The sequence below is a fragment of the Microbacterium paraoxydans genome, from assembly GCF_018224615.1.
Classification (GTDB): domain Bacteria; phylum Actinomycetota; class Actinomycetes; order Actinomycetales; family Microbacteriaceae; genus Microbacterium; species Microbacterium paraoxydans_B.
Window position 1 is genome coordinate 903,826 of record NZ_JAGTUK010000001.1, and the last position, 114,571, is coordinate 1,018,396.

Genomic DNA, 114,571 nt, shown 5'->3' on the forward strand with positions numbered 1-114,571 from the left:
GTGCTGCTCGGCGTCTTCGTGCTCAAGGAGCGCATCCGACGCTTGCAGTGGGCGGCCGTGGGGATCGCGGCGGTCGCGGTCGCGGTGATCATCGTGGCCTACGGTTCGTTCCCGTGGATCGCGCTGTCGCTGACGGCGTCGTTCGGTGTGTACGGGCTCATCAAGAAGAAGATCGGCCCCGCGGTGGACGCCGTGAGCGGGCTCACGCTGGAGTCGTTCTGGCTCCTGCCGATCGCGGTGGTGCAGCTCGTGGTGGTGGCGCAGACCACGGGTCTCACGATGGGTGCCAACGGAGTGGTGCACGCACTGCTGCTCGGGTTCGCCGGCGTGGCCACGGCGGTCCCGCTGCTGCTGTTCGCGGCGGGCACGCGCCGGGTGGACCTCACGGTGATCGGCATGATCCAGTTCCTCACCCCGATCATGCAGTTCCTGATCGGGGTCGTGGTGCTGCACGAGCCGATGCCGCCCGAGCGGTGGGTCGGCTTCGTGCTGGTGTGGATCGCGATCGCGGTGTTCCTCGTCGACCTGGTGCTGGCCGCGCGACGCGGACGCCGGATCGCGCGCGCCGAACTGCTCTGATCCCCGGGCTCGCCGCCCGCGGAACCGGGTGCCGGATCGTTAACGCACCGAGATACTTGCGCCCCCTGCGCGCTGACCTCACGCCCTAGTGTTAGAGCACCCGCCTGTGGTCACAATCCACGTTCAGTCACGCAAGGGAGCATCCATGAACGCACTGAAGGGCTCGCGCACCGCGAAGGTCTTCGCCGGGATCGCGCTGGTCAGCGCATCCGCCATCGTCATCGCCGGCTGCAGCAGCACGCCGAACGCCGAGCCGTCGGAGGGCGGCGGCGACAAGCCGGCCGCCGACCTGACGCTCAAGCTCGGTTCGCTGCTGCCCGCCACCGGATCGCTCGCGTTCCTCGGCGCTCCCATGGAGGCCGGCGTGCAGCTCGCCGTGCAGCAGATCAACGAGGCCGACGCCGGTGTCACGATCGACCTGACCACGGCCGACGAGGGTGACCTCGACAACAAGGCCTACGAGACGTCGATCACCAACCTGCAGAACGCGGGCATCACCGCGATGGTCGGTGCCGCGTCGTCGAGCGTCACCAAGCTGATCCTCGACAGCAACGCCGGTGCGGGCATCCTCACCGTCTCGCCGTCGAACACGTCGCCGGACTTCACGGGCATCAACCCGCTGTACTTCCGCACGGCGCCGAGCGACAACCTGCAGGGCGAGGTGCTCGGCAACCAGATCGCCGAGGACGGTCACAAGACGCTCGGCATCATCTACCAGAACGACCCCTACGGCACGGGCCTGTTCGAGGCCATCAAGGCGACGTTCGAGGGCACCGGCGGCGAGGTCGTCGCCGACGCGTCCTATAACCAGGGCGATGGCCAGTTCAACGCGCAGGTCTCGGAGATCGCCGCGGCCAAGCCGGACGCCGTCGCGGTCGTCTCGTACGACCAGTTCGCGACCATCGCGCCGCTGCTGGCCAACGCGGGCATCGACACCGGTTCGCTGTACCTGGTCGACGGAAACCTGAAGGACTGGGGCACGGACATCCCGGTGAGCCTCGAGGGCTCGAAGGGCACGCGCGCCGGAGCCGAGCTGCCGCAGGACTTCCTCGACCAGCTCAACGAGGTCTGGACCGCCGAGGGCAACGACCCGATCGACGCCGTGACCTACTCGGCTGAGGCCTACGACGCCGTCATCCTGATCGCCCTGTCGGCCCTGAAGGCCGGCTCGGTCGAGGGTGCCGACATCGCCGAGCAGATGATCGCCGTCTCCGGTGGCGAGGGCGACGGTGAGAAGTGCAAGGACTTCGCCGAGTGCGCCGCGATCATCAACGACGGAGGCACGCCGGACTACGACGGCCTCTCCGGTGAGATCACGTTCGACGAGAACAACGACCCGAAGGGCGCCGCGATCGGCGTCTACGAGTTCGGCGCGGACAACACCACCACGCGGATCAAGTAATCCCGCCAAACGAAGGCCCCGGGCTCCGGCTCGGGGCCTTCGTCGTGCCCGGACGGAGGCGCCTCCCGCGCACGCGGAAGGGCCCGGCACCACGGCTGCCGGGCCCTTCTCGGTGCGTGGCTCAGGCGGCGTCGGTGCCGAGCGTGCCCAGGTACAGGCCGATGACCTTCGGGTCGTTCAGCAGCTCGCGCCCGGTGCCCTCGTAGGCGTCGCGGCCCTGATCGAGCACGTAGCCGCGGTCGCAGATCTGCAGGCACCGGCGGGCGTTCTGCTCGACCATGATCGTGGTCACCCCCGCCTTGTTGATGTCGGAGACGCGGATGAACGCGTCGTCCTGGCGCACGGGGGAGAGGCCGGCCGACGGCTCGTCGAGCAGCAGCACGGACGGGTCCATCATGAGCGCCCGTGACATCGCGACCATCTGCCGCTCACCGCCCGACAGGGAGCCGGCGCGCTGCTTGAGGCGCTTGCCGAGTTCACCGAAGATGCTGCTGACGAACTCCAGCCGCTCCGCGAAGATCTTCGGGTTCTGGTAGAGCCCCATCTCGAGGTTCTCTTGGATCGTGAGCGACGGGAACACGTTGTTCGTCTGGGGGACGAACGCGACGCCGCGCGCCACGAGCTTGTCCGCCTTGAGGCCGACGATGCTCTCGCCCTTGACCGTGATGTCGCCGTCGCGCACGTTCACCATGCCGAAGATCGCCTTCAGCAGCGTGGACTTGCCGGCGCCATTGGGGCCGATGATGCCGATCAGCTCCCCCTTATGCGCCACGAGGTTCGCGCCGTTGAGGATGTTCACCCCGGGGAGGTAGCCGGCGTGCACGTTCGTGAGCTCGACGACCACGTCGTCGTTCTTGATCTCGTTCCGCTCGACGGGTGCGTCGGTCATGGCTTCTCCTCCTCGGCGTCCTCGGCCTCGACCTCGGCTTCGACCTCGGTCTCGATCTGTTCCCTGATGCGCTCGGCGTCGGCCTCGGAGATCACGGGCAGTCGCCCGGTCACGGCGCCGAGGTCCACGTCCTGGTGCGCACCCAGGTACGCGTCCACGACCGCGGGATCCTCCATCACGGTGTCCGGCGGGCCCTCCGCCACCACCCGGCCTTCGGCCATCACGACCACCCAGTCGGCGATGTGACGCACCATGTGCATGTCGTGCTCCACGAACAGCACCGTCATCCCCAGGTCCTTCAGATCGAGGATGTGGTCGAGCAGCGACTGCGTGAGCGCCGGGTTCACTCCGGCCATCGGCTCGTCGAGCATCACCAGGGTCGGGTTGCTCATGAGCGCCCGCGCCATCTCCAGGAGCTTGCGCTGACCGCCCGAGAGCGATGCTGCGAAGTCCTGCTCCTTGGCGTCGAGCTTGAACCGCACCAGCAGCTCGTGCGCGCGCTGCTCGATCTCCTGGTCCTGCTTGCGCCACAGGAACGGGAACAGGCCGGCCCAGAAGCCCTCACCGCGCTGGTCCTTCGCGCCGAGCTTCATGTTCTCCAGCACGGTCAGCAGCGACAGCGACTTGGTGAGCTGGAACGTGCGCACCTGTCCCATGCGGGCGACCTTGAAGGAGGGGATGCCGGACAGGTTGGTGCCGTCGAACGACCAGGTGCCGCTGTTGGGCTTGTCGAAGCCGCACAGCAGGTTGAACAGCGTGGTCTTGCCCGCGCCGTTGGGGCCGATCAGCGCCGTGATGGCGCCGCGCGGGATCTCCAGGTGGTCGACGTCGACGGCCGTGAGACCGCCGAAGCGGCGCTCGACGGCATCCACGACCAGGATCGGGTCGACCTTCTTGACCCCGGGCGCCGCCGGGCCGGCGGCGAGGCCGGTGGTCTTGGCGCGCGGGGCGTTCTTCGCGGGCGTGACGGCCGCGTCGTTCTCACTTGACAAAGGTCATCTCCCTCTTGTTTCCGAGGATGCCCTGCGGGCGGAAGATCACGATCAGCATCAGCACGATGCCGATCAGGATGTAGCGCACGACGTCGGCCTGTGCGCCCGACATCGGCAGGTACCCGGCGTTCGCCAGGGCGGGGAGGAGCGCGCCGAGGAACGCGAATACGATCCAGAACAGCACGGCGCCGAGCGTGGGGCCGAGCACCGTCGCGGCACCGCCGAGCAGCAGGATCGTCCACAGGAAGAACGTCAGCGACGTGGAGTAGCTGCCGGGGATCACGGCCGACGGCAGGATGAACACGATGCCGCCGAGCGCGCCGATGATGCCACCGACCACGAGCGCCTGCATCTTGTACGCGAAGACGTTCTTGCCGAGCGAGCGCACCGCGTCCTCGTCCTCACGGATGCCCTTCAGGACACGGCCCCAGGGGCTGCGCATGAGGGCCCACACCACGAGCACCGCGAGGGCCAGCGTGATCAGGCCGACCACGCGCACCCACAGGTCGGTCGCGTTGTACGTCCACGGGCCGAAGCCGTAGGTGCCGGTGGGGAAGGGGTTCGCGTCGCGGAAGCTCTGGTGGTAGCCGGAGAGTCCGCCCGCGGAGTTCGTCCAGTCCTTGAACAGTTCCGTCACGAACATCAGGCGCACCACCTCGGCGGCCGCGATGGTCGCGATGGCGAGGTAGTCGGCGCGCAGCCGCAGCGTCGGGATGCCGAGCAGCAGGGCGAACAGGGCCCCGCCGAGGACGCCCACCAGGACGCCCGCCCACCACGGGAACCCGAACGTGAGGATCGAGATGGCGTAGCCGTAGCCGCCGATCGCCATGAACGCGGCCATGCCGAAGTTGAGCAGCCCGGTGTAGCCGAAGTGCACGGCGAGGCCGGTGGCGGCGAGCGCGTAGGCGATCGTCGTCGGGCTGAACAGATAGGAGGCGGTGTTGCCGAAGATGCTTCCGAAGTCCATGTGTCAGCCCAACCTTTCCTTGCGTCCGAGGATCCCCTGCGGTCGAACGAGCAGGATGATGATCAGCGCGACCAGGGCGCTGGCGTACTTGAGGTCGGACGGCACTCCCAGCAGCGTTGAGACCTCGACCGCGAGCCCGACGATGATCGAGCCGATCAGGGCGCCGATCGCGGAGCCCAGGCCGCCGAGGGTGATGGCGCAGAACATCAGCAGCAGCATCTGCATGCCCATGTCCCACTTCACGCCCGGGCGGAAGTACGCCCACAGGATGCCGGAGATCGCCGCCAGCGTTCCGGCGAGGATCCACACGATGCGGATCACCTTGTCGACATCGATGCCGGAGGCCGCCGCGAGCTGCGGGTTGTCCGAGATGGCCCTGGTGGCCTTGCCCGTGCGGGTGCGGGTGAGGAAGAACGCGACGCCGAGGATCACGATGATGCTCGTGGCCATGCCGATCATGTCGATGTACGACAGCGAGATGGGGCCGAGCCGGATGGGCTCGGGGCTCGCGCCGGGCAGCTGGTAGGTGTTGCCGCCGATGATGTACTGCAGCGTGTAGCGCAGCGCGAGCGAGAGGCCGATGCTCACGATCATGAGCTGCACGACGCCGAGGCCCTTGCGCCGCAGCGGCTTCCAGATGCCGGCGTCGAGCGCCCAGCCGAGTGCCGCACCGCCGATCACCGCGGCGATGATGCCCGCCCACAGCGGCAGCTGCCAGAACGTGGTGAACACCAGGGTGATCACGGCGCCCCAGGTGACCATCTCACCGTGCGCGAAGTTCGACAGCCGCGTGGTGCCGTAGATGAGCGCGGCGCCCATCGACGCGAGCCCGAGCAGCAGTCCGAAGTTGAGGCCGCCCACGACGCGCGACAGCAGCTGGTCGAGGAACGACACCGTGACCCGCTCGCCCGCCCCGAGGAAGAGGTTGACGATCTTGGTGCCGGTGAGCCCGAACTCGAGCTCGAACGAGGCGGTCGTTCCCGACACCGGCTGGATGCCCTCCGGCAGCTGGGTCGCGTCGACGATCACGCCGTCGGGGAGCGTGGACTCGTCCACCGTCAGGGTGTACGTCTCCTTCTCCGGCACGTACAGGCGCCACTTGCCCTCGGCGTCGGTCTCGGTCTCGGCCTCGAAGCCGTTGCCCTCGATGGTCATCACGACGCCCTCGACGGGCTCGTCGGCGTTGGTCACCACGCCGGCGAAGTAGAAGTCGGTGACCTCCTGGCCGTCGTCGGTGGTGTCGGCGGAGGCCGCTGAGGGAGGGAGCAGCAGTGAGGCCGCGAGCGCCATGAGGATTCCCAAGAAGACGAAAGCCCAGGGGCGCTTTCGCGGTCCGGCGAGTGCTGTGGGTCCCACGCAACCTCCACTGTGAGTGCTGTCTCCGCGGACTCGGGTTGAACCGCGGGGATGGACGACGCACTTGAGCGTAATGGGCGATCCGCGATTCACCTACCTCCCGGGCCAACGGTCCGGTAACGACGAGGCGCTGGGAATGTTCTCGGGCGTGTCTCGCTTAGAATCTGCATACGGGCACAGCCCCGCCCCGGCCGATGTCGACCACCCACTCGCACCCGGACCCGCGCCACGCGCGCAGGAGGAGATTCCATGGACCAGCACGATCCCTTCGGCTTCGTCGGACTGACCTACGATGACGTTCTGCTCCTGCCGGGGCATACCGACGTGATCCCCAGTGAAGCCGACACGTCGTCGCGGATCACGCGTCGCATCTCCGTCGCGACGCCCCTGCTGTCCAGCGCCATGGACACCGTGACCGAGTCGCGGATGGCGATCGCGATGGCGCGCGAGGGCGGCATCGGCATCCTGCACCGCAACCTCTCGATCGCGGACCAGGCGGCGCACGTCGACCGCGTCAAGCGCAGCGAGTCCGGCATGATCACCGACCCGATCACCACGACCGCCGACGCGACGGTCGAGGAGGTCGACGCGCTGTGCGCCAAGTACCGCATCTCCGGTCTGCCCGTGGTCGACGCGGACGGGCGCCTGGTGGGCATCATCACCAACCGCGACATGCGGTTCGTCTCCGGCTTCGAGCGTCAGACCACGTTCGTGAAGGACGTTATGACGAGCGAGAATCTCGTCACCGCCCCGGTGGGGGTCGCGGCGGGCGAGGTCATCGCCCTGTTCGCGAAGCACCGCGTCGAGAAGCTGCCGCTGATCGACGAGGACGGCAAGCTCGCCGGTCTCATCACCATCAAGGACTTCGACAAGAGCGAGAAGTACCCGCTGGCCACCAAGGACGACCAGGGCCGACTGCGCGTGGGTGCGGCGATCGGCTTCTTCGGCGACGCGTGGGAGCGGGCCGAGGCGCTGCGCGACGCCGGGGTGGACGTGCTCGTGGTCGACACCGCCAACGGGCAGTCGCAGGGCGTGATCGACCTGGTCAAGCGCCTCAAGGCCGACGAGTCGTTCGCCCACATCGACGTGATCGGCGGCAACGTCGCCACGCGCGAGGGCGCACAGGCCCTGGTCGACGCGGGCGTCGACGCGGTCAAGGTCGGGGTCGGTCCCGGCTCGATCTGCACCACGCGCGTGGTCGCGGGTGTGGGCGTGCCGCAGGTGACCGCGGTGTACGAGGCCTCGCTCGCCGCCCGTCCGGCGGGCATCCCCGTGATCGCCGACGGCGGCCTGCAGTACTCGGGCGACATCGCGAAGGCCCTCGTCGCGGGTGCCGACGCGGTCATGCTCGGCTCGCTGCTCGCCGGCACCGACGAGTCGCCGGGCGAGATCGTGTTCCAGTCGGGCAAGCAGTTCAAGCAGTACCGCGGCATGGGCTCGCTCGGCGCGATGCAGACCCGCGGCAAGCAGACCTCCTACTCCAAGGACCGCTACTTCCAGGCCGACGTGCCCAGCGACGACAAGCTCATCCCGGAGGGCATCGAGGGACAGGTGCCGTACCGCGGCCCGCTCTCCGCCGTGGCGTATCAGCTGGTCGGCGGTCTGCGGCAGTCCATGTTCTACGTCGGTGCTCGCACGATCGAGGAGCTCAAGCAGCGCGGCAAGTTCGTGCGCATCACCTCGGCCGGGCTCAAGGAGTCGCACCCGCACGACGTGCAGATCGTGGTCGAGGCGCCCAACTACAAGAAGTGAGTCCCGCCCGTCGAGGGTGAGACGACGAGGGGCCGGATGCGTGCAGCATCCGGCCCCTCCTGCGTGTGATGCGGGATCAGCCGCAGCGGTAGGTGACGCCGCCGACCTCCCACACGCCGGGTCCGAGCTCGGCGCACATCCCGAAGATGCCCGCGAACACCGTCACCAGCAGGATGATGCCGATGATCTCGAGGATGGTCAGCACGGCGCCGACGATGATGCCGGCGATCGCGAGCCCCTTCGGCGCACGGGCCTTGCCGAGCTGCACCGCGGCGATGATGCTGAGGATCAGGCCGATCGGGGGCAGCAGGAACGCCAGCACCAGGCCGACGATCGACAGTACCCGTCCGGGCGGGGAGGTCTGCGGCGCGGGTGCGCCGTAGGCGCCGGGGGCCGCGGGACCGGGCGGCGGCGGGTACGCGGCGGCGGGATCGTTGGCGGGGGTGCCGTTCCAGGCGGGGGGAGGGGTGCCGGGCTGCGACGGCTCGGGGGGCGGGGGGTTCGTCATCATTCCTCCTGGGTCGTGGGGGCGAACGGCTCTCCGTTCCGCGGCCGCTCCGGTCACCAGAGCGTAGCGACGCCCCCGTTCCCGCACCACCCCGATCCGCGGCCTTTCCTCCGTCGGACGGGCGGCGTACCGTGCGGGTATGTGCCGGAACATCGTGCCCCTGAACAACCTCGAACCCGCGGCCACCGATGAGGAGTGCCACGACGCGGCGCTCCAGTTCGTCCGCAAGATCTCCGGCGCGACGGCTCCCTCCCGCGCCAACCGCGACGTGTTCGATCGCGCGGTCGAGGAGATCGCGGCGGCCACGCGGCGGCTGCTGGACGAGCTCGTGACGACCGCACCGCCCAAGAACAGGGAGGCCGAAGCCGCGAAACGGCAGGCGAGGTCGGCCGAGCGCTATGAGGCGATCCGGGTGTATCAGCAGGAGAAGCGGGCGGCGCGCGCCGCCTCCTGACGTCGGCGCGCCGGCGTGATCCACGCCTGTGCCAGAATCGACGTACCCCGCTCGACTTTCCCCGCGGATCCGGTGATGAAGGCACCGGAATCGCAGCGTCGGTCCCCACCGACAGGGAAGCTCCCCAAGGAGAGCCGTACATGTCTGAGGACGCCCCCCGCATTCTCGTCGTCGACGACGACCACGATGTCGCCCTGCTGGTCAAGACCGTGCTGGAGCGACGTGCCGGGTGCATCGTCGACCTCGCGGAAGACGGGCGCTCCGCGCTGGAGCGCATCGCGGACGCCCGGCCGGACGTCGTGGTCACCGACATCGAGATGCCCGGGCTCAGCGGACTCGAACTGCTCGCCGAGCTGCGGCGCACGATCCCCGCCGTGCCGGTGATCGTGATGACCGCGCACGTCTCGGTCGAATACGCCGTGTCGGCCCTGCGCGCGCAGGCGGACGAGTTCCTCACCAAGCCGCTCGACAACGCCCGGCTCGTCGAAGCCGTCACGCGCCTGGTGGAGGAGGGGCGTCGGCGGCGCGAGGAGGCCAGGACGACCGAGGTGGTGCTGGCGATCGGCGCGCACCCCGACGACGTGGAGATCGGTGTCGGCGGGATCCTCGCGGCCCACGCCGCCGCGGGCGACGCGGTCACGATCCTCACGCTCTCTCGCGGCGCCAGGGGCGGCGACGCCGACAGCCGCCAGAACGAATCGCTCGCCGCGGCGGAACGGCTCGGAGCCCGCCTGTTCCTGAAGGACCTCGTCGACACGGAGATCTCGGGCGGCGGCTCCACCGTGCGTCTGATCGAGGAGGTCGTGCGGGAGATCCAGCCGACCATCGTCTATACGCACTCGCCGCACGACCGGCACCAGGACCACCGCGCCGTGAGCGAGGCCACGATCGTCGCCACCCGCCGGGTCGGCACGGTCGCCTGCTACCAGAGCCCCTCCGCGACGATCGACTACCGGCCGACCCGCTTCGTGCGCATCGACCGCTTCCTCGACGCCAAGCTGCGCCTGCTGGAGTGCTTCCAGTCGCAGACCGCGGCCGAGCGCGACTACCTCGCTCCCGAGTTCGTCACCGCGACCGCGCGGTACTGGTCGCGCTTCGGCGGGGGAGAAGCGGTCGAGCCGCTGGAAGTGGTGCGGGAGACGGCGGAGTTCGTCGGCGCACATGAACTCACACGACGGGAGAGCTGAATGACGCAGCGCGTGCTGGTGACCGGGGCGGGCGGCCCCGCCGGTGTGGCGGTGATCCGCTCCCTGCTCCGCCGCTCCGACCTCACGGTGTTCGCCGCCGACATGGACGGCTGGGCGAGCGGCATCTACCTGGTGCCTCCGGCGCAGCGACGCCTCGTGCCCCCGGGCCGCGACGCGGACTTCGTGCCGGCGATCGCCCGGCTCGTGGCCGAGGACGAGCTGGACCTCGTGATCTCCACCGTCGACGTGGAGCTGATCGCGCTCGCCGACCGCCGCGACGAGCTCGCCCCCGCGGTGCTGGCCGCGCCCTCGTCGGACACGCTGCACACCGCCCTCGACAAGCTCGCTCTCGCGGAGCGCTGCGCCCCCACCGGACGCACCCCGCGCACCGTGCTCGCCGGGCCAGACGCGGCCGCGGTCGACTGGGAGTTCCCGGTGTTCGCCAAGCCGCGTCAGGGCGCGGGCAGCCGGGGCATCCGTCTGGTGCCCGACCGCGCGGCGCTCGACGCCCTGCCCACCGACGAGGGCCTCATCGTGCAGGACTTCCTCCCCGGCGAGGAGTACTCGGTCGACGTGATCTCCGACGCGTCGGGTGCGGTCGTGGCCGCGGTGCCGCGCACCAGGGCCAGGGTCGACTCGGGCGTCGCGATCGCGGGCCGCACGCTGCGCGACCCGGAGCTGGAGGAGACCGCGGCCGCCATCGCCCGCGCGATCGGGCTGGTGGGCGTCGCGAACGTGCAGCTGCGCCGCGACCGTGCGGGCCGTGCCGTGCTGCTTGAGGTGAACCCGCGGTTCCCCGGCGCGCTGCCGCTGACGATCGCCGCGGGCGTGGACATCCCGTCCCTGGTAGCGGATCTGTTCCTCGGCCGCGAGCTGCCCGTGCAGGTGCCGTTCCGGGAGGTCGCGTCGGTGCGGTTCCTGGAAGACGTCATCGTCGAGGTCGACGACGTGCTCGTCTCGGAGCACGCCGGCCACCAGGAGGAGCTGTGACGCACGCCGTGCTGCGCGGGGACCACCACGTGCACTCGACCTTCTCCGACGACGCCGTCTCCACCCTGGCGGAGAACGTGGCCGCCGCGGTCGCCGCGGGACTGGACACCGTGCGCCTCGTTGACCACGTGCGCCAGGACACCCCGTGGGTGCCGGAGTACCTGGCCGCCGTGCGCGCCCTCCGGGTGCCGGAGGGCCTCACGGTGCTGACCGGCGTGGAGGCGAAGATCCTCGACGCGTCCGGGACGCTCGACATCCCCGTGCTGCCGGACGGCATCGACCGGATCCTGATCGCCGACCACCAGTTCCCCGGCGAGGACGGGCCGCTCGGCCCCACTGCCGTCCGCGAGCGCATCGCCGCGGGCTGGGCGGCCGACGCCGTGCTCGACCAGCTCGTCGAGGCGCTCATGGCCACGATGCGCCGCTACCCGGGCAACCAGCTCGCGCACTGCTTCTCGATCCTGCCCAAGATCGGGCTGTCGGAGGAGCAGCTGGGCGCCGAGCGGCTGGGCGCCTGGGCGCAGACCGCCGCCGCCACCGGGACCCTCGTCGAGGTGAACGAGAAGTGGAGCTGTCCAGGGCCCGCGGCCCTGACCGCTCTCCGCGATGCGGGCGCCGAGATCGTCGCGTCGACCGACAGCCACGTGGCCACCGACGTCGGCCGGTACGCGCGCATCCTGCCGCTGCTCGACGCCGCGGGGGTGACCGACTGATGCCGGAGCTCACCTGGTGGGAGACCGTCGTCGTGGTCGTGCTGCTGCTGTGCGTGCTGGTCGGCACGCTGCCCGTCGTCAACACGGGCCTGCAGTTCCTGGCACTGCCGCTGCACGCGTTCCGCAACCACTACGGCAAGGCCGCCCCGTACCACCCGAACGTCGCGGTCGTGATCCCGGCGTGGAACGAGGGGATGGTGATCGGGCCCGCGATCGAGCGGCTGTTGCAGCTGGAGTACCCCGCGGAGCGGCTGCGCGTGTTCGTGGTCGACGACGCCTCCACCGATGACACCCCGCAGATCGTGGCCGACAAGGCCGCGGTATACCCCGGCCGCGTGGTGCATCTGCGCCGCGAGCAGGGCGGGCAGGGCAAGGCCCACACGCTCAACCACGGCCTCGACGTGGTGCTCGCGGACGACTGGACCGAGGCCGTGCTCATCATGGACGCCGACGTGATCTTCGCGCGCGACTCGCTGCGCAAGCTCACCCGCCACCTCGCCGACGAGAAGGTCGGCGCGGTCACGGCCTACATCGCGGAGGGCAGCCGCGACCGCAACTACCTCACGCGCTTCATCGCGATCGAGTACGTGATCGGACAGCTGTCGGCGCGCCGGGTGCAGAACGTCGGCGGCGCGATCGCGTGCCTCGCCGGCGGAGCGCAGCTGCACTCGCGCGCGAACCTGGAGGCCATCGGCGGACGCATCCCCACGGGCACGCTCGCGGAAGACACCATGACCACGTTCGAGAGCCAGCTGCACGGGCGGCGCATGGTGTTCGAGCCGCACGCGGTGGTGCTCGCGGAGGAGCCGCGCACGATCGACAGCCTGTGGAACCAGCGCCTGCGGTGGGCCCGCGGCAACGTGCAGCTCACGTCGATCTACAAGAAGCTGTGGTTCCGGCCGAGCCGCGACCACAACCTGGGCAGCTTCGGCTTCGGCCTGGCGTGGTTCACGATCCTGCTGCTGCCGGCGTTCATGCTCCTCGCGGCGGCGGGCATGATCGCGCTCCTGCTGCTGCACAGCGACATCGCCGAGTTCGTGTTCCGGTTCATGTGGATCGCCGCCGCGTGCATCTACATCTTCTCGATCCTCTACTCGGTGCAGCTCGACCCGCGCATCGGCCGGCAGTCGTGGCGCGAGGCGATCATGTTCCCCGGGTTGGGTGCGCTGCTGCTGATGTTCGTCGCGCTGTTCCCGTGGACGCTCGATGCGCTGCTGAACGCGTTCGGCCAGGAGGCGACCGACCAGGCGCGGTTCGGGTGGCTGCTGTTCTTCTACCTGTGGGGGCCCGTGTCGATGTTCGGCATCTGGCTGGCCAGGGCGGTCGAGCCGCTCCCGGCCGGCCGCTTCTTCGCGGGGCTGCTGCTGTACGTATGCGGCTACGGCTCGCTGCTGTGCGCGATCACCGCCGACTCGTACCTCAAGGAGTGGCGTCGCGCCGACGCGTCGTGGATCAAGACCGAGAAGGTCGGACGGGTGGACTCATGACCGACACGCCATCGCACGAGGCCGAACGGGAGGAGATCGCCGAGGACGCCCGCCGCGAGAAGCGGCTGGTCCCGCAGGCGCTGATCTCCCTCGGGATCGTGGTCGTGATCGTCATCGTGCGAGAGCTGCTTCTTCGATGACCGGGAGGCCTCTGGCGCTCGTGGTGGAGGATGCGGCGGATCAGGCGACGCTCCTGGGTCGCTACCTCGACCGGGAGGGCTTCGACGTCTTCGTCGCCCCGGATGCGGAGTCCGCGATCGCGGCGTTCCCCGACATCGATCCGGTGCTCGCCGTGCTGGATCTGATGCTGCCCGGCATCTCCGGGTCCACCTGCTGCCGCCTCGTGCACGAGCGCTATCCGAAGTGCTTCCTCGTGGTGAGCTCGGTGCTCGACGTCGCCGACTACCCGGCGGCGGATGCCGTGCTGCCGAAACCCGTGACCAGCGCCGACCTGCACCGCGTCGTCGAGCGGGTGCCGCGATGAGGGCCACGCCACTGGAGCGCGCGGAGAGCCGCTGGTACCGGGTCTTCGACAACCCGAGCCCGATCGTGAAGCAGGCACCCACCGTGGTGGCCGCGGCGATCGCGGGCATCATGACCTGGGCGATCCCCGGACTGCCGTTCACGCACCTGGGTGCGGCCCTGGCCGGCCTCGGGGTCGTGCTGCTGGCGACCATCCAGGCGGGCGTGCTCAGCGCCCTGCACGTGCGCGAGGGCTGGATCGTCCTGGCCGTCCCGATGATCGACATCGTGGGTCTCGGCCTGTTCCGCGCCGGCACGGGCGGCGCCGCGTCGCTGTTCAGCTCCCTCGTGCTGCTGCCGATCATCTGGATCGCGGCGGCTCCGGGCATCCGCTGGGTCTTCGTGGTCGGGGCGCTGTCGTCGCTCGCGCTGCTCATGCCGTACATCACGGATCCACCGTCGAACGCGGTGTCGTGGCTGCGCGGCGTCGTCGGGCCGCTCGTGTTCGCGGCGGTCGCCGCGGTCGTGAACGAGCTGTCGCGGCAGCAGCGGGTGCGCGCGGAGCAGGCGGAGGAGCTGGTGACCGAGCGCACCAGGGCGCTGTCGGAGAACGTGGCGATGATCGTGCAGCTGCGGCAGAAGGAGCACGAGTACCGCGTGCTACTCGACTCGTTCGAGAGCCTGTGGACGTCGATCACTGCGCAGGCCGTGATCGCGACCGACCGCTCGGGACGGATCACGGCGTGGAACCCCGGTGCCGTTCGTCTGCTGGGCCTGACGGTGGACGAGGCGCTGGACGACGTGCGCGTCGACCGGTTCTTCTCCCGCGCGGTGCTGTCGATGCTCGCCGAGGACACGGCCGCCCGGCAGGAGGCGTCGGGGGAGCCGCGTCCGGGGGCGCCCGCGGCGTCCGGGGCACCGGCGCCGGAGGGCATCAGGGCGCTGTTCGCCCAGGCCGACGAGGGACTCACGGTCGACGGCGACGTGGAGGTGACCACGGCGGGGGGTACCACGGTGCCCGCGCGCGTGACGGTCAGCCCGCACAAGGACGGCTCCGGGGCGCAGCAGGGCTACCTGTTCGTGCTGACCGACGAGACCAGGGCGGTCGAGGTCGCCCGCATGAAGGACGAGTTCGTCGGGATGATCTCGCACGAGCTGCGCACGCCGCTGAGTGCGATCATCGGCTTCCTCGATCTGCTGCAGAACGATCCGGGGCAGCCGCTGACGGAGGATCAGCAGGAGTTCGTCGGCATCATCGAGCGCAACGCGAAGCGCCTCCTCAACCTGGTGGGCGACCTGCTGTTCACCGCGCAGGTGGAGTCGGGCCGCTTCCCGCTGGAGCGCGTGGAGGCGGACGTGGCGGAGCTGGTGCGGTCGGCCGTGGCTTCCGCGGGCCCGCACGCGCAGCGCGAGGGGATCGAGCTCGTGGCGGACGTGGGCGAGGAGCCGATCCGGCTCCTGGTCGACCCGGGGCGGATCGGTCAGGCGGTGGACAACCTGCTGTCGAACGCGATCAAGTTCACACCCCGCGACGGGCGTGTCACGGCGGCCGTGCACCGCGTGGACGGCGCGGTGCGGATCTCGGTGGCCGACACGGGGGTCGGCATCCCGGAGGACGAGCAGGGCATGCTGTTCACGCGGTTCTTCCGGGCGTCGACGGCCACACGCAACGCGGTGCCCGGCGTGGGGCTCGGCCTGACGATCACGCGGGCGATCGTGCTGGCGCACGGCGGCTCGATGGATGTGACCAGCCAGGAGGGCGTGGGCACGGAGTTCCGCTTCACGCTTCCTGCCGCGCCGAAGACCGAGGTGCTGCAGACGTTGAGCCGCGCGGACTGATCGGCGCGCGTCGGCGCGCGGCATCCTGATAGTCTGGTCGGCTCGCTGTGCGCGGGCGGAAGGACGGCCACGCACTGTGGGGTACATCGACGCATCCGGGATCTCGCTGACGCTCCCCGACGGACGACCATTGCTGGACGAGGTGTCGTTCCGCGTGGGCGCCGGCTCGACGAGCGCGCTCATCGGGCCGAACGGCGCGGGGAAGACGACACTGCTGCGGATCATCCGCGGCGACCAGACCGCCGACGACGGCGTCGTGACCATCGACGGCGGACTCGGCGTGATGGACCAGTTCGTCGGTCATGGCGAGCCGGGGCAGACCGTGCACGAGCTGCTCGTGCGCGTCGCTCCCGCGCGCATCCGCGCGGCCGCCGAGGCGCTCGACGCGGCGGAGAACGCGCTGATCGAGCGCGACGAGCACGACACCCAGATGGCGTACGCCGCGGCCATCGCGGAGTACGCCGACGCCGGCGGCTACGAGCACGAGACGGTGTGGGACCAGTGCACGGTCGCGGCCCTCGGCGTGCCGTTCGAGCGGGCGCGGTACCGCGAGCTGACGTCGCTGTCGGGCGGCGAGCAGAAGCGCCTCGCGCTGGAGGCGCTGCTGCGGGGGCCGGACGCCGTGCTGCTGCTCGACGAACCGGACAACTACCTTGACGTGCCGACGAAGCGCTGGCTGGAGGAGCAGCTGCGGCAGACCGCGAAGACGGTGCTGCTGGTGTCGCACGACCGGGAACTGCTCGCGCGCGCGGCCGACCGGCTGATCACGCTCGAACCCGGCGCGGCGGGCTCGACCGCGTGGGTGCACGGCGGGGGTTTCGCGACCTATTCGCAGGCGCGCATCGACCGCATGGAGCGCCTCGACGAACTGCGGCGGCGGTGGGACGAGCAGCACGAGAAGCTGCGCGTGCTGGTCGCCAACCTCAAGGTGAAGGCCGCCGCCAACGACGGTTTCGCCTCCCGCTACCAGGCGGCGCAGACCCGACTGCGCAAGTTCGAGGAGGCCGGGCCACCCGAGGAGCGCCCGCCCGCGCAGGAGTTCGACATGCGCCTGCGGGGCTCGCGCACGGGCAAGCGCGCGGTGGTGGCCGAGCGGCTCGAGCTCACCGGGCTCATGCGTCCGTTCGATGCGGAGGTGTGGTTCGGCGATCGCGTGGCCGTGCTCGGCTCGAACGGCTCGGGCAAGTCGCACTTCCTGCGGCTGCTCGCGCGCGGCGGCAGCGACCCCGACCCCACGCTCGGCCATGTGTCGTCCGCAGCGGAGGACCTCAGCCCCGTCGCCCACACCGGTCGCGCGGTGCTGGGGGCGCGGGTGGTGCCGGGGCTGTTCGCGCAGACCCACGCGCACCCGGAGTTCGTCGGCCGCACGCTGCTGGAGATCCTGCACCGCGGAGACGACCGTCGGGCGGGCATGCCGCGCGACGCCGCGAGCTCGGCGCTCGACCGCTACGGACTGGTGCGGCAGGCGCAGCAGACGTTCGAGTCGCTGTCCGGCGGGCAGCAGGCGCGGTTCCAGGTGCTGCTGCTGGAACTGTCCGGCGCGACGCTGCTGCTGCTCGACGAGCCGACGGACAACCTCGACCTGGAGTCGGCGGAGGCGCTGGAGGAGGCGCTCGCGCGATTCGAGGGCACGGTGCTCGCGGTGACGCACGACCGCTGGTTCGCCCGGTCGTTCGACCGCTTCCTGGTGTTCGGCTCCGACGGCGAGGTGTACGAGTCGGACGAGCCGGTGTGGGACGAGCGGCGCGTGGCGCGGGCGCGGTGACCGGGCGGACGCGTCGCGCCGGGGTGCCCGGTAGGCTGGACGGGTGACCATGGAGATCGAGCTCGGCCGAGGAAAGCGCGCCCGTCGCGCGTACACGTTCGACGACATCGCGGTGGTGCCCTCGCGGCGCACGCGCAACCCGGAGGACGTGTCGACCGCCTGGACGATCGACGCGTTCGGCTTCGAGATCCCGGTGCTCGGCGCGCCGATGGACTCCGTCGTGAGCCCGCGCACCGCGATCATGCTGGGTCAGCTCGGCGGTCTCGGCGTGCTCGACCTCGAGGGTCTGTGGACGCGCTACGAAGACCCGGAGCCGCTGCTCGCGGAGATCGCCGGCCTCGCCGACGACCGCGCGACCGTGCGCATGCAGGAGCTCTACTCCGAGCCGATCAAACCCGAGCTCATCACCCGCCGCCTGGCGGAGATCCGCGAGGCCGGTGTCACGGTGGCCGGGTCACTCACGCCGCAGCGCACGCAGGAGTTCTACGACACCGTGGCCGCGGCCGGTGTCGACCTGTTCGTGATCCGCGGCACCACGGTCTCCGCGGAGCACGTGTCGAGCGTGGCGGAGCCGCTCAATCTGAAGAAGTTCATCTACGACCTCGACGTTCCCGTGATCGTGGGCGGCGCCGCCACGTACACCGCGGCCTTGCACCTGATGCGCACGGGAGCGGCCGGTGTGCTCGTCGGCTTCGGCGGCGGTGCGGCCTCCACCACGCGCGCCACGCTCGGCATCCACGCGCCCATGGCGACCGCGGTCTCCGACGTGGCCGCGGCGCGCCGGGACTACCTCGACGAGTCGGGCGGGCGCTACGTGCACGTGATCGCCGACGGCGGCGTGGGCACCTCGGGCGACATCGTCAAGGCGCTCGCGATGGGAGCGGACGCGGTCATGCTCGGGGTCGCCCTCGCGCGTGCGACCGATGCTCCCGGCCAGGGCTTCCACTGGGGCCCCGAGGCGCACCACCCCAAGCTCCCACGCGGCCGTCGCGTCGAGGTGGGCGGCATCGGCACCCTGGAGGAGATCCTGTACGGTCCCGCCCCGGTCGCCGACGGCACCGCGAACCTCATCGGCGCGCTGCGCAAGTCGATGGCGACCACCGGGTACTCCGACCTCAAGGAGTTCCAGCGGGTCGAGGTCGTGCTCGCGCCCTACGAGGCCTGAGCCACACCCCGCCTCACCGTGACTGTTCCCGCGCCGTTCCCGCCGACCCTCCGTGAGGTCATGCTGCGCGGACGCTGGATCGGCATGCTGCTGCTGTGCCTCCTGGTCGCCGGGGTGTTCGCGTGGCTCGGCCAGTGGCAGCTGGAGCGGGCGATCGAGACGGATCCGCCGCCGCCCGGGGCGACCGAGCAGGTGCGACCCCTGACCGACGTGGTGCAGCCGGGGCAGTACCTCGCCGAACCGCTCGTGGGGCAGCGCGTGGAGACCAGCGGCACCTGGGTGCCCGACGACTTCCTGGTCGTGTCGAGCCGATTCAACGACGGGGCCGAGGGTTACTGGGTCACCGGTCAGCTGCGGGTGGACGAGCGCGTGTCGATCGCGGTCGCGATCGGCTGGGCGCCGGACAGGGCCGCGGCCGATGCGGCGGTGGAGCGTCTCTCCGCCGAGGCGGACGGCCGGACGGTCGAGGTCGCGGGGCGCATCATCTCCGACGAGGGGCCGTCGGTGCCGCCGCGCAGCGACCCGGAGCGCCTCGATCGCATGTCGCCCGCCGCGCTGCTCAGCCGCTGGCACGACACCGAGCAGTTGGACGTGTACCGCCCGTATCTGGCTTCGACGAGCGCGACGGCGGGCCTGGAGGACATCTCCTCGCCGGCGCCGGACGAGCGGTCGCCGGTGAACTGGCTGAACGTGTTCTACGCCGCGGAGTGGGCCATCTTCGCCGGCTTCGCGTTCTACCTCTGGTACCGGCTGGCGAAGGATGCCTGGGAGCGCGAGGTCGAGGCGTTCGAGGAGGCGGAGGGCGCCGAGCGCGCCTGATGCCGCTGCGCATTCGCGCGCGGGTGCGTGCGCTTCTGCGCGCGAGCGTGGTCGGATGTGAACCTTCGTCAGGGGTCTCCGCGGCCCTTCGGTGAGCACTCGGTGACCATCGTGAAAACTCCGTTGAGGATGTCCGACCCGCTTCGTATGCTCGCTCCATGTGCGCACGCTGGGAGTTCCCGATGCGTGCGGTGACAGCGTCCTGAGCAGGGTCGATACACGATCGAGGAGACAGCACCGATGATGTCCGCTTCAGAGCACGGGGAGCCCATGACCCCCGTCTCGCACCGCAGAACCCGGGGGCGCATCGGCGCTCTCGCCGTGACCTGCGTCGCCACCCTGGGCCTCGGCTCGCTGGTGGCGGCGCCCGCCGTCGCCGATCCCGCGGGGACGGGGGTGGTGATCAACGAGGCGTACCTCTCCGGGGGCAGCGCCGGAGCGGCCTTCGCGAACAAGTTCGTGGAGCTGTACAACCCCACGTCCGAGGCCGTCTCGCTCGACGGCATGTCGCTGCAGTACCGCTCGGCGACCGGCTCGGCGGCGTTCACGGGCGTCGCGCCCCTCAGCGGCAGCATCCCCGCGGGCGGCTACTTCCTGGTGCAGGGCAACAGCAACGGCACCAACGGCGCGGCCCTGCCCACCCCCGACGCGGTCACCGGCCTCACCCCGAGCGGCACGAACGGCACGATCGCGCTGGTCGAGGGCACCGCGGCCATCACGCTGGCCCCGGGCTCTGCGGCCGGCGCGGACGGAGTGGTCGATCTGCTCGGTTACGGCACCTCGAACACGTTCGAGACGAAGGCGGCGACCGCCCCGTCGAGCAACACCGACGTGCGCTCGCTCAACCGCGCGAGCGGCGCGGACACCGACGACAACAGCGCCGACTTCACGCTGTCCGCCACGATCACCCCGCAGAACTCCGGCGGCACCGACCCGGGCACCGACCCGGGCACCGACCCCGGAACGGAGCCGAAGAAGGTCACGATCGCCGAGGTGCAGGGCACGACCGACGTGTCGCCGCTCGCGGGCACGCGCGTGCAGGTGGAGGGCGTCGTCACGGCCGACTACCGCACGGGCGGCTACAAGGGCATCGTGATCCAGACCCAGGGCTCGGGCGGCGCGACCGACGCGACTCCGGGCGCCTCCGACGGCGTGTTCGTGTTCCTCAACGCGCTCGCCCCGCAGCTCGCGATCGGCGACCTCGTCTCGGTCACCGGCACCGTGAGCGAGTACTACGGCCAGACGCAGCTGAACCCGGGCGCCGCGGCGGACGTGACGGTGGTCACGCCGGGCGTCGGCGTGCCCGCGGTCACTCCGCTGCCCGCCGCGGTGCAGGGCGCCGACCGCGAGCAGTACGAGAACATGCTGGTCGCGCCCGAGGGCACCTACCGCCTGGCGTCCAGCCACCAGCTGTACAACTACGGCACGCTGTGGCTGAACGCGGGCGACGCCCTCGCCGTGAAGAGCACGGAGACCACACGTCCCGGTGCCGAGGCCGCCGCGATCGCGGCAGCCAACCGCGCCAACCGCATCCTGCTCGACGACGGCTGGTCGATCCAGGTGACCAACAGCGGTCACCCCGGGCAGCAGCCGTACTTCACGAAGGACGCGGTCGTCCGCAACGGCGACGTCGTCGACTTCAGCGACAACGGCTACGTGCTGCAGTGGGGCTTCGACGACTGGCGGCTGCAGCCGGTCGTGCCGATCGACGACTCCTCACCAGCCGAGCTGAAGGTCGGCTTCGAGGCGACGAACCCGCGCACCGACGCGGCCCCCGAGGTCGGCGGCGACGTGCAGGTGGCGTCGTTCAACGTCTACAACTACTTCACGACGCTGAAGAGCGAGAACTCCAACGCGCGGGGTGCGGCCAACGCCGCGCAGTTCGCGATCCAGAAGTCGAAGATCGTCGCGGCGATCAACGGCCTCGACGCCGAGATCGTCTCGCTGATGGAGATCGAGAACTCGGTCAAGCTCGGCAAGCCGATCGACACCGCGTTGAAAGACCTCGTCGCGGGGCTCAACGCCGACGCGGGCGGCGACGTGTGGGACTACGTGCCCACTCCCGCCGCGCTGAACGACGCGGCCACGACCGACTACATCACCAACGCGATCATCTACAAGAAGGACGATGTGAAGCGCGTGGGCGACAGCCTCACCACGACCGACGAGTCGGTGTGGGGCAACGCCCGCGAGCCGATCGCGCAGGCGTTCGACATCGACGGCCGCGTCGTGACGGTGGTGGCCAACCACCTGAAGTCGAAGTCGCCGCCCGAGGGCGCCGGCGCCGAGCCCGCCGACGGCCAGGGCTTCTTCAACGCCGACCGCGTGGCCCAGGCCAACGCGATCCTCGACTTCACGACCGAGCTGGAGCAGGAGACCGGGAGCGCCGACATGCTCCTGATCGGCGACTTCAACGCGTACGGCAAGGAAGACCCGGTCGACGTCTTCACCTCGCAGGGGTGGAGCGACCTGGTCGCCGACAAGACCGACGGCCAGTACACGTACACGTTCGACGGTGAGCTCGGCTCGCTCGATCACGTGATCGCGTCGCCGTCGCTGGTCTCGTCGATCACGGGTGCGGGCGTGTGGGGCATCAACTCGCCGGAGTGGAGCGACCGCGGCTACGCGTTCGGCGCCACCGAGGAGGGCACGCCCTACCGGTCGAGCGACCACGACCCGATCATCGTCGGCGTCTCCGCGGAGATCCCGCCGGTGAGCATCGACGTGGTGACGGTGAACGACTTCCACGGGCGCATCGAGGCCGACGGTGCCGCTGCCGGTGCCGCGGTGCTGGCGGGAGCCGTGAAGCAGTTCCGTGAGGCGAACCCGAACACGATCTTCGCGGGTGCCGGCGACCTGATCGGCGCGTCGACGTTCACGTCGTTCATCAACGACGACAACCCGACGATCGACGCGCTCAACGCGGCGGGGCTCGACGTGAGCGCCGCGGGCAACCACGAGTTCGACCAGGGCTGGGAGGACCTGCGCGATCGCGTGCAGGACCGCGCGGACTGGGAGTACATCTCGTCGAACGTGTTCGTCACCGAGACGGGTGAGCCCGCGCTGGCCCCCGCCTGGGTGAAGGAGGTCGACGGCGTGCGCGTCGGTTTCGTCGGAGCCGTCACGGAGGACCTCGACTCGCTGGTGTCTCCCGAAGGCATCGCCGAGCTCGAGGTGCGCAGCATCGTCGACTCCGTGAACGCGGTGGCCGACGACCTGCGCGACGGTGACGCGTCCAACGGCGAGGCCGATGTCGTGATCCTGCTCGTGCACGAGGGTGCCGAGAGCACCGCGCTGTCGGCCATCACCGAGGACTCGCCGCTCGGCGAGATCGTCTACGGCGTGGACGACGACGTGGACGCGATCGTGTCGGCGCACACGCACCTCGCCTACAACCACGTGATCGACGGCCGCCCGGTCGTCTCCGCGGGGCAGTACGGCGAGAACCTCGGGCTGATGAACCTGCAGGTCGACCCGACGTCGAAGGAGCTGCTCTCGATCAGCAACGAGATCAAGCCGCTCACGGCTGCGGGCAAGCCGCTCTACCCGGCGGTGCCCGAGGTGCAGGCGATCGTCGACAAGGCCAAGGCCGAGGCCGACGTGCTGGGCGCCGTGAAGGTCGGCGACATCACCGCCGACTTCAACCGGGCGCGGCAGACGAACGGCTCGGAGAACCGCGGCGGCGAGTCCACGATCGGCAACTTCGTGGCCGATGTGCAGCAGTGGTCCACGGGTGCCGACCTGGCGCTGATGAACCCGGGCGGCATCCGCGCCAACCTCACGTACGCCTCGTCGAACGCGAACGATCCGGACGGCAACGTCACGTATCGCGAGGCGGCGACCGTGCAGCCGTTCGCGAACACGCTCGTCACGCTGACCCTCACCGGTGCGCAGCTCAAGGGCGTGCTGGAGGAGCAGTGGCAGCCGGCGGGGTCGGCGCGTCCGTTCCTCAAGCTCGGCGTCTCGAAGGGCCTCGTCTACACGTACGATCCGGCCGCGGCGCAGGGCTCCCGGATCACCTCGATCACGCTCAACGGCACGCCGGTCGACCCCGCGGCGGAGTACACCGTGGCGGCGAACTCGTTCCTCGCGGCGGGCGGCGACAACTTCGCCACCTTCAAGGAGGGCGCGGGCAAGCGCGACACCGGCAAGATCGACCTGCAGTCGATGGTCGACTGGTTCGACGCGAACAAGACCGCCACCCCCGACCTCGCCCAGCGCGCGGTCGGCGTGACGCTCAGCCCGGCCGACGCCGACGGCTACAGCGCCGGCGACCAGGTGACGGTGTCGCTGTCGTCCCTCGCGTTCAGCGCGGGGGAGGCCGCCCCGGGCGAGGTCACGCTGTCGCTCGGTGACACGGTGCTCGCCTCCGGCACGATCGACCCGGCCGTCGTCGACACCACCGACGAGGGCGGCCGCGCGTCGCTTGCGTTCGCGGTGCCGTCGGGGATCTTCGGCGAGCAGGTGCTGACGGTGAACGTCCCCGCGACGGGCACCGCGGTGCAGGTGCCGATCACGATCGCCGGTGAGGAGGAGTTCGCGGGAACGATCGAGCTCGGATCCTCGAAGGTCGCTGCGGGCAAGAAGCTCACGGTCACCGGCGAGGGCTACGTGCCCGGCGAGACCGTGACGATCGCGCTGCAGCCGAAGAAGGGCGCGGCGGTGCAGGTCGGCACGGTGCAGGTGGGCTCCGACGGCTCGTTCCGCACGCAGGTGACCGTGCCGAAGAACGCCCAGCCGGGCAAGTACACCGTCTCGGCCGCGCAGGCCGACGGTGATGCGGCGACCGCGACCGTCACGGTGAACCGCGCAGGCGGCATCGTCGGCGCGATCATCGACTGGCTGTGGGACCTGCTCAGCGGCTGGTTCTGAGCCGGTCGCGGCAGCACGCACACGGAGGCCGTCGGGAGTGATCCCGGCGGCCTCCGTCGTGCCCGTTGTGTGTTCCAGCGCAGGGCGCGAGGTGTGTTTAAACACACAAGAGCGAGTGTTACTTTTAAGACACAGAAGCGGTAGTGTGTTTAAACGCACAACGTGGAGGTGTCATGGAGACTCAGCCATTCCATTCGGCGCGACAGCTCGGCGCCGTCATGAGGGCCGCGCGCCTTCGTCGAGGCTGGAGTCAGACCGAGCTCGCTGAGCGGGCGGCCGTCGACAGGCCCTGGTTGGTGAAGTTGGAGACCGGGCACCTCGACAACCCGACGCTTCGACGCGTGCTGCAGGTCGTCGAGTCTCTCGGACTGCAGTTGAGTGTTCAAGAGCCCGTACGAGGCAACTCTGCGTTCGACTTGAGCACGTTATGGGGCGAGGAGGACGACCAGCGATGAGAGCCGACTCGTCTGCCCAGGCCGAGCTCGTCGCGTTCATCGACGGTCAGCGCACGGGTCTGTTCTCTCAGAACGCGCATGGTGCGATCAGCTTCACATACGACGACGACCTGTCACCTGGGGCGACGCCGCTCTCGATCTCCATGCCCCTCGTGCCCGGTGCCGAGTATGGCAACCGGGTCGCGCGGCCTTTCCTGCAGGGTCTGTTGAGTGACAACCCTGCGACGCTGGAAGCCATCGCTGCTGCGCACCACACGAGTCCCCGGAACCCGATGGCGCTCCTCCGGCATGTCGGACGCGACACGGCCGGTGCGCTCCAGCTGCTGCCTCCGGGCGAGGCGTCCGACGATGCGGAAGCGCGCACGGGCGACGTTCATTTCATCGACGATCTCGGCGAGCTCGTCGCGTCGGTGGTCGATTCTGCGGGGGATTGGTCCGAGAGGTACGACGAGTTCCGGTGGAGCCTCGCCGGTGCCCAGCCCAAACTCGCGCTGTACCGCTCAGGCGACGGCCGGTGGGGCATTCCGCGCGATTCGACCCCGACCACTCACATCCTCAAGCCTGCGGCGCGCGGTGGCCGTCACGATGTCAACGAGTTCCTGACCATGCGGGCCGGGCGTCATCTGGGGCTTCGTGTCGCTGACCACGGGCTCCTGGTCACGGACCGCGGTGACTTCGTCTTCGTGGCAGAGCGCTATGACCGCGTCCGGACCGGTGGCCGACTCCACCGGCTCCATCAGGAGGATTTCGCGCAGGCCCTCAGCGTCGACCCCGCACTCAAGTACCAATCTGACGGCGGCCCCGGGCTGGAGAAGTTCGCTCGCGTGGTGCGAGCGTTCGCGCCGTCCGAGCAGCGCCGCGCGGCGAACGAGCTCTTCGAAGCGCTCGTCTTCACGTGTGCTGCGGCGAACACTGACGCACATGCCAAGAACTACTCGGTCATCCACTCCGGAACGCAGATGCGGTTGGCGCCCCTGTACGACCTCGGAAGCAACGCGCTTTACAGAGGAGATCAACCAATGCCCTCCGCCGTGTCCATCGGTGGCGAGCGCGTGATGGCTCGTATTGGGATGACGCACTGGTTGAAGGCCGCCAGAACACTCGGCGTGGATGCGCAGACGGCACGGGATGCCGTCGAACGTATCCGAGGCGGAGTCACCGAGGCCTTCGTGGCCGCGCGTGCCGATCTGTTGGCGGACGACGACGGCCTGACGTACGCGGATCGACTCGTCGAGGCGGTCGGGGAGCGCGCTCACCATCACGGGTGGTGAACTCGTCCGGTCAGGCGGTGGCCGCCCGTGCTGCGCGGATTCGACACCGGATGGCCGCGGCTAGACTGGGGGCATGCCCGAACCGAAAGTCGCCAGCTTTCCGGCGATCCGCGGTGCGCTGAAGTTCTACCAGATCGCGTCGATCATCACGGGAGTCATGCTGCTCCTGCTGCTCGCCGAGATGGTGCTGAAGTACACGCCGATCCACCTTGAGCTCTTCGCGGGGGGTTCCGGCGGCCCGCTCTGGTTCGCCGGGGTCATCGCGGGACCCGACTGCCAGTGGTGGTCGCTGTTCGCGCCGATGACGAACTCGTGCGAGATGACCTCGCTCGGCGACGGCTTCAACCTGTCGCTGTTCATCCTGGTGGCGCACGGCTGGTTCTACGTCGTGTACCTGTTCGCGTGCTTCCGCATGTGGAGCCTGATGCGCTGGCCGTTCCGCCGGTTCATCCTGCTCGCCCTCGGCGGTGTCGTGCCGCTCCTGTCGTTCTTCATGGAGGCCGTCGTGGCCCGTGAAGTGAAGTCCTACCTCGCCACCCGGGAGGCCGAAGAGGCCTCCGCCCCCGCCCCGGAAGGTGTCCGTTGACCGAACAGTCCGAGACCCAGCAGCGTCCTGCGCTCGTCGTCGACTTCGGCGCGCAGTACGCGCAGCTGATCGCCCGTCGCGTGCGCGAGGCCGGCGTCTACAGCGAGATCGTGCCGCACACCGCCACGGCCGAGGAGATCGCCGCGAAGAACCCGGTCGCGATCATCCTCTCCGGCGGCCCGTCGTCGGTGTACGAGGAGGGCGCGCCGAAGCTCGACCCGTCCGTGTTCGACCTGGGTGTGCCGACCCTGGGCATCTGCTACGGCTTCCAGTACATGGCGCAGACCCTCGGCGGCGAGGTCGCCAACACCGGGCTGCGCGAGTACGGCGCGACCGACGCGGTCATCTCCGGTGACGGCGGCACGCTGCTCGGCGGGCAGCCCGCGGAGCAGAACGTGTGGATGAGCCACGGCGACCAGGTCGCGAAGGCGCCGGAGGGCTTCGAGGTGCTCGCGACGACCGAGGCCACCAAGGTCGCGGCGTTCGCCGACGAGGAGCGCCGCTTCTACGGCGTGCAGTGGCACCCCGAGGTCAAGCACTCCGACCACGGCCAGCGCGTGCTGGAGAACTTCCTCCACAAGGGCGCGGGGCTCGCGTCCGACTGGAACCCCGACAACGTGATCGCCGAGCAGGTCGAGCGCATCCGCGAGCAGGTGGGCGACGCCCGCGTCATCTCGGCGCTGTCGGGCGGCGTGGACTCCGCGGTCTCCACGGCCCTCGTGCACAAGGCCATCGGCGACCAGCTCACGGCGGTGTTCGTCGATCACGGGCTGCTCCGCAAGGGCGAGCGTGAGCAGGTCGAGAAGGACTACGTCGAGTCCACCGGTGTGCGGCTCATCACGGTCGACGCGGCCGAGACGTTCCTCGGTCACCTGAAGGGCGTGACCGACCCGGAGGAGAAGCGCAAGATCATCGGCCGCGAGTTCATCCGCGCGTTCGAGAAAGTGCAGCTCGACCTGGTCGAGGAGGCGAAGGCCGACGGCGGCGCCCCGGTGAAGTTCCTCGTGCAGGGCACGCTGTACCCCGACGTGGTGGAGTCCGGCGGGGGAGCGGGTACCGCGAACATCAAGTCGCACCACAACGTCGGTGGCCTGCCCGAAGACCTCGACTTCGAGCTGATCGAGCCGCTGCGCGCCCTGTTCAAGGACGAGGTGCGCGCGATCGGCCGCGAGCTGGGCATCCCCGAGGCGATCGTGGGACGCCAGCCGTTTCCGGGGCCCGGCCTCGGCATCCGGATCATCGGTGAGGTCACCGCTGACCGTCTCGAGATTCTGCGTGAGGCCGACGCCATCGCCCGCGAGGAGCTGACCAAGGCGGGCCTCGACCAGGAGATCTGGCAGTGCCCCGTGGTGCTGCTGGCCGATGTGCGCTCGGTGGGCGTGCAGGGAGACGGCCGCACGTACGGCCACCCGATCGTCCTGCGTCCGGTGTCGAGCGAAGACGCCATGACGGCGGACTGGACGCGGCTGCCCTACGACGTGCTGTCGAAGATCTCGAACCGCATTACGAACGGCGTGCGCGACGTGAACCGCGTCGTGCTCGACGTCACGTCGAAGCCCCCGGGGACGATCGAGTGGGAGTAGGGGGCGCCGTGCCCCCGCAGTCGGCGCCGGTCCTGCCGGACGCCGACTACTTCGTGCTGTCGAGCCGCTTGATCCCCGGGCTCGACGGCGGGTACACGATCGCGACGCTCGCGCGCGCCCGGCTGCTGGCCTCTGCCGGCGTCGGGGATGGTGCCGGGCCCACGCTGCTGACGTTCGACCCCGGCACGGCGGCCGACCACGCCGAGCATCGACGGGCGTTCGCGGCGCGCGGGGCGCTGTCGTCGCCGGAGCGGATGCGCAACCTGTTCGACGAGGCTGTCGCGCCCGAGGGCGGTGCCGCGGGGTGGCTGCGGGCGGCGGCGGACGGGGCCGTGCTCGCCGACCCCGACGTCGAGTACCGGGTGCTGCGGGATGCGCAGGACCGCCCGTTCCTCGCGCTGCCCGTGATCCCGGGGAACCCGGACTGGCACCTGACGTCGGAGCCCGTGCTGGTGCACGACGCCGCCGGGGCGGTGGTGGGCGCGCTGCACGGCTTCCGCGGGCTGTACCGCGCCTGGCTCGAGCACGTCGTGGCCGCCTCGGGTGACCGGCGCGTCGTGGTGATCTGCGAGTCGCGGCAGCTGGGCGAGCTGATCGCCGACTGGGGCGATCCGCGCGTGCGCCTCGTCCACACGATCCACACCATGCACGTCGAGGCGCCGTACACGCCGGACGCGTCGATGAACGCCCTGTGGACGCGCTGGTTCCGCCTGGCCGACCGCTTCGACGCCGTGGTGTGGCCCACCGTCACGCAGCGCGACGATGTGGTGGCCAGGGTCGACGGGTCCGCGAACCACGTCGTGGTGCCGAACCCCATCGCCCCGGTCGAGCGGCGCGAGGAGTTGCGCGAAGAGGGGCTGGTGGTGGTGCTCGGGCGGCTGGCCGCCGGCAAGCGCATCGACCACGCGATCCGTGCGTTCCTGGCGGCGGACGTGCCGGGGGCGCGACTGGAGATCTGGGGCACGGGTCCCGAGCAGGAACGCCTGGCCGCGCTGATCGCCGAGCTCGGGGCGGGCGACCGGGTGCTGCTCGCCGGGTATGCCGACGACCCGGCGACCGTGCTCGATCGCGCGTCGCTGCTGCTCACGTCGACCGCGTTCGAGGGCCAGCCGCTCGGGGTGGTCGAGGCGCTGCTGCACGGCACTCCCGTGGTGTCGTACGACGTGCGCTACGGCATCCGCGACGTGCTCGGCGCGGGCGGCGGGGTGCTGGTGCCGGGCGGCGACGAGGCCGCGCTGGCCGAGGCCGTGCGCGATCTGCTGACCGATCCGCAGCGCCTGGCCGCGCTCAGCGCCGAGGCCCCGTCCGTCGCGGCGGCGTGGAGCCCGGAGCGCTCTCTCGCCGCGCTGACCGCCGTGATCGAGGACGTCGTGGAGCGCCCGTCGCGGCGGAGCTGAACTTTTTTCTCCGACGATGTCGATCCGGGCCGTTCCCGTTCGACGTCTTCAGTGAGAGGGTCGAGAGACGACCCCTTCGGACAAGGAGAACATCATGAAGTTCATGCTCATCATGCGCGCGACCGACGACGCGGTGGCGGCGTACGAGGAGATGCCGTTCGAGCAGGTCATCGAGGCGATGGGCCGCTACAACGAGTCGATGATGAAGGCCGGGGTGCTGGTCGCCGGTGAGGGCCTGACCGACGCCGCGGAGGGGTTCGTGGTGGACTTCAGCGCGGAGAAGCCGCTCATCACCGACGGCCCCTATGGCGAGACCAAGGAGCTCTTCAACGGCTTCTGGATCCTCGAGGTGTCGTCGCGCGAGGAGGCGGCCGAGTGGGCGAGCCGTGCTCCGCTCGGACCGGGGTCGTTCCTCGAGGTGCGCCGCGTGACCGGTCCGGAGGACTTCCCCGCCGACAACGAGTGGATCGAGAAGGAGGCGGGCTGGCGCGAGGAGCAGGCCCGCCGCGCCGAGCAGCAGTGACGGCCGGCCGATGGACGCGCACGACGTGACGGCACGCTCCGCCCCCGCACCCGGGTCGGCGGAGCGGGCCGTCGCGGCGGTGTGGCGGATCGAGTCCGCACGCATCGTGGGCACGCTGACGCGCCTGGTGGGCGACTTCGGGCTCGCGGAGGATCTGGCGCAGGAGGCCTTGGTCGATGCGCTGCGGCAGTGGCCGGTCGACGGGGTGCCGCGCAACGCGGCCGCGTGGCTGACGGCGGTCGCGAAGCGCAAGGCCGTGGATGCATGGCGGCGCCGCGAACGCCTGGACGAGCGGCTCGCGCTGATCGCGCACGACCTGGAGCGGGAGCAGGCCGAGGCGGCGCAGGACCCGTGGGATCCGGACCGCGTGGACGACGACGTGCTGCGCCTCCTCTTCATCGCGTGTCATCCCGTGCTGTCGCGGGAGGCGCAGGTCGCGCTCACCCTGCGGGTGGTCGGGGGCCTGTCGAGTGAGGAGATCGCCCGGGCCTTCCTGGTGCCGACCGCCACGGTGCAGCAGCGCATCGTGCGGGCGAAGAAGACCCTCGCCGCGGCAGGCGCGCCGTTCGAGGTGCCACCGCGCGAGGAGCATGCGCAGCGCCTCGGGGCCGTGCTCGGCGTGCTGTACCTGGTGTTCAACGAGGCGCACGCGGCGAGCAGCGGCCCGGAGTGGATGCGGCCGGAGCTGAGCGACGAGGCGATCCGGCTCTGCCGTGTGCTGGCGGCGCTGATGCCGCGAGAGCCGGAGGTGCACGGGCTGTTGGCGCTGATGGAGCTCACGGCGGCCCGGTTCCCGGCCCGGGTCGACCGCAACGGCGACCCGGTGCTGCTCGCGGATCAGGATCGCGGCCGCTGGGACCGCAGCCGCATCACCCGGGGCCGCGCGGCTCTCGCGACCGCCGACGCGCTCGGCCGTGGGCGCGGGGTCTACGGGCTTCAGGCGGCGATCGCGGAGTGCCATGCCACGGCGGCCTCGGTGGACGACACCGACTGGGACCGCATCGTGCTGCTGTACGAGGCCCTGGGCCGCCTCGCGCCGTCGCCCGTGGTCGAGCTCAACCGTGCCGCCGCGGTGGCGATGGCGACCGGTCCGGCGTCGGCGCTGCGCATCATCGACGAGCTCGCCGAGGCGGGCGCACTTCGCGGCTACCACCTCCTCCCGGCGACGCGCGGCGAACTGCTGCGCAGGCTCGGCCGCGAGCAGGAGGCCCGCAGCGAGTTCGCGGTGGCCGCCGGTATCGCAGGTAACGACCGGGAGCGCGCGCTGCTGGAGCGCAAGGCGCGAGGCGAGGCCGGCTGAGACCGGGTGCGCAAAAAGACCCGCCCCTCACGGTTGCTCTCGCAGCCGTGAGGGACGGGCGTGGGTGACGCGGGGGCGCGTCGGGTGGGATCCGCGTCAGTCGTTGACCTTCTGGCCGCGACCGACGATGAGGCCGTAGATCAGCAGCACGATGATCGAGCCGCCGATGGCGAGGAGCCAGGTTCCGAGGTCCCAGAACTCCGTGAGAGGACGGTTGAGGATCAGGCTGCCGAGCCATCCTCCGAGCAGGGCGCCGACGACGCCGAGCAGCAGCGTGACGAACCACCCACCACCCTGCTTACCGGGCAGGATCAGTTTGGCGATGGCTCCGGCGATGAGGCCGAGGAGAAGAAAGCCGAGAAAGCTCATGGTCAGCTCCTTGATGTCGGGAGCCCCGGGGTGCCGGGGCTTCGTGATCTCCACACTGCCGAGGTCGCAGGGCGCATGCCAACCCCTTGCGCGGTGGTCCCCGGATGTGGCAAGAGGCCCGCCTCCCCAGGGAGACGGGCCTCTTCGCGACCGGAGATCAGTTGTTGCCGCGAGCGATCGCGATGATGCGCAGGATCTCGACGTAGAGCCAGACGACCGTGACCATGATGCCGAAGGCGCCGAGCCAGCCGTACTGGCGGGGAGCGCCGTTGCGCACACCCTGCTGGATCTGGTCGAAGTCGAGCACCAGCGAGTAGGCGGCCATGATGACCACGAGCACGCCGATGATCAGGCCGAGCGGGATGCCCATGATCTCGGCGCTGAACAGGCCGAAGGCGTTCTGGTTGACACCGGTCCACATCAGCACGAGGTTCAGCAGCGAGAAGACCAGGTAGCCGATCATCGCGATCATGAAGATCTTGGTGGCCTTCTTCGACGCCCGGATCTTGCCGCTCGCGAACAGGGCCAGGGTCACACCGACGACCGAGACGGTCGCGAGCGTGGCCTGGAAGACGATGCCGGGCCAGCGCACCTCGAAGAACGCCGAGATGCCGCCGATGAACAGGCCCTCGAACGCCGCGTAGGCGAAGATCAGCGCGGGGCGGACCTTCTTGCGCGACGTGAAGGTGATGACCATCGCGAGCACGAAGCCGCCGAGCGCGCCGATGATCCAGGGGAGCATGTTGACGGTGTTGCCGCCGTACGGGTCGAAGCGCGGTGCGGAGATGCCGCCGAGGGTCCAGACCCAGCCGACCGCGGCCGTGACGAGGAGGATGGCGAACAGGCCGGCGGTCTTCCACACCGTGTCCTCGACCGACATGCGGTCGGTCTCGATGGCGCCGGCGGGCGGGGCCGCGTACATGCCCTCGAGCTGCGCGTTGGTGGCGGCGTCGACGGAGGCGTGCGTGAACGAGGCGTTCTGCGCACCCTGAGCAGCCTGCGGAGCGCCGGGATACGTCGCGACGTTGCGCGGGTCCTGCTGCTGGAACGCAGGATTGTTGAAAGCGAAGTTGCTCATTGGTGGGCCTCACTCCAAAGGGGGGTAGTAGGTCGCTTTCCTCCACGATACCCGCGCAGCGACACGCGCGGGGTGTTCTACGCTGTGAGCGTGCCCAGGAATACCCCGCTCGTGATCGGGCATCGCGGTGCGCCCGGCTACCGTCCGGAGCACAGCCGCTCCTCGTACGAGCTCGCTCTGGCGATGGGGGTGGACGCGGTCGAGCCCGACGTCGTGGCCACGAAGGACGGCGTGCTGATCGTGCGCCACGAGAACGAGATCTCCGGCACGACCGACGTGGCGGAGCACCCCGAGTTCGCGGACCGCAGGACCACGAAGCGCGTGGACGGCGAGGCGCTCACGGGCTGGTTCACCGAGGACTTCACGTGGGCCGAGCTGGCCACGCTGCGCAGCCGGGAGCGGCTGCCCGAGGTGCGTGCGTCGAGCGCGAGCTTCGACGGGGGTCAGGCGATCCTGCGGCTGCGCGACGTGCTCGATCTCGTGCGTGAGGGGTCGGCGGAGCACGGCAGGGAGATCGGCGTGGTGCTGGAGGTCAAGCACGCCACGTACTTCGCGGGCATCGGTCTCGACCTCGCGCCGCTGATCGCCGCGGAGCTGCGCGCGGCGGGCTGGGCCGATGGCGAGCTGCCGCTCGTGATCGAGAGCTTCGAGTCGACGGTGCTGCGGCAGTTGCGCGCGCTCGGCGTCTCGGCCGCGTTCGTGTACCTGATCGAGGCGAAGGGCCGGCCGTACGACCTGTTCACCGCGCAGGGGAAGCGCGCGCGGACGTATCCCGACACGGTGACGCCCGAGGGGCTGGACGCCCTGGTCGGCGTTGTCGACGGCATCAGCGTCGACAAGAAGATGCTGCTCGCGGAGGGGAACACGATCGTCGCCGACGCGCACGCCCGCGGGCTGTCGGTGTTCACGTGGACGTGCCGCCCGGAGAATGCGTTCCTCGCTCCGCGGTTCCGTGGTGAGGGCGGGCGCGGGGCGTTCGGCGACTACGAGGCCGAGTGGGACGTGATCGCGCGACAGGGCGTGGACGGCGTGTTCGTCGACCATCCCGACCTCGGGGTGGCGTTCTTCCGCGGCTGAGCGCCGGGCGTCAGAGCGTGCGGTCGAACGCGCCCTGGCGCGTCGAGACGATCTCCTTGCCGAGGGGCATGAGCGAGATCGGGACCATCTTGAAGTCGGCGATGCCCATCGGGATGCCGATGATCGTGACACACAGGAGGAGTCCGGAGACGATGTGCCCGATCGCGAGCCACCAGCCCGCGAGGACGACCCACAGCACGTTGCCCAGGAACGAGCCCACCCCCGCAGTTGGTTTGTTCACGACCTCGCGTCCGAACGGCCAGATGGCGTAGCGGGCGATGCGGAACGAGGCGATCGCCCAGGGGATCGTGACGATCGGGATGCACAGCAGCACCCCGGCGAGCAGGTAACCGAGGAACAGGGCCCAGCCGGCGAGGATGACCCAGATGATGTTGAGGACCGTGCGCATCCTGCGATTGTGTCACCCGGCTCGGGCCGCGGCTGGGGATCGCCCCGGAGGTCCCCGGTGGGCCCGCGAACCGATGCCAGACTGACCGCATGACCGGAATATTGGTGCAGGACGTCAGCAGGGCCTTCGGCACGGTGCAGGCCGTACGCTCGGCCACCCTCCGCGCGGAACCCGGGAAGGTGACCGGCCTGGTCGGGCCCAACGGCGCGGGCAAGACCACCCTGCTGCTCATGCTCGCCTCGCTGCTCGCCCCCGACACCGGGACGATCCGCATCGGCGGCGTCGACCCCGCCGAAGACCCCCTCGCGGCCCGGCGACTGCTCGGCTGGATGCCCGACGCCCTCGGCGCCTGGCCCTCGCTCACCGCCCGCGAGACCATCGTCACCACCGCGCGGCTCTACGGCATCCCCGCGGACGACGCGGCCGCCCGCGCACGGCACCTGCTCGCACTGGTCGGCCTGGGGGAACTCGCCGACTCCCCGGCCAAGGTGCTCTCCCGCGGGCAGAAGCAGAAGCTCGGCCTCGCGCGCGCCCTCGTGCACGACCCGCAGGTGCTGCTGCTCGACGAGCCCGCGTCGGGACTCGACCCCGAGGCGCGCGTGCAGCTGCGCGTGCTGCTGCGCCGGTTCGCGGCCGAGGGACGCACGATCCTCATCTCCAGCCACATCCTCTCCGAGCTGGAGGAGGTGGTCGACGACGCCGTGTTCCTCGTCGCCGGTTCCGTGGTCGACGCCGCCCCCGCGCAGAGCAGCGTGCGCGCCTGGCGCATCCGCCTGGCCGGGGGCACTCCGGAGCGGCTGAGCGCCGACACCTGGCAGGTCGCATCGCAGCTCGGCCTCGCGCCCGACTCGCTCGCGGTCGACCGCGGCGCCGTGCTGGTGGGCTTCACCGGCGAGGACGCGGCCGCCCAGTCGCTGCGCCGACTCGTGGAGGCGGGACTGCCCGTCGCGGAGTTCGCTCCGGCGCAGAGCGACCTCGAGCACACGTTCCTGCACCTGCAGCACCCCGCGGCGGCACCGACCCCGCCCCCCGCCCCGCCCGCCCCGCCCGCAGCACCCGAGGGAACGGAGGCCGGCGCATGACTCTCGCGAACATCGGCATCATCGCCCGGCTCGAGCTCACGCAGCGGCTGCGCAGCGTGGGCTGGTACGTGCTGCTCGGCGTCTTCGCGCTCGTGCTGCTCGGCATCACCGCGCTCGCGTTCGCCGTGTACTCCTGGGGCGACGCGGTCGGCGCCGGCGTGTACTCGATCGTCGTCAACATCGTGCTGCTGCTGGTGGTGCTCGTCTCACCGACGCTCAGCGGCAACGCGATCAACGGCGACCGCGACGCCGCGACGCTCGGCGCCATCCAGGTCACCGCGGCGTCCACCGGCGACATCATGCTCGGCAAGCTGCTCGCGGCCATCGCGACCGGCGGGGCGTTCCTGCTGGTCGCCGTGCCGTTCCTGGCGCTGTCGCTGCTGGGCGGAGGAGCCGATCCGCTCGTGCTCCTGGTGTCGCTGCTCGTGCTCGCCGCGGAGATCGTGATCGTCGCCGCGATCGGCGTCGGCCTGAGCGGCCTCATCGCGCGTCCGCTGTTCTCGGTCGCCGCCACGTACCTCGTGGTGTCGGGGCTCGTGATCGGCACCCTCATCGTCTTTGCGCTGGGCGGCATGGCCATCCGCACGGAGGCCACCAGCTACAGCCGCCCGTACGACGCGAACGGCGTGGTCGACTGTGAGCGGTGGGAGGTGACGGGCACCTACGAGGCGCCGCGCTTCGACCTGGTGTGGTGGGCGCTCGCCGCGAACCCGTTCGTGGTGCTCGCCGACGCCACGCCCACCGAGTTCTCGAAGGAGGGCTACCCGGTGGATCTGTTCGGACAGATCAAGTACGGCCTGCGCAGCGCCCAGCAGTCGCCGCTGGAGCAGCGGTGGGACGAGTGCGACACGGACGGCAGCTACCGCACGCCGAAGGAGGTCATCGAGTCGTCGGTGCCCAGCTGGTTCGTGGGGCTGGGCGTGCAGGTCGTGATCGCCGGATCGCTGTTCGCCGGGGCCTGGGCGCGCACGCGCACCCCCGCGCGACGCCTGCCGCCGGGGACGCGCATCGCCTGAGGGACGGGGAGAGCGGGAGGTGCGGAATCAGCCACCCCCCGTTCACCCGCCGTGCACCGTGGAGACGCCCCGCGGTCACGCGGGGTCGATGGTCTGGGCGCGTACCCGTCTGAGCCCGCCCCGGGCGATCCTCCAGGAGACTCCATGCCCCGCCTGCACTCCGCAGCGGCGGTCGCGGCGGTGTGCGCGCTGAGCGCCGCCGCCCTGCTCGCCGTCCCCGCCGCCGCCACCGGCGCCGTGACCGTTCCGCCGGTCGCCGCCCCCGCCGGGTCGATCCTCATCAACGAGGTCGACTCGCAGCCGGCCGACTGGGTCGAGTTCGTCAACCCCGGCACCTCCGCGCTCGACATCTCGGGCTACGAGATCCGCGACAACTCCGACGACCACCGCTGGCGGTTCCTGCCCGGGACGCAGATCGCGGCCGGACAGTTCCTCGTGGTCGAGGAGGGCACGATCGGGCTCGTGGACGGCGTGGAGATGGCCTTCCGCGACCCGATCGGTATCGGCAGCGCCGACCGGATCCGGCTGTTCGACGCTTCGGGAGCGCTGATCGACGACACGCTGCCCTGGCAGGGGCACGCCGCGATCGACGGTGACACCGCGGCGGCGACGCTCGGCCGCTGCCCCGACGGGGTGGGCGCGTTCGCGCTCGCCTACGCCACGCCGGGAGCCGCCAACGCGTGCGTGCGGCCGTCGGTCGCGATCAACGAGATCGAGTCGAACGGCGACGCCACGGACTGGGTCGAGGTCACGAACACCGGGACGGCACCGGTCGACCTGTCCGGATGGACGGTGATCGACAGCGATCCGACGGGTCATGCATCCGAGACCACTCCGCTGCCCTCCGGCACGGTCCTGCAGCCCGGGGGCTACCTCGTGTTCGACCAGCCGGCGAACTTCGTGTTCGGGCTCGGCAACGGCGACACCGTGACCCTCCGCGACGCGAACGGCACCACGGTCGACGAGCACGTGTACACCGCGCACGCGGCGGGCGTCTGGGCACGCTGCGCCGACGGGACCGGTGCGTTCGTCGACGTGTCCGTGTCGACCAAGGGGCAGCGCAACGCGTGCGGCAGCCCGGTGCGGCTCAACGAGGTGGAGTCGGACGGCGGCTCGCCCGACGACTGGATCGAGCTGGTGAACCCGACCACCACCGCGCTCGACGTCTCCGGCATCGTCGTGAAGGACGATGACGATGCGCACGCCTACGCGATCCCCGCCGGCACCACGATCGGCGCCGGGGAGTACCTCGTGATCGACCGCGCGCAGCTCGGCTTCGGGCTCGGCGGCGGCGATGCGGTGCGCCTGTTCGACGGAGACCTGCTGATCGACGAGACCCGCTGGGGTGACGGGCACGCGTCTCCCACCTGGGGTCGCTGCCCCGATGCTACGGGGGCCTTCACCGCGACCGCGCAGGCGACCAAGGGCGCCGCGAACGTGTGCCCCGGCGAGGTGCCGGTGGGCGTGTGGCCGGGGTCGGCCGAGGTGCGCGTCGTCGACGAGGTCCCGACGTTCCTCGAGGACAGCTCGGGCCTCGACGTTCAGGAGACCGCCGACGGCGCGTTCCTGTGGGCGGTCGACAACGGCGAGGGCCGCATCTGGAAGCTCGCGGCGCACGCCGACGGCACGGTCGAGAAGGCCCAGGGCTGGGAGGCGGGCAAGCGCGTCCGCTTCCCGCGCGACGCGCAGGATCCGGGCGCCGCGGGGCCGGACACCGAGGGCATCACGGTGGACGATCGGGGCTTCGTCTACGTCGCCTCCGAGCGCGACAACAGCGCCAAGGGCGTCAACCAGAACGTGGTGCTGAAGGTCGACCCGGAGGCGACCGCGGCAGACCTGGTCGCCCAGCAGGAGTGGGACCTCACGGCGCTGCTCCCGGCGGTCGGCGCCAACTTGGGCATGGAGGCGGTGCAGTGGGTGCCGGACTCCGCTCTCGCCGGGAAGCTCTTCGACGACAACACCGCTACCGCGTACGACCCCGCGGCGTACCCCGGCCACGGGGCAGGCCTCTTCCTCGTCGCGGTCGAGGACAACGGCCACGTGTACGCGTTCGCGCTCGCCGCGGACGGCTCGGCCACGCTCGTGTCGGAGCTCGCCCCCGGTCTCCCCGGCGTCATGGCGCTCGACTGGGACACGGTGCGGAACACGCTGTGGGCGGTGTGCGACGACGGCTGCCAGGGGCGCTCTGCCGAGATCACGCTGAACGGGACGGCGGCACCCGGCATCGCGCACTATGCGCGCCCGGCGGGTATGCCCGACATCAACAACGAGGGCTTCGCGACCGCGCCGGCCTCGCTGTCGGTCGACGGTCAGCGGCCGGTGTGGTGGTTCGCGGACGGCGTCGCGTCCCAGGCGCTGCGGACGGGCACCCTGCCGGGCGGCACGGGCGGGGAGAACCCCGGTGGCGAGAACCCCGGTGGGGAGAATCCCGGCGGGGAGAACCCCGGTGGCGAGAACCCGCCGCTTCCCGGCACGGATCTGGTGGACGGCAACCGCCACGGCGTGACGGTCGACCCTGCCGTGGCGAGTCGCGGACAGCGGGTCACGGTCACGGTCGGAGAGGAGGCCGCGGGGTCGGAGGCGGCGGTCTGGCTGTACTCGACCCCGGTTCGCCTCGCCACCGGCACGCTGTCGACCGCGGGGGCGATCACGGTCACGGTCCCGGCCGATGCGCCGCTCGGTGCGCACCGGATTGCGGTCTTCGCGGCCGACGGCACGCTCCTGGGCTGGGCCGACCTGCGCATCACCGAGGGACCGGGCGGTCTCGCGGCGACGGGGACCGTGCTGCCGGTCGCGGCGATCGCCCTCGCGCTGGTGCTGCTCGCGGCGGGCGGCGCTGCCGTGACGCGCCGCCGACGCGGCGCGTGATGAGAGGGGATGCGCGGGCGAGGCGCGCGCATCCCCCTCGGTTGCCCGGAGGGTGACGGCGACCGCAGTGTCGGTGCCGCCGCCTAGACTCGTAAGGCCATGACCGAAGCCCCTCTCATCGTCCCCGGATCCGTCGGCCCCCAGTCCTCCGGCGCCCCCGCACAGGACGACCTCCTCGCCGGCCTCAACCCCCAGCAGCTCGAGGCCGTCACCTATCGCGGGCCGGCACTGCTCATCGTCGCCGGTGCCGGTTCCGGCAAGACCAGCGTGCTCACCCGGCGCATCGCCTCGCTGCTGCGGAGCCGTGAGGCGTGGCCGAGCCAGATCCTCGCGATCACCTTCACCAACAAGGCCGCGGGGGAGATGCGCGAGCGTGTGGAAGGGCTCATCGGCGACGCCGCGCGGGGCATGTGGATCTCCACGTTCCACTCCGCGTGCGTGCGCATCCTCCGCCGCGAGGCGCAGCAGTTCGGCTTCACCAAGAACTTCACGATCTACGACTCCGGCGACTCGCGCGCCCTCCTCAAGCGTCTGGTCAAGGAGCACGAGGCCGATGCGTACGGCCTCACGCCCGCCGCGGTGCAGGGGCGCATCTCCAAGCTCAAGAACGAGCTGTCCGATGCCGAGTCCTACGCGCGCCAGGCCAACATGACCGACCCCGCCGAGCGCGTGTTCGTCGAGGTCTTCGCCGACTACCAGCGGCAGCTGCAGCGCGCCAACGCGTTCGACTTCGACGACCTGATCGGGCAGACGGTGTACCTGTTCCGCGCGTTCCCGCAGGTCGCCGACACCTATCGCCGCCGCTTCCGGCACATCCTGGTCGACGAGTACCAGGACACGAACCACGCGCAGTACGCGCTCATCCACGAGCTGACGCGTCCCGTGTCCGGCGCGGGCTCGGCGCCCGATCCGTACGCCTCGAACGGCATGATGATCTTCGAGCCCGACCCCGAGCCCGCCGCGGGAGCGGGCGAACCGGGTGCGTCGCTCACCGTGGTCGGCGACTCCGATCAGTCGATCTACGCGTTCCGTGGCGCCGACATCCGCAACATCAGCGAGTTCGAGCGCGACTTCCCCGGCGCGAAGGTCGTGCTGCTCGAGCAGAACTACCGGTCGACGCAGAACATCCTGTCCGCCGCGAACGCCGTGATCGGCAACAACTTCGATCGCAAGGACAAGAAGCTCTGGAGCGATCGAGGCGACGGCGACAAGATCATCGGCTTCACCGGCTACTCGCAGCACGACGAGGCGCAGTTCGTCGCCGATGAGGTCGAGGCGCTGCACCGTGCCGGGATGCCCTACTCGGAGATGGCCGTCTTCTACCGCACGAACTCGCAGTCGCGCGCGCTGGAGGAGATCTTCATCCGCTCGGCGGTGCCGTACAAGATCATGGGCGGCACCAAGTTCTACGAGCGTGCCGAGATCAAGGACGCGTTGGCCTACCTCGTGGCCGTCGCCAACCCGGCCGACGAGATGGCCGTGCGCCGCATCCTCAACAAGCCGCGCCGGGGCATCGGCGATGTCACGGAGACCGCGATCGCGCGCTTCGCCGACGAGCACGGCATCACGTTCCGCGAGGCGCTGTCGATGCCAGGTCAGCTCGGCGTCGGCCCCAAGATCCAGGCCGCGATCACGCAGCTCGATGCCGTGCTCAGCGAGGCCACCGCGATCATGCTGCCGCCCTCCGGCGAGGTGCCGCCGCCCACCTCGGTGGCCGACGGGCTGAGCCTGCTGCTGTCGAAGAGCGGCTACCTCGACGCGCTGCGCGCGAGCCGCGACCCGCAGGACGAGGCCCGCGTGGAGAACCTCGACGAGTTCGTGGCGGTCACGCGCGACTTCGCCCGCAACAACCCCGAGGGCACGCTGACCGACTTCCTCACCGAGGTCGCGCTGGTGTCCGACGCCGACGATCTCGACGACGAGTCGGGTTCGGTGTCGCTCATGACCATGCACACCGCGAAGGGCCTGGAGTACGACGCGGTCTTCGTCACGGGGGTGGAGGAAGACCTCATCCCGCACCGCATCTCGGCGGGAGAGCCCGGGGGACCGCAGGAGGAGCGGCGGCTGTTCTACGTGGGCATCACGCGCGCCCGCAAGCGTCTGCACCTGTCGCTCGCGATGACCAGGGCGCAGTTCGGCGAGGTGTCGGTGGCCATGCCGAGCCGGTTCCTGCAGGAGATCCCCGCGGCGCTGATCGACTGGCGCCAGTCGCCCGGCGACGTGAACTCGCGCGGCGGCATGCAGTCGCGGGCCCTCAATGCGCGGCGCTCCGGCGGCTTCGGCTCGGGCTCGGGCGACCGCTTCGGCGTGAAGCCGCTGCCGCGGGAGTCGCTCAAGCCGCTGTCGACCGCGATGGACAAGATCCCCAATCGCGTGACCGCCAAGATGCGCGACAACGGCGACCTGGAGCTTGCGGCGGGCGACCGTATCCGCCACGACGACTTCGGCGAGGGCCGGGTCGACGCCGTGACGGGCGAGGGCGCCAAGCGCATCGCGCACGTGCGCTTCGACACGGCGGGGCAGAAGAAGCTGCTCATCAAGGTCGCACCGATCGAGAAGCTGTAGCGGGCGCGCGCGGGGCGGAACACGGGGCGGTTAGGCTGGCTCATATGGCCCTCTTCTCCCGCCGCAAGAAGTCCGGCGACGACGCCGTCTCTTCCCCCGCTGCCCCCGCATCCGCGCCCGCCGAGGTCGAGTCCGCTCCGGCCGTGTCGTCCGAGGCAGCGTCCTCAGCAAGCACCGCGCCCGAAGCCACCGCGCCCGAAGCCACCGCGCCCGGGGCCACCGCGCCCGGGGCCACCGCGCCCGGGGTCGAGTCGCCCGAGACCGCGTCCGGCGAGGCCGCACCCGAGGCCACGCCGTCGGTGGGCATCTCCGTCCAGGCGTTCCGCGGCGTCGGCGCCGAGGCGGGCCCCGAGGTCGCGCCTCCGCCCGCCGAGGCCGACCCGACCGCGCCCGCCGCCGGAGCCGCGCCGGCCGCCGACCCTGCCGTCTCCGCCGCCGGCCCTGCAGCCGCGGCCGCGCGCCCCGCCGGGCAGCCCGCGACGCCGGCCGAGCGCACGCTCCCGCTCGCACCCGCGATGCCGCCCGAGCAGACCGAGAGCGTCCCCGGCATGAAGGACAACGTGCTGCTGCGTGAGGCGCTCGCCCAGATCGAGGCCGGGGCGTCGAACGAGCAGCTGCTCGGCGTGCTGCGACAGGCCCTGCAGAGCCACCTGTTCATCCGCGTGAACGGCGACGCCAGGGAGCAGATCAGCGAGGGCAAGCCGCTCGCCGTGGCGGTCGTGCGCGACGGGGAGCGGCAGTTCATGCTCGCGTTCAGCTCGGCGGCCGCCGTGCGCGACTCCGTGCAGCTCGAGGCCGATCCCTCCGCGACGTCGGCGGTCGCGCAGCCGTCCACCGCGGTCATGCAGCACGTGGTCGCGGGGGAGTTCGCCGGACTCATCATCGACAACGCCTCGGCCCCGCACCGCGTGGTGTTCCCGACCGAGCTGCTGGAGAAGACGCTGGAGCAGGCCGATGTCGAGATGACGGTCAAGTCGCTGATCGCGGGGCCGCGTGAGCAGGACACCCCGGCGAAGGTGGGCGAGGCGCTCGCGACCACGCGCATGTGGGTCGCCGTGAACGACGGGTCGGGCACGGGACAGGTCGGCATCGCCGAGGCTCAGACCGCCGACGGCCGCCGCTTCCTGCAGCTGTTCTCGCACCCGCTGGAGGTCATCGCCCTCGGGCGCGGCGACCGTCCGCTGCCGTTCGAGCCGGAGCAGCTGGCGAAGGTGCTGACGAGTCACTCCGAGATGGCGGGCGTGATCGTCGACTCCGCCGGGCCGTCGATCGTGGTGGAGCGGGACGCCCTCGCGCCGGTGCTCGTGCGGGGCGTGCAGCTCGACGACTGAGCGGGCCCGTTCCCGGTCGCCGGGGGTTCCGCGCGTGGGGGCCGCGCCCTAGGGTCGGATCATGGCCTCCGAACGCGTGACCCTGACCGTCTCCGACCCCGACGGGGAGCGCGAGGTCTCGCTCTCCAGCCCCAACCGGGTGGTGTGGCCCGATCTCGGCATCACCAAGGCGGAGCTCGCGGAGTACGTGCAGCGGGTCGCGGTGCCGTTCCTGTCGGCCAACGGTCACCGGCCCGTGTCGCTCGAGCGCTTCCGCGACGGCGTCGGTGCGAGCGGTGAGCCGAGGGCGGAGGGCTTCTTCTCCAAGAACCCGCCCAAGGGAACTCCCGACTTCGTCGAGGCCGTGACCGTCACGTACAACAGCGGCCGCCGGCATCCGCAGATCGTGTTGACCAGGCCCAGCGCGATCGTGTGGGCCGTGCAGATGAACACGATCGTGTTCCACCCGTGGGCGTCGCTCGCAGAGAACTCCGACAACCCGGTGGAGTTGCGCATCGACCTCGACCCGCAGCCGGGCACGGGGTTCGCGGAGGCGGTGCCCGCGGCTCACGCGCTGCGCGAGGTGCTGCGCGAGGCGGGGCTGGAGGCGTTCGCGAAGACCAGCGGCAACCGCGGCCTGCACGTGTTCGCGCCGATCGAGCCGACGCACGAGTTCCTCGACGTGCGACACGCGGTGATCGCAGCGGGCCGCGAGCTCGAACGTCGGATGCCCGACCGGGTGACGACGAACTGGTGGAAGGAGGAGCGCGGCGAGCGTCTGTTCGTGGACTTCAATCAGGCGAACCGCGACCGGACGATGGCCGGCGCCTACAGCCCGCGTGCGCTTCCGGGAGCCACCGTGTCCACGCCGGTGCACTGGGACGAGCTGGATGAGGTCGACCCGCGCGCCTTCACGGTGCGCAGCATCCCGCAGCGGCTCGACGAGATCGGCGACCCGTGGGCGCAGCTGCAGGCGAAACCGGGGCGCATCGACACGCTCCTGGAGTGGTGGGAGCGCGACAGGGCGGCGGGGCTGGGCGAGTTGCCCTTCCCGCCCGAGTTCCCGAAGATGCCAGGGGAGCCGCCGCGCGTGCAGCCGAGCAAGAAGAACGCGGCGAACTGGGACGAGAACGGCAACCCGGTCGACGACTGATGCGGCTCAGCTGAGCACGTCGGCGAGGTCGTAGCCGGCGACCGTGTCGAGCTGGTCGTAGGTGCACGAGCGGGGGTCGCGGTCGGGGCGCCACCGCTCGAACTGCACGGTGTGGCGGAAGCGTGCGCCCTCGAGTTGGTCGTATCGCACCTCCAGCACCCGCTCGGGGCGCAGCCGCACGAACGACACGTCCTTGGCGCCGCTGAACCGCGACCTCTCGCCCTCGCCGGTCACCGCGGCGCCTTGCTCGTCGCGTTCCACCAGCGGCGCGAGCTCCTCCACCAGCTGCCGGCGCCGCGCGTCGCTCCAGGCCGAGACGCCTCCCACCTGCCGCAGCGTGCCGTCGCTGTCGTACAGCCCCACCAGCAGCGACCCCACCCCCGTGCCGGACTTGTGGATGCGGTAGCCCAGCGCCACCACGTCGGCGGTGCGAGCGTGCTTGATCTTGAGCAGCGTGCGCTTGCCCGGCGCGTAGGGCTGGTCGAGCGGCTTGGCCACGACGCCGTCGAGCCCCGCGCCCTCGAACTCCTCGAGCCAGCGCACGGCGGCGTCGCGGTCGCGCGTGGTGCGGGTGAGGTGCAGCGGATGCTCGACCGCGCTCATCAGGGTCTCGAGGCGGTTGCGGCGGGTCTCGAACGACTGGTGCTGCAGGTCGTCCTCCCCGAACGCGAGCAGGTCGAAGGCGATGAACATGGCCGGCGTCTCCGCGGCGAGCTTCGCGACGCGCGACGCGGCAGGGTGGATGCGCTGGCTGAGCGCCTCCCAGTCGAGTCGCTGCGCGCCCTGCGGCCCGGTCGCCACCACGATCTCCCCGTCGAGCAGGCACGGGCCGGGGAGCAGTTCGGGAATCGCGTCGACCAGCTCGGGGAAGTAGCGCGTGAGGGGTTTCGCGCCCCGGGAGCCGATCTCGACCGTCTCGCCGTCCCACGCGATCAGTCCGCGGAAGCCGTCCCACTTGGGCTCGAACAGCAGCCCGCCGGGGTGCTTCGCCGGGTCGGGCACGGTGGCGGTGGCCTTGGCGAGCATGGGGGCCGGGATCTCGTAGCGCATGCCCCCCATCCTGGACCGCGCGCGTCGCGCGGAGGAAGGGGTTGCGGTCAGTCGAACAGGTCGTCGAGCTCGGCGGGCGTGCCCGCGTCGCGCAGCACGGTGTGCGCCGCGTGCCACCCCGCCATGCCGTTGACGGCCGGACCGGGCGGGGTCGAGGCCGAGGCGAGATACACCCCGGGCATCGGCGTGCGCCACGGCGCGGGGGAGAGCACGGGACGCCGCAGTGCCTGGCGCATGTCGAACACGCCGCCGGAGATGTCGCCGCCGACCTCGGTCGGGTTGAGGGCCTCGCGCGAGGAGGCGGGCACGGCGTGGTGGGCGAGGATGCGGTCGCGGAACCCCGGGGCGAAGCGCTCGACCTGCGCCGTGATCAGCTCGGTCGGGTCGAGGTCGGAGCCGCCCGGGACGTGGATGTACGCCCACAGCACGGCCTTGCCGTCCGGCGCCCGCGTGGGGTCGAACACGGAGGGCTGCACTGCGAGCACGTAGGGCCGTTCGCTCACCCGGCCGACGGCGACCGCGTTCTCGCTGTTCCACACCTCGTCCCGGTTCCCGGCCACGTGCACGGTCGGGGCGTTCCGCACGTGCGGGTTCGTCCACGGCACGGGGCCGTCCAGCGCGAAGTCGACCTTGGCGGCCGCTGCGCCGTACCGGTAGGCGCGGACGGCGCGGGCGTAGCGGGCGGGAACGTCGGGGTGCGTGAGCGCGAGCCGCGGGGAGGTGTTGAGCAGCAGCACGTCGCCGCGCGCGGGGTCGCCCCAGTCCAGGGTTGCGAGGTCGTCGACGTGCACGCCCGTCTCGACGGTGCCGCCATGGGCCTCCAGGTCGGCGATCAGGGCATCCGCGATGGTCTGCGAGCCGCCGCGTGGGTAGGGCCAGCCTCCGGCATGGGCGAGCGCGGCGAGCAGCATCCCGGCCGCGGCGCCCGCGAGTGTCGGCTGCGGCGAGTTCGCGTGGGCGACCACTCCCGCCATCAGTGCGGCGGCCTCCTCGGTGCGGAAGGCGACGCGGGCGAGGGACGTGCCCTGGTCCAGCATCCGCACGGCGTAGCGCGCCGCCGTGACCGGGTCGCGCGGGATCCGCAGCAGCTGGTTGCCGGTGAAGTCGGTGACGCCGTCGGCGTGCGTGCTGAGCGGGCGCAGCCGCCGCAGCCAGGCCTCGCGGTCCGGACCGAGCTCGGCGGCCGTGCGCTCGATGTCCCGCCAGGCGATCGCCGCGCGTCCACCGTCGAGCGGGTGGGCGAAGGAGATGTCGGGGCGGATCCACGTGATGCGCTCGCCGAGCCGGAACGCCCGGAAGAACGGGGAGGCGATCGCCGCGGGATGCACGGCGGAGCAGACGTCGTGCACGAACCCGGGGAGCGTGGCCTCCTGTGTGCGCAGGCCGCCTCCGGCGGTGGCGGCGGCTTCGAGCACGCGCACGCGGTAGCCGGCGCGGGCGAGGGCGACGCCCGCCGAGAGGCCGTTCGGTCCGGAGCCGATGATGGTCGCGAGGGGCATGGCGTCAGTCTCGCACGCGGCGGACGGTCGGCCGAGGGGGTTGCGCCGTGCGATCCTGGAAGGGATGAATGAAGTCCAGGGCCCGACTCCCGCCGGCACCTCCCGTCCGTACCGTTCGCTTCCCGAGGCGCTCCGCGCGCACCGCATCGATCCGGTGAACCACGCGTTCATCACCGAGATCGTCGAGTCCGTGGGGGTGACCTCGCTGATCGACCGCGGCCGGTACATCGAGGCGATCCGCCGCGGCGAGGGGGCGGCGCTGCACATCGGCCGCACCTACACGAACGGTTTCACGGAGGACGAGGTGGTCACGGTCGGCTCGACGCGACTGCGACTGCAGCCGAGCGAGGGCCGTGCGCCGTACTTCTACGTCACCCACCCGAGCGAGTTCGCGCCGCCGACGGCCACGCGTGCCAAGCGCTCCGCCGCGCCCCGCACGCCCGCGGCCCCCCGCACGCCCGCTGCGCCCAAGCCGGTCGAGCGCGACTACGGCGTGTGCGACGTGTGCTTCATGGTGAAGACCCCCGCCGGCGGCTGCGGCTGCGACTGAGGTATCCCCGCGGCGCGCGGCCGCATGGGCCGCGGGAGCCGCGCTCAGGCGAACGCGCTCATCCCGGTGATGTCACGGCCGAGCAGCAGTGCCTGCACCGACTCCGTCCCCTCGTAGGTGTGGATGGCCTCGATGTCGGCGAGGTGCTGCATCACGCCGTTCTCCAGCAGGATGCCGTTGCCGCCGAGCAGGTCGCGGGCGGTCGCGGCGATCCGGCGGGCGGCGCGCGTGTTGTGGAACTTCGCCAGCGACGCCTGTGTCGGCCGCAGCTGCCCCGCCTGCTCGAGGTCGGCCATCCGGCGGCAGTAGAGCTGCATGGCGGTGAGGTCTTCCAGCATGTGCGTCAGCCGCTCCTGCACCATCTGGAACTTGGCGAGCGGCTTGCCGAACTGCACGCGCTCCTTCGCATATGCCAGCGCGGCCTCGTAGCAGGCGGTCGCGTGGCCGAGCGCCGACCAGGCGACGCCGGAGCGCGTGGCGTACAGCACGGTCGAGGCGTCCTTGAAGCTCTTCGTCCCCGGCAGCACGGCGTCGAGCGGCACGCGCACGTCGTCGAGCCGGATGTGCGCCTGGTGGATCGCGCGCAGCGAGGCCTTGCCGCGGATCACGGTGCCGGTGTACCCGGGGGTGTCCTGCTCGACGAGGAAGCAGCGCACGGCGCCGTGCTCGGCGGCGGACTCGTCGTCGACGCGCGCCCACACGAACGTGATGCCGCCGGAGGCGCCGTTGCCGATCCACTTCTTGGCGCCGCGCAGCACCCAGGAGTCGCCGTCGCGGCGGGCGGTGGTCTCCAGGGAGACCGAGTCGGAGCCGTGGTCGGGCTCGGTCAGCGCGAACGAGCCGAGCACCGAGCCGTCGGCGAGCGCGGTGAGCCAGCGGTCCTGCTGCGCGGGCGAGCCGAACAGGGCGAGGGTGCGCAGGGCCAGGCCGCCCTGCACCGCGAGGATCGTGCCGAGGGAGCCGTCGCCGCGCGAGATCTCCATGTTCACCAGGCCGGCGGCGAGAGGGGAGAGGCGCGTGAGGGCGGGGTGGTCGACGCCGTCGACCACGAGGTCGAGCTCGCCCATGCGCCGGGCGGCGTCGAGCGGATAATCGGCGCGGTCCCACGCCTCGGCCATCTGCGGGGCGACCTCGTCGACGTAGGCCTTGGCGCGGTCCCACGCCTCGCGGTCGGCCGCGGGGATGTCGGCGAACACGGCGTAGTAGTCGCTGTCCTGCCGGCCGGTGACGTCGTACGACGAGACGCGCTCGCCGGGGAACGGGGAGGCTTCGATGCTCATGAGTGCTCCTTCGTGGACCTCAGTATCGTACTCCTCGATACTGGGTCTCAGGGCACCACGTCTCTCTCGGTCCAGCCGGGAGCGCACTCAATCCAGCCGGGAGCGCAGCCGCCGCGTGACCTCCGCGACCGGCATGGCGCGCGGGAACACCGCCACCACCACGTCGTCCGGGGCGTCGGCGGCCGAGTCGTCGGCCACGCCGTAGCGCCGCCGCACATCCGCCAGGGCCGACTGCAGCGTGGAGACCGGCACCTTCTTGCGGCCGCGCAGCAGCTGCCGGAGCACGTGGTTGTGCACCGCGGTCACGAGTGCCGCGAACCCGACCGCGTCGAGCGGGTCGACGCCGGGGAGGGCGCCGCGCAGGTACTCGTCGAACAGGCGCTCGTAGCGGAACACCGTGATGATCTCGCGCTCGCGCAGCACCGGCACCTGGCGCACGATCTGGTAGCGGCGGCGCGCCATCTCCGGGTCGCTGGAGAAGTGCGCGAACACCGACTCCGACGCGGCGCACACCGCCGCCCACGGGTCTTCGTGGCCCTCGGCGAGGAACTCCCTGAGCTGGTCGAGGAGCACCTCGTGGTCGGCGAACACCACGTCCTCCTTGCCGCCGAACTGCCGGAAGAAGGTCGAACGGGAGACGCCGGCGGCCTTCGCGATCTGCTCGACCGAGGTCTGGTCGAAGCCCTGGGTCTGGAAGAGCTCGAGAGCGGCGGCGACGACGGCGTCGCGCGATTCGGGGAAGTCTCGCATGACGAAATCCTAGGTCCTCGCCGGGCGCGCGCCGCGGCCTTCGTCGCCCGGCCGGCGCTCCGGAGCGGTCAGGCCGAGGTAGTAGGCTGGGGGACTGGTCGATGTCTCGACATCGAGACAATCACCAGACCAGACAGCAGCCCAGTGAAGGAACCACAGTGGATCTGTACGAGTACCAGGCACGAGACGTTTTCGAGAAGTACGGAGTGCCGGTCCTCGCCGGCATCGTCGCCGACACCCCCGAGGAGGTGAAGGCGGCCGCCGAGAAGATCGGCGGTGTGGTGGTCGTCAAGGCCCAGGTCAAGACCGGTGGCCGCGGCAAGGCCGGCGGTGTCAAGGTCGCCAAGACCCCCGACGAGGCGTACGAGGCCGCCAAGGCGATCCTCGGCCTCGACATCAAGGGCCACGTGGTCAAGCGCGTCATGGTCGCCCAGGGCGCCCGCATCGCCGAGGAGTTCTACTTCTCCGTGCTGCTCGACCGCGCCAACCGCTCCTACCTGAGCCTCTGCTCGGTCGAGGGCGGCATGGAGATCGAGCAGCTCGCGGTCGAGAAGCCCGAGGCGCTGGCCCGCGTCGAGGTCAACCCGCTCACGGGCATCGACAAGGAGAAGGCGGTCGAGATCGCCCGCGCCGCGAACTTCCCGGAGGACCTCGTCGAGAAGGTCGCCGACGTGTTCGTGAAGCTCTACGACGTCTACAAGGGCGAGGATGCGACGCTGGTCGAGGTCAACCCGCTCGTGCGCACCGAGGACGGCGACATCATCGCGCTCGACGGCAAGGTCACGCTCGACGACAACGCCTCCGAGATCCGCCACCCCGAGCACGAGGCGCTCGAGGACAAGGAAGCCGCCGACCCGCTCGAGGCCAAGGCCAAGCAGAGCGGCCTCAACTACGTGAAGCTCGACGGCGAGGTCGGCATCATCGGCAACGGCGCGGGTCTGGTCATGTCCACGCTCGACGTCGTCGCCTACGCGGGCGAGAACCACAACGGCGTCAAGCCCGCCAACTTCCTCGACATCGGCGGTGGCGCCTCGGCAGAGGTCATGGCCGCGGGCCTCGACGTGATCCTCGGCGACCCGCAGGTCAAGAGCGTGTTCGTGAACGTGTTCGGCGGCATCACGGCGTGCGACGCCGTCGCCAACGGCATCAAGGGCGCGCTGGAGACGCTCGGCTCGACGGCTTCCAAGCCGCTCGTGGTCCGTCTCGACGGCAACCGCGTCGACGAGGGCCGCGCGATCCTCGCCGAGTACGCCCACCCGCTGGTCACCCTGGCCGCCACGATGGACGAGGGCGCCGACAAGGCCGCCGAGCTCGCCAACGCCTGACCCTTCGTCGGGCTCAGGGACCGGAAAAAAGGATTTAGAGAAATGTCGATCTACCTCAACAAGGACTCCAAGGTCATCGTCCAGGGCATCACCGGCGGCGAGGGCACCAAGCACACCGCGCTCATGCTGAAGGCCGGCACGCAGGTCGTCGGCGGCGTGAACGCCCGCAAGGCCGGCACCACGGTCTCGCACACCGACAAGGACGGCAACGCCGTCGAGCTCCCCGTCTTCGGCTCGGTCGCCGAGGCCATGAAGGAGACCGGCGCCGACGTGTCGATCGCCTTCGTGCCCGGCGCCTTCACGAAGGACGCCATGATCGAGGCCATCGACGCCGAGATCCCGCTCCTCGTCGTCATCACCGAGGGCGTGCCGGTCGGCGACTCGGCCGAGGCCTGGGCCTACGCCCAGAGCAAGGGCAACAAGACCCGCATCATCGGCCCGAACTGCCCCGGCATCATCACCCCCGGTGAGGCGCTCGTCGGCATCACGCCCGCGAACATCACCGGCAAGGGCCCGATCGGCCTCGTGTCGAAGTCGGGCACGCTGACCTACCAGATGATGTTCGAGCTGCGCGATCTGGGCTTCTCGACCGCGATCGGCATCGGCGGCGACCCGGTCATCGGCACGACGCACATCGACGCGCTCGCCGCGTTCGAGGCCGACCCCGAGACCAAGGCCATCGTCATGATCGGTGAGATCGGCGGCGACGCGGAGGAGCGCGCGGCCGAGTACATCAAGGCCAACGTCACCAAGCCGGTCGTCGGCTACGTCGCGGGCTTCACGGCTCCCGAGGGCAAGACCATGGGCCACGCCGGCGCCATCGTCTCGGGCTCGGCGGGCACCGCGCAGGCGAAGAAGGAGGCCCTCGAGGCTGCCGGCGTCAAGGTCGGCAAGACGCCGTCCGAGACTGCCGCCCTGATGCGCGAGATCATCGAGGCGCTGTAAGGCGTAGACTCGTACACGAAGGCCCCGGGCTCCACCCCGGGGCCTTCGTCGTGTCCGGGGCCGTCCGCGCGCGACGCGTGGGGGAGCGGCGTCGTCAGTCCGCCGCGCTGGCGGCGCCCAGCACGCGGTCGAGGGCGCGATGCGCGTGGCGTCGTGCGGCCGTGTCTCCCGGGCGAGCGGCGAGCCAGAGCGCGAGCTCGTTCATCGCGCCGGAGAGCGCGGACGTGAGGGGGTCGAGCAGCGTCGGCGCGACTCCGGCCTCGCGCAGCCCGGTCCGCAGCTCTCGCTCCGGGCCTTCGGTGTCCAGGTGGCGCCACTGCTCCCAGCCCAGCACGGCGGGGCCGTCGAGGAGCAGCACGCGCGCGGCGTCCGCGGTCGTGATGGCGTCGAGGAACGCGTGGCTGCCGTCGCGCAGGGCCGTGGACGGCTCGCTGCCGGCGGTGGCGGCGGCGATGGCCTCGGCGACGCGCTGCTGCTGCGCGGCGGCGACCGCGGCGAACAGCTGCGGCTTGGAGACGTAGTGGTGGTAGACGGCGCCGCGCGTCACTCCGGCGGCGCGGGCGATGTCGTCGACGGAGGCGGCGGCGTAGCCGTGGGCCGCGAAGTGCGCGGTCGCGGTGTCGAGGATGCGGCCGGCGGTGGCGGCGGCGTCGGCGGCGGAGGCGCGAGGCATGGGGTTCCTTTACGTGCGATGTGTATGTATCGTAGCTCGAAAGATACAAACACACTGTATGTAAAGGACGGCATGATGCAGATCACCAGCTTCTACCCGGTGCTCATGGTGGACGACGTGGCCGCCGTGGCGCGGTTCTACCGCGAGGAACTCGGCTTCGCGACCACGTTCGAGGCCGACTGGTACGTGAGTCTCCGCGGTGAGGGCGGAGAGCTCGCGATCCTCGACCGCACGCACGAGACCATCCCTGCCGGCTTCCGCGAACCGGTCCGCGGCCTGCTGCTCAACCTGGAGGTCGACGACGCGCGAGCCGAGCACGCCCGACTGGTGGGGGAGCGCGGCCTGACGGAGCGCCTGCCGCTGCGCGACGAGGCCTTCGGTCAGCGGCACTTCATCGTCGAGGCACCCGGCGGGGTGCTGATCGACGTGATCGAGCCGATCGAGCCGTCCGCCGAGTTCGCGGCGGCCTACGCCTGAGCAACCCGGGAACGACGAAGGGGCGGGCGCCGCAGCACCCGCCCCTCCGTGGTCGATTCCGTCGTCAGATGCCGACGCCGAACAGGGCTTCGATCGGTCCTCTGGCGAAGAAGATCAGGAAGCCGGCGCCGACCACCCACAGCAGCGGGCTGATGGTCTTGGCCCGGCCGGAGAACGCGTGGATCAGCACCCAGCTCACGAAGCCGGCGCCGATGCCGTTCGCGATCGAGTACGTCAGCGGCATGACCGAGACCGTGAGGAACACCGGGAGCAGCACGCGGAAGTCGCCGAAGTCGATGTGACGGATCTGCGCCATCATCATCGCTCCGACGATGATCAGGGCGGCCGCCGCGATCTCGGTGGGAACGATCGAGGTGAGCGGCGTCAGGAACATCGCGATCAGGAACACGACGCCGGTCACGACGTTCGCCAGGCCCGTGCGGGCACCCTCGCCGATGCCGGCGCCGGACTCGATGAACACGGTGCTCGACGACGAGGAGGTCGCGCCACCCGCGATCGCGCCGACCCCCTCGACCACCAGGGCCGACTTGATGCGGGGGAAGTCGCCGTTGTCGTCGGCCAGGTTGGCCTCCTTCGCCAGGCCCGTCATGGTGCCCATGGCGTCGAAGAAGTTCGTGAACAGCAGCGTGAACACGATCATCACGAGCGCCACCAGGCTGACCTTGCCCAGGTCGAACGAGAAGTCGACCGCGCCGATCAGGCTCAGGTCGGGCACGCTCACCGGCGAGCCGTTCAGCGAGGGGACCGTCAGGCCCCAGCCGCCCGGGTTGACCACATTGCCCTCGTCGTCGAACCCGCGCGCACCGATGTGCCAGATGGCCTCCACGATCACGGCGAGCACGGTGCCGCCGATCAGGCCGATCAGCATGCCGCCCTTGATGCGCAGCGCGACGAGGATGCCCGTGAGCAGCAGCGTGATCACGAACAGCAGGCTCGGGACGGTCGCGACCGAGCCGTTGACGCCGAGGCCGACCGGCGGGGACGAGGCGCCCGTGGCGGTCACGAAGCCCGAGTTGACGAAACCGATGAAGGCGATGAACAGGCCGATGCCGACCGTGATCGCGATCTTGAGCTGGAACGGCACCGCGTCGAAGATCGCCTTGCGCAGTCCGGTGGCCGCGAGCAGCACGATCACGACGCCGTTGATCATCACGAGCGCCATGGCCTCGGGCCAGGTCACCTGGCCGACCACGGAGAACGCCACGAAGGCGTTGATGCCGAGCCCGGCCGCGAAGCCGAACGGGAGGCGCGTGACGAGCCCGAACAGGATCGTCATGACACCGGCGGTCAGCGCGGTCGCGGCACCGACCGCGTTGAAGTCGAGCATGTTGCCCGCGACGTCGGGCTTGCCGGACAGGATGATCGGGTTGAGGATCACGATGTAGGCCATCGTGACGAACGTCACCAAGCCCCCTCGGATCTCGGTGCCGATCGTCGATCCGCGCTTGCTGATCTCGAAGAAGCGGTCCAGGGCGCCAGTGGGCTCGGCGGTCGCCGGGGCAGGCGGGGCAGTTGTCATCGGGGGAACCTCCGGAGAAACGCTACCGTGTCGCCCGCCCCGCGCGCGCCCCGAGGGGCCGCACGGCAACTCGTCGTAGTCTCGAATCGCTATGCAACGCCTCCTCGTCGCGCTCCTCGCCGCCTTCGATGCCGCCATCGCGGCCGCGGTGGGGCTGGCCGTGCTGCTGGCGCCGCTCACCCTGCTGTGGACCGTGGCCTTCGGCGTCACCGCCGACTGGGGCGCCCTGTGGCCCCTCACCGGCACGCTGTGGGAGTTCGGCCACGGCGTCCCGCTCGAGGTCACCATCCCCGACGACCTGCTCGTCACGCTGGGCATCCCCGCGCAGGCCGCCTCCTTCGCGGTGTCGATCACGCCCCTGCTGCTGCTGATCTTCACGCTGCTGTTCGCCGCGCGCTCGGGCGCTCGCGCCGCGCATGCGGGAGCGTGGTTGCTGGGCGCGCTGTCCGGCTCCGCCGTGTTCGCCGCGATCTCCACGGTGGTCGCGCTCACGGCACGCCTCGACGCGGTGCGCGCGCCGCTGCCCCTCGCGATCCTGCTGCCCGCCGCCGTGTACCTGGTGGGGGCCGTGTGCGGCGCGGTGCGCGTGGCGTGGGAGGACGGCGACGGCGGGCTGCTTGATCGTCTGCACGACCGTCTCGACGCCCGCGAGGACTGGGCGCCCGTACCCGCGGCGATCGTGCGCGGCGCCGCCTTCACCCTGGTCGGTGTGACCGGTGCGGCCGCGCTCGCGGTGGCCCTGTCGGTGCTCACGCGGGGCGGCGACGTGGTCGCGCTGTTCCAGGGAGCGCGGGTCGACGCGCTCGGGGCGACGGTGCTCACGCTCGCGCAGCTGGCGTATCTGCCCACCCTCATCGTGTGGGCGGCCGCGTGGCTCGCCGGTCCCGGTTTCGCGGTCGGTGCCGGCACCGCGGTGTCGCCCGCCGGCACGCAGCTCGGCGTGGTCCCCGGCATCCCCGTGTTCGGCCTGCTGCCGGAGAACACCTCGATGTGGATGCTGATCGTGGTGCTCGTGCCGGTCGCTGCCGGTGCCTTCGCGGGCTGGGCCGTGCGCTCCCGGCTCGTGTGGGAGGGCACGCCGCTCGGGCTGGTGCAGCGGGCGGTCATCGCGGTCGGCATCGCGGCGGTGTCCGCGGGGGTCGCGGGGCTCGCGGCCGAGCTGGCGAACGGGTCGATGGGTCCGGGGCGTCTGGGGGTCGTCGGTCCCGCCGTGCTGCCCTTCGCGCTCGCGCTCGGCGCCGAGGTGCTGGTGGGGGCTGCGATCCTGCTGCTCTCCCCGCGCAACCGCGAGGAGCTCGCAGAGGAGCGTACCGACCGCTGGCTCGCCGAGATGACCGAGGTGGAGCGCCACCAGCCGGGCCCGCCCGTCGAGGCGACCGCGTGGCCGACGCTCGCCGACGACACCGCCCCGCTCGACGACCTGCGCGTACCACCGTTGCCGAACCGCGACAGAGGCGACCGCCAGGACTGACCGTCGCCGCGCGAGGAGACCGCACGGGGCGGTCTTCGCGCGCCGGTAGACTGGGCGCGTGCTCACGGTCGCCGTTCTCATCTCGGGCGCCGGCTCGAACCTTCGCGCCCTCCTCGAGGCCGCTCGTCACCCCGATTTCCCGGCCAGAGTGGTCGTGGTCGGTGCGGATCGCGAAGCCGAGGGCCTGGCGCACGCCGAGGAGTTCGGCATCCCCAGCTTCACGGTCCCGTGGCATGAGCACGAGAGCCGCGAGGCCTGGGGCGAGGAGCTCGGCAGGCAGCTCGCGGTGTGGAGCCCCGACCTGGTCGTGCTGAGCGGCCTCATGCGTCTGCTGCCGGCGTCGCTCGTCGCCGCCTACGCCCCGCGCATCATCAACACGCACCCCGCGTACCTTCCGGAGTTCCCCGGTGCCCACGGCGTGCGCGATGCGCTCGCGGCGGGTGTGCGCGAGACCGGGGCGAGCGTGATCGTGGTCGACGACGGCGTCGACACGGGCCCGATCCTCGCGCAGGAGCGGGTGCCGATCCGTGCCGACGACACCGAGCATTCCCTGCACGAGCGCATCAAGCCCGTCGAGCGCCGCCTGCTCATCGACGTCGTCCGTCGCATCGCGACCGGCGACCTCGTCCTGACGTCCACTCCCTGAACCCCCGCACGCCCCCGCACGAAGGAGCCCTTCATGGCCGGCCCCCGCCACGACCCCACGCTCTACCGCGACCGCGACACCGTGCCGATCCGGCGCGCTCTCGTCTCGGTGAGCGACAAGACCGATCTGCTCGTGCTCGCCGCGGCACTGGCCGACGCGGGGGTGGAGATCGTGTCGACCGGCTCGACCGCTTCGACCATCCGCGACGCCGGCATCGAGGTCACCGATGTCGCCGCGGTCACGGGCGTCGCCGAGATGCTCGACGGGCGCGTGAAGACGCTGCACCCCAAGGTGCACGGCGGGCTGCTGGCCGACCTGCGCCTGGAGGACCACGAGCGCCAGCTCGCCGACCTCGACATCGCCCCGTTCGAGCTCGTGGTGGTGAACCTCTACCCCTTCGTGGAGACGGTGGCTTCGGGTGCCGTCGGCGACGACGTGGTGGAGCAGATCGACATCGGCGGGCCCGCGATGGTCCGCGCCGCGGCGAAGAACCACGCGAACGTCGCGATCGTCGTGTCGCCCGAGTCGTACCCGGCGATCATCGGGGCCGTCGCTGCCGGCGGCACCACGCTGGGCCAGCGTCGTGAGCTCGCCGCCCGCGCCTTCGCGCACACCGCGGCCTACGACACCGCCGTGGCGCAGTGGTTCGCCGAGGGCACGCTCACCGACCCGGGCGACCTGCCGGCGCACCTGACGATCCAGGCCGAGCGCCTGGCCACCCTCCGCTACGGGGAGAACTCGCACCAGCGCGGCGCCATCTACACCCGCGCCGGCGGCCACGGCATCGCCCAGGCCACGCAGCTGCAGGGCAAGGAGATGTCGTACAACAACTACGTCGACGCGGACGCCGCCCTGCGCGCCGCGTACGACATGATCAAGCCCGCGGTCGCGATCATCAAGCACGCCAACCCGTGCGGCATCGCGACGACCGCGCCCAACGCGCTCGACCCGATCGCGAGCGCCCACCTGCGCGCGCACGAGTGCGACCCGGTGTCGGCGTACGGCGGGGTCATCGCCGCCAACGGCACCGTCACGCTCAAGATGGCCGAGAACCTGAAGGACATCTTCACCGAGGTGATCGTCGCTCCGTCGTTCGAGCCGGCGGCGCTGGAGGTGTTCAAGGCGAAGAAGAACCTGCGCCTGCTGCAGCTGCCCGAGGACTGGCAGCAGGAGCGCATGGATGTGCGCCTGGTGTCGGGTGGCCTGCTGCTGCAGGACGCCGACCGCTTCCCGGACGACATCGTGTCGGTCGCGAAGGACTGGGAGCTGGTGTCGGGCGAGCGTCCGAGCGACGAGGAGATGGAGAACCTCATCTTCGCGTGGAAGGCGTGCCGGGCCGTGAAGTCGAACGCGATCGTGCTGGCGAAGGACAATGCCACGGTCGGCGTGGGCATGGGCCAGGTCAACCGCGTCGACTCGTGCCGCCTCGCGGTCGAGCGGGCGGGTGACAGGGCGGCCGGGTCGGTCGCGGCGTCCGACGCCTTCTTCCCGTTCGCCGACGGCGCGCAGGTGCTCATCGACGCGGGCGTCACGGCGATCGTGCAGCCGGGCGGCTCGGTGCGCGACGAGGAGGTCGTGGATGCGGCCCGCAAGGCCGGCGTCACGATGTTCTTCACGGGGGAGCGCCACTTCTTCCACTGAGCGCGCAGCTCGATGTCTGCGAAGACCCCGGCCGGCAGGCGACTGCGGCCGGGGTCTTCTCCGTCACCGGTGCCGTACTGCCGTGTCCGATTTCCGCCAGCCAGGGTCGGTGGGCGGTGGCAGAGTGGAGGGCATGAGCCTCCCCGTGATCGACTTCGACGAGCGGTACCGCGCCATCAGCGCGCGTGACACCCGCTTCGACGGGCAGTTCGTGACCGCGGTCCGCTCGACCGGGATCTACTGCCGGCCGAGCTGCCCCGCTCGCACCCCGAAACCGCAGAACGTCACGTTCTATCCCACGAGCGCGGCGGCGCACGAGGCGGGCTACCGCGCGTGCAAGCGCTGTCTGCCCGAGGCGGCCCCCGGGTCGCCCGCATGGGACGTGCGCGGCGACACGGCGGCGCGTGCCATGCGGCTGATCGCGACCGGGGTCGTGGAGCGCGAGGGCGTTCCCGGGCTCGCCGCCCGTCTCGGCTACTCCAGCAGGCACCTCACGCGACTGCTGACGAGCGAGCTCGGCGCCGGCCCCCTCGCGCTCGCCAGGGCGCACCGGGCGCACACGGCCCGCATGCTCCTGGTCGGCACCGACCTGCCCGTGTCGGATGTGGCGTTCGCCGCCGGGTTCCAGAGCATCCGCCAGTGCAACGACACGATCCGCGAGGTGTTCGGCCTCACGCCCGGCGAGCTGCGCGCGCGCCGCCGCACCCCGGCGTCGGAGGTGCCGGGGGCGATCGACCTGGCGCTGCCGTACCGCGGTCCGTTCGACGCGGCCGGGGTGTTCGCGTGGATGGCGGCACGGGCGGTCGCGGGGGTCGAGGAGGCGGGTCCCGACGCGTTCTCGCGACACCTGCGCATGCCAGGCGGCCCCGCGTGGTTCGAGGTGCGGCAGGACGGGGAGCGGCTGCGGCTGCGGGCCAGGGTCGCCCGGCTGAGCGACCTCGCGCCGCTGGTGTCGACCGCACGGCGGCTGTTCGATCTCGACGCCGACCCTCTCGCGATCGACGAGGCCCTGGCCGCGCATCCGCCGCTCGCACCTCTCGTCGCGCGAACCCCGGGGATCCGGGTGCCCGGCGCCGCCGACCCGCACGAGATGCTCATCCGCGCGATGATCGGGCAGCAGATCACCGTGGTGGCTGCCCGCACCGCGCTCACCGCGCTCACCGAGGCGCTGGGGGAGCGGACGGCCGACGGCCTGCTGTTCCCCACCATGACCGCGATCGCGGAGCACGGCGCGGAGGTGCTGCGGGGCCCGGCGGCGCGTATCCGTGCGATCACGGGGGCCGCGGCAGCGCTCGCCGACGGCAGCCTCACGCTGACCGTCGGCGATGACGGCGCCCAGCAGCGCGCGGCCCTGCTGGCCATGCCCGGCATCGGCCCGTGGACGGCGGACTACGTGCGGATGCGGGTGCTCGGAGACCCCGACATCCTGCTCCCCGGCGACGTCGCACTGCGGGCGGGCGCGGCGGCGGCGGGGCTCCCGGGCGAACCGAGACCCCTGACGGCCTGGGCCGAGCGCACGGCGCCCTGGCGCAGCTACCTCAGCGCGCACCTGTGGCGCGCGGCACCTCAGCGCCCCGCGGGGCCCCGGTCGCGCGCCGCCCGTGCCTCGACCGACGACATCCACACGAAGGAGACGCCATGACCGCCCTGATCCAGACCATCGACACCCCGGACGGCCCGTTCACGATCCTGGCCGACGAGCAGCAGCGCGTCCTGGCCTCGGGCTGGACCGACGACGTGGAGGCGATCCTGGACCGGCTGTCCGCGGCCGCGCGTCCGGAGGAGCTGCGCGAGGCCGAGACCGACGCGGCGGCTGCGGCCCAGGCGTACTACGCGGGCGACGTCACGGCGATCGACCGCGTGGCCGTGGCTCAGACCGGCACGGCGATGCAGCTCGCCGGCTGGGCGGCGCTGCGGGGGATCGAGCCGGGGGCGCCCCTCACCTACACGGGCTTCGCCGCCCGGCTCGGCAACCCGCAGGCTGTCCGCGCGGCGGCGTCGATCTGCGCGCGCAACGCCCCCGCCCTCTTCGTGCCGTGCCACCGTGTGCTGCGCACGGACGGCTCGCTGGGCGGTTTCGCGTGGGGCCTCGGGGTCAAACAGAGCCTTCTCGCCCGGGAGAGCGTCGCGCGCTGACCCGTCCGCATCCGGCCCCGCCCTGCACACAGGGCGGGGCCGCCGCCGTACCGGGAATTTCTCTTGCGCTCAGCTGGTTCACAGGAATAGGCTGATGGGCTGTCGCGCCAACCGGACGACCTCGCCGAGCCCTTGAGGAGGACACCATGACCACGATCGCCAGCGCGCGGATCGCCACTCTCGGCTCGACCCCGGCGCGCTCGCTCTCCTAGAGCCCCCGCCCCCGTTCTGCACCGGATGCCGGGCGCCTCGCGCTCCGTTCCGCATCCGCTCTTCCTCCTCCTCTTTCGCTTTCGACTCCTCTGAGAGACATGTCTTCCTCGTCTTCCGCGCAGAATCCGTCGTCCACCCTGTCCACCCCCGCCGCGCTGTGGCGGCTCAAGCCCTTCGTGAAGCCCGTCATCTGGCGCCTCGTCGGTGGAGCCGCGAGCGCGCTCGCCGCCGCCCTCATCGCGCTGATGATCCCGATCGTGCTCGAGCAGATCATCGGCGGGCCCGTCCGCTCCGGTCACATCGACGCGATCGTCTGGGGCGCGCTCGCCGTGTTCGCGCTCGCGCTCGGTGAGGCGCTCATGGTGTGGCTGCGCCGCCAGTTCGTGCTCTTCCCGGCCACGCAGGTCGAGTACACGATGCGCACGCAGCTCTACGCGCGACTGCAGACGCTGCCCGTCGCCTTCCACGACCGCTGGCAGTCCGGACAGCTGCTGAGCCGCATGATGCAGGACATCGGCCTCATCCGCCGCTGGCTCGCGTTCGGCCTGGTGCTGCTGGTCGTCAACGTGCTGACGATCATCATCGGATCGGTGCTGCTGTTCCGCTGGCACTGGCTGCTGGGCACGATCTTCCTGGTGACCGCGATCCCGCTGTGGATCCGCGGCTACCTGTTCGAGAAGCGCTACGGCGCCCTCACCCGCCGCAGTCAGGACCAGGCGGGCGATCTCGCCACGAGCGTCGAGGAGAGCGTCCACGGCATCCGCGTGCTGAAGGCCTTCGGCCGCGGAAAGCACGCGCTGCGCCGGTTCAGCCGGCAGGCGGAGACGCTGCGCGAGACCGAGATGAGCAAGGCCGGCGCGATCGCGTCGATCTGGTTCTGGCTCGACCTGATGCCGCAGATCGCGTTCGGCCTGAGCCTGATGTCGGGCATCTGGCTGATCTCGCAGGGGGCGATCAACGAGGCGGAGCTCTTCGCGTTCTTCGCGATGGCGGTGGTGCTGCGCTGGCCCATCGAGTCGATCGGCTTCCTGTTCTCGTTCATGCTCGACGCCCGCACGGCCACCGACCGCGTGTTCGAGATCTTCTCCGAGACCAACACGATCACCGACCCGGAGCACCCGGTGCACATCGACGATCCGCGCGGAGAGCTCGCGTTCGAGAACGCGCACTTCCGCTACCAGGACGCCCCCGCGGGAGAGCGCGACCTGCTCGACGGAATCGACCTCGTGCTGCGCCCCGGCGAGACGATGGCGCTGGTCGGGCTCACCGGCAGCGGCAAGACCACGCTGACCACCCTTCCCACGCGTCTGTACGACGTGACGGGAGGCAGGGTGACGCTCGACGGTGTCGACGTTCGTGACCTTCCGCTCGCCGAGCTGCGCCGGCACATCGCGATGGCGTTCGAGGACGCGACGCTGTTCTCCGCGTCCGTGCGGGAGAACGTCCTCCTCGGCCGGGCCGACCTCGACGTGCACAGCGCCGAGGGGGAGCGGGTCCTGCGTGAGGCCCTCGAGGTCGCGCAGGCGTCGTTCGTCGACACGCTGCCGGAGGGGGTCGAGACCGTGATCGGCGAGGAGGGGCTGAGCCTCTCCGGCGGTCAGCGGCAGCGCCTGGCGCTGGCTCGTGCGGTGGCCGCGAAGCCCAAGGTGCTCGTGCTCGACGACCCGCTGTCGGCGCTCGACGTCGATACCGAGGCGCTGGTCGAGGAAGCGCTGCGGCACGTGCTGGCCGACACCACGGCGCTGATCGTGGCGCACCGTCCGTCCACCGTGGCGCTCGCCGACCGGGTGGCGCTGCTCGAGGCGGGGCGGGTGACCGCGGTCGGCACGCACGCCGAACTGCTGCGCATGAGCCGGCACTACCGTCACGTGATCTCGAGCCTGGAGGCGGAGGAGGCGGCGCGCACCGGCGCCATCCCGATCATCCGCGACACCGAGGACGAGATCCGCGAGAGCGTGCGAGACGGCATCCGGGAGGACGCCGCCACCGACGACGACATCATCACCGAGAAGGAGGTGCAGCGATGAGCTCCGCGCTCACCGGCACGCAGGACGAGGACCGCTCCCGCCTGACCCGCGAGGAGAGCAGGGCGATCCGCAAGCGGTCGCTGCGCCTGCTCGGCTCGCTCGTGCGCCCGCTCAAGCCGCAGATCGTGCTGGCCGCGGTCGTGCTCGTGATCTCCACCGCACTGCAGGTGGCCGGTCCGATCCTGATCAGCATCGGTCTCGACCGGGCGCTGCCCGCCGTGCTGAACGAGGCCGACTGGATGCCGACGTTCATGGTCGGCGGGATCTACCTCCTGGCCGGTGCTCTCGCGGCGGCTCTGATCGCCTGGTACGTGATCATCGCCGCGAAGCTCACTCAGGCGGTGCTGCTCGACCTGCGCAAGCGCATCTTCCTGCACACGCAGCGGCTCAGCCTGGAGTTCCACGAGTCGTACACGTCCGGCCGCATCATCTCGCGTCAGACGAGCGACCTCGACTCGATCAAGGAGCTCCTCGACGGCGGCCTCAACGAGCTGGTGTCCGGCGTGCTGTTCGGTCTGTTCACGTTCATCGCGCTGTGCGTGTGGGACTGGCAGTCCGGCCTCATCCTGGCGCTCGGCGGCGTGCCGCTGTTCTTCCTGATGCGCTGGTTCTACTCGCGCTCGCAGCTCGTGTACCGCGAGTCCCGCGTGATCAGCGCGAAGGTGATCGTGCAGTTCGTGGAGACCATGACGGGTATCCGCGCGGTCAAGGCGTTCCGCAAGGAGCCGCGCAACGACGAGGCGTTCCAGCAGGTCGCCGGCGACTACCGCGACGTGAACCGCCGCTCGATGCTGCTGTTCGGCACGTTCGAGCCGGGGCTCATGGGCGTCGCGGCGCTCGTGCTCGGCATCGTCGTGCTGTGGGGCGGCATCCGCGTCTCGACCGGTGCCCTCACGGTCGGTGTGCTGCTGTCGGCCGTGCTGTACGTGCGCAACTTCTTCGCGCCCATGCAGGAGATCGCGATGTTCCTGAACTCCTACCAGTCCGCGACCGCGGCGCTGGAGAAGGTGTCCGGTGTGCTGGAAGAGGTGCCGACGGTGCCCGACCCCGAGAAGCCGGTCGACCTGTGGGAGTCGCGCGGGCACGTCCAGTTCCACGAGGTGACGTTCGGGTACAACGGCGAGAAGACGATCCTGCCGAACTTCTCGCTCGACATCCCGGCCGGTCAGACGATCGCCCTGGTCGGCACGACCGGTGCGGGCAAGTCGACGTTGGCCAAGCTCATCTCGCGCTTCTACGACCCCTCGGAGGGCCGGGTGACCCTCGACGGTGTCGACCTGCGCTCGCTGCACCCGAAGGATCTCCGTCGCGCGATCGTGATGGTCACCCAGGAGGCGTACCTGTTCAGCGGAACCGTCGCCGACAACATCGCCCTGGGCAAGCCCGATGCCTCGCTCGACGAGATCAAGGCCGCGGCTCGGGCGGTGGGCGCCGACGAGTTCATCTCGGCGCTGCCCGACGGCTACAACACCGATGTGAACAAGCGCGGCGGCCGCGTGTCGGCGGGGCAGCGGCAGCTGATCTCGTTCGCGCGCGCCTTCCTCGCCGACCCCGCGGTGCTCATCCTCGACGAGGCCACGGCGTCGCTCGACATCCCGTCGGAGCGGCTGATCCAGGACGCGTTGCAGACGCTGCTCGCCGACCGGACGGCGATCATCATCGCCCACCGGCTGTCGACGGTCGCGATCGCCGACCGGGTGCTCGTGATGGAGCACGGCCGCATCATCGAGGACGACACCCCGGAGGCGCTGATCGGCGGTTCCGGCAAGTTCGCGCAGCTGCACGCCGCGTGGCAGGAGACGCTCGTCTGACGGCACGCCTGCCCGCCGAGGGCCCGGTCTCCACGCGGAGGCCGGGCCCTCGGCGCTCTGCCGCCGTGCGTGCGGGTCGGTAGCATCGAGGTATGGACCCCGTGCTGCTCCTCGCCGAGTGGTGGTGGATCGCGCCGACCGCCGCCGCCGGTGCGACCGCGGGTGCGATCGGGATGCGGCGCCGCAGCACCCGGAGTGGTCGACGGTTGGAGTACGACGCGGCGCGCCACGATCTGCGGATCGCGCAGCAGACGGCGGTGGCGCGACGGACGACGCTGAAGATCGCCCGCGCCGACCTCGCCAGGGTCACGGCGGAGCGGGCCGCGCAGCGGGCCACGGCCGATCAGGTCGCGGGGGCCCGGCGCATGCTGCGGGAGCGCGAGCGCGATGCTCGCGCGGCCGCTGCGGAGGTCCGTGCCCGCCGCGTGCGGGTGAACGCGGCTCGCGCGGCGATTCCCGCGGGCTCCGCCCCGCGCCCGCTGGAGCGGCTCTACGCCGAGCACGATGCCGTGACGGCGCGGTGGATGCGGTACGAGACCGATCCCGCGCTGCAAATCGCGTATCCGGCGATGACCGACGTCAAGCGACCCGAGACCGCCGCGTACCTGCGCGCGGCCGGCACCGCCGTGGAACTGCGCCGTGGCACGACCGGGCGGATCACCGCGGCGGAGTTCGCGGCGTACCGCGACGCCGTCGCGGAGCTGGAGCGCGCCTTCGAAGCGGCGGAGCACGCGGCCCGGGTGCAGGCCGGGGAGGCACCGCCCACTCCGGCGTGGCAGGACGCGGCGCACGACATGGTCAACCGGTCGGTCGAGGCGATCGACCGCGCCGCGGGAGCCGCCGCCTCCGCCCTGGCGGCGTGGACCAACCGGCGCGGGCGTTCCCGCTCGGGCGACGAGGGCTGATCACGCGGGGCCGTCCGCGCTGTTCCGAGGGCGACGGGGTCTCGATGGGGGAGGGGATTCGAGACCCCGCCGCCGGTCTCAGGGCTCGACGCGGATCTCGGCGATGACCTCGCCGTACGCGGTCTCCCCGACCGGGGTGAATCCGACACGGCGGAAGAAGGCCTCCGGCCCGTCCTCGCCGGCCTCGTAGATGACGTTCACGTGGTCGACGCCGCGACGGCGCGCCTCTTCGACGAGGCTCTCGACCGCGAAGCGCCCGACACCGCGACCCTGGTCGTCGGCGTCGACGTTGATGCGCCACAGCACGGAGCGGAAGTGCTCCTCCGGCGCCTCGTCGTCGAAGTTCGCACTCACGAAGCCGACGACCTCGTTGCGGTCGAGGATGACGCGCTGCCACGAGGTCTGCGGGTTGATGACGGTCGCCGCGATGCCGTAGGACACGGGCGCGAGGAACTGCTCCTGTCCGGGCTTGAGCGACAGGTTGTTCACGGCGACGATCGTCGCAGCGGAGAGTTCGACCATGCGCAGTTCGGACATGACCCCAGGCTAGCCCCTCCCAGCGGAGTCGACACGCCCCGGCGGAACATTTTCACGCCGGGAGGTGCGGGCGGCGACCGGAGCCCGGCCGGAGAGCACCCCGACCGGGCGCCGAGCCCGCTCAGGGTATCTTGGTATCGAGACAAATCGCCCCGTGAACGGAGAACCTCCCGGTGACCGAAGACGCCATCATCTATACGTACACCGACGAGGCACCGGCACTGGCCACCGCCTCGTTCCTGCCCATCATCCAGGCCTACACGGGCCAGGCGGGCATCGAGTTCGAGACGCGGGACATCTCCCTGGCCGGCCGCATCCTCGCCGCGTTCCCGCAGAAGCTCACGCCGGAGCAGCAAGTCGGCGACGCCCTGGCGGAGCTGGGTGGCCTGGCCACTCTGCCCGAGGCCAACATCATCAAGCTGCCGAACATCTCGGCCTCGATCCCGCAGCTCAAGGCAGCGATCGCCGAACTGCAGCAGCAGGGCTACGACATCCCCGACTTCCCCGACGAGCCCGCATCGCTGGAGGAGAAGGACATCCGCGCGCGGTACGACCGCATCAAGGGCTCCGCCGTGAACCCGGTGCTGCGCGAGGGCAACAGCGACCGCCGTGCGCCGCTGGCCGTGAAGAACTACGCCAAGAAGCACCCGCACCGCAACAAGCCGTTCGCCGAGGGATCGAAGACGCGGGTGGCCACCCTCGGCCACGACGACTTCAAGCACAACGAGCGCTCCTGGGTCGCCGCCCACGACGACGTGCTGTCCTTCCGTCACACGGCGAAGGACGGTACCGTCACGGTGCTCAAGGAGGGCCTGAAGGTCCTGCCGCGCGAGATCATCGACGCCACGTTCCTGTCGGCGAAGGAGCTCGACGCCTTCCTCGCCGAGACGCTGCAGGCCGCCAAGTCCGATGACGTGCTCTACTCCGTGCACCTCAAGGCCACGATGATGAAGGTCAGCGACCCGATCATCTTCGGTCACGTCGTGAAGGCGTTCTTCAAGGACGTGTTCGACCAGTACGGCACCCAGCTGGCGGAGGCGGGCCTCAGTGCGAACGACGGTCTCGGCTCGATCCTCGCGGGTCTTGCGAACGTGACGGGGGGCGACGAGATCGCTGCCGCCTTCGACCAGGCGATCGCCGAGGGCCCGCGCCTGTCGTACGTGAACTCCGACAAGGGCATCACGAACCTGCACGTGCCGAGCGATGTGATCGTCGACGCGTCCATGCCGGCGCTCGTCCGCAACGGCGGCAAGCTGTGGGGCAAGGACGGCGAGGAGGCCGACACGCTCGCGGTCATCCCCGACTCGTCCTACGCCAGCGTCTACCAGGCCGTGATCGACGACGTGATCGCGAACGGTCCCCTCGACCCGGCCACGATCGGCACCGTCCCGAACGTCGGTCTCATGGCACAGGCGGCCGAGGAGTACGGCAGCCACGACAAGACCTTCGAGATCGCCGAGGACGGCATCGTCCAGGTGCTCGACAGCGAGGGCACCGTGCTCATCGAGCACGAGGTCGGCAAGGGTGACATCTGGCGCGCGACCCAGACCAAGCACATCCCCGTCATGGACTGGGTGAAGCTCGCGGTCTCCCGTGCCCGTGCCACCGGTGCTCCCGCCGTGTTCTGGCTCGACGCCAACCGGTCGCACGACGCCCAGATCATCGCCAAGGTGCACCAGGGTCTGGCGACCCTCGACACCAAGGGCCTCACGATCACGATCCTCGCGCCGGAAGAGGCCACGCGGTACACGCTCGCCCGCATGCGCCACGGCCTCGACACGATCTCGGTGACGGGCAACGTGCTGCGCGACTACCTCACCGACCTGTTCCCGATCCTCGAGGTGGGCACGAGCGCCAAGATGCTCTCGATCGTTCCGCTGCTCGCGGGTGGCGGACTGTTCGAGACGGGTGCCGGTGGCTCCGCGCCGAAGCACGTGCAGCAGCTGGTGGAGGAGAACTACCTGCGCTGGGACTCGCTCGGTGAGTTCTTCGCCCTCGCCGCCTCGCTCGAGCACTTCGCGGACCGGACGGGCAACGAGAAGGCCCGCGTGCTCGCGGAGACGCTCGACGCCGCCACGGGCACGTTCCTGGAGGAGGACCGCTCGCCGGGCCGCGCGCTGGGCACGATCGACAACCGCGGCAGCCACTTCTACCTCGGCCTGTACTGGGCGCAGGAGTTGGCGAAGCAGACCAAGGACCCGGAGCTCGCGGCGGCCTTCGCGCCGATCGCCGAGAAGCTCACCGCGAACGAGGAGACCATCGTCTCCGAGCTCAACGCGGTGCAGGGCAAGCCGGTCGAGATCGGCGGCTACTACCGTCCGGACGAGAAGCTCGTGGCGGCGGTCATGCGCCCCTCGGCGACGCTCAACGAGATCGTCGACGCGCTGCGCTGAGACACGACGAAGGGGCGGATGCTGCAGCATCCGCCCCTTCTTCGTGCGCCGGACCCGCGGCGGCTGGTGACGAGGTCAGTTGTGGACGGAGACCTCGAGGCCAACGGGAGACCAGTCGTAGACGTACTTGGCGAGGTCGATCGGCAGGTTCACGCAGCCGTGGCTCATGCGGTTGCCGAAGTTGTTGTGCCAGTAGGTGCCGTGGAAGCCGATGTTGGTCGTGAACCACGTGATCCACGGCACGTTCTCGGTGCAGTACGGCGCACCCGGGTAGCAGCCCATGTCCTGCATGCGGGTGTGGGCGAAGACCTTGAAGTTGCCGGTCGGGGTCGGCGTACCGGGAAGCCCGGTCGAGACGGCCCACGACTTCACGACCGCGTTGTTCTCGTACAGGGTCGCGCGCTGCGAGCTCAGGTCGATGTCGATGCGACGGAAGAGGTTGACGGTCTCGAACGGCGTCTCCGTGACGGTCAGCGCGAAGACGCCGTCGCCGGCGGCGAGCTGGGTGGCGAACTGCTCCGCGATCTGCGAGGTGTCGCCCAGGGCGCGTCCGGTGACGCCTTCCTGCTCGGCGCGCAGCACGGTGCCCGCGGAGTCGACGATGTGGGTGGCGTTGACGGGCGCGCGGTCGACCGCGGCGGGCAGTGCGTCCACCGTGGCCTGGATCGCCTGCGGGTCGGCCTCGATGCGCAGCTGGCCGTCGTCGTCGACCACGGTCAGCCAGGAGGCCGCGGTGGCGGGGTCGATCGGGACCGTGCGCTCCTCGCCGACGTAGAAGCCGACCGTGGCGAGCATGGTGTTCAGCTCGGTGGCGGTGGCCGTCGCGTCGGCGTCGCTCACGGCGGGCAGGGCCTCGGCGGGTCCGCCGGGATACTCGAACGACGTGCGACCGTCGCCGACAGCGTCGATGAACGCCGTGCCGAGGTCGCCCAGGTCGATGCCGGTGCCGGCCTCCGACGGGGTGATCACGTACGCCCCGGTCGCGGCGTCGAACACGACGCCCGCGTCCACCGGGTCGACGAAGCTCGCGGGCACGGCGTCGCGCAGGGCGGCCGTGGCCTTCGTGGGGTCGAGCGTGATGTCGGCCGGGACGGGGTCCCCCATCCACGAGCCGAGGTTCCACATGGGGTGGGCGGCGAAGGCGGCGTCGGCCAGGGCGGTGGCGTCGGCGGTGGCACCCAGGTCGGCGCCCGTGAGCACGGTGCCCTCACCCTCACCCGTCAGCGTGACCTCCGTCTGCGCCAGGTGCGTGCTGATCGCGTCGGCTGCGGCTCCCGGCGTCATCCAGCCCACAGGGATTCCGGCGACCGTGGTGCCGGGGGCGATGAGGATCGCGGAGGCAGCGCCGGCCCCGAGCACGACCACTCCGACGCCGAGACCGATCCATAGACCGAGACGGCGCTTCTTGGGGGACGGCTCGATCGGCGCCCAGGCCAAGGGCTGCTCGCCCGTGTGCGGCGGAACCGTCTCGGTCGGAGCCTCGGCCGGAGTGAGCACGCTCGTGGGTGCGCCGTCGTCGGCATGACCCCCCGTTGCAGCGCCCGGTACGGAAATCACATCGGTCACGAACTACACCCCCCGCGGTTCTGACGTGTCCAGTCTCTCAATGGTACGGGATGGCAGGTAACGGGGAGGCAACGGTCTGCTACCCTTCCTCCCCGTCACCCGGACACGTCCGGAGGCGAGATCAGTCGACGACGGCGAGACCGTCGATCTCGACCAGCATCTCCTCGCGGGGCAGGCCGGTGAAGACCGTGGTGCGCGACGGCAGGACGCCGCTGGTGGTGTGGGCTTCCACGAAGGCGCCGTAGGCCTCGTTCATGATCGGGAAGTCCTCGCGCTTGGTGAGGTAGACGCGGAGCATCACGACGTCGTCGAACGTGGCGCCGGAGGCCTCCACGATCGCCTTGACGTTCTCCAGCGTGCGCGTGGTCTGCGCGGCGACGTCGCCGGGGTAGAGGTACTCGTTGGTGGCGGGGTCGACCGGGCCCTGGCCGGAGACCTGCACGATCGGTCCCTTGCGCACACCCTGGGAGAAGGTGTGGGCGGGGGCGGGGGCGGCGTCGGTCGAAACTCGTGTCTTCGCGGTCATGTCGCCAGCCTAGTAGCCTTGTTAGATGCCTCTACAAATTCCGGATCCCGTGCTCGGCGCCTGCGCGAAGGGCTTCCCGGCACGTGTCGCGGGGCTGCGCCTCTCCCAGGTCGAGCAGGCCGGACTGCACCTGTCCGACCTGGTCACCCCGGTCCTCACGGTGCACGCCGACGCCCTGGCGCACAACGAGCAGACGGTGTTCGCGTGGGCGGAGCAGCAGGGCGTGCTGCTGGCCCCGCACGGCAAGACCACCATGGCGCCCGCGCTGTGGCAGCGGCTGCTCGACGCGGGAGCCTGGGGCATCTCCGTCGCGACGCCGTGGCAGGCCGAGGTCGCCGTGGCCGCGGGGGTGCCGACGGTGCTGATCGCCAACGCGGTCACGGATGCCGCAGCCGCCCACCGCCTCGGCGAACTCCTCGCGGCGGATGAAGGCCTGCGCGTGCTGTGCTGGGCGGACTCGGTCGACGGGGTCCGCATCCTCGCCGACGCGCTGGCGGATGCGGCGCGGCCCCTCGACGTGCTCGTCGAACTGGGCGGGGCCCATGGCCGCACGGGGGCGCGCAGCGTGGCGGAAGGGCAGCGCATCGCCGCCGCGATCGCCGAGGCCCCGGGGCTGCGGCTCGCCGGCGTGACCGGGTACGAGGGGCCGTTCGGGCCCGACCGGTCGGCGGCCTCCGTCGCTGCGGTCGACGCCTACCTCGAGACCCTGGTCGAGCTTCATCGTCTGCTCGACTACCCCGAAGGGACGCGACCCGTCGTGAGCGCGGGAGGCAGCTCCTTTCCCGATCGGGCCGCCGCGGTGCTGTCGCCACTCGCCGCAGAGGCCGACGTGGTGCTGCGCTCCGGGGCGTTCCAGATCCACGACGACGGCTTTTACTCGCGCATGTCGCCGTTCGGCGAGCTCACCAGCACCGCGCCCCTGCGGTCGGCCATGCACGCGTGGTCCCGCGTGGTGTCGCAGCCCGAGGACGCCCTGGCGCTGCTCGACGCCGGACGCCGCGACGTGCCCTTCGACCTCGACCTTCCGGTGCCGCAGAGCGTCGAGGGCCAGATCACGGCGCTGAACGACCAGCACGCGTTCCTCCGGCTCGCGGACGGCGCGCAGGTCGCGGTCGGCGAGGTCGTGCGGCTCGGCCTCTCGCACCCCTGCACCGCGTTCGACAAGTGGCGCGTGGTCGCCGTGATCGACGATCCGCACGCGGACGACCCTCGGGTGATCGGAGCGGTGGCGACGTGCTTCTGAGTGCGGAGAAGGCTGCGGCCGGCCTCGTGCGGGTCTACCGCGGGGCCACGGTGGTCGACGGCACGGGCGCGCCGCGGTTCACCGGCGACGTGGCGGTGGAGGGCGCGCGGATCGTCGCGGTCGTGCGCGACGGAGAGGACGCGCACCTCGAGCTGCCGGACGGCACCGTCGAGGTGGCCGCGTCCGGGCTCGTCCTGGCGCCCGGCTTCATCGACATGCACGCTCACAGCGACCTCGCGGTGCTGAGCGGCGCCGCGCACGACGCGAAGATCCGCCAGGGCGTGACCTGCGAGGTGCTCGGGCAGGACGGCCTGGGCTACGCACCGCTCGACGACGCGACGGCCGCGGTGATCCCCGCACAGATCGCGGGGTGGAACGGGCTGCCCACGACGGTGCCGTGGCGATCGATGGGCGACCTGCTGGCCGAGATCGACGCGTCGGCCGTCGCCAACGCCGCGGTGCTCGTGCCGCAGGGCAACCTCCGGATGATGGTGGTCGGGCATGAGAACCGCGCCGCGACCCCGGGGGAGATCGAGGCGATGGCCGGGCTGCTGGGCGACGCGATGGACGCCGGCGCCTTCGGGATGTCGAGCGGCCTGACCTATACGCCGGGCATGTATGCCGACACCGCCGAGCTGGAGGCGCTGTGCCGCGTGGTCGCCGAGCGGGGCGGCTACTGGGCGCCGCACACCCGCAGCTACGGAGCGGCCGCGCTCGACGCGTACCGCGAGGCCGTGGAGATCGGGCGCCGCACCGGCTGCCCCGTGCACCTGACCCACGCGACGATGAACTTCGCCCCCAATCGCGGCCGGGCGGACGAGCTGCTGGCGATCGTCGACGCGGCGATCGCGGACGGCGTCGACGTGACGCTCGACACGTATCCCTATCTTCCGGGCGCGACCACGCTCTCCGCCCTGCTGCCCAGCCGGCTGGCGGCGTCGGGCGATCTGCTCGGAGCCATCGCTGCGCTGGATGCCGACGGCCGTGAGGCTGTGCGCGTCGAGCTGGAGGAGGTCGGCTGCGACGGCTTCCACGGAGAGCGCGCCGACTGGTCGGCGATCCAGATCTCCGGCACCGCGAATCCCGCCCTGGCCGGCCTCGTCGGGCGCACGGTCGCCGAGATCGCGGACGACTCCGGGCGCCGGGCCGTCGACGTGGTGCTCGACACGATCCTGGCTGATGCCGGGGCGACCGGCGTGCTGATGCACATCGGCGACGAGGACAACGTGCGGGCCATCATGCGGCACCCGCGTCACTCCGGCGGCAGCGACGGCATCCTGATCGGGGCCCGTCCGCATCCGCGCGGCCGCGGAACGTTCGCACGCTATCTCGGGCACTACGTGCGTGACTTGGGCGTGCTGACGCTGGAGGAGGCCGTGCGCCATCTCTCGGGCAACCCCGCGGCACGGCTGGGCCTCGACCGCGGTGATGCGCCGCGCGGAGTGATCCGCGCCGGTGCCACGGCCGACCTGGTGCTGTTCGATCCGCTCACGGTGGCCGCCGGTGCCACGTTCGACGAGCCGCACCGGCCGCCGGTCGGCATCCGCGAGGTGCTGGTGTCCGGCGTGCCCGTGGTGAGCGACGGAGACGTGACCGGTGCGGTCGCCGGACGCGCGCTGCGTCTGCCCGCGCCCGCGCACCGCGCGACCGTGCCGCGTGTCGCCGCGCACCTCGACCCCGCCGCAGCGCGGTTCCCGTGGCGCGCCGACACCCCGATCGATGCGGCGCCCGAGCTGTCCGCCGCCGCGGCGTGGCTCGACGGCGGACGCCGGGGTGAGGGGCCGGGGATCCGGCTGCTGGTCGACGAGGCCGTGGGCGCTGCCGCGACGAGCGCCGGGCGCGTGGGGGATGAGGCGTTCCGCGTGACGGTCGCCGCCGACGGGGTCGAGATCCGCGGCGCGAGCCCGCTCGGCGTGTTCCGCGGCGCCACGGTGCTCCGGCAGCTGCGCGACCCCGATGTTCCGCGCGGTGCTGCGGCGCTGCTCCCCGCCGGTGTGTGGGAGGGCGCTCCGGCTTACGGCTGGCGCGGTGTCATGCTCGACGTGGCGCGGCACTTCCGGCCGGTCGAGGAGGTGCGCCGGCTCATCGACCTGCTGGCGCTGCACCACCTGAACATCCTGCACCTGCATCTGACCGACGATCAGGGCTGGCGCTTCGAGGTGCCCGGGTATCCGCGCGTGACCGAGGTCGGTGCGCGGCGCGAGGCCACGCAGCGCGGACACGGGCCCGAGGCGACAGTCGAGCCGGGCGTGCACGAGGGCTTCTACACCGCGTCGGAGCTGAGGGAGCTCGTGCGCTACGCGGCGGACCGCGGCGTGACGGTGGTGCCGGAGGTCGAGCTGCCCGGCCACATCCAGGCCGCTCTGGCCGCCTACCCGGAGCTGGGGAACACCGACGTGGGGGAGCCGGCGACCGGCCCGTGGGAGCGGTTCGGCGTGAACGCGCGCACGCTCGCACCGACCGAGGCCGCCCTGGCCTTCGGGCGCGCGGCGATCGATGCCCTGTGCGACGTCTTCCACTCCGAGTGGATCGGGATCGGCGGCGACGAGGTGCCCGTGACGGAGTGGGCGCAGAGCGAGGCGGCGGCGGAGCGGATGCGCGCGCTGGGCCTGGCCACGCCGCACGACGTGCAGCCCTGGTTCACCGCGCACTTCGTGGAGCACGTGCGCTCGCGAGGACGCACGGCGCTCGCGTGGGACGAGGTGCTGGAGGGAGACGTGCCGCAGGGGGTGCGCATCCTCGCCTGGCGCGGCCCCGTCGCGATGCGGGAGGCGCTGAGCCGCGGGATCCCCGTGGTGGCGTGTCCCGACCTGGAGGTGTACCTCGACTACCCGCAGTCGGAGTCGCCGGAGGAGCCGATCCGGGTGGGGCCGCCGCTGCCGCTCACTCGTGCGTACTCCCTGCGCATCGAGGACGGTGCGGTGGGCGGCCAGGCGAACGTGTGGAGTGAGCACCTGCCCAGCCGGGATCGGGTGGACTTCGCGATGTTCCCTCGCCTCTCCGCGATCGCGGAACGGCTGTGGGAGGGGGGAGATCCGCGGCCGTTCGCGGACTTCGCGCGGCGGCTTCCGACGCACCTGCGTCGCCTGGCGTCGGCGGGGGTGCGGTATCGTCCGCTGGACGGTCCGTCTCCGGAGCAGCGCCGCCCGGGGGTGCCGGGCAAGCCGTTGACGGTGGAGGCGCGCGAGGCCATCGTCGCCGGGCTGGTGGAGCGTCTCGTGGACGGTTCGGCGGCTCGAGCCCGCGAGGCTCGAAAGTAATGTAACGTTTCGGTAACCCTGGCCGCGGCCCCGCGGGCAGAGGTTGCGCAATTTTTGTTCGTAAGGTCTACTAACAAACATGTCCGTTTCGGATGATCAGCGCCCCGCGGCGACGACCGACTTCGTCGCCGCGAACGCGCACGCCTTCGGGCCCGCGCGGCACCTGCGCTCGCGCACCAAGGTGCTGCCGGAGCACGCGCGCGGCCACAACCGCGCCCTCGTGCTGCAGACGCTCTACCACTCGGGCGCCATGAGTCGCGCCGACCTCTCCCGGGAGACCGGGCTGACCCGCGTCACCATCTCCGACCTCGTCGCCGAGTTCATCGCCGACGGCATCGTGATCGAGATGGGCGTGCGCGAGGCTGTCGGCCCGGGGAAGCCCCCCATCCTGATCGACATCGACCGCGCCGGACACCAGATCGTGGGCCTCGACCTGTCCGGCCCCAACGCGTTCGAGGGTGCCGTCCTGAGCCTGGACGGCGACGTGCTCGAGCGGCGCCAGGTGCCCCGGCCCGAGACGCCCGACGGCGACGCCGCCTACGCCGCCCTCCGCCAGCTCGCGCAGAGTCTCGTCGACGCTGCCACCCGACCCGTGCTCGGCGTCGGCATCGGCACCCCGGGTGTCGTGCGCCCGGACGGCGTGGTGCTCAGCTCGCCCAACCTCGGCTGGACCGACTTCCCGCTCGAGGCGAAGCTCGGCGCCGAACTCGACCTGCCGGTGCTCGCGCGCAACGATGCGAACGCCGCTGTCCTCGCCGAGTACACGTTCGGCGACGCGAAGGCCGACTTCATGCTGATCAAGATCGGCCGAGGCGTGGGCGCCGGTCTCATCACCGGCAGTCAGCCGCTGCTGGGCAGTCGCTTCGCCGCGGGCGAGATCGGCCACGTCGTGGTCGGCACCGACGGCGGGCCGCGCTGCGCCTGCGGCAAGATCGGCTGCCTCGAGGCCTGGCTCAGCGTCAGCCGCATGCGCGAGGCGCTCGACGCCGACCCCGCGGCGCGCGAGGAGATCCTGCGCGACTCCGGCACCCGCATGGCGATCGCGATCGCCCCCATCGTCGCCGCCCTCGACCTGTCCGAAGTGGTGCTGTCCGGTCCGGCGGAACTGCTCGACGGCACGCTGATCGACGCTGCCGTGGAGACGCTGCACGCGCGGACCCTGGAGGGCGTGTTCGAAGACGTGATGGTGCGGCTCACGCACCAGGACGACATCGTGCTCCGCGGGGCCGCCGTCATGGTCCTCTCCGGGCAGCTGGGGGTGTCGTGATCTCCGCGACCACGACCGAGACCGGCATCCGATGACCGGAACCGCAGCCGCCGACCTCGACGGTCGGCCGATTCGTGTTGGGCTGGACGTCGGCGGGACCAAGATCGACGCCGTCGCGATCGATCCGGCAGGCGAGATCCTCGGACGCCTGCGACGCGCCACCGGCTGGGGCGAGGAGGCGGTCGTCGACAGCATCGTGTCGACCGTCGCCGCGCTCGCCGACGAGACCGGGGTGCCGCTGTCCGCCGTCGGCTCGGTGGGTGTGGGCATCCCCGGGCTGGTCGATGCGGACGCCGGGCGCGTGGTGCACGCGGTCAACCTCGGCGTCGAGTCGCTCGACCTCGCCGAGCGTGCGGAGCGGTCGCTCGGCGTGCCGTTCCGGGTCGAGAACGACGTCAAGGCCGCCGCGCTCGGAGCCGCCGTGCTCAGCGGAGTGAGCGGCTCGATGGCCTACCTGAACCTCGGCACGGGCGTCGCCGCCGGCATCGTCATCGACGGTCGCATCTGGCGCGGCGCGCGCGGAACCGCGGGCGAGGTCGGCCACATCTCGGTCGATCCGCACGGACGGCTCTGCGGCTGCGGACAGCGCGGCTGCGTCGAGACGTTCTGCGGCGGCGGCGCACTCGCCAAGGCATGGGGCAGGCCGGGCGCCCTGCCGGTCAGGGACATCTTCGACGCGGCCGATGCCGGTGACCCGCTCGGGGTGGCGCTGCGCGACGACCTCTTCTTCGGGGCGGCGGCCGCGGTGCGCGTGCTCGTGCTGTCGGCAGACGTCGAGACCGTGGTGATCGGGGGCGGTCTGACCGCGATGGGGAGCCGTCTCGACGACGGCATCCGAGCGGCTCTGCACGCCGGTGCCGAGGCGTCACCGTTCGCGAGGTCGCTGCGCCTGGATGAGAGAATCGAACTGCTCCCCGCGGGTTCCCCCGCCGCCGCTCTCGGCGCCGCTCTGGTGGGCGCATCCATTTCTGAGAAGGAGATCGTTCCGCATGGCTGAGGTCGTCATCGTCGAGAGTCCCGAGGCCGCCGGCGCGCTGGTCGCCACCGAGATCGTGGAACTGATCGACCGTCGCCCCGACGCCGTGCTCGGCCTCGCCACGGGCTCCACCCCGCTGCCGGTGTACCAGGCCCTGCGCACCCAGCTCGCGGGCCGCGATGTGTCGCAGGTGCGGGGCTTCGCTCTCGACGAGTACGTCGGCATCGACCCCGCCCACCCCGAGAGCTACCGCTCGGTGATCACGCGCGAGGTCGTGGAGCCGCTGGGCCTCGACCCGCAGCGCATCCACGTGCCCAATGGTGCCGAGGCGACCATCCAGCACGCGGGGGAGGACTACGAGGCGGCGATCCAGGCGGCGGGCGGCGTCGACCTGCAGATCCTCGGCATCGGCACCGACGGGCACATCGGGTTCAACGAGCCCGGCTCGTCCTTCGCCTCGCGGACCCGCGTCAAGACGCTCACGGAGCAGACGCGCGAGGACAACGCCCGCTTCTTCGACTCGATCGACGACGTCCCGATGCACTGCATCACGCAGGGCCTCGGCACGATCCTGCAGGCACGGCACCTCGTGCTCCTCGCCTTCGGCGAGGGCAAGGCGGAGGCTGTCGCCGGTGCGGTGGAGGGGCCGCTCACGGCCCTCCTGCCCGGCTCGGCCATCCAGCTGCACCCGCACGCCACGATCGTGGTCGATGAGGCCGCCGCATCCCGGCTGAAGCTCGCGGACTACTACCGCTACACGTTCGCCAACAAGCCGGCCTGGCAGGGCATCTGATCCCGGTTCACCGGGCTCCGGCCGGCCACGCGAGCGGGAGCAGGTGCTCCACGCTCAGCGGTGCGAGCGGCAGCGTCTCCGCCTCGGCCGGGGTGATCCACCGGAGTTCGGCGAGCTCGGCCTGTACCCGGAGCCCGGCCGGATCGATCGAGGCGGCGAACGCGTCCGCGACGACCCGGTGACCGGGTTCGTTCGCCGCGGCGGACACGAACCGGCCCAGCGGCCGGAGCTGGGTCTCGAGAAGTTCCAGGCCGAGCTCTTCCTGGAGCTCGCGGATCAGCGTCTGCGCCGGGGTCTCGCCTGGTTCCGGCTTGCCTCCGGGCTGCATGAACCGGGTGGTGCCGTGCTTGCGCACGACCAGCACGCGGCCCTCGTCGTCGACGATCACGGCCGCGCTCACGTGGATGTCAGGCATCGGGCACGAACACCTTCCCTGGGTTGAGGATCCCGAGGGGATCGAAGACGGCGGCGATGTCGCGCTGCAGCCGCCACTGGTCGTCGCCGAGCTCCTCCGCGAGCCAGCGCCGCTTGAGCACCCCGATGCCGTGCTCGCCCGTGAGCGTGCCACCCAGGCGGATCGCCGCGCGGAACAGCTCGTCGGCGGCGGCCCAGACGTGCGCCGGGGTCTCCGTTCCCTCGAACACGAAGTTCGGGTGCAGGTTCCCATCACCGGCATGTGCGACCGTCGGGATCACCAGCCCGTACTCGCGCTCGATGCGGGCGATCTCGTCGAACATCGCCGGCATGGCGCTGCGCGGCACCGACACGTCTTCGATGAGGGTCGTGCCGAGGGAGGCCATCGCGGCGTGCATGGACCGGCGGATCGCGAGCAGGCGCTCGCCCTCGGCGTGGTCGTGCGACACCTCGGTGACGCCCTGGTTGGCGCGCAGGATGGTGGCGATCGCGTCGGCCTCGACGGCGGCCGCCGGGCCATCGGTCTGGATGGTCAGCTGCGCGGCACCGGGAGTGGGCGCCGGGAGGTCGAGCAGGGCGTGCACGGCCGCGAGGCTCGGGGCGTCCATGAGCTCCATGATCGCGGGTTGCACGCCCGCGGCGGTTACGGCGGCCGAGGCTGCGGCTGCGGCCCGCACCCCGGGGAAGGTCGCCGTGACGGTGCAGGTCTCGCCGGGCACGAGCCGTCGCAGCTTGAGGGTCGCACCGACCACGACCCCCAGGATGCCCTCCGAACCCACCACGAGCGCGGTGAGGTCGAGGCCCGTGACGCCCTTCACGCTGCGGTGGCCCAGGTGCAGGAGCCGCCCGTCGGCGAGCACCAGATCGACGCCCAGCACGGCGTCGCGCACCACCCCGTACTTGGCGCAGAGCAGGCCGCCCGCGCCCGTGGCGATGTTGCCGCCGACGGTCGAGATGTCGCGGCTGGCCGGGTCGGGAGCCCACCACAGGCCGAAGGACGCGAGATGCGCGTTGAGCTCCGCGTTGAGGATCCCGGGCTCCACCACCGCCAGCAGGTCGTCGGGGCGCACCTCGTGGATGGCGGTCATGCGTCGCAGCGACAGGACGATCTCGCCCTCGCCCGCGTTGGCCGCCCCGGCGAGTCCGGTGCCGGCGCCGCGGACGACCACCGGAGTGCGGGTCGCAGTGGCGATGCGCATGGTCTCCTGCACGTGCTCCACGCGCTCGGCGTGTACGACCGCCAGCGGACGACCGGCCGCCGCGTGACCCGAGCGGTCGGAGCGGGCCCGTTCGCGCGCCTCCTCGCTGGTGTCGACGAGCGCGCCGAGCGCGGCCTGCAGCAGCGAGACGACGCTCACGACGCGCTCACGACAGGGCGCGACGCCCGCTGAGGACACCGGCGACCACGGCCACGAGGGCGAACGCGGTGCCGATCAGCGCCTGGCCCATGGACCACCACGCGAGCGTGACGCCGACGTAGATCAGGAGTTCGACGAGCGCGCGAAGGAACGGGTGGACGCGCAGCACGGGGCGGGGCGAGAGGAACAGCGCCCACAGCAGCAGAGCCGTGACCGGGGCGCCGATGCCGATCACGATGTTCCACGGAAGGTCCCAGCTCGCGAAGCCCCAGAGCGCGAGGGACGCGATCGCCGCGATCAGGACGACGACGCGCACGAGGTCGAGCGCGGTGAGCGCCGGACGTTCGACGCCGGGGACGGGGGCGGGATCCGGAGTCATGACTCCAGTCTATTCGGCGATCGTCGCGCCCTCGGCCGCCGCAGCCACGGGCTCCGCGAGCGCGGCCGCCGTCTCGACCGGCGCTGCCGCCGCGGCCGGAGCGGGCTCGACCGGAGCCGGAGCCGGGGCGGGCGCGGGCTCGACCGGAGCAGGAGCCGGGGCGGGCGCGGGCTCGACCGGGGCTGCAGCCGGGGCGGGCGCGGCCTCGACCGGAGCGGGCGCGAGCGCGGCCTCGACCGGCGCGGTGTCCGGAGCGGGAGCGGCGTCGGCCGCGGGCTCGACCGGAGCCACGTCGGCGGGCGAATCGACCGCCAGCGACAGCAGCGTGGTGTCGGTGGCGGGGCCGGGGCCCTCGGCGAACACGTAGCGGAAGGTGACCGTGGTCGTGTCGGCATGCCACAGCTGGCGGGCCGTGGGGCGGAGGTCGATCGTGCCTGCGCCGGCCTCGTCGAGCGTGATGCTGTCGCCGCCACCCGTGGCGCCATCGATCAGTGCTTCGACCTGGAGTCCCGGAGCACCGGAGACGGGCACGCGGTAGTGCAGCTGGATGCCGGTGAAGACGATCGTCGCGGTGCTCCACTGCGGGCCCTCGGTCGGCATCGCCGGCTCGACCGGATCCACCGGGTCGGTGGGGTCGGTCGGGTCGGTCGGGTCCGTGGGGTCGGTCGGGTCCGTGGGGTCGGTCGGGTCCGTCGGGTCGGTCGGGTCCGTCGGGGTGGTCGGATCCGTGGGTCCGGCCTCCTCGGGCGGGGCCACGGGGACGACCGGCACCGACGGCGGAGTGACGACCGTGCCCGACTGCTCGGTCGGCTGCGGTGCGGGCGCTTCTTCCGCCGGGGGAGCGGGCGGCTCCTCGGCCGGCGCCTCGATCACGACCGGCTGATCCAGGCCGAGCGAGGAGTCGGGGGCGATGTCCGTCGTGATGGACGACGGGTCGCTGTCGGCAGCGCTCGGAAGCGACGTGGCAGGGTTGGCGCCCGCGAGCCCGGGAACGATCGCCGCAGCTGTCACCACGCCGGCCACGACCAGCGCCGCCGATCCTGCACCGACCAGGGCGCCCATGCTGGTGAAGGCGCCGCCCGAGCCGGACGCTCCACCGGTTCCGCCGGCCGAGCCCGATCCACCGGAAGCTCCGGAGCCGGACGCGGCGACGCCGGTCGCGGCGTGGCCCGTGCCCCCGTCGCCGATCAGCACGCCGCCGGCGATGCTCGACGGCATGGCCGCCATGGCGACGATCGGGGCTCCGCCGCCCTGAAGGGTGGCGAGGTAGCCGCCGGCGCCGGCGACGCCGAGCACCAGCGGAAGCATGACGAGGGCCAGGCGCTTCGACACGTCCTTGGCTTCGGCCGCGACGATCATGCAGCGCGCGCACTCGTCGAGGTGCAGCTCGAGGCGCTTGTGGTCGCGTGTGCCGAGGTTGCCGCGCGAGTAGGCGCCCAGGTGCTCGATCGTCCACTGGCAGTCCGACCCGGGGGTGGCGCTGCGCAGGTGCGCCTGGATCCACGCTTCGCGCAGACCCTCCCGGGCGCGGAACGCGAGCTGCGAGACGGCGCCCGCCTTCATGCCGAGCAGCGGCGCGACCTCCTGCGGCTTCATCTGCTCGATCTCGGTGTACCAGAGCACCTCCTGCCACCGGGAGGGCAGGCTCCGGAACGCCTGAGCGGTCAGGCTGCGGTCGAGTGCCTCGTTCGACGCGTGTTCCGTGCTGTCGGGGTCGGCGACCGTGTCGAGCTCGTCGATCGCGGTCTCGCGGCGCGAGCGACCCCACGCGGCCGCGGTGTTGCGGATGCTCGTGAACAGATAGGCGCGGAACGATCCGTTGGGTCCGCCGCCCTTGGTGATCGCCTGGTAGATGCGCGTGTACGCCTCCTGCACCAGATCGTCGGGATCGATCGACGAGGTCACGGACCGTGCCACGGCGATGCCGGACGGATAGTGACGCTTCCAGAGTTCCCCGAAGGCCCCCGTGTCGCCGGAGCGGGTGCGGAGGATCAGGTCGGCATCGCCGATGGGCTCGTCTGGTGTGGTGTTCTCTCGGTGCACAATCATCCATTGGTCCCCGGGGCGCGGATCGGCCCTCGGGAGAAGAGACGCGCGAGCGCGCGTCTTATTACGCGGTTAACAGATTCTCCCGCGAAACACGTGATATGGCCACCCCTCGGCCATGACTCGAAGGAGATCCATCGGCTTCTGCCATGCGGCTTTCAGTGGACGGGTGCGCCGCAAAACTTTTTCCAAAGTCGCGTAATGAACCGCGCCCGAGCTCGTCTCATCCCGTAGAGACAGCCACATGAACTCCACCGGGGGGCGGGGTTCAGGCTCTGATGCGGGGGGTTCTGCATCAGGGAACGGGTCGAGGTCCTCGGGGGAGGAGCCCTCGGCCCCGCCCGCTCGACACGGGAGGGAACGGGGCCGCCGATCTGGAAAGACGGCGGCCCTCCACCCCGCTCCATGGGAGAGACGATCGCCGATCTGGGGAGTCCGGCGAGGGTCTCTTCCGCTCTATGGGAGAGACGATCGCCGATCTGGGGAGTTTGGCGAGGGTCTCTTCCGCTCTACGGGAGAGACGATCGCCGATCTGGGGAGTCCGGCGAGGGTCTTTTCCGCTACGGGAGAGGGGCCGCCGATCTGGGGAGAACGGCGGCCCACCACCCCGCTCTTCGGGGGAGACCGTCGCCGATCTGGGGAGTCCGGCGCGCTTCTCCCACCTGTTCGATCGGAGGCCGCAGCGCTGCGCGTCGCGCGGAGTGCTGTCCTTCTAGGCGGACAGCGCCTGGCCCGTCCAGACCCGCGCGACGCGCAGGCTCGCGTCGAGCAGCACGGCGTCGCCGAGCATCCCGCTGCGCAGCGCGCCGAGCTGGGCATCGCGCCCCACCGCCCGTGCCGGCGTCTCGGTGAGCGCGCGCACCGCTTCCGCCAGCGGCACCCCCGCCCGCACGGCGCGCTGCAGCGCCACGTCCTGCGTGAGCGTCGAGCCGGCGATGGAGCCCGTGTCATCCGCGCGCGCCACTCCGTCGAGCACCGTCACGCGGACGGCTCCGAGGTCGTAGTGTCCGTCGGCGCTTCCCGCGGCGGCCATCGCGTCGGTGATCAGCGCGACCCTGGTCGGAGCGGCGTCGAACACGAGCTTCACGACCGTGGGGTCGAGGTGGATGTCGTCCGCGATCGCCTCGAGGATCACCCGGTGGTCCGCGGCCGCGGCGAGCACGGGCCCGGGAGCGCGATGGTGGATACCGGGCATCGCGTTGAACGCATGCGTGAGGATCGACGCGCCGGCCTCGAAGGCAGCGACCGCCATCTCGGCGTCCGCGTCCGTGTGGCCCACCGCGGCTGCGGCTCCCGCCGCGACGATCTGCCGCACGGCGTCGAGGCCGCCCGGCAGCTCCGGCGCGATCGTCACCTGGCGGACGGTGCCTCGGCCGGCGTCGAGCAGCCGCGCCACGTCCCGCTCGGCGGGGTGCCGCAGCAGCGACGGCTCGTGCGCCCCGTGGTGACCGGGGTCGAGGAACGGGCCCTCGAGGTGCGAGCCGAGCACGTCGACGTCGGTCTCGGTGAGGTCGGCGATCGTCGCGACGCTGCGCGCCAGCGCGTCCAGCGTCCCGGTCACGAGCGAGATCACCGCGCGGGTCGTGCCGTGGGCGCGGTGCAGGTCTCGACCGGTGCGGATCGCGTCGATGCCGTCGTCGTAGGCGGCCCCCGCGCCGCCGTGGCCGTGGATGTCGATGAAGCCGGGGGTGAGCAGCGCCCCGGGTCCGGCGACCTCCGCGGCATCGACGACCTCGTCCGCGGGCTCCCAGTCCGAGCCGGTTCCGCGCGAGACGACGACACCGTCCTCGATGCGGACCCAGCCGTCGTCGACGGCCTCACCGCGGTCGACGAGGCGGGCGGAGTGGACGACCAGCGAGCCGGTCGCGGAGGAGTGGGTGGTCAACGTTCGCTCCAGGGAATGTCAGCGGCGGGGTGGAAATCGACCCCCTCAGCCTTCCACAGCGGCGCGAGCCGTCCGACCCGCACGCGGAATGACTCCCAGCTGCGGCCAGCGCCGTCGCGCGGCGACCACGCCACCTCGGCCTGTGCTGCCGCGCGCGGGAACACCAGCTGCTCGACCTGGTCGAGCGTGCGGGTGGTCTCCGACCAGAGCGGAGCCTCGACGCCGAGGATCGCCGACTCGGGCACGTCGAGCACCGCGGTCGGCTCCCATTCGTAGGCGGAGCGCACGTCGATGATCGCGGCCCACGTGAGGCCGAGCGGGAAGTCCTCGGTGTACTTCATGTCGAGATACGTCACGTTCGCGGCCGACATGATCAGCGCGCCGCCGCGCTCGACGAAGTGCGCGGCCTCCTCGGCGTGCGTGCCCTCCGGGGTGGTCTTGCCCCAGTACTGGCCGACGGTCCCCTCGGCGATGTTCGCGGCGGAACCCATCTCGTGCCACGCGACGGGGATCTTCCCCTCCGCCACGACGATCGCGGTCGCCCGCTCCGCGAACAGGTCGAAGTCGGCCTGCGGTGTGCCGAGCGACTCGTCGCCGCCGATGTGGATGTACGGCCCCGGCGTCAGCTCGGCCAGTTCGCGGACGACGTCGCGCACGAAGTCGTAGGTGCGCTCCTCATGGATGCGCACGCTCGAGTGGCCGACACCCCAGCCGAGGTAGGTCTCGCCGGCGACCGGCAGCGGCTGTCCCAGGCGCGCGGACTCGGAGATCAGGTTGTCGTTCAGGACCGGCTCCTCGACGAGCTCCGGGTAGGCGACGCCGATGGCGTGCGTGTGACCGGGCAGGTCGATCTCGGGGATCACGATCATGTGCCGCGAGGCCGCGTGGGCGACGATCTCGCGGTAGTCGTCCTTGGTGTAGAACCCGCCGGGGTGGCCGTCGACGGAGGTGGACGCGGCGCGCTCGGTCAGCAGCGGCCAGGCGTCGATGTGCACCCGCCAGCCCTGGTCGTCGCTCAGGTGCAGGTGCAGGTGGTTGTACTTCAGCGCGCTCGTGCTGTCGATGAAGCGCTTCACGTCGTCCACCCCGAAGAAGTGGCGGGCCACGTCGAGCATGACGCCGCGCCGGGCGAACCGCGGGGCATCCGCGATCTCGACGTGCGGCAGACCCCAGCCGTCCTCCTCCTCGCGGAGCAGCTGCAGCAGCGACTGCACGCCGTAGAAGAGCCCGGCCTCGTCGGCACCGGTGAGGACCACGCGCTCGCCGATCTGCAGGGTGTAGCCCTCCGGGTCCGCGACGGCGGAGTCCACCCGCAGCTCGATGTCGGCGGGGCCGTCGGCGGCCGTGTCCAGCTGCAGGCCGGTGCGGCGCTCCACCGCGTCGGCGAGCTGCGCGACGGCGCGGGAGGTGCCGCGGATGCGGGAGGACGCGGTGACCGCGAGACGTCCTTCGCCGACGGTGGCGGAGACGGGGGCGGGCACGAGAGGAAGCTCGAGAGGAAGGACCATGAACAAAACCTACCGGGCACGACCGGCCAAGGGAACAGGGGAATCGAAACGATTCTGTACGGCGGTCGATGGCACCCGACCGCGGCGCTCGGTGCGGGGTCGGCGATCCGCTATGCTCGTAACCGTCGCGACTGGCGTCTGGGTGGACTACCACCGGGGAGCGACTGACCACGGAATTCGACCGCGCGCCTGGGCCGATGCGAACACCCCTCGAATCCGTCGTCAAAGGAGCACGTCATGACCGACCGTTACTTCAACGCCCCGCTCGCCGAGGTCGACCCGGAGATCGCCCAGGTCCTCGACCGCGAGCTGAAGCGTCAGCAGACCTTCCTCGAGATGATCGCCTCGGAGAACTTCGCCCCCGTCTCGGTGCTCCAGTCGCAGGGCTCCGTGCTCACCAACAAGTACGCCGAGGGGTACCCGGGTCGTCGCTACTACGGCGGCTGCGAAGAGGTCGACGTCGCGGAGGAACTCGCGATCCAGCGCGCGAAGGACCTGTTCGGCGCCGAGTTCGCCAACGTCCAGCCCCACTCCGGAGCCTCCGCCAACGCGGCCGTGCTGCACGCGATCGCCCGCCCCGGCGACACGCTCCTCGGCCTCTCCCTCGACCAGGGCGGCCACCTCACGCACGGCATGAAGATCAACTTCTCCGGCCGTCTGTACGACATCGTCGCCTACGGCGTGAACCCCGAGACCTCCACGATCGACATGGACGAGGTGCGCCGCCTCGCGCTCGAGCACAAGCCCAAGGTGATCATCGCCGGGTGGTCGGCGTACCCGCGCACCATGGACTTCGCCGCCTTCCGCGCGATCGCCGACGAGGTCGGCGCACTTCTCTGGGTCGACATGGCGCACTTCGCCGGTCTGGTCGCCGCCGGCCTGCACCCGAACCCGGTGCCGCACGCGCACGTCGTCTCCTCGACCGTGCACAAGACCATCGGCGGCCCGCGCTCCGGCTTCATCCTCACCAACGACGCCGACATCGCCAAGAAGATCAACAGCGCCGTGTTCCCCGGGCAGCAGGGCGGGCCGCTCATGCACGTGATCGCCGCGAAGGCCACCGCGTTCAAGCTCGCCGGCACCCCCGAGTTCAAGGAGCGCCAGGAGCGCGTGCTCCGCGGCGCCGCCCTGATCGCAGAGCGCCTGTCGCAGCAGGACGTGAAGGACGCGGGCATCGCGGTGCGCTCGGGCGGTACCGACGTGCACCTGGTGCTGGTCGACCTGCGCGATGCCGAGATCGACGGCAAGCAGGCCGAGGATCTCCTGCACGACATCCACATCACCGTGAACCGCAACGCCGTGCCGAACGACCCGCGCCCGCCGATGGTGACCTCGGGTCTGCGCATCGGCACCCCCGCCCTGGCGACCCGCGGCTTCGGCGATGCCGAGTTCACCGAGGTGGCCGACATCATCGCGCTCGCGCTGCTGCCCGGCGCCGACGTCGACGCGCTGCGTGCCCGCGTGGACGCGCTCGCCGCCGCGTTCCCGCTCTACCCGGACCTGCAGCAGTGACCGCGGTCGTCCTCGACGGGAAGGCTGCAGCCGCCGAGATCCGCGCCGAGCTGACCGAGCGGGTCGCGGCGCTCAAGGCCAAGGGCGTCACGCCCGGTATCGCGACCGTGCTCGTGGGCGCCGACCCCGCGTCGCAGCTCTACGTGGGCATGAAGCACCGCCAGTCCGAGGCGATCGGCATGAACTCGATCCAGCGGGAACTGCCGGCCGAGGCGACCCAGGCCGACGTGGAAGCGCTGATCGACGAGCTCAACGCCGACCCCGCGTGCCACGGCTACATCGTGCAGCTGCCGCTGCCGAAGCACCTCGACACGGACGCGATCCTGGAGCGCATCGACCCGGCGAAGGACGCCGACGGCCTGCACCCGACCAACCTCGGCCGCCTGGTGCTCAACGTCAACGCGCCCATCCACACCCCGCTGCCGTGCACGCCGCGCGGCGTGATCGAGCTGCTGCTCCGCAACGGCTACGACCTGCACGGCAAGCACGTGGTCGTGGTCGGCCGCGGCGTGACCATCGGGCGGTCGATCGGGCTGCTGCTGACCCGTCGTGACCTCAACGCCACGGTCACGCTCACCCACACCGGCACAGTCGACATGCCGCGCTACCTGCGTGAGGCCGACGTGATCGTGGCTGCCGCGGGCGTGAAGCACCTGATCCGTGCGGAGGACGTGAAGCCGGGCGCCGCGGTGCTCGACGTGGGCGTGACGCGCGAGACCGACCCCGAGACCGGCAAGAGCCTCGTGTTCGGCGATGTCGCGCCCGATGTCGCCGAGGTCGCCGGCTACCTGTCGCCCAACCCGGGCGGCGTCGGCCCCATGACCGTCGCGCTGCTCATGACCAACGTGGTGGAGGCGGCCGAGCGGGCGGTCTGACCCGTTCTCTTCCCGCCGACCCGACGCAGAACGCCGCGGCACTCCTGGCGAGTGCCGCGGCGTTCTGCGTGCGCGGTCAGCCCTGCGCGTGCAGCGCGCTCTCCACGCCGCTGATGCGCGCCTGCTCGTCGAAACGGAACGTGGCGGTGCCGCTCGTGTCGACCACGGTGGCGCCGGAGAACGATGCATCCGTCCACGTGAGCGTCCAGCCCGCCAGCCGCGCGAGGTCCCAGACCGAGGTGCGCGCGTCGGGCAGCGCCGTTCCCGAGAGCACGCGCGGCAGAGCCACCACGGCGTCGGCGACCGTAAGCGGGGCCAGCGGCGCGTCGAGAAGGAACACCGCGCGCGTGCCGCCGTCGACCGGTGCGGAGTAGTAGGGGGAGCGCCCGGTGAGCTCGACCGCGACCCCGCCGACCGTGTGCGCCGCCTGCGCGATCCAGTCGGCATCGCCCGACGCCTCGGCCGGGAAGGGCACCTCCGGTGCGGTCAGCTCGGCGACCCCGTGCTCGGTGCCGTATGCGCGCAACTGAGACGCGACACCCTGCGGGTCGCCCTGTGGGTGCGCCCAGGCCCACAGCAGCGAGCGCGGACCGGGGGCGATCGTGGCGACGAGGTGCGCACGGGTCACCAGCTGACGCGCCGGGTCGGCGTTCGCGGTGAAGGTCAGCGTGCCGGCCGCGAGATCGGCGTCCCAGCGGTGCTCGCCGAGTGCATCCGCCGCCGCGGAGAGGGCGTCCTGGCGGAGCGCGGTGAACAGGGCGGCACGGTCGGCGAGCGGCTGGAGGGCGGCGAAGGTCATGCCCCCAGTCTCCCCGGGATTGCTATGAATCCGCCAGTTCCGCGTGCGCCGGGGCGACCGCCGACGCGGGCCGTCCCATCCGCCAGACGCTCGGCACCGCGAGAGTCGCGAGAGCGATCACCGCGTACAGCACCCCCGACGTGACCAGCACGGTGGAGGGGTCGGCATGCGAGATCAGCCAGCCGTACACGAGCGTGCCGACCGGCATCACCACGAAGCTGCCGAGCATGTCGTAGCTGGCGACCCGCGACAGCTTCTCGCCCGGCACGTTCTCCATCATCGCGAGGTTCCACCCGGTGGCGAACACCTCGGCACCCGCACCGGCGAGGAACGCGGCCATCGCCAGCAGCACCACCCCGGGATGCACGCCGAGCACCGTGAGCGGGATCGCGAACGCGGCCATGCCGATCATCCCGTACCGCAGCGGGCGGCGCAGCGGCACCCACATCAGCAGCAGCGTCATCAGCAGCACGCCGACGCCCTCGGCGCTGAGCACCCAGCCCCACCCGGTGATGCCGAGCCGGTCGTCGTTCTTGGCGATGTACGGCCCCACCACACCCCACGCACCCACGTGGATCGCGTTCATGACCATGAAGGCCAGCACGATCGTCCACAGCCAGCTGCGGCTCCAGAACTCGTGCCACCCCACCCGCAGGTCGTGGAACATCGTGGTGCCGCCCGCCGGGGCCGGAGGGGGGAGCTTCACGAGCGCGAGCACCGGGATCGCGATCAGCCAGCCGGCGGCCTGCACCACCATGGCCCAGGCGGGACCAGCGGCCGCCACCACGATGCCCGCGATCACGGGCCCGCCGATCGTGACGGCCGAGCGCACGAACGACAGCATCGCGTTGGCCTGCTGCAGATGCTCCGGCGTGGTCAGCTGCGGGATGATGCCCTGCATCGCCGGGAGCACGAACGCCGTGGAGGCGCCGTTCAGCACCGACAGGATCGCCAGCAGGGGGACGGTCGCCGTGCCCGTGAACAGCAGGGCCGCCATCGCCCCGACCGTGAGGATGTCGACCACGTAGCAGGACTGGATGATGAGCGCGCGCGGCAGCCGGTCGGCGATGACCCCGCCGAACAGCACGAACACGATGTTGCTGATCGTGAACGCGGCCAGCACCACGGACAGCGACCGGGCGTCGTTGTCGATCTCCAGCACCGCGAACGCGAGCGCGATCGACGACATCGACCCCGTGATCATCGTGATGGCGCGCGCGAGGAAGAACCAGCGGAAGTTGCGGTCCTGCATCGCGGCGAGTGTGCGCACCGGCTCATCCTTCCCGGCCGCATCGCATCACGCAAACGGCTCCCGCGCGGCCGCACCGGCGACCGGGTCGGGTTCCGGGCTCAGTAGCTGGCGCGACCGGCGCCGTCCGTGCCGATGAACCGCGTGGCGAGCGCCTCGGAGGCACGGGCCAGGAGCGCCACGTCCGCTCCGACCGCGACGAAGTCGGCACCTGCTGCGAGGTAGGCGTCCGCGGCGGCGGGGTCGAACGCGTTCACGCCCACCGGCGTGCCCGTACCGTGCACGGCCGCGAACACCGACTCCACCGCGCCGACCACGTCGGGGTGCGTCTGCTGACCCAGCAGTCCCATCGACGCGGACAGGTCGGACGGGCCGACGAACACCGCATCCACGCCGTCGACCGCCGCGATCTCGGCCGCGGCCTCCACGCCGGCGGTCGTCTCGATCTGCACCGTGAGCGAGGTGTGCTCCGCGGACTCCTGCAGGTAGCGGTCGACGCGGTTCCATCGGGCGCTGCGGGCCAGGGCGCTGCCCACACCGCGCACGCCCTCCGGCGGGTAGCGCGTCGCGGCGACCGCGGCCCTCGCCTCCTCGACGGACGACACCATCGGCACGATGAGGTTCTGGGCGCCGAGGTCGAGGATCTGCTTGATGGCGACCTGGTCGTTGAACGGCGCCCGCACGAGCGGGGTCACCGGGTACGCCGCGACCGCCTGGAGCTGCACCTGCACCGACTCCAGGGTGTTGGCGGAGTGCTCCATGTCGATCAGCAGCCAGTCCAGCCCCGAGCCCGCGGCGACCTCGGCCAGCAGCGGACTGCCGGAGCACACCCACATGCCGACGAACGGCCGGTCGGCGGCGGCGAGCTGCGCACGGAAGGACGGGGCTAGACGAAGCGGCATGTGATGGTTCCCATCGGTCCGTAGTCGCACAGCACCTCGTCGCCGCGCGACACCCACATCGGGCGTGTGAACGATCCTGCCAGGATGATCTCGCCCGCCTCCAGGCGCGCGCCGTGCTGATGGAACTTGTTCGCCAGCCACGCGACCCCGGTGGCGGGATGGCCCAGCACGCCGGCGGCGACCCCGGTCTCCTCGATCTCGCCGTTGCGCGACAGCACACCGGGGACCCACCGCAGGTCGATCTCGTCCGGACGCTTGCGCACCGTGCCCAGCACCATCGCGCCGTACGCGGCGTTGTCGCTGATCGTGTCGACGATCGTGCGGCCCTCCAGCTCGATGTGCGAGTTGAGCACCTCCAGCGCCGGCACCGCGTAGTCGATCGCCGCCAGGGCGTCCTCCAGCGTGCAGTCCGGACCCTCGAGCGGCTCCTTGAGCACGAACGCCAGCTCCACCTCGATGCGCACGTTCGAGAAGTGGTCGGTCGGGATCTCTGCGCCGGACTCGTACACCGTGTCGTCGAACATGACGCCGTAGTCGGGCTCGGTGATGCCCGTCGCCTGCTGCATGGCCTTCGACGTCAGCCCGATCTTGCGCCCGACGAGGGTGCGGCCGGCTGCGACCTGCGAGTCCCGCCACACCCCCTGGATCGCGTACGAGTCCTCCACGGTCGCCTCGGGGTAGCGCGCGGTGATGCGCGGGATCACGCCGTGCGTGCGGTCGGCCTCCGCGAGCTCCGCGGCGATCTGCGCGATCGTCTCCTCAGACAGCATGCGTTCCCCCTAGAGCTGGTGACCTAGCTTGTATTCGCCCTGCTTCCACTCCGGCATGGAGCCCTCGCCCTCGTCCTGACGGGTGTAGGAGAAGCCGTCGGCGCCGATCGTCACGGCCATCTCGCTGGAGTCGGTGCGGGCGACCACGGGCTGCGGGTTGCCGTCGAGGTCGAGCACGAGCGACGCATCGGTGTACCACGACGGAACCACCGGCGTGCCCCACCAGTCGCGGCGCTGGTTGTCGTGCACGTCCCACGTGACGACCGGGTTGTCGGGGTCGCCCGTGTAGTAGTCCTGCGTGTAGATCTCGACGCGGTGGCCGTCGGGGTCGCGCAGGTAGAGGTAGAACGCGTTCGAGACGCCGTGGCGGCCGGGGCCGCGCTCGATCGCGTCGGAGCGGCGCAGCGCACCGAGCTTGTCGCAGATCGCGAGGATGTTGTGCTTCTCGTGCGTGGCGAACGCGACGTGGTGCATGCGGGGGCCGTCGCCCCCGGTCGCGGCGGTGTCGTGCACGGTGGGCTTGCGCCGCATCCACGCCGCGTACACGGTGCCCTCGTCGTCCTGGATGTCCTCGGTCACGCGGAACCCGAGGTCCTGGTAGTGGCGCACCGCGCGCGGCACGTCGGGCGTCACCTGGTTGAAGTGGTCGAGGCGCACCAGCTCGCCGGGGGTGTGCAGGTCGTAGCGCCACGACAGCCGCTCGACATGCTCCGTGGCGTAGAAGAACTCGTACGGGAAGCCGAGCGGGTCGACCACGCGCACGGAGTCGCCGATGCCCTTCACGAAGCCGTTCTCGTTGCGGCGCACGTCGCAGCCCAGCTCGGTGTAGAACTCCACGGCGCGGTCGAGGTCCTCCGTCGAGCGGACGCGGTAGGAGAACGCGGCGACCGCGGCCACCGGACCCTTGCGCAGCACGAGGTTGTGGTGGATGAACTCCTCGGTCGAGCGCAGGTAGATCGCCTCGTCGTCCTCCTCCGTGACGTACAGCCCGAGGATGTCGACGTAGAACTGCCGGGAGGCGGCCAGGTCGGTCACCACGAGCTCCATGTAGGCGCAGCGCAGGATGTCCGGCGGGGTGCTCTTCGGCGTCGCGACGGGGTTGTCGGTCTGGATCGGCGCCTCCTGGCTCACGTAGTAGCCCGAGGAGGTGAGGGTCTTGGCGGTCATGTCGGTCATGTCAGCGTCCTTGCTCGTGTGCGGCGGGTCAGTTCTTGCCGAACGTGGGGTTGTGGGCAGGGCCCAGCGTGATGTGCACGCTCTGCTGGTCGGTGTAGAAGTCGATCGAGCGGTAGCCGCCCTCGTGCCCGAGGCCGGACGCCTTCACGCCGCCGAACGGGGTGCGCAGGTCTCGCACGTTGTTGCTGTTCAGCCACACCATGCCGGCCTCGACCGACTGCGCGAAGTTGTGCGCACGCTTGAGGTCGTTGGTCCAGATGTAGGCCGCGAGACCGTACTTGGTGTTGTTGGCGAGCGACAGCGCCTCCTCGTCGGAGTCGAACGGCGTGATCGCGACGACCGGCCCGAAGATCTCCTCCTGGAAGATGCGGGCGTCGGGGGAGACGTCGGCGAACACGGTCGGTGCGACGAAGTTGCCCTCCTCGAAGCCCTCGGGGCGACCGCCACCGGCTACCAGGCGCCCCTCGGTCTTGCCGATCTCCACGTACGACATGACCTTGTCGTAGTGCTCGGGGTGCACCAGGGCGCCGACCTCGGTCTCGGGGTCGTGCGGGTAGCCCACCTTCACGCGCTTCGCCTGGGCGGCGTAACGCTCGACGAACTCGTCGTAGATCGAGCGCTCGACCAGGATGCGCGAACCCGCCGTGCAGCGCTCGCCGTTGAGGGAGAACACTCCGAAGATGGTCGCGTCGACCGCAGCCTCCAGGTCGGCGTCGGCGAACACGACCGCGGGCGACTTGCCGCCGAGCTCCATCGACAGGCCCTTCAGGAAGGGGGCGGCGTTGCCGAAGATGATCTGACCCGTGCGGCTCTCGCCGGTGAAGGAGATGAGCGGGACGTCGGGGTGCTTCACGAGCGCGTCGCCGGCATCCTCGCCGAGTCCGTTCACGAGGTTGAACACGCCGGCAGGAAGCCCGGCCTCCTCGAAGATGCCCGCCCACAGCGACGCGGACAGCGGGGTGAACTCGGCCGGCTTCAGCACGACCGTGTTGCCGGTCGCGAGCGCGGGGCCGAGCTTCCACGACTCGAGCATGAACGGCGTGTTCCACGGCGTGATGAGACCGGCGACGCCGATCGGCTTGCGGTTGACGTAGTTCATCTGGCGACCGGGCACCTTGAACGCGTCGTCGGCCTGCGCCACGATCAGGTCGGCGAAGAAGCGGAAGTTCTCGGCCGCGCGGCGGGCCTGGCCCAGCGCCTGCGTGATCGGCAGACCGGAGTCGTACGACTCGAGCTCGGCGAGGCGGGCGTCGCGGGACTCGACGATGTCGGCGATCCGGTGCAGCACGCGCGAGCGCTCGCGCGGCAGCATGCGCGGCCAGGGGCCCTCGTCGAACGCGCGCTTGGCAGCGGCGACGGCCCGGTCGATGTCGGCCTTCTTCCCGGCGGCGGCGGTCGTGTAGGTCTGGTTGGTCACCGGGTCGAGCACGTCGAACGTGTCGCCGTCGACCGAGTCGACGAACGCGCCGTCGATGTAGTGCTGGATGTGGTCGGGGAGGTCTGCGGGGATACGGGAGTCGGTCATGAGGCTTCTCCTTCGGCGTGAGCGGAACGGGTGTGCAGGGCATCGAGGAACGCGTCCCTCGTGCGCCAACGGTGGTTGCGGGCGGCGAGCTCGATCTCCAGCGGCTCGGCGCCGTCGCGGATCAGCTCGAGGATCTGGGTGTGCTCGTCCACGGAGTGGTGCGCGCGGCCGGGCACGTACGCGAACGTGGAGTCGCGGATGCCGGACAGCCGCGCCCAGCCGCGGTGCACGAGGTCGAGCAGGTGCGGGTTGGGGCACGGCTCGAACAGCACGGAGTGGAACCGGCGGTTGAGCTCGGTGAAGGTGTGCGGGTCGAAGTGGTCGAGCAGTCTGGCCATGCGCTCGTTGACCTCGGCCGCCTCCGCCAGCGCGTCCGCGTCGAGCAGGGGAGCGGACAGCGCGGTCGCGGCACCCTCGACCAGTCCGAGCGTCTGCATGGTGTGGGCGTACTCGCCCTCGTCGACCAGGGTCACGCGGGCGCCCACGTTGCGCTCGAACGTGACGAGACCCTCGGCCTCCAGGCGCCGGATGGCCTCGCGCACCGGCACCACGCTCATGCCCAGCTCCTCGGCGATGGGGCCGAGCACCAGCCGGTAGCCGGGGCCGTAGGTGTGCGCGGAGATGCGCGAGCGGATCCAGGCGTACGCCTGCTCGGACTTGCTGGCGCTCTCGACCGTGCTCATCGCGCGCTCCGGTCGGCGTCGGCGTCCGTCGTCTCGTCGCTGCGCTCCTCGCTCAGGAACCGAGGCGCGGGGCGTGTCGCGGCCTCGTAGCGGGCGCGCCACTCGGCGTTCATCGGGAAGAGGCCGTCGACGGGGTGGCCGGCGGCGACCTGCTCCGCGATCCAGGCGTCTTCGATCTCCTGCGCGATCGCGTCGGCGGCGACCTCGGCGGCCAGGGCGGGCGGGATGACGATCACGCCGTCGCCGTCGCCCACGATGATGTCGCCGGGCTGCACGGTTGCGCCGCCGCACGAGATCGTGACGTCGACGTCCCACGGCACGTGCTTGCGGCCGAGCACGGAGGGGTGCGCGCCCTGCGAGAACACGGGCAGCCCGATCTCGGCGACCGCGTCGAAGTCGCGCACGCCTCCGTCGGTGACGACGCCCGCGGCTCCGCGGTGCTGCGCCCGCAGCGCGAGGATGTCGCCGAGCGTGCCCGTCGTCGCGTCGCCGCGGGCCTCGATCACGATGACCTCGCCCTCCTCGACCGCGTCGAACGCGCGCTTCTGGGCGTTGTAGCCGCCGCCGTGCGTGCGGAACAGGTCTTCGCGGAACGGCACGAAGCGCAGCGTCTTGGCCGTGCCGACGATCTTGGTGCCGGGGAGATTCGCGGCGACGCCGTCGATGAAGCACGAGTGGTGGCCGCGCTTGCGCAGCTGGGCCGAGAGTCCCGCGGTGGGGGCCTCCAGGAGCTGTGCGCGCAGCTCGGGGGTCAGCGTCGGGGCCGACTCCTGCGGCGGGAGTCCCGCCTCCTCGCGCGAGCCCCAGGCCTCGGTGCGCTGCAGGTCGTCCACGGCGGGCAGCGAGCCCAGGTCGCCGTCGAACGGGACGTCGCCCTGGGTCACGGTGGTCACCAGGCGGCCCGAGCTCGGAGCGCCGGGGGCGTCCGGCGCGTCGACCTCGACCTCGACCACGTCGCCCGGCACGATCACGGACGAGCCGGCCGGGGTGCCCGTGAGGATCACGTCGCCGGGCTCGAGCGTGAAGTGCTGCGACAGGTCGGCGACGAGCTGTGCGAGCGGGAAGAGGAGCCCCGCGGTGGTGTCGTCCTGGCGCAGCTCGCCGTTGACCCACGTGCGCACCCGGAGGGCGGCGGGGTCGACCGTGCGCGCGTCGATGAGCTCGGGGCCGAGCGGGGTGTAGCCGTCGCCGCCCTTCGAGCGCACGTTCGAGCCCTTGTCGTTGGCGCGCAGGTCGTACAGGCCGAGATCGTTCGAGGCGGTCACCCAGCCCACGTGGTCCCAGGCGTCGGCGAGGGAGACGCGGCGCGCGGCCGTGCCGATCACGAGCGCGATCTCGCCCTCGAACGCCAGCAGTTCGGTGCCGGCCGGACGCTCGACCGTGCCGCCGGAGACGCCGACGGAGCTCGCCGGCTTGAAGAAGTAGGAGGGGGCGGCGGGGCGGCGGCCGCGCTGGTCGGCGCGCGAGACGTAGCTCAGGTGGATCGCGATGATCTTGCCGGGGCGGGTGATGGGATCCGTCACGGGGGCGCCTCCTCGCGCTGGTGTGCAGGTGATGCAGAACGCGTTGTGCGTCGTATTCGAAATCATATATCATCGTGTCACCCCTCGGCAAGCACATCGGATTCACGTCCGCGCACGCCGTGACAATGCGGTCACAAGCAAAGGAGACACCCCATGAGCGGGCAGTCACACAGTGGGTTCACGCCCACCGGAACCATCGCGACGGCGGCCGACCGGCGCCGCGTCGTGTTCGCCACCGTCGTCGGGACCACCGTCGAGTGGTACGACTTCTTCATCTACGCCACGGCGGTCGGGCTCGTCTTCGGACAGCTCTTCTTCGCGCCGCTGGGTGCCAACAGCGCCCTGGTCGGCTTCGCCACGGTCGGCGTCAGCTTCCTGTTCCGCCCGCTCGGCGCTTTCCTCGCCGGGCACTACGGCGACAAGCTCGGCCGCAAGGTCGTGCTGATGTGGACGCTCATCCTGATGGGCGCCGCCACCGCGCTGATCGGTGTGCTGCCGACCTACGAGACCATCGGCGTGATGGCCCCGGTGCTCCTGGTGCTGCTGCGCATCGTGCAGGGCATCTCGGCCGGCGGCGAATGGGGCGGCGCCGTGCTGATGGCCGTCGAGCACGCCCCGCGGAAGAAGCGCGGCATCTTCGGTGCCTCCCCGCAGATCGGCGTGCCGCTCGGCCTGCTGCTCGCCTCGGGGGTCATGGCGCTCATGACCGCGATCGCCCCCGGTGACCAGTTCCTCGCGTGGGGCTGGCGCGTGCCGTTCCTGCTGAGCGTGGTGCTGATCCTCGTCGGCTACTACGTGCGCCGCCGCGTGGAGGAGAGCCCGGTGTTCGCCGAGCTCGCCGAGCGCAAGGAGAAGGCGAAGATGCCGATCGTGCAGCTGTTCCGCAAGCACGCGCTGCTCGTGATCATCGCGGCGCTCGTGTTCGCCGGAAACAACGCCGTGGGCTACATGACCACCGGCGGCTACATCCAGGGGTACGCGACCGACCCGGAGGGGCCGATCGGCCTCGAGCGCGGACCCGTGCTGTGGGCCGTCACCGGCTCGGCGGTCACGTGGCTGCTCACGACGCTGCTCGCCGGGTGGGTGTCGGACCGGCTCGGCCGCCGCACGACCTACCTGATCGGCTGGGTCCTCCAGCTGATCGGTGTGTTCACGCTGTTCCCGCTCGTCAACACCGGCGAGATCGGCCTGCTGTTCGCCGGGCTCGCGATCCTCACCATCGGTCTCGGCTTCACCTACGGCCCGCAGGCCGCGCTGTACACCGAGCTGTTCCCGGCCAGCATCCGCTTCTCCGGCGTCTCGATCTCCTACGCGATCGGTGCGATCGCCGGTGGGGCGTTCGCGCCCCTCATCGCCACGGCGATCGTGAAGGCCACCGGTTCGACCGACGCGGTCACCTGGTACCTCGCCGGCATGACCGCCCTGGGGCTCCTCGCGACCCTGCTGCTGCGCGACCGGTCGGGCATCCCGCTCGGCCCGGATCACGAGGAGGAGCAGTCGGTCAGCCCGATCCGCGGGCTCGCGAAAGCCTGACCGCGGAGAGCTCCGAGAGCGCACGTCCCGCCGCGGGGCGTGCGCTCTCGCGCGTGCGGGCGTGCGGTGGCGGCTCAGCCGTCCAGGGCGCCGCGGACCACGGCGGCGGAGCGCTGGAGGCGTGCGGCGATCTCGGCGTCGTCGAGGTCGGTCGCCACGTGCACGACCGCGATCGCGCACGGCCGCTGTCCGCGCAGCGCCAGGGGCACCGCGACCGACTGCACCGTGGGGATGACCTCGTCGTGGCTGGTGGTGTACCCGCGGGTCGACACGGCCTCGACCTCGGCGCGCAAGGCGGGGGAGGTGTCGCGGGGCCAGTCGCTCGGCGGCAGCTGCGCCAGGATGGCCTTTCCGGGCGCGCCGACCGTGACGGGGTGCCTGGCCCCGGGGCGCTGCGCGACGCTGGCCACCGCGTGCCGGGGCTCGACGCTCGCGAGGGTGATGCAGTCGGTGCCGTCGAGCACGGCGAGGAAGCAGGTCATGCCGAGCTCGTTCGCGATGGCGGTGAGCTCGGGCAGTGCCTCGGCCTGCAGGTCGTGCGCGACGCCGGCGGCGAGGGCGGCCATGCGTGCGCCGAGGGCGACGGCTCCCGAGGCGTCCCTGGTCACGAGCCGGTGGTCTTCCAGGGTGCGCAGGAGCCGGTAGGCGATCGAGCGGTGCACGTCGAGCCGGGCGGCGATCTCGTCGATCGTGAGGGGGGTGCGGGCGTCGGAGAGCACCTCGAGGATGCGGATCCCGCGGCTCAGGGTCTGCGAGGCGGGAGCGGCGGTCGTCGGCGAGGGCATGCGTCTGCTCCTTGCGGTGCTCGGGGCACCCGTCTAGGCTGTGTTCAATAGTAGAACTCTGTGTTCGAATATAGAACACGAGTCTCCGCGACGCAACACCCGACAGCGACGTCCGGAAGGAATCGACGACGATGCAGTTCCACCACCACGGCTATGTCTCCGGAGACCCGCGCGTGCACGACGCCGCCGGCCTCGGCACCGACCGTCCCGCGGACCTCCCCGACGAGCTCGACGTGCTGATCGTCGGCTCCGGCCCCGCCGGCATGCTGCTCGCGGCGCAGATGTCGCAGTACCCCGACATCTCCACGCGCCTCATCGAGAAGCGCGAGGGCCGTCTGGTGCTCGGGCAGGCCGACGGCATCCAGCCGCGCAGCGTCGAGACGTTCCAGGCGTTCGGGTTCGCCGAGCGCATCATCGCCGAGGCGTACAACATCGGCTGGATGAACTTCTGGGGCCCCGACCCCGAGCACCGCGACCGCATCGTGCGCACCTCCCGCACGGCCGACTACGCGTACGACATCTGCGAGTTCCCGCACCTGATCGTGAACCAGGCCCGCGTGCTCGACTACTTCGCCGAGGCCGCGGCGAACGGCCCCGGCCGCATCACGCCCGACTACGGCGTCGAGTTCCTCGGCCTCACCGTCCACGACGAAGGCGAGTACCCGGTCGAGGTGCGCGTCCGCCACGTCGCGGGCGAGCGCGCGGGCGAGGAGCGCACGATCCGGGCGAAGTACGTCGCGGGCTGCGACGGCGCGCGCAGCGGCGTGCGCCAGGCCATCGGCCGCACGCACGTCGGCGCGAGCGCGGCGCACGCGTGGGGCGTCATGGACGTGCTCGTCAACACCGACTTCCCCGACTGGCGCACCAAGTGCGCCATCAACTCCGCGGCCGGCAACATCCTGCACATCCCGCGCGAGGGCGGCTACCTGAGCCGCATGTACATCGACCTGGGCGAGGTGGCCGCCGACGACGACCACCGTGTGCGCCAGACACCGATCGAGGAGATCATCCGCCGCGCCAACGAGATCCTCCACCCGTACACGCTCGACGTGCGCGAGGTCGCCTGGCACAGCGTGTACGAGGTGGGTCACCGCGTGACCGACGGCTTCGACGACGTGGACGAGGGCGAGGATCGCCACCCGCGCGTGTTCCTCACCGGCGACGCCTGCCACACGCACAGCGCCAAGGCCGGACAGGGCATGAACGTGTCGATGCAGGACGGCTTCAACCTCGGCTGGAAGCTCGGCTCCGTGCTGACCGGCCGCGCCCCCGAGGCGCTGCTGGCCACCTACGGCGCCGAACGGCGGCCCGTCGCGCAGCAACTGATCGACTTCGACCGCGAGTGGTCGAGCCTCATGGCCCGCAAGCCGGAGGAGATCTCCGACCCGAACGAGCTCGCGACCTACTACCTGGCCACCGCGGAGTTCCCGTCCGGGTTCATGACGCAGTACACGTCGTCGATGATCACCGGGACCGACGCGCACCAGCAGCTCGCGGCGGGCTACCCGCTCGGCAAGCGCTTCAAGTCGGCCGAGGTCGTGCGGGTCGGCGACGGCAACGTCATCCACCTCGGGCACCACGCCACGGCCGACGGGCGCTGGCGCGTCTACGCGTTCGGCGACCGGACGGGCGAGGCGCTCGCGACGTGGGCCGACGCCGCGGCGCCCGTGTTCGCGCGCTTCACCCCGGCCGATGCCGACCAGGACGCCGTGTTCGACGTGAAGGCCGTCTACCAGCAGCCGTTCGAAGAGGTCGAGGTGACCTCGGCCCCCGCGCTGTTCCAGCCGAAGACCGGCCCCCTCGGCCTCACCGACTGGGAGAAGGTGTACGCCGCCGGTCCGAGCAAGTGGTGCGCGACCGACATCTTCGAGGCGCGCGAGCTGTCCCGTGACGGCGTGGTGGTGGTGGTGCGGCCCGACCAGTACGTGGCCGCGATCCTGCCGCTCGACGCGGTGACGGAACTCGACGGCTTCCTGGCCGGGGCGTTCGTCCCGGCGCGCTGACCCCGGGCGCGGGGTCCTGGCGTGTGTCGGCGGCCCCGCGTACCGTGAGGCGCGACGGGCGACGGCGCCCGGACAGGAGGAGTGTCGGATGGACTGGAAGATCGAGCTCATCTTCGTGCCCGTGTCGGATGTCGACCGGGCGAAGGAGTTCTACGAGAGGATCGGCTTCCACGCCGACCACGACCAGGTGCCGTACGAGGGGCTGCGGTTCGTGCAGATGACCCCGCCGGGGTCGGCCTGCTCGATCGCGTTCGGGGTGGGGCTCGACACGGGCATGCGCCCCGGTGATCAGAACACGATCCAGGTGGTGGTGCCGGACGCCGACGAGGCCCTTGCGCACCTGCGCGGACTCGGAGTGGCGGCCGACGGCGTGGACGAGCAGGCGTGGGGCCGTTTCGTGCGCTTCGACGACCCGGACGGCAACACCTGGACCCTGCAGGAGATCCCGGACTACAGCGCCCAGAGCTGAAGGCCGCCGCGGGGGCACTCGTGCGCGGGTGCCCCCGCGGACTCAGGGCTCGGTGATGCGGGTCGCGCCGCCGGAGACCACGATGCCGCCCGCGGCCGGGATCGCCACGCGCAGCTCGCTCGGACGGCCGACATGGTGGCCCTGGCGCACGCGCACGGTGTCGCCGGGGTAGCCCTGCGCGCGCAGGTACGCGCCGACCGAGGCCGCCGCGGAACCCGTCGCCGGGTCTTCCGTGATGCGTCCGACCGGGAAGAGGTTGCGCGCTTCGAGGTCGGCGGGGTCGTCGCCGTGCAGCACCGTGATCGTGCCGAGCCACCCCTGCTCGCGCATGAGCGCGGCGACCGGGGAAGGGGAGAAGCGGAACTGGTGGAACAGCTCCCGGTCGCGCACGAACACGATGGGGTGCCAGTTGCCGGCGAACGCCTCCCGCACCGGGAACCGCGGGTCGAGGTCGTCGGCGGTCAGGCCCAGCAGGTCGAGCAGCCGGTCGCGCACGTCGGTGGCGAGGTCGCGGACCTCGGGCTCGACGCTCGTGAACGACACCGTCACGCGCCCGTCCGCGTCGGCGAACGACTCCATGGTCACCGCGCCCGCCGCGGTCTCGAACACCACCCTGCCCGCCCCCTCTCGCTCGGCCAGTGCGACCGCCGTCGCGACGGTCGCGTGTCCGCAGAACGGCACCTCCGCGGCGGGCGACCAGTAGCGCACGCGGTAGCCGCCGTCGTCCGCGCGCCCCGTCACGAACGCGGTCTCCGAGTAGCCCACGGCGGCGGCGATCCGCTGCATCTCGGCGTCGCCCAGCCCGGAGGCGTCGAGCACGACCCCCGCAGGGTTCCCGCCCTCGGGGGTCGCGGCGAACGCGCTGAAGCGCAGGATCTCGGGGGCATCCGTCATACGCGGGAGCCTACCGGCGACCGCGATCAGGAGTTCACGCGGATGATCTCCTGCTGATACGGCGCGATCACGTCTCCCGAGATGCGCAGGTCGAGGAGCAGGAAGCGTCGCTCGGCCGGGTCTTCCGCAGACCACGTGGCGAGGCGGTCGAGGTCGGCGAGCGTGCGGACCACCACGCCCTCCGCGCCCACGGCCGCACCGAACGCGGCGAAGTCGACCTCGGGGATGCGCATCGGGCCCTCGGCGAGCCCCTTGAGCCCGTACAGGTTGACCTCGGCGCCGTAGGCCGCGTCGTTCCACACGACCGCCATGCCCCGGCCGCCCGCCGCGCGCACGGCCGACTCCAGGTCTGCGATCGCCATGAGGCCGCCGCCGTCGCCCGAGGTCAGCACGACCGTCGAGTCGCGGCGGGCGAGGGCCGCACCGACGACGCTGGGCCAGCCCTGACCGATCGACTGGAACGCGGTGCCCACCATCATCATCCGGTCGGGGGCCGCGACGGGCCAGTACATGTTGGCCCAGCCGATGAAGTGTCCGCCGTCGGAGACCACGACCCGGTCCTCCGGCAGCAGCTCGGCGATGCGGCGCGCCGCGGAGCGCGGGTCGAGCCGGCCGTCGGGAGCGAGCTCGTCACCCGGCTCGTACGTGCGGGCGGCCGCGACGTCGACGCGCTCCCGCCACGGCCGGTGCGCGTGCCCCGCGGTCGCCGCCGAGGCGGTGAGCCGGGCGACCAGGGCTTCCGCGGCCAGGCGGGCATCGGCGCGGACGAAACCGCCGACGTGCGCGTGCGTGGCGGCGGGGGCGACATCCACCTGGAACACGCGCGTGCCCGGGGCGAACAGCTCTCCGAAGCGCATCGTGAACTGGTTGAGCGAGGCGCCGAACACGACCGCGACGTCGGCCGTGCGCACGAGCTCCATCGCGCCGTCGGCCCCGAAGCCGCCCGTCACGCCCAGGTCGTAACGGGGCTCGGGGAAGATGCCCCGCCCGAGGGCCGAGGAGGCCGTGAGCGCACCGGTCAGCGCGGCCAGCTCGCCCAGCGCTGCGCCAGCCCCGGAGAGCCACGCGCCGCGTCCGGCCAGCAGGAACGGCCGCTCCGCACCCCGCAGGGCCTCGGCGATCTCGTCGAGCATGCCCTCCGCGAACTCGCCGCGCGGAGCCAGCGGCGCGGGGAGACGGGGGGAGGGGGCCGGCGGCACGTCTCCGGCCTCCAGCGCGGCCACGTCGTACGGGATCGCCAGCACCACGGGCACCCGGTAGGTGAGCGCGTGCTCCACGGCGATCACGGTGGTCGCCGCGGCATCGGCACGGCCGACCGTATAGGTGCGGGCGCCCACGGCCGACGCCAGCGCGATCTGGTCGACGTCCCACGGCCGCGGGCCCGAGGTCGGCTCGTCGCCCACGACGAGCACGAGCGGCACGTGCGCCTGCACGGCCTCGGCCAGCGCGGTGATCGTGTTCGTGAAGCCCGCGCCGTATGTGGAGGTACCAGCGGCGATCCGCCCCGACGCCCGGAAGTGCGCGTCGGCGGCGACCACCGCGCCCTGCTCGTGGCGGACGGCCGTGAACACGGCGTCGGTCTGCTTCTCCAGGGCATCGAGGAAGTAGGCGTTGCCGTTGCCCATCACCCCGAAGACGGCATCGACGTGCTGGGCGAGGGTGAGGGCGACGTGGGCGGAGACGGTGGGCATGCGGAAGCCTTTCGAGACAGGGACGGAGAGGGGGGATCCGTATGTGTCTCGCCCCCGCGGCGATGCGGGGTGCTTCGTGCCTCTTTTTCAGGCACCGGCCGGGCCGGACGACCCCAGTCTAGCGGCGAGGCGCGGTGGGCGGATGCGGGAGAATGGACGGATGACGGAGGCAGCGATCGAGCGCGAGACGCTCACCTGGGACGGCTTCGGCGCGGCGACGCGCGACCTGGCGCGGAGCATCCTCGCCAGCGGCTTCGAGCCGGAGGTGGTCGTGGCGATCGCGCGCGGCGGACTGCTGCCGGCCGGTGCCATCGCGTACGGCCTCGGCGTGAAGAACTGCGGTGCGATCAACGTGGAGTTCTACACCGGCATCGGCACGGTGCTCGATGCGCCCGAGGTGCTGCCGCCCGAGCTCGACATGGCCTACCTCGACGGCCGTCGCGTGCTGCTCGTGGACGACGTGGCCGACTCCGGGCGCACGCTCGCCCTCGCCGTGCAACTGCTCACCGATCGCGGCGCCGACGTGCGCTCCGTCACGATCTACACCAAGCCGTCCACGATCATCCAGCCCGACTACGCCTGGAAGGACACCGACCGGTGGATCAACTTCCCGTGGTCGTTCCAGGGCACCGTCCGCGAGGAGGACGAGGGCCTCAGCCCCTCCGCCTGACCCGCGATCCGCTCACCCGCGCAGCAGGGCCCGGAGGGTCTGGATGGTGTCGGCCTCGGCGGCGGTCTTGTCGGGTCGGTAGCCCTTGACCCTGGCGAAGCGCAGCGCGATGCCGCCGGGGTAGCGCGGGGACCGCTGCACGCCGTCGATCGCGATCTCCACCACGAGCTCGGGCCGCAGGAACACGGTCGACGCGGTGCGCCGCAGTTCGTGCGCGGGGAACTCCTCGGTCTGCCACCGCAGCAGCGCATCGGTGAGGCCCTTGAACGTCTTGCCCACCATCACGAACCCGCCCGGATCGCCGAACTCGCCCTCGGGGTCGCGCGCGCCCAGGTGCAGGTTGGAGAGCCAGCCCCGCCGCCGCCCCGAGCCCCACTCCGCGCCGAGCACCACCAGGTCGAACGTGAGCACGGGCTTCACCTTGACCCACGAGGCCCCACGCCGACCCGCGGCATAGGGGGCATCGACGGCCTTGACCACGACGCCCTCGTGACCCGCCGCGAGAGCGTCGCGCGACAGGGCCTCCGCCTCCTCGGCGCTGTCGGTGACGACGCCCGGCATGCGCCACGCGCCGGCGACCTCGGCCAGCACCTCCTGCCGCACCGCGAGCGGCTCGTCGATCAGGTCACGCCCGTCGACGTGCAGCACGTCGAAGAACCAGGGACGCAGCACCAGTTCGCGCGCGGCGTCGGCCCCGAAGCGCGACATGGTCTCCTGGAACGGTCGCGGGCCGCCGTCCTCGTCGAGCGCGAGAGTCTCGCCGTCGAGGATCACGTCGCGCGCGGGCAGGCCCCGCACGATCTCGACGATCTCCGGCAGGCGGTGGGTCACGTCGGCCAGGCTGCGCGTGTAGATGCCCACCTCGTCACCGCGCCGGTGCACCTGGATGCGGGCGCCGTCGAGCTTGTACTCGACCGAGGCGCGGCCCGTGGTCTCCAGGGCCTCGGTGGGGGTCGCGGCGGTCGCGGCCAGCATCGGCAGCACGGGCCGCCCGACCCGCAACCCCACCTCCTCGAGCGCGCCGGGCTCGCCGGTGAGGGCGAGGAGCGCGGTCTCGCCGAGGTCGCCCGACAGCATGGCCGCGCGACGCACCACGGCCAGCGGCTGCTCGGCGGCCCGCGCGATCGCGTCGAGCAGCACCCCGCTGAGCGCCCCGGTGCGCAGTTCGCCGAGCATCGACCTGGCGAGGAAATCCCACTCCGCGGCCGTCGCGCGCGAGGCCAGCCCGCGGAGCAGGTCGCTGCGCGCGGACGCCGACCCCGGACCCGCGGCGGCGGCGAGGGCGTCGAACGCGCGGTCGACCTCGCCGATCGTCAGCGACGGCTCCTCGGCGTGCGCGATCTCGAGCGCCGCGAGCCCGCGCCAGCCCACCCCGAGGCGCCCCTGCCGCGGAGCTGCGAGCAGCAGGCCGACGAGCGGGGCGAGGTCGCCGGGGCCCGCGGCGCGCAGGAGCCCGGCGATGGCATCGATCTTGGCGAGGCGTGAGGTCGTGGCCGCGACCGCGTCCGTGGTGGCGACGAGCTCGGAGAGCAGCATGCGGGCATCATCCCACCGGCCGCCGACACCGGGCAGCCTCTTGACACGCGGTCGGAGACGCGGCGTGCTCCGGTGCGTTCAGCGTCCGCGGAACTCCGGCTTCCGCTTCTCCTGGAACGCGGCGAAGCCCTCGCGGTAGTCGTCGGTGTCGCACAGCGCGGCCTGGGCGGCGTTCTCCACGTCGATCGAGTCCCACAGGGTCAGGCGCTCGTCGCGGATGCGCGCCACGAGCTCCTTGCTCGCCAGGAACGCCGCCGTGGCACCGCGCGCCGCCGCGGCCGCCGCGTCCGTGGTCGCCGCGAGCACCGCGTCGTCGGGGAACACGCGGGAGAACAGGCCGGACTGCACGGCCTCGGTCCCGCTCATCAGGCGGCCGGTGTAGATGAGGTCGAGCGTCTTGTGCGCGCCGAGCCGGTCCAGGAACAGCGCGTGCCCGCCCGAGTCGAGCGTGGCGCCCAGGGCCGCGAACGGCGAGCCGATCTTCGCCGACTCCGCGACGTACACCACGTCGGTCGCGATCAGCAGCCCGAGGCCGACGCCCAGGCACGCGCCGTGCGCCACCGCGAAGGTCGGGGCGGGGAAGCGTGCCATCCGCCGCAGCAGTGGAGTGACGGCGCCGCCGAGGTACCCCCGCACGTCGTCCTCTCGCGGGTCGACCGCGGAGATGTCGCGCCCCGCGCAGAACGCCCTGCCCTCGCCGCGCAGCACGAGCGCGCGCACCCCCGCCTCCTCCGCGGTGTCGTACGCGGCGTCCAGCTCGTCCAGTGCGGTCTCGTCGAGCGCGTTGAGCTTCGCCGGGGCGTTCAGCACGACCGTGGCGACGCCGTCGGCGATGGTGAGGTCGATCATCGTGGCCTCCCGGTCACACGTCGTAGTCGACGACCAGGCGATCGCTGGTCGGGTGGGACTGGCACGTGAGCACGTAGCCGCGCTCCAGCTCGTCCGGCTCCAGGGCGTAGTTCTCCGTCATCGTGACGCTGCCCTCGATCACGCGCGCCCGGCACGTGCCGCACACGCCGCCCGCGCACGCGAACGGCGCGTCCGGCCGCACCCGCAGCGCCGCGTTCAGCACCGACTCCCGCGCCGCGACCGGGCTCTCCACGCTCGACGAGACGCCGTCCAGGTTCACCTCGATCCGCACGGTCTTCTCGCCGGCGCTCACCGTCACGGGGCGGGCCTGGCGCACCGGCTCCTCGCCCGTCGTGAACAGCTCGAAGCGCACGTGCTCGCGCGGCACGCCCACGTCGGCCAGCACCGCGCGGCACAGGTCGACCAGCGCGAGCGGACCGCACAGGAACCACTCGTCCACGTCGGCCGGGTCGATCAGCGAGCCCAGGATCGTCCGCAGCTTCGGCTCGTCGAGGCGCCCCGACAGGACGGGGGCCGTGCGCTGCTCGCGCGACAGCACGTGGTGCAGCGTGAGGCGCGTGGGATAGCGGTCCTTGAGGTCGGCGAGGTCCTCCAGGAACATCACGTCGAGGGTCGAGCGGTTCGTGAACAGCAGCGTGAACCGCGAGGTCTCCGACCGCGACAGCACGGTATGCGCGAGCGCCATGAGCGGCGTGATGCCCGAACCCGCCGCGATGCCCACCACGTGCTTCCGGTCGAGGCCGTCGAGCCCCGAGGTGAAGGTGCCCTGCGGGCTCATCACGTCGATGCGGAACCCCGGGTGCAGCCCGGTCTGAGCCCACGTGGAGAACACGCCGCCCTCGTCGCGCTTGACCGCCACGCTGAGCCGCGTCGGTGCGCCGTCGCTGCGGTGCTCCGGCGCGCGGCACAGGGAGTACGACCGGCGCACCTCGACGCCGTCGAGCGTCGTGCGCAGCGCCACGTACTGCCCCGGAAGGTGGTCGTAGTCGTCGGCGAGCTCGGGCGGCACCGTGAACGTGACCTCGACCGAGTCCTCCGTGAGCGGTCGCACGTCCTCGACCGTGAGCGTGTGGAAGCGGGCACGCGAGCGCTCGGACGCCCGAGGCGCGGCGGCGGGGACGGGGGCGGTGGCCCGGACGGGCGAGAACAGCGACATCAGTGCACCTTGAAGTGGTCGAACGGCTCGAGACAGGCACGGCACTCGAACAGCGCCTTGCACGACGTGGAGCCGAAGCGCGACACCTCCCGCGTGTCGAGCGAGCCGCAGCGCGGGCAGCGCACGCTCAGCGCGAGGCGGATCGGACCGGACGATACCGCCGCACGACCGCTCGGCGGGGCGATGCCGTACGCACGGAGCTTCTGCTTCCCCTCCTCCGACATCCAGTCGGTCGTCCACGCGGGAGACAGCACGAGCCGCACCTCGACGTCGGCGAAACCCGCGGCCGTCAACGCCAGCACCACGTCGTCACGGATCGTGTCCATGGCCGGGCAGCCGCTGTAGGTGGGGGTGATGTCGACGCGCACGGCCGCACCGTCCACCTCGACCGCCCGCAGCACCCCGAGGTCCTCGATCGTCAGCACCGGCACCTCGGGGTCGGGCACGGCCGCCGCGATCCGCCAGGCACGCGCTCTGGTGTCGGCGGTCGTCCCGGTCACCATGACGCTCCCGGGTGACGTCGCGCCAGCACCTGCATCTCTGCGAGCAGGTGGCCCAGGGGAGTCGCGTGCGCACCGCGGCGCCCGCCCGCCGACGACGCCGCGACCGCCGGCACCTCCAGCTCGGCCTCCGCGAACACGGTGTCGACCACGGCGTCGAAGCCGGCGCGCAGGCTCGAGGGGCGCACGGCGGCGTCGCCCAGCCGGTCGATCAGCGGCTCGTCGCGGAACAGCTCGTCCACGTACGGCCAGACGTCGGTGAGGGCGCGGATCATGCGGGCGCGCGACTCGTCCGTCCCGCCCGCCAGACGCAGCACCCACTGCACGGCGTGGTCGCGGTGGTAGTCGACCTCCTTGAGCGCCTTCTCCGCGATCGCTGCGAACGTCGGCTCCGAGCTGCCGCGCAGGGCGCCGTACAGCTCCACGAGGTAGGTGGACACGACGAACTGCCGCGCGATGGTCTGGGCGAAGTCGCCGTTGGGCTGCTCCACGATCCAGGCGCTGCGGAACTCCGGCTCGTCGCGGAAGTACGCCAGGTCGTCCTCGGAGCGGCCGTCCCAGGTCCCGGCGAAGTGCAGGAACGAGCGGGCGTGCCCGAGCAGGTCGAGCGCGATGTTGCCCAGCGCCACATCCTCCTCCAGCTCCGGGGCGCGGGAGATCCATGCGCCGAGCTGCTGCGACAGGATCAGCGCGTCGTCGCCCAGCCACAGCGCGTACTCGGCGAGGTCGGCGCTCGCCGCGGTGGTGCCCGCCCCGGCGAGCTCGGCGCTCAGCCGCAGCTCGTCGACCGAGACGTCTCCGTGCACGTCGCTCACAGGTGCGGCACCCCCTCGGAGGCGGTGTAGTACACCGCGTGCCGGTAGTTCTTGCCGGCGGGGCTCTCGAAATAGGCGCCCTTCGCGTCGGGGTCGCTCGTGGTGATGGCGTCGGCGGGTACGGCCCAGATCGAGACGCCTTCGCCGCGACGGGTGTAGAGGTCGCGGGCGTTGCGGATGGCCATGTCGGCGTCGGGGGCGTGCAGCGAGCCGACGTGCACGTGGCTGAGCCCGCGGTTGGCGCGCACGAAGATCTCCCACAGCGGCCAGGGTTCGCGCTCGTCGGCGCCCGGAGTCGCCATCACGCCACCGCCCTGGTCTTGAGGGCCTGCTTGCGAGCGTACTCGGCGGCGGCCTCCCGCACCCAGGCCCCCTCCTCGTGCGCGGTGCGACGGCGTTCGAGCCGCTCCGCGTTGCACGGGCCGTTGCCGCGCAGCACCTGGAAGAACTCGTCCCAGTCGATCTCGCCCATCTCGTAGCGGCCGGTCTCCTCGTCGAAGCGCAGGTCGGGGTCGGGCAGCGTGACGCCGAGGATCTCCGCCTGCGGCACGAGCATGCTCACGAAGCGCTGACGCAGCTCGTCGTTCGAGAAGCGCTTGATCTTCCAGGCCATCGACTGCGCGGAGTTGGGGGACTGGTCGTCGGGCGGGCCGAACATCGCCAGGCTCGGCCAGTACCAGCGGTCCACCGCGTCCTGCGCCATCCGCCGCTGCTCCTCGGTGCCGCGCATGAGCGTGAGCAGGATCTCGAAGCCCTGTCGCTGGTGGAACGACTCCTCCTTGCAGATGCGCACCATCGCGCGACCGTAGGGGCCGTACGACGCGCGGCACAGCGGCACCTGGTTGCAGATCGCCGCGCCGTCGACCAGCCAGCCGATCGCGCCCATGTCGGCCCAGGTCGGGGTGGGGTAGTTGAAGATCGAGGAGTACTTGGCCTTGCCGCTGATGAGCTGGTCCATCATCTCGTCGCGCGTGATGCCGAGCGTCTGGGCGGCGGAGTAGAGGTAGAGCCCGTGGCCGGCCTCGTCCTGCACCTTCGCCATCAGGATCGCCTTGCGCTTGAGGCTGGGCGCGCGCGTGATCCAGTTGCCCTCGGGCTGCATGCCGATGATCTCGGAGTGCGCGTGCTGGGAGATCTGGCGGATCAGCGTCTTGCGGTACGCCTCCGGCATCCAGTCGCGGGGTTCGATGCGTTGCTCGTTCGCGATGAGCTCGTCGAACAGGCGCTCCTCGTCGGTGGTCTCGCCGCCCACCAGGGACAGGTCTGCGGGACTGGTCATCGTCGACTCCTCGGCTCCGGTCACTCTTTACTGACCGATCGTTAGGTAATTCTGACACAGGGGACGACGGTATTCAAGGAGCCGGCACCGGCGGCGGTCAGTGCGAGCGGGAGATCAGGGCGAGCAGCGCCCGTCCGTAGGCCTCGGCGGGGTCGGGGTGCTCGAACGCCAGCGTCTCGCCCGCGATCTCGATCTCCACGCGGAACGTGTCCGGCAGGCGCACGAGGGAGCGGAACGTGCCGCGCAGCAGCTCGCGCAACTGGCCCTCGCGCGGCAGCCACACCGCGTCGGCCAGGGTGACCGCATCGAGCGCCCACTCCGTGGTGCCGTTGAACGCCAAGTCGGTGCCGCTCGGGGTCTGCCTGGCCTCGATGGTCATGGCGCTCACGGTGAACACGTCCGCCTCGGCCTCCAGCTCGACGTCGTCGGGGAGGTCGAGCTGGAAGCGGTCGCCCTCCGCGGGGTGCCAGGTGAGTCCCGCGTCGCGCAGGGAGACGGCGAGTTCGCGCGTGATCATCCCTCCACGCTAGGGGACGCGTCGGGCGCGGTCCCCGGATCGCGGGCCTCCGGGCGGGCGCTGTCGGCGGGGTGGGGCAGAGTGGGACGCATGACCTCCACGCCCTCCGACTCCACCCGCGTGGCCGCGCGCGCCGCCCTCGCCGAGCTGGTCGGACGGCCCGACGCCGACTTCCACGAGGGTCAGTTCGAAGCCATCGAGGCGCTGGTCGACGGTCGCCGGCGCGCGCTCGTGGTGCAGCGCACGGGGTGGGGCAAGTCGGCGGTGTACTTCGTGGCCACGCTGCTGCGGCGGCGAGAGGGCGCGGGGCCCACCGTGCTGGTGTCGCCGCTTCTGGCCCTCATGCGCGACCAGATCGCCGCGGCGGAGCGGGCCGGAGTGCGCGCGGTCGCGATCAACTCCACCAACGCGCACGAGTGGGCGCAGGTGCTGGAGCAGCTCGCGCGCGACGAGGTCGACGTGCTGCTGGTGTCGCCGGAGCGGCTGAACAACCCGTCCTTCCGGGAGGAGCAGCTGCCCGCGCTCATCGATCGGCTGGGCATGCTCGTGGTCGACGAGGCACACTGCATCAGCGACTGGGGCCACGACTTCCGGCCCGACTACCGCCGCCTGCGCGACCTCATCGCCCGCATGCCCGCCGACGTGCCGGTGCTGGCGACCACGGCGACCGCGAACAGCCGGGTCGTGGCCGACGTCGCCGAGCAGCTCGGGGCCCTCACGCCCGACGGGGAGCCCGGTGCCGCGCCCGTGCTCACGATCCGCGGACCCCTCGCACGCGCCTCGCTGCGACTGGGGGTGCTGCGCCTGCGCGACTCGGCGAGCCGCCTGGCGTGGCTGCTCAGTCATCTCGACGACCTCCCCGGCTCGGGCATCATCTACACGCTCACGGTGGCCGCGGCGGTCGACACGGCGCGGCTGCTGCGCGACCACGGGCACGAGGTGCGCGCGTACACGGGGCAGACCGACGCCGAGGAGCGCGAGGAGTCGGAGGGCATGCTCCAGCGCAACGAGGTGAAGGCCCTGGTGGCCACGAGCGCCCTGGGCATGGGCTTCGACAAGCCCGACCTCGGTTTCGTGGTGCACCTGGGCGCCCCGTCGTCTCCGGTCGCGTATTACCAGCAGGTCGGTCGTGCGGGCCGTGCGAGCGACAGCGCCGACGTGCTGCTGCTGCCCGGCGTGGAGGACCGCGACATCTGGCACTACTTCGCCACGGCATCGATGCCCGACCGCGAGCGGGCCGAACGCGTGATCGCCGCCCTGAGTGACACCCCGCTGTCGACCCCGGCGCTCGAAGCCCTGGTCGACATCCGCCGCACGCCGCTCGAACTGCTGCTGAAGGTGCTCGACGTCGACGGTGCGGTGCGCCGCGTGCAGGGCGGGTGGATCGCGACGGGCGCGCCCTGGACGTACGACGCGGAGCGCTACGAGCGCATCGCGGGGGAGCGGCGGGCGGAGCAGCAGCACATGCTCGACTACGAGCAGACGGACGGCTGCCGGATGGAGTTCCTGCAGCGCACGCTCGACGACGAGACCGCGGCCCCGTGCGGCCGGTGCGACAACTGTGCGGGCGTGTGGTTCCCGACCGAGGTGGGAGCGGGGGCCAGCGCGCAGGCGTCCCAGGCGCTCGATCGGGTGGGCGTGCCGATCGAGCCGCGGCGCGCGTGGCCGACGGGTGCGGATCGGCTCGACGTCCCGGTGCGCGGTCGTATCCCCGCGGAGGAGCAGGCGGCCGAGGGGCGCGCGCTGGCCCGGCTCACCGACCTGGGCTGGGGCGGGACGCTTCGCGAGACGTTCGCGGCCGGTGCCGCCGACGCCCCCGTGTCGCCGCAGGTGCTGCAAGCGTGCGTGCGCGTGCTGGCCGGATGGGGCTGGGCCGAGCGCCCGGTCGCGGTCGTGGCGATGCCGTCGCGCTCCCGCCCGCAACTGGTCGAGTCCCTGGCGCGCGGCCTCGCCGAGGTGGGGCGGCTGCCGTATCTCGGGGCGCTCGCGCCGCGCGACGGCGGCCCGTCCGGGCAGCCGGGAGGCAACAGCGTGTTCCGGCTCGCGGGGCTGTGGGGCCGCCTCGACGCCGCCCACCTGGAGGTGCCGTCGGGCCCCGTGCTGCTCGTGGACGACCTGGTCGACAGCCGGTGGACCATGACGGTCGCCGCGCGGGAGCTCCGACGCGCGGGGGCGACGGCCGTCCTACCGTTCGCTCTGGCGCTGCGCGGCTGAGCGGGGCGGACGGCGCGTCGCCCGCGGGTCACCCCGTCGTGTCGTGCTCGCGGCGCCGTGTCGCGGGGTGAGCGGCGCGCGCGCGGACCCGGGTGGCGGCCTCGGCCACCGCCGAGGGGTCGGCCACCGCCGAGGGATCGGCCTCGGACGCGGACTCGGCCACGGCCTCGGACCCGGACTCGGCCCCGGACTCGGACTCGGCCCCGGACTCGGACTCGGACTCGGCTGCGTCGGTCGCCGGGTCGTCCACGGTGGTGTCAACGGCGTCGGCGGGGCGGCGGCGCCGGAGCAGTACCACCACGATCACCACCGCGGCGATCGCGAGCACGACGCCGATGGCGGTGAGAGCCCAGGGCGGCATGCCCTGAGGCTCCGGTGTCGTCGACGGTTCGTCGTCGACGCCGGCGATCCGGTCCGCCGAGGCGCTCCGGATCAGGGGCGTCGTGGCGCCGTTCACGTAGACGCTCACCAGGGCGGTCGCCCGCCGCTCGGTGCCGGGGATGTCGGCGACCGTGGCGGTGACGGTGACGGTGGTGGTGGCCTTGGCGGGAAGCGCGCTCGTCCAGGTGGCGACATTGTCGGCGAGAGTTCCGCCGTCGCCGACCTTCAGCAGCTCGACGAAGGTCGGCGGTTCGAGCACGATCCGCGCATCGACGGCCTCGCCGCGATTGACGATCTCGGCCGTGTAGGTGAGGTCGTCGCCGGCAGCGACGGCGTCCGCGTCGCTCGCGAGGCTGACGGACAGATCGGGGGCGGCGGACGGAGGCGGAGTGGCCGCGGCGGCGCCGAGGGTGCCGAGGAGGGGAAGCGCCAGCGCGACGGCGGTGAGGACCCGACGGAGCGGGAAGAAACGATGGGACATGGCGTGAACGCGGTGTGCGGGCGGAGTCGCCTCCGCCCGCACACCGCTCTCCTTCCTGGTTACTCGCCGACGTGGGTCCGGCGCCGGAACAGGATCAACCCGAGGCCGGCGAGCATCGCCAGCACGGCGGCTGCGATCCCCCCGCCGACGACGGCCGGGTTCAGACCCGTCGTCGCGAGCGGCGACGGCGGCGGGACGTCGACGGTGGTGTTCGTCGAGCATGCGTCGCCGCAGCGGCCGTCGGTGCCGGGGACGACCGTGTTGTCGAGCCGGTGGTCACCCGTGAGCGGGCTGTTGACCGACACGCTGTACGTGACCTGGACGGTCTGGCCCTGGTCGAGCGCACCCGACCACGACAGGACCGGCCGGCTGTACGTCGCGCCGTTGGTGGCGTCGCCGTTGTAGGCCGCGTCGTCCAGCACCGCCGACAGGT

General features: G+C 71.5%; 98 protein-coding genes and 1 riboswitch (2 of these 99 running past the window's edge). Of the genes, 54 read left to right on the plus strand and 44 right to left on the minus strand.

The genetic code is table 11. The features are described from left to right. Both rarD and KE274_RS04330 read left to right on the plus strand, forming a co-directional pair. Positions 1–579: the 3' portion of an EamA family transporter RarD gene (rarD, locus tag KE274_RS04325; RefSeq protein WP_211541412.1), read on the plus strand. It extends 351 nt beyond the left edge of the window; only the last 579 of its 930 coding nucleotides appear in the window; its start codon lies beyond the left edge, outside the window; the stop codon is at positions 577–579. 145 nt (positions 580–724) lie between these two features. Further along, positions 725–1,981, plus strand: coding sequence for an ABC transporter substrate-binding protein (locus tag KE274_RS04330; RefSeq protein ID WP_211541413.1), 1,257 nt, complete (start codon positions 725–727; stop codon positions 1,979–1,981). A 121-nt stretch (positions 1,982–2,102) separates the two neighbouring features. Here the strand turns inward: KE274_RS04330 and KE274_RS04335 are convergent, their stop codons facing one another. Genes KE274_RS04335 through KE274_RS04350 form a run of 4 tightly spaced genes read right to left on the minus strand, consistent with a single transcriptional unit; the run spans position 2,103 to position 6,119 of the window. After that, the gene (locus KE274_RS04335; protein WP_136035190.1) at positions 2,103–2,870 is read right to left on the minus strand and encodes an ABC transporter ATP-binding protein; all 768 of its coding nucleotides are present in this window, start codon (positions 2,868–2,870) and stop codon (positions 2,103–2,105) included. Beyond that, positions 2,867–3,862: an ABC transporter ATP-binding protein gene (locus KE274_RS04340; protein WP_211541414.1), complete on the minus strand. Its 996-nt coding sequence runs from the start codon at positions 3,860–3,862 to the stop codon at positions 2,867–2,869. The genes KE274_RS04335 and KE274_RS04340 overlap by 4 nt, the downstream gene beginning before the upstream one ends. Continuing rightward, entirely contained in the window at positions 3,852–4,829 is a 978-nt protein-coding gene (locus KE274_RS04345; RefSeq protein WP_211541415.1) for a branched-chain amino acid ABC transporter permease, read from the minus strand. Before KE274_RS04345 ends, KE274_RS04340 begins: the two co-directional genes overlap by 11 nt. 3 nt (positions 4,830–4,832) lie before the next feature. Then, positions 4,833–6,119, minus strand: coding sequence for a branched-chain amino acid ABC transporter permease (locus KE274_RS04350; RefSeq protein WP_211541416.1), 1,287 nt, complete (start codon positions 6,117–6,119; stop codon positions 4,833–4,835). Positions 6,120–6,434: 315 nt separating this feature from the next. Between KE274_RS04350 and guaB the strand changes: the two genes are divergently transcribed. After that, positions 6,435–7,937 carry an IMP dehydrogenase gene (gene guaB / locus KE274_RS04355; RefSeq protein ID WP_211541417.1) on the plus strand — a complete coding sequence of 501 codons (1,503 nt, stop codon included), beginning with the start codon at positions 6,435–6,437 and terminating at the stop codon, positions 7,935–7,937. Between the two features lie 76 nt (positions 7,938–8,013). On the opposite strand, the gene KE274_RS04360 is transcribed toward guaB, so the two are convergent. Continuing rightward, positions 8,014–8,445 carry a DUF4190 domain-containing protein gene (locus KE274_RS04360; RefSeq protein WP_211541418.1) on the minus strand — a complete coding sequence of 144 codons (432 nt, stop codon included), beginning with the start codon at positions 8,443–8,445 and terminating at the stop codon, positions 8,014–8,016. A gap of 139 nt (positions 8,446–8,584) precedes the next feature. On the opposite strand from KE274_RS04360, the gene KE274_RS04365 reads away from it, so the two are divergent. From KE274_RS04365 to KE274_RS04455, 19 genes are all read left to right on the plus strand, one after another. Next, positions 8,585–8,899, plus strand: coding sequence for a DUF2277 domain-containing protein (locus tag KE274_RS04365; RefSeq protein WP_211541419.1), 315 nt, complete (start codon positions 8,585–8,587; stop codon positions 8,897–8,899). Positions 8,900–9,039: 140 nt separating this feature from the next. Then, a complete protein-coding gene (locus KE274_RS04370; RefSeq protein WP_211541420.1) occupies positions 9,040–10,086 on the plus strand; it encodes a response regulator in 1,047 nt (348 codons plus the stop codon). Next, positions 10,087–11,076 carry an ATP-grasp domain-containing protein gene (locus tag KE274_RS04375; RefSeq protein ID WP_211541421.1) on the plus strand — a complete coding sequence of 330 codons (990 nt, stop codon included), beginning with the start codon at positions 10,087–10,089 and terminating at the stop codon, positions 11,074–11,076. Then, positions 11,073–11,789 (plus strand): PHP domain-containing protein, encoded by a 717-nt coding sequence (locus KE274_RS04380; RefSeq protein ID WP_211541422.1) that lies wholly within the window; start codon positions 11,073–11,075, stop codon positions 11,787–11,789. Before KE274_RS04375 ends, KE274_RS04380 begins: the two co-directional genes overlap by 4 nt. Beyond that, positions 11,789–13,276 (plus strand): glycosyltransferase family 2 protein, encoded by a 1,488-nt coding sequence (locus tag KE274_RS04385; RefSeq protein ID WP_211541423.1) that lies wholly within the window; start codon positions 11,789–11,791, stop codon positions 13,274–13,276. The genes KE274_RS04380 and KE274_RS04385 overlap by 1 nt, the downstream gene beginning before the upstream one ends. After that, the gene (locus tag KE274_RS04390) at positions 13,273–13,416 is read left to right on the plus strand and encodes a hypothetical protein (RefSeq protein WP_211541424.1); all 144 of its coding nucleotides are present in this window, start codon (positions 13,273–13,275) and stop codon (positions 13,414–13,416) included. The genes KE274_RS04385 and KE274_RS04390 overlap by 4 nt, the downstream gene beginning before the upstream one ends. Then, positions 13,413–13,760: a response regulator transcription factor gene (locus KE274_RS04395; protein ID WP_211541425.1), complete on the plus strand. Its 348-nt coding sequence runs from the start codon at positions 13,413–13,415 to the stop codon at positions 13,758–13,760. The genes KE274_RS04390 and KE274_RS04395 overlap by 4 nt, the downstream gene beginning before the upstream one ends. Continuing rightward, a complete protein-coding gene (locus tag KE274_RS04400; protein WP_211541426.1) occupies positions 13,757–15,577 on the plus strand; it encodes a sensor histidine kinase in 1,821 nt (606 codons plus the stop codon). Before KE274_RS04395 ends, KE274_RS04400 begins: the two co-directional genes overlap by 4 nt. Before the next feature lie 76 nt (positions 15,578–15,653). Next, positions 15,654–17,342 (plus strand): ABC-F family ATP-binding cassette domain-containing protein, encoded by a 1,689-nt coding sequence (locus KE274_RS04405; protein WP_211541427.1) that lies wholly within the window; start codon positions 15,654–15,656, stop codon positions 17,340–17,342. Between the two features lie 49 nt (positions 17,343–17,391). Further along, complete coding sequence (locus KE274_RS04410; protein ID WP_211541694.1) at positions 17,392–18,507, plus strand: GuaB3 family IMP dehydrogenase-related protein; 1,116 nt, start codon at positions 17,392–17,394, stop codon at positions 18,505–18,507. Positions 18,508–18,567: 60 nt separating this feature from the next. Further along, positions 18,568–19,326 (plus strand): SURF1 family protein, encoded by a 759-nt coding sequence (locus KE274_RS04415; RefSeq protein WP_211541695.1) that lies wholly within the window; start codon positions 18,568–18,570, stop codon positions 19,324–19,326. 270 nt (positions 19,327–19,596) lie between these two features. After that, the gene (locus KE274_RS04420; RefSeq protein ID WP_249185835.1) at positions 19,597–24,198 is read left to right on the plus strand and encodes an ExeM/NucH family extracellular endonuclease; all 4,602 of its coding nucleotides are present in this window, start codon (positions 19,597–19,599) and stop codon (positions 24,196–24,198) included. A gap of 173 nt (positions 24,199–24,371) precedes the next feature. Continuing rightward, the gene (locus tag KE274_RS16805) at positions 24,372–24,653 is read left to right on the plus strand and encodes a helix-turn-helix domain-containing protein (RefSeq protein ID WP_211541429.1); all 282 of its coding nucleotides are present in this window, start codon (positions 24,372–24,374) and stop codon (positions 24,651–24,653) included. Continuing rightward, entirely contained in the window at positions 24,650–25,924 is a 1,275-nt protein-coding gene (locus tag KE274_RS04430; RefSeq protein WP_211541430.1) for a HipA domain-containing protein, read from the plus strand. Before KE274_RS16805 ends, KE274_RS04430 begins: the two co-directional genes overlap by 4 nt. Before the next feature lie 73 nt (positions 25,925–25,997). Next, positions 25,998–26,510, plus strand: a complete 513-nt coding sequence (locus KE274_RS04435) for a DUF3817 domain-containing protein (RefSeq protein ID WP_211541431.1) — start codon at positions 25,998–26,000, stop codon at positions 26,508–26,510. Further along, a complete protein-coding gene (gene guaA / locus KE274_RS04440; protein ID WP_211541432.1) occupies positions 26,507–28,093 on the plus strand; it encodes a glutamine-hydrolyzing GMP synthase in 1,587 nt (528 codons plus the stop codon). Before KE274_RS04435 ends, guaA begins: the two co-directional genes overlap by 4 nt. A gap of 8 nt (positions 28,094–28,101) precedes the next feature. Then, positions 28,102–29,490 (plus strand): glycosyltransferase, encoded by a 1,389-nt coding sequence (locus KE274_RS04445; RefSeq protein WP_211541433.1) that lies wholly within the window; start codon positions 28,102–28,104, stop codon positions 29,488–29,490. A 94-nt stretch (positions 29,491–29,584) separates the two neighbouring features. Continuing rightward, complete coding sequence (locus KE274_RS04450; RefSeq protein ID WP_211541434.1) at positions 29,585–30,013, plus strand: YciI family protein; 429 nt, start codon at positions 29,585–29,587, stop codon at positions 30,011–30,013. Between the two features lie 10 nt (positions 30,014–30,023). Continuing rightward, entirely contained in the window at positions 30,024–31,313 is a 1,290-nt protein-coding gene (locus KE274_RS04455; protein WP_211541435.1) for an RNA polymerase sigma factor, read from the plus strand. A 96-nt stretch (positions 31,314–31,409) separates the two neighbouring features. On the opposite strand, the gene KE274_RS04460 is transcribed toward KE274_RS04455, so the two are convergent. Further along, positions 31,410–31,682 carry a GlsB/YeaQ/YmgE family stress response membrane protein gene (locus KE274_RS04460; protein ID WP_136033553.1) on the minus strand — a complete coding sequence of 91 codons (273 nt, stop codon included), beginning with the start codon at positions 31,680–31,682 and terminating at the stop codon, positions 31,410–31,412. A 157-nt stretch (positions 31,683–31,839) separates the two neighbouring features. Beyond that, positions 31,840–32,760, minus strand: a complete 921-nt coding sequence (locus KE274_RS04465; protein ID WP_211541436.1) for a Bax inhibitor-1/YccA family protein — start codon at positions 32,758–32,760, stop codon at positions 31,840–31,842. Positions 32,761–32,850: 90 nt separating this feature from the next. Between KE274_RS04465 and KE274_RS04470 the strand changes: the two genes are divergently transcribed. Next, complete coding sequence (locus KE274_RS04470; RefSeq protein ID WP_211541437.1) at positions 32,851–33,837, plus strand: glycerophosphodiester phosphodiesterase family protein; 987 nt, start codon at positions 32,851–32,853, stop codon at positions 33,835–33,837. A gap of 10 nt (positions 33,838–33,847) precedes the next feature. Here KE274_RS04470 and KE274_RS04475 read toward each other — a convergent pair whose 3' ends face one another. Then, positions 33,848–34,246: a YccF domain-containing protein gene (locus KE274_RS04475; protein ID WP_211541438.1), complete on the minus strand. Its 399-nt coding sequence runs from the start codon at positions 34,244–34,246 to the stop codon at positions 33,848–33,850. A gap of 89 nt (positions 34,247–34,335) precedes the next feature. On the opposite strand from KE274_RS04475, the gene KE274_RS04480 reads away from it, so the two are divergent. The 6 genes from KE274_RS04480 to ligD all read left to right on the plus strand — a co-directional run bounded on the left by KE274_RS04480 (position 34,336) and on the right by ligD (position 44,240). Further along, positions 34,336–35,328, plus strand: coding sequence for an ABC transporter ATP-binding protein (locus KE274_RS04480; protein ID WP_211541439.1), 993 nt, complete (start codon positions 34,336–34,338; stop codon positions 35,326–35,328). Continuing rightward, complete coding sequence (locus tag KE274_RS04485) at positions 35,325–36,344, plus strand: ABC transporter permease (protein ID WP_211541440.1); 1,020 nt, start codon at positions 35,325–35,327, stop codon at positions 36,342–36,344. The genes KE274_RS04480 and KE274_RS04485 overlap by 4 nt, the downstream gene beginning before the upstream one ends. Before the next feature lie 144 nt (positions 36,345–36,488). Then, positions 36,489–39,212, plus strand: a complete 2,724-nt coding sequence (locus KE274_RS04490; RefSeq protein ID WP_249185836.1) for a lamin tail domain-containing protein — start codon at positions 36,489–36,491, stop codon at positions 39,210–39,212. A 99-nt stretch (positions 39,213–39,311) separates the two neighbouring features. Beyond that, the gene (locus KE274_RS04495) at positions 39,312–41,777 is read left to right on the plus strand and encodes an ATP-dependent helicase (protein ID WP_211541441.1); all 2,466 of its coding nucleotides are present in this window, start codon (positions 39,312–39,314) and stop codon (positions 41,775–41,777) included. A 44-nt stretch (positions 41,778–41,821) separates the two neighbouring features. Further along, the gene (locus tag KE274_RS04500; RefSeq protein WP_211541442.1) at positions 41,822–43,108 is read left to right on the plus strand and encodes an SseB family protein; all 1,287 of its coding nucleotides are present in this window, start codon (positions 41,822–41,824) and stop codon (positions 43,106–43,108) included. A gap of 61 nt (positions 43,109–43,169) precedes the next feature. Next, entirely contained in the window at positions 43,170–44,240 is a 1,071-nt protein-coding gene (gene ligD / locus KE274_RS04505; protein ID WP_211541443.1) for a non-homologous end-joining DNA ligase, read from the plus strand. Positions 44,241–44,246: 6 nt separating this feature from the next. Here ligD and KE274_RS04510 read toward each other — a convergent pair whose 3' ends face one another. Both KE274_RS04510 and KE274_RS04515 read right to left on the minus strand, forming a co-directional pair. Next, positions 44,247–45,290 carry an ATP-dependent DNA ligase gene (locus KE274_RS04510; RefSeq protein ID WP_211541444.1) on the minus strand — a complete coding sequence of 348 codons (1,044 nt, stop codon included), beginning with the start codon at positions 45,288–45,290 and terminating at the stop codon, positions 44,247–44,249. A gap of 47 nt (positions 45,291–45,337) precedes the next feature. After that, a complete protein-coding gene (locus KE274_RS04515) occupies positions 45,338–46,789 on the minus strand; it encodes a phytoene desaturase family protein (protein WP_211541445.1) in 1,452 nt (483 codons plus the stop codon). 64 nt (positions 46,790–46,853) lie between these two features. On the opposite strand from KE274_RS04515, the gene KE274_RS04520 reads away from it, so the two are divergent. Then, positions 46,854–47,339: a hypothetical protein gene (locus KE274_RS04520; RefSeq protein WP_211541446.1), complete on the plus strand. Its 486-nt coding sequence runs from the start codon at positions 46,854–46,856 to the stop codon at positions 47,337–47,339. A gap of 44 nt (positions 47,340–47,383) precedes the next feature. Here KE274_RS04520 and KE274_RS04525 read toward each other — a convergent pair whose 3' ends face one another. Together KE274_RS04525 and KE274_RS04530 are read right to left on the minus strand one after the other, a co-directional pair. Further along, complete coding sequence (locus KE274_RS04525; RefSeq protein ID WP_211541447.1) at positions 47,384–48,619, minus strand: acyl-CoA dehydrogenase family protein; 1,236 nt, start codon at positions 48,617–48,619, stop codon at positions 47,384–47,386. 87 nt (positions 48,620–48,706) lie between these two features. After that, on the minus strand, positions 48,707–49,369 hold the full coding sequence (locus KE274_RS04530; RefSeq protein WP_211541448.1) for a TetR/AcrR family transcriptional regulator: 663 nt from the start codon (positions 49,367–49,369) through the stop codon (positions 48,707–48,709). A gap of 158 nt (positions 49,370–49,527) precedes the next feature. Here KE274_RS04530 and sucC point away from each other — a divergent pair, with 158 nt between their 5' ends. Further along, positions 49,528–50,694 (plus strand): ADP-forming succinate--CoA ligase subunit beta, encoded by a 1,167-nt coding sequence (gene sucC / locus KE274_RS04535; RefSeq protein WP_211541449.1) that lies wholly within the window; start codon positions 49,528–49,530, stop codon positions 50,692–50,694. Positions 50,695–50,736: 42 nt separating this feature from the next. Further along, complete coding sequence (sucD, locus tag KE274_RS04540; protein WP_136036215.1) at positions 50,737–51,639, plus strand: succinate--CoA ligase subunit alpha; 903 nt, start codon at positions 50,737–50,739, stop codon at positions 51,637–51,639. A gap of 94 nt (positions 51,640–51,733) precedes the next feature. On the opposite strand, the gene KE274_RS04545 is transcribed toward sucD, so the two are convergent. Then, a complete protein-coding gene (locus KE274_RS04545) occupies positions 51,734–52,312 on the minus strand; it encodes a TetR/AcrR family transcriptional regulator (RefSeq protein ID WP_211541450.1) in 579 nt (192 codons plus the stop codon). A gap of 72 nt (positions 52,313–52,384) precedes the next feature. Between KE274_RS04545 and KE274_RS04550 the strand changes: the two genes are divergently transcribed. Then, a complete protein-coding gene (locus KE274_RS04550; RefSeq protein WP_307872147.1) occupies positions 52,385–52,789 on the plus strand; it encodes a VOC family protein in 405 nt (134 codons plus the stop codon). Between the two features lie 64 nt (positions 52,790–52,853). On the opposite strand, the gene KE274_RS04555 is transcribed toward KE274_RS04550, so the two are convergent. Next, positions 52,854–54,329 (minus strand): NCS2 family permease, encoded by a 1,476-nt coding sequence (locus tag KE274_RS04555; protein ID WP_211541451.1) that lies wholly within the window; start codon positions 54,327–54,329, stop codon positions 52,854–52,856. A gap of 91 nt (positions 54,330–54,420) precedes the next feature. Here KE274_RS04555 and KE274_RS04560 point away from each other — a divergent pair, with 91 nt between their 5' ends. The 8 genes from KE274_RS04560 (at position 54,421) to KE274_RS04595 (ending at position 65,179) form a co-directional block, all read left to right on the plus strand. After that, on the plus strand, positions 54,421–55,800 hold the full coding sequence (locus tag KE274_RS04560) for a cell division protein PerM (RefSeq protein WP_211541452.1): 1,380 nt from the start codon (positions 54,421–54,423) through the stop codon (positions 55,798–55,800). Between the two features lie 58 nt (positions 55,801–55,858). Continuing rightward, on the plus strand, positions 55,859–56,446 hold the full coding sequence (purN, locus tag KE274_RS04565; protein ID WP_211541453.1) for a phosphoribosylglycinamide formyltransferase: 588 nt from the start codon (positions 55,859–55,861) through the stop codon (positions 56,444–56,446). Between the two features lie 33 nt (positions 56,447–56,479). Further along, on the plus strand, positions 56,480–58,087 hold the full coding sequence (gene purH, locus KE274_RS04570) for a bifunctional phosphoribosylaminoimidazolecarboxamide formyltransferase/IMP cyclohydrolase (RefSeq protein WP_211541454.1): 1,608 nt from the start codon (positions 56,480–56,482) through the stop codon (positions 58,085–58,087). 133 nt (positions 58,088–58,220) lie between these two features. Beyond that, complete coding sequence (locus KE274_RS04575) at positions 58,221–59,729, plus strand: DNA-3-methyladenine glycosylase 2 family protein (protein ID WP_211541455.1); 1,509 nt, start codon at positions 58,221–58,223, stop codon at positions 59,727–59,729. Beyond that, entirely contained in the window at positions 59,726–60,223 is a 498-nt protein-coding gene (locus KE274_RS04580; protein WP_211541456.1) for a methylated-DNA--[protein]-cysteine S-methyltransferase, read from the plus strand. Before KE274_RS04575 ends, KE274_RS04580 begins: the two co-directional genes overlap by 4 nt. A 311-nt stretch (positions 60,224–60,534) precedes the next feature. Then, entirely contained in the window at positions 60,535–62,463 is a 1,929-nt protein-coding gene (locus KE274_RS04585) for an ABC transporter ATP-binding protein (RefSeq protein ID WP_211541457.1), read from the plus strand. Further along, complete coding sequence (locus KE274_RS04590) at positions 62,460–64,274, plus strand: ABC transporter ATP-binding protein (protein WP_211541458.1); 1,815 nt, start codon at positions 62,460–62,462, stop codon at positions 64,272–64,274. Before KE274_RS04585 ends, KE274_RS04590 begins: the two co-directional genes overlap by 4 nt. A 92-nt stretch (positions 64,275–64,366) precedes the next feature. Next, complete coding sequence (locus KE274_RS04595; protein WP_211541459.1) at positions 64,367–65,179, plus strand: hypothetical protein; 813 nt, start codon at positions 64,367–64,369, stop codon at positions 65,177–65,179. Between the two features lie 78 nt (positions 65,180–65,257). Here KE274_RS04595 and KE274_RS04600 read toward each other — a convergent pair whose 3' ends face one another. Continuing rightward, the gene (locus KE274_RS04600; protein ID WP_211541460.1) at positions 65,258–65,716 is read right to left on the minus strand and encodes a GNAT family N-acetyltransferase; all 459 of its coding nucleotides are present in this window, start codon (positions 65,714–65,716) and stop codon (positions 65,258–65,260) included. 173 nt (positions 65,717–65,889) lie between these two features. Here KE274_RS04600 and KE274_RS04605 point away from each other — a divergent pair, with 173 nt between their 5' ends. Further along, positions 65,890–68,109 (plus strand): NADP-dependent isocitrate dehydrogenase, encoded by a 2,220-nt coding sequence (locus tag KE274_RS04605; RefSeq protein WP_211541461.1) that lies wholly within the window; start codon positions 65,890–65,892, stop codon positions 68,107–68,109. 75 nt (positions 68,110–68,184) lie between these two features. Here the strand turns inward: KE274_RS04605 and KE274_RS16765 are convergent, their stop codons facing one another. Both KE274_RS16765 and KE274_RS04615 read right to left on the minus strand, forming a co-directional pair. Then, a complete protein-coding gene (locus KE274_RS16765) occupies positions 68,185–69,675 on the minus strand; it encodes a L,D-transpeptidase (protein WP_307872148.1) in 1,491 nt (496 codons plus the stop codon). 121 nt (positions 69,676–69,796) lie between these two features. Then, a complete protein-coding gene (locus KE274_RS04615) occupies positions 69,797–70,201 on the minus strand; it encodes a RidA family protein (RefSeq protein WP_211541462.1) in 405 nt (134 codons plus the stop codon). Positions 70,202–70,226: 25 nt separating this feature from the next. On the opposite strand from KE274_RS04615, the gene KE274_RS04620 reads away from it, so the two are divergent. The 5 genes from KE274_RS04620 to nagB all read left to right on the plus strand — a co-directional run bounded on the left by KE274_RS04620 (position 70,227) and on the right by nagB (position 77,740). Beyond that, entirely contained in the window at positions 70,227–71,444 is a 1,218-nt protein-coding gene (locus KE274_RS04620) for an alanine racemase (RefSeq protein ID WP_211541463.1), read from the plus strand. Continuing rightward, complete coding sequence (locus KE274_RS04625) at positions 71,435–74,704, plus strand: family 20 glycosylhydrolase (protein ID WP_211541464.1); 3,270 nt, start codon at positions 71,435–71,437, stop codon at positions 74,702–74,704. Before KE274_RS04620 ends, KE274_RS04625 begins: the two co-directional genes overlap by 10 nt. A gap of 79 nt (positions 74,705–74,783) precedes the next feature. Beyond that, positions 74,784–75,971, plus strand: a complete 1,188-nt coding sequence (locus tag KE274_RS04630) for an ROK family transcriptional regulator (protein ID WP_211541465.1) — start codon at positions 74,784–74,786, stop codon at positions 75,969–75,971. A 31-nt stretch (positions 75,972–76,002) separates the two neighbouring features. Then, entirely contained in the window at positions 76,003–76,968 is a 966-nt protein-coding gene (locus tag KE274_RS04635) for an ROK family protein (RefSeq protein WP_211541466.1), read from the plus strand. Further along, positions 76,961–77,740, plus strand: a complete 780-nt coding sequence (gene nagB / locus KE274_RS04640; protein ID WP_211541467.1) for a glucosamine-6-phosphate deaminase — start codon at positions 76,961–76,963, stop codon at positions 77,738–77,740. Before KE274_RS04635 ends, nagB begins: the two co-directional genes overlap by 8 nt. A gap of 7 nt (positions 77,741–77,747) precedes the next feature. On the opposite strand, the gene KE274_RS04645 is transcribed toward nagB, so the two are convergent. The 6 genes from KE274_RS04645 to KE274_RS04670 all read right to left on the minus strand — a co-directional run bounded on the left by KE274_RS04645 (position 77,748) and on the right by KE274_RS04670 (position 85,330). Beyond that, entirely contained in the window at positions 77,748–78,155 is a 408-nt protein-coding gene (locus KE274_RS04645) for an NUDIX hydrolase (RefSeq protein WP_211541468.1), read from the minus strand. Beyond that, positions 78,148–79,512, minus strand: a complete 1,365-nt coding sequence (locus KE274_RS04650; protein ID WP_211541469.1) for an FAD-binding oxidoreductase — start codon at positions 79,510–79,512, stop codon at positions 78,148–78,150. Before KE274_RS04650 ends, KE274_RS04645 begins: the two co-directional genes overlap by 8 nt. 7 nt (positions 79,513–79,519) lie before the next feature. Continuing rightward, positions 79,520–79,891 carry a YrdB family protein gene (locus tag KE274_RS04655; RefSeq protein WP_211541470.1) on the minus strand — a complete coding sequence of 124 codons (372 nt, stop codon included), beginning with the start codon at positions 79,889–79,891 and terminating at the stop codon, positions 79,520–79,522. A gap of 9 nt (positions 79,892–79,900) precedes the next feature. Next, positions 79,901–81,940 (minus strand): sigma-70 family RNA polymerase sigma factor, encoded by a 2,040-nt coding sequence (locus KE274_RS16635; RefSeq protein ID WP_211541471.1) that lies wholly within the window; start codon positions 81,938–81,940, stop codon positions 79,901–79,903. A gap of 709 nt (positions 81,941–82,649) precedes the next feature. Further along, a complete protein-coding gene (locus KE274_RS04665; protein WP_211541472.1) occupies positions 82,650–83,822 on the minus strand; it encodes an N-acetylglucosamine-6-phosphate deacetylase in 1,173 nt (390 codons plus the stop codon). Continuing rightward, the gene (locus KE274_RS04670) at positions 83,819–85,330 is read right to left on the minus strand and encodes a beta-N-acetylhexosaminidase (protein ID WP_211541473.1); all 1,512 of its coding nucleotides are present in this window, start codon (positions 85,328–85,330) and stop codon (positions 83,819–83,821) included. Before KE274_RS04670 ends, KE274_RS04665 begins: the two co-directional genes overlap by 4 nt. A 117-nt stretch (positions 85,331–85,447) precedes the next feature. Then, a riboswitch (ZMP/ZTP riboswitch) is annotated at positions 85,448–85,532 on the plus strand. Positions 85,533–85,567: 35 nt separating this feature from the next. On the opposite strand from KE274_RS04670, the gene glyA reads away from it, so the two are divergent. Next, positions 85,568–86,842 carry a serine hydroxymethyltransferase gene (gene glyA, locus KE274_RS04675; RefSeq protein WP_211541474.1) on the plus strand — a complete coding sequence of 425 codons (1,275 nt, stop codon included), beginning with the start codon at positions 85,568–85,570 and terminating at the stop codon, positions 86,840–86,842. After that, positions 86,839–87,717: a bifunctional methylenetetrahydrofolate dehydrogenase/methenyltetrahydrofolate cyclohydrolase gene (locus tag KE274_RS04680; protein WP_211541475.1), complete on the plus strand. Its 879-nt coding sequence runs from the start codon at positions 86,839–86,841 to the stop codon at positions 87,715–87,717. Before glyA ends, KE274_RS04680 begins: the two co-directional genes overlap by 4 nt. 76 nt (positions 87,718–87,793) lie before the next feature. Here the strand turns inward: KE274_RS04680 and KE274_RS04685 are convergent, their stop codons facing one another. The 8 genes from KE274_RS04685 to KE274_RS04720 all read right to left on the minus strand — a co-directional run bounded on the left by KE274_RS04685 (position 87,794) and on the right by KE274_RS04720 (position 96,344). Then, positions 87,794–88,516 (minus strand): DUF6882 domain-containing protein, encoded by a 723-nt coding sequence (locus KE274_RS04685; protein ID WP_211541476.1) that lies wholly within the window; start codon positions 88,514–88,516, stop codon positions 87,794–87,796. A gap of 22 nt (positions 88,517–88,538) precedes the next feature. Next, positions 88,539–89,786, minus strand: coding sequence for an MFS transporter (locus tag KE274_RS04690; protein WP_211541477.1), 1,248 nt, complete (start codon positions 89,784–89,786; stop codon positions 88,539–88,541). An 80-nt stretch (positions 89,787–89,866) separates the two neighbouring features. Then, complete coding sequence (locus KE274_RS04695; RefSeq protein ID WP_211541478.1) at positions 89,867–90,667, minus strand: aldolase/citrate lyase family protein; 801 nt, start codon at positions 90,665–90,667, stop codon at positions 89,867–89,869. After that, positions 90,652–91,437: a fumarylacetoacetate hydrolase family protein gene (locus KE274_RS04700; RefSeq protein WP_211541479.1), complete on the minus strand. Its 786-nt coding sequence runs from the start codon at positions 91,435–91,437 to the stop codon at positions 90,652–90,654. Before KE274_RS04700 ends, KE274_RS04695 begins: the two co-directional genes overlap by 16 nt. A gap of 9 nt (positions 91,438–91,446) precedes the next feature. Then, positions 91,447–92,613 (minus strand): 3,4-dihydroxyphenylacetate 2,3-dioxygenase, encoded by a 1,167-nt coding sequence (gene hpaD, locus KE274_RS04705; RefSeq protein WP_211541480.1) that lies wholly within the window; start codon positions 92,611–92,613, stop codon positions 91,447–91,449. 28 nt (positions 92,614–92,641) lie between these two features. Beyond that, positions 92,642–94,138, minus strand: coding sequence for a 5-carboxymethyl-2-hydroxymuconate semialdehyde dehydrogenase (hpaE, locus tag KE274_RS04710; RefSeq protein WP_211541481.1), 1,497 nt, complete (start codon positions 94,136–94,138; stop codon positions 92,642–92,644). Continuing rightward, positions 94,135–94,821, minus strand: a complete 687-nt coding sequence (locus KE274_RS04715) for a GntR family transcriptional regulator (protein WP_211541482.1) — start codon at positions 94,819–94,821, stop codon at positions 94,135–94,137. The genes hpaE and KE274_RS04715 overlap by 4 nt, the downstream gene beginning before the upstream one ends. Next, a complete protein-coding gene (locus KE274_RS04720; RefSeq protein WP_307872149.1) occupies positions 94,818–96,344 on the minus strand; it encodes a fumarylacetoacetate hydrolase family protein in 1,527 nt (508 codons plus the stop codon). Before KE274_RS04720 ends, KE274_RS04715 begins: the two co-directional genes overlap by 4 nt. Positions 96,345–96,497: 153 nt before the next feature. Here KE274_RS04720 and KE274_RS04725 point away from each other — a divergent pair, with 153 nt between their 5' ends. Continuing rightward, positions 96,498–97,877, plus strand: coding sequence for an MFS transporter (locus KE274_RS04725; RefSeq protein WP_211541483.1), 1,380 nt, complete (start codon positions 96,498–96,500; stop codon positions 97,875–97,877). Between the two features lie 74 nt (positions 97,878–97,951). Here KE274_RS04725 and KE274_RS04730 read toward each other — a convergent pair whose 3' ends face one another. Further along, positions 97,952–98,662 carry an IclR family transcriptional regulator gene (locus KE274_RS04730; RefSeq protein WP_211541484.1) on the minus strand — a complete coding sequence of 237 codons (711 nt, stop codon included), beginning with the start codon at positions 98,660–98,662 and terminating at the stop codon, positions 97,952–97,954. A 131-nt stretch (positions 98,663–98,793) separates the two neighbouring features. Between KE274_RS04730 and KE274_RS04735 the strand changes: the two genes are divergently transcribed. Both KE274_RS04735 and KE274_RS04740 read left to right on the plus strand, forming a co-directional pair. Next, positions 98,794–100,665, plus strand: a complete 1,872-nt coding sequence (locus KE274_RS04735; protein ID WP_211541485.1) for an FAD-dependent monooxygenase — start codon at positions 98,794–98,796, stop codon at positions 100,663–100,665. Positions 100,666–100,753: 88 nt separating this feature from the next. Next, the gene (locus KE274_RS04740; protein WP_211541486.1) at positions 100,754–101,134 is read left to right on the plus strand and encodes a VOC family protein; all 381 of its coding nucleotides are present in this window, start codon (positions 100,754–100,756) and stop codon (positions 101,132–101,134) included. Between the two features lie 42 nt (positions 101,135–101,176). On the opposite strand, the gene KE274_RS04745 is transcribed toward KE274_RS04740, so the two are convergent. Next, positions 101,177–102,028, minus strand: coding sequence for a PhzF family phenazine biosynthesis protein (locus tag KE274_RS04745; RefSeq protein ID WP_211541487.1), 852 nt, complete (start codon positions 102,026–102,028; stop codon positions 101,177–101,179). A gap of 26 nt (positions 102,029–102,054) precedes the next feature. Further along, positions 102,055–103,719: a thiamine pyrophosphate-binding protein gene (locus KE274_RS04750; RefSeq protein WP_211541488.1), complete on the minus strand. Its 1,665-nt coding sequence runs from the start codon at positions 103,717–103,719 to the stop codon at positions 102,055–102,057. Positions 103,720–103,879: 160 nt separating this feature from the next. Between KE274_RS04750 and KE274_RS04755 the strand changes: the two genes are divergently transcribed. Beyond that, on the plus strand, positions 103,880–104,389 hold the full coding sequence (locus tag KE274_RS04755) for a phosphoribosyltransferase (protein WP_211541489.1): 510 nt from the start codon (positions 103,880–103,882) through the stop codon (positions 104,387–104,389). A gap of 12 nt (positions 104,390–104,401) precedes the next feature. Here the strand turns inward: KE274_RS04755 and KE274_RS04760 are convergent, their stop codons facing one another. From KE274_RS04760 to KE274_RS04795, 8 genes are all read right to left on the minus strand, one after another. Beyond that, the gene (locus KE274_RS04760) at positions 104,402–105,925 is read right to left on the minus strand and encodes an ATP-dependent DNA ligase (protein ID WP_211541490.1); all 1,524 of its coding nucleotides are present in this window, start codon (positions 105,923–105,925) and stop codon (positions 104,402–104,404) included. Between the two features lie 78 nt (positions 105,926–106,003). Continuing rightward, on the minus strand, positions 106,004–106,774 hold the full coding sequence (locus KE274_RS04765; protein ID WP_211541491.1) for an enoyl-CoA hydratase/isomerase family protein: 771 nt from the start codon (positions 106,772–106,774) through the stop codon (positions 106,004–106,006). A gap of 13 nt (positions 106,775–106,787) precedes the next feature. Beyond that, complete coding sequence (paaE, locus tag KE274_RS04770) at positions 106,788–107,951, minus strand: 1,2-phenylacetyl-CoA epoxidase subunit PaaE (protein WP_211541492.1); 1,164 nt, start codon at positions 107,949–107,951, stop codon at positions 106,788–106,790. After that, positions 107,951–108,454: a 1,2-phenylacetyl-CoA epoxidase subunit PaaD gene (paaD, locus tag KE274_RS04775; RefSeq protein ID WP_211541493.1), complete on the minus strand. Its 504-nt coding sequence runs from the start codon at positions 108,452–108,454 to the stop codon at positions 107,951–107,953. The genes paaE and paaD overlap by 1 nt, the downstream gene beginning before the upstream one ends. Next, positions 108,448–109,257, minus strand: a complete 810-nt coding sequence (gene paaC / locus KE274_RS04780; protein WP_431807018.1) for a 1,2-phenylacetyl-CoA epoxidase subunit PaaC — start codon at positions 109,255–109,257, stop codon at positions 108,448–108,450. The genes paaD and paaC overlap by 7 nt, the downstream gene beginning before the upstream one ends. 5 nt (positions 109,258–109,262) lie before the next feature. Next, on the minus strand, positions 109,263–109,568 hold the full coding sequence (gene paaB, locus KE274_RS04785; RefSeq protein ID WP_042539384.1) for a 1,2-phenylacetyl-CoA epoxidase subunit PaaB: 306 nt from the start codon (positions 109,566–109,568) through the stop codon (positions 109,263–109,265). After that, positions 109,568–110,545 (minus strand): 1,2-phenylacetyl-CoA epoxidase subunit PaaA, encoded by a 978-nt coding sequence (gene paaA, locus KE274_RS04790; protein ID WP_211541495.1) that lies wholly within the window; start codon positions 110,543–110,545, stop codon positions 109,568–109,570. The genes paaB and paaA overlap by 1 nt, the downstream gene beginning before the upstream one ends. A gap of 97 nt (positions 110,546–110,642) precedes the next feature. Continuing rightward, a complete protein-coding gene (locus tag KE274_RS04795; RefSeq protein ID WP_211541496.1) occupies positions 110,643–111,062 on the minus strand; it encodes a pilus assembly protein CpaE in 420 nt (139 codons plus the stop codon). A gap of 90 nt (positions 111,063–111,152) precedes the next feature. On the opposite strand from KE274_RS04795, the gene KE274_RS04800 reads away from it, so the two are divergent. Then, a complete protein-coding gene (locus KE274_RS04800; protein ID WP_211541497.1) occupies positions 111,153–113,276 on the plus strand; it encodes a RecQ family ATP-dependent DNA helicase in 2,124 nt (707 codons plus the stop codon). Between the two features lie 28 nt (positions 113,277–113,304). On the opposite strand, the gene KE274_RS04805 is transcribed toward KE274_RS04800, so the two are convergent. Next, entirely contained in the window at positions 113,305–114,138 is an 834-nt protein-coding gene (locus KE274_RS04805) for a DUF11 domain-containing protein (RefSeq protein WP_211541498.1), read from the minus strand. A 59-nt stretch (positions 114,139–114,197) separates the two neighbouring features. After that, on the minus strand, positions 114,198–114,571 hold the end of the coding sequence (locus KE274_RS04810) for a DUF11 domain-containing protein (RefSeq protein WP_211541499.1). The gene runs 4,804 nt beyond the window's last position; 374 of the gene's 5,178 nt are visible here — the last part of the coding sequence; its start codon lies off the right edge, out of view — the gene reads right to left on this strand; its stop codon occupies positions 114,198–114,200.

Coding starts and splice junctions, on each gene's coding strand:
- KE274_RS04600 (WP_211541460.1), bottom strand. CDS start 65,716: ATGTCCGAACTGCGCATGGTCGAACTCTCCGCTGCGACGATCGTCGCC.
- guaB (WP_211541417.1), top strand. CDS start 6,435: ATGGACCAGCACGATCCCTTCGGCTTCGTCGGACTGACCTACGATGAC.
- KE274_RS04360 (WP_211541418.1), bottom strand. CDS start 8,445: ATGACGAACCCCCCGCCCCCCGAGCCGTCGCAGCCCGGCACCCCTCCC.
- KE274_RS04700 (WP_211541479.1), bottom strand. CDS start 91,437: ATGCTGTCTGAGGAGACGATCGCGCAGATCGCCGCGGAGCTCGCGGAG.
- KE274_RS04615 (WP_211541462.1), bottom strand. CDS start 70,201: ATGACCGCGAAGACACGAGTTTCGACCGACGCCGCCCCCGCCCCCGCC.
- KE274_RS04750 (WP_211541488.1), bottom strand. CDS start 103,719: ATGCCCACCGTCTCCGCCCACGTCGCCCTCACCCTCGCCCAGCACGTC.
- KE274_RS16805 (WP_211541429.1), top strand. CDS start 24,372: ATGGAGACTCAGCCATTCCATTCGGCGCGACAGCTCGGCGCCGTCATG.
- KE274_RS04435 (WP_211541431.1), top strand. CDS start 25,998: ATGCCCGAACCGAAAGTCGCCAGCTTTCCGGCGATCCGCGGTGCGCTG.
- KE274_RS04805 (WP_211541498.1), bottom strand. CDS start 114,138: ATGTCCCATCGTTTCTTCCCGCTCCGTCGGGTCCTCACCGCCGTCGCG.
- paaD (WP_211541493.1), bottom strand. CDS start 108,454: ATGGTGACCGGGACGACCGCCGACACCAGAGCGCGTGCCTGGCGGATC.
- KE274_RS16635 (WP_211541471.1), bottom strand. CDS start 81,940: ATGATTGTGCACCGAGAGAACACCACACCAGACGAGCCCATCGGCGAT.
- KE274_RS04630 (WP_211541465.1), top strand. CDS start 74,784: ATGTCCGTTTCGGATGATCAGCGCCCCGCGGCGACGACCGACTTCGTC.
- KE274_RS04635 (WP_211541466.1), top strand. CDS start 76,003: ATGACCGGAACCGCAGCCGCCGACCTCGACGGTCGGCCGATTCGTGTT.
- KE274_RS04415 (WP_211541695.1), top strand. CDS start 18,568: ATGCTGCGCGGACGCTGGATCGGCATGCTGCTGCTGTGCCTCCTGGTC.
- KE274_RS04800 (WP_211541497.1), top strand. CDS start 111,153: ATGACCTCCACGCCCTCCGACTCCACCCGCGTGGCCGCGCGCGCCGCC.
- ligD (WP_211541443.1), top strand. CDS start 43,170: ATGGCCTCCGAACGCGTGACCCTGACCGTCTCCGACCCCGACGGGGAG.
- KE274_RS04595 (WP_211541459.1), top strand. CDS start 64,367: ATGGACCCCGTGCTGCTCCTCGCCGAGTGGTGGTGGATCGCGCCGACC.
- KE274_RS04395 (WP_211541425.1), top strand. CDS start 13,413: ATGACCGGGAGGCCTCTGGCGCTCGTGGTGGAGGATGCGGCGGATCAG.
- KE274_RS04455 (WP_211541435.1), top strand. CDS start 30,024: ATGGACGCGCACGACGTGACGGCACGCTCCGCCCCCGCACCCGGGTCG.
- KE274_RS04515 (WP_211541445.1), bottom strand. CDS start 46,789: ATGCCCCTCGCGACCATCATCGGCTCCGGACCGAACGGCCTCTCGGCG.
- paaB (WP_042539384.1), bottom strand. CDS start 109,568: ATGGCGACTCCGGGCGCCGACGAGCGCGAACCCTGGCCGCTGTGGGAG.
- KE274_RS04475 (WP_211541438.1), bottom strand. CDS start 34,246: ATGCGCACGGTCCTCAACATCATCTGGGTCATCCTCGCCGGCTGGGCC.
- KE274_RS04460 (WP_136033553.1), bottom strand. CDS start 31,682: ATGAGCTTTCTCGGCTTTCTTCTCCTCGGCCTCATCGCCGGAGCCATC.
- KE274_RS04725 (WP_211541483.1), top strand. CDS start 96,498: ATGAGCGGGCAGTCACACAGTGGGTTCACGCCCACCGGAACCATCGCG.
- KE274_RS04550 (WP_307872147.1), top strand. CDS start 52,385: ATGATGCAGATCACCAGCTTCTACCCGGTGCTCATGGTGGACGACGTG.
- KE274_RS04375 (WP_211541421.1), top strand. CDS start 10,087: ATGACGCAGCGCGTGCTGGTGACCGGGGCGGGCGGCCCCGCCGGTGTG.
- KE274_RS04560 (WP_211541452.1), top strand. CDS start 54,421: ATGCAACGCCTCCTCGTCGCGCTCCTCGCCGCCTTCGATGCCGCCATC.
- sucD (WP_136036215.1), top strand. CDS start 50,737: ATGTCGATCTACCTCAACAAGGACTCCAAGGTCATCGTCCAGGGCATC.
- KE274_RS04400 (WP_211541426.1), top strand. CDS start 13,757: ATGAGGGCCACGCCACTGGAGCGCGCGGAGAGCCGCTGGTACCGGGTC.
- KE274_RS04580 (WP_211541456.1), top strand. CDS start 59,726: ATGACCGCCCTGATCCAGACCATCGACACCCCGGACGGCCCGTTCACG.
- purH (WP_211541454.1), top strand. CDS start 56,480: ATGGCCGGCCCCCGCCACGACCCCACGCTCTACCGCGACCGCGACACC.
- KE274_RS04585 (WP_211541457.1), top strand. CDS start 60,535: ATGTCTTCCTCGTCTTCCGCGCAGAATCCGTCGTCCACCCTGTCCACC.
- KE274_RS04520 (WP_211541446.1), top strand. CDS start 46,854: ATGAATGAAGTCCAGGGCCCGACTCCCGCCGGCACCTCCCGTCCGTAC.
- KE274_RS04695 (WP_211541478.1), bottom strand. CDS start 90,667: ATGCCGCTTCGTCTAGCCCCGTCCTTCCGTGCGCAGCTCGCCGCCGCC.
- KE274_RS04555 (WP_211541451.1), bottom strand. CDS start 54,329: ATGACAACTGCCCCGCCTGCCCCGGCGACCGCCGAGCCCACTGGCGCC.
- KE274_RS04715 (WP_211541482.1), bottom strand. CDS start 94,821: ATGAGCACGGTCGAGAGCGCCAGCAAGTCCGAGCAGGCGTACGCCTGG.
- KE274_RS04510 (WP_211541444.1), bottom strand. CDS start 45,290: ATGCGCTACGAGATCCCGGCCCCCATGCTCGCCAAGGCCACCGCCACC.
- paaE (WP_211541492.1), bottom strand. CDS start 107,951: ATGTCGCTGTTCTCGCCCGTCCGGGCCACCGCCCCCGTCCCCGCCGCC.
- KE274_RS04795 (WP_211541496.1), bottom strand. CDS start 111,062: ATGATCACGCGCGAACTCGCCGTCTCCCTGCGCGACGCGGGACTCACC.
- KE274_RS04485 (WP_211541440.1), top strand. CDS start 35,325: ATGACTCTCGCGAACATCGGCATCATCGCCCGGCTCGAGCTCACGCAG.
- KE274_RS04745 (WP_211541487.1), bottom strand. CDS start 102,028: ATGACGGATGCCCCCGAGATCCTGCGCTTCAGCGCGTTCGCCGCGACC.
- nagB (WP_211541467.1), top strand. CDS start 76,961: ATGGCTGAGGTCGTCATCGTCGAGAGTCCCGAGGCCGCCGGCGCGCTG.
- KE274_RS04735 (WP_211541485.1), top strand. CDS start 98,794: ATGCAGTTCCACCACCACGGCTATGTCTCCGGAGACCCGCGCGTGCAC.
- glyA (WP_211541474.1), top strand. CDS start 85,568: ATGACCGACCGTTACTTCAACGCCCCGCTCGCCGAGGTCGACCCGGAG.
- KE274_RS04765 (WP_211541491.1), bottom strand. CDS start 106,774: ATGATCGACCTCACCATCGCCGACGGCGTCGCCACGGTCGTGCTGAAC.
- KE274_RS04410 (WP_211541694.1), top strand. CDS start 17,392: ATGGAGATCGAGCTCGGCCGAGGAAAGCGCGCCCGTCGCGCGTACACG.
- KE274_RS04495 (WP_211541441.1), top strand. CDS start 39,312: ATGACCGAAGCCCCTCTCATCGTCCCCGGATCCGTCGGCCCCCAGTCC.
- KE274_RS04530 (WP_211541448.1), bottom strand. CDS start 49,369: ATGCGAGACTTCCCCGAATCGCGCGACGCCGTCGTCGCCGCCGCTCTC.
- KE274_RS04525 (WP_211541447.1), bottom strand. CDS start 48,619: ATGAGCATCGAAGCCTCCCCGTTCCCCGGCGAGCGCGTCTCGTCGTAC.
- KE274_RS04620 (WP_211541463.1), top strand. CDS start 70,227: ATGCCTCTACAAATTCCGGATCCCGTGCTCGGCGCCTGCGCGAAGGGC.
- KE274_RS04465 (WP_211541436.1), bottom strand. CDS start 32,760: ATGAGCAACTTCGCTTTCAACAATCCTGCGTTCCAGCAGCAGGACCCG.
- KE274_RS04365 (WP_211541419.1), top strand. CDS start 8,585: ATGTGCCGGAACATCGTGCCCCTGAACAACCTCGAACCCGCGGCCACC.
- paaA (WP_211541495.1), bottom strand. CDS start 110,545: ATGACCAGTCCCGCAGACCTGTCCCTGGTGGGCGGCGAGACCACCGAC.
- KE274_RS04545 (WP_211541450.1), bottom strand. CDS start 52,312: ATGCCTCGCGCCTCCGCCGCCGACGCCGCCGCCACCGCCGGCCGCATC.
- KE274_RS04500 (WP_211541442.1), top strand. CDS start 41,822: ATGGCCCTCTTCTCCCGCCGCAAGAAGTCCGGCGACGACGCCGTCTCT.
- KE274_RS04755 (WP_211541489.1), top strand. CDS start 103,880: ATGACGGAGGCAGCGATCGAGCGCGAGACGCTCACCTGGGACGGCTTC.
- KE274_RS04730 (WP_211541484.1), bottom strand. CDS start 98,662: ATGCCCTCGCCGACGACCGCCGCTCCCGCCTCGCAGACCCTGAGCCGC.
- KE274_RS04575 (WP_211541455.1), top strand. CDS start 58,221: ATGAGCCTCCCCGTGATCGACTTCGACGAGCGGTACCGCGCCATCAGC.
- KE274_RS04370 (WP_211541420.1), top strand. CDS start 9,040: ATGTCTGAGGACGCCCCCCGCATTCTCGTCGTCGACGACGACCACGAT.
- KE274_RS04345 (WP_211541415.1), bottom strand. CDS start 4,829: ATGGACTTCGGAAGCATCTTCGGCAACACCGCCTCCTATCTGTTCAGC.
- KE274_RS04350 (WP_211541416.1), bottom strand. CDS start 6,119: ATGGCGCTCGCGGCCTCACTGCTGCTCCCTCCCTCAGCGGCCTCCGCC.
- KE274_RS04420 (WP_249185835.1), top strand. CDS start 19,597: ATGACCCCCGTCTCGCACCGCAGAACCCGGGGGCGCATCGGCGCTCTC.
- hpaE (WP_211541481.1), bottom strand. CDS start 94,138: ATGACCGACTCCCGTATCCCCGCAGACCTCCCCGACCACATCCAGCAC.
- KE274_RS04335 (WP_136035190.1), bottom strand. CDS start 2,870: ATGACCGACGCACCCGTCGAGCGGAACGAGATCAAGAACGACGACGTG.
- KE274_RS04590 (WP_211541458.1), top strand. CDS start 62,460: ATGAGCTCCGCGCTCACCGGCACGCAGGACGAGGACCGCTCCCGCCTG.
- KE274_RS04330 (WP_211541413.1), top strand. CDS start 725: ATGAACGCACTGAAGGGCTCGCGCACCGCGAAGGTCTTCGCCGGGATC.
- KE274_RS04430 (WP_211541430.1), top strand. CDS start 24,650: ATGAGAGCCGACTCGTCTGCCCAGGCCGAGCTCGTCGCGTTCATCGAC.
- KE274_RS04450 (WP_211541434.1), top strand. CDS start 29,585: ATGAAGTTCATGCTCATCATGCGCGCGACCGACGACGCGGTGGCGGCG.
- KE274_RS04645 (WP_211541468.1), bottom strand. CDS start 78,155: ATGCCTGACATCCACGTGAGCGCGGCCGTGATCGTCGACGACGAGGGC.
- KE274_RS04740 (WP_211541486.1), top strand. CDS start 100,754: ATGGACTGGAAGATCGAGCTCATCTTCGTGCCCGTGTCGGATGTCGAC.
- KE274_RS04685 (WP_211541476.1), bottom strand. CDS start 88,516: ATGACCTTCGCCGCCCTCCAGCCGCTCGCCGACCGTGCCGCCCTGTTC.
- KE274_RS04490 (WP_249185836.1), top strand. CDS start 36,489: ATGCCCCGCCTGCACTCCGCAGCGGCGGTCGCGGCGGTGTGCGCGCTG.
- KE274_RS04670 (WP_211541473.1), bottom strand. CDS start 85,330: ATGGTCCTTCCTCTCGAGCTTCCTCTCGTGCCCGCCCCCGTCTCCGCC.
- hpaD (WP_211541480.1), bottom strand. CDS start 92,613: ATGACCGACATGACCGCCAAGACCCTCACCTCCTCGGGCTACTACGTG.
- KE274_RS04480 (WP_211541439.1), top strand. CDS start 34,336: ATGACCGGAATATTGGTGCAGGACGTCAGCAGGGCCTTCGGCACGGTG.
- KE274_RS04385 (WP_211541423.1), top strand. CDS start 11,789: ATGCCGGAGCTCACCTGGTGGGAGACCGTCGTCGTGGTCGTGCTGCTG.
- KE274_RS04655 (WP_211541470.1), bottom strand. CDS start 79,891: ATGACTCCGGATCCCGCCCCCGTCCCCGGCGTCGAACGTCCGGCGCTC.
- KE274_RS04760 (WP_211541490.1), bottom strand. CDS start 105,925: ATGCTGCTCTCCGAGCTCGTCGCCACCACGGACGCGGTCGCGGCCACG.
- KE274_RS04390 (WP_211541424.1), top strand. CDS start 13,273: ATGACCGACACGCCATCGCACGAGGCCGAACGGGAGGAGATCGCCGAG.